At 36.6% G+C, this 103945-nt stretch carries 72 protein-coding genes, 2 tRNA genes and 1 pseudogene; 51 read left to right on the top strand and 24 right to left on the bottom strand.

Annotated features, from left to right (window positions below; translation table 11 throughout):
- The 6 genes and pseudogenes from B8967_RS04880 to B8967_RS04850 all read left to right on the top strand — a co-directional run.
- Positions 1-1006 (top strand): annotated as a pseudogene (locus B8967_RS04880) (hypothetical protein); the annotation flags it as partial.
- A 7-nt stretch (positions 1007-1013) separates the two neighbouring features.
- Positions 1014-4790 (top strand): DUF6443 domain-containing protein, encoded by a 3777-nt coding sequence (locus B8967_RS04875; protein WP_084084825.1) that lies wholly within the window; start codon positions 1014-1016, stop codon positions 4788-4790.
- Between the two features lie 6 nt (positions 4791-4796).
- Positions 4797-5138 carry a hypothetical protein gene (locus B8967_RS04870; RefSeq protein WP_084084823.1) on the top strand — a complete coding sequence of 114 codons (342 nt, stop codon included), beginning with the start codon at positions 4797-4799 and terminating at the stop codon, positions 5136-5138.
- A 72-nt stretch (positions 5139-5210) separates the two neighbouring features.
- Positions 5211-5630, top strand: a complete 420-nt coding sequence (locus B8967_RS04865; RefSeq protein ID WP_084084821.1) for a hypothetical protein — start codon at positions 5211-5213, stop codon at positions 5628-5630.
- Between the two features lie 655 nt (positions 5631-6285).
- The gene (locus tag B8967_RS04860) at positions 6286-6840 is read left to right on the top strand and encodes a GNAT family N-acetyltransferase (protein ID WP_084084819.1); all 555 of its coding nucleotides are present in this window, start codon (positions 6286-6288) and stop codon (positions 6838-6840) included.
- A gap of 334 nt (positions 6841-7174) precedes the next feature.
- Positions 7175-8677, top strand: a complete 1503-nt coding sequence (locus tag B8967_RS04850) for a serine hydrolase domain-containing protein (protein WP_084084815.1) — start codon at positions 7175-7177, stop codon at positions 8675-8677.
- A gap of 175 nt (positions 8678-8852) precedes the next feature.
- On the opposite strand, the gene B8967_RS04845 is transcribed toward B8967_RS04850, so the two are convergent.
- A complete protein-coding gene (locus B8967_RS04845) occupies positions 8853-9698 on the bottom strand; it encodes a class I SAM-dependent methyltransferase (protein ID WP_084084814.1) in 846 nt (281 codons plus the stop codon).
- A 194-nt stretch (positions 9699-9892) separates the two neighbouring features.
- On the opposite strand from B8967_RS04845, the gene B8967_RS04840 reads away from it, so the two are divergent.
- On the top strand, positions 9893-10849 hold the full coding sequence (locus B8967_RS04840) for a terpene synthase family protein (protein ID WP_143330465.1): 957 nt from the start codon (positions 9893-9895) through the stop codon (positions 10847-10849).
- A 162-nt stretch (positions 10850-11011) separates the two neighbouring features.
- On the opposite strand, the gene B8967_RS04835 is transcribed toward B8967_RS04840, so the two are convergent.
- A complete protein-coding gene (locus B8967_RS04835) occupies positions 11012-13387 on the bottom strand; it encodes a TonB-dependent receptor (protein ID WP_084084812.1) in 2376 nt (791 codons plus the stop codon).
- 35 nt (positions 13388-13422) lie between these two features.
- Between B8967_RS04835 and B8967_RS04830 the strand changes: the two genes are divergently transcribed.
- The 4 genes from B8967_RS04830 to B8967_RS04815 all read left to right on the top strand — a co-directional run bounded on the left by B8967_RS04830 (position 13423) and on the right by B8967_RS04815 (position 16877).
- The gene (locus B8967_RS04830; protein ID WP_228406038.1) at positions 13423-15165 is read left to right on the top strand and encodes a histidine kinase; all 1743 of its coding nucleotides are present in this window, start codon (positions 13423-13425) and stop codon (positions 15163-15165) included.
- Complete coding sequence (locus tag B8967_RS04825) at positions 15162-15860, top strand: LytR/AlgR family response regulator transcription factor (RefSeq protein ID WP_047490768.1); 699 nt, start codon at positions 15162-15164, stop codon at positions 15858-15860. Before B8967_RS04830 ends, B8967_RS04825 begins: the two co-directional genes overlap by 4 nt.
- A gap of 172 nt (positions 15861-16032) precedes the next feature.
- Positions 16033-16281: a hypothetical protein gene (locus tag B8967_RS04820; RefSeq protein WP_084084810.1), complete on the top strand. Its 249-nt coding sequence runs from the start codon at positions 16033-16035 to the stop codon at positions 16279-16281.
- 53 nt (positions 16282-16334) lie between these two features.
- The gene (locus tag B8967_RS04815; protein WP_084084809.1) at positions 16335-16877 is read left to right on the top strand and encodes a hypothetical protein; all 543 of its coding nucleotides are present in this window, start codon (positions 16335-16337) and stop codon (positions 16875-16877) included.
- A gap of 103 nt (positions 16878-16980) precedes the next feature.
- Here B8967_RS04815 and B8967_RS04810 read toward each other — a convergent pair whose 3' ends face one another.
- From B8967_RS04810 to B8967_RS04800, 3 genes are all read right to left on the bottom strand, one after another.
- Positions 16981-18435: a sigma 54-interacting transcriptional regulator gene (locus B8967_RS04810; protein ID WP_047490757.1), complete on the bottom strand. Its 1455-nt coding sequence runs from the start codon at positions 18433-18435 to the stop codon at positions 16981-16983.
- An 89-nt stretch (positions 18436-18524) separates the two neighbouring features.
- Positions 18525-19664, bottom strand: coding sequence for a vWA domain-containing protein (locus B8967_RS04805; protein ID WP_047490755.1), 1140 nt, complete (start codon positions 19662-19664; stop codon positions 18525-18527).
- Between the two features lie 351 nt (positions 19665-20015).
- Positions 20016-20996 (bottom strand): helix-turn-helix transcriptional regulator, encoded by a 981-nt coding sequence (locus B8967_RS04800; RefSeq protein WP_084084808.1) that lies wholly within the window; start codon positions 20994-20996, stop codon positions 20016-20018.
- 171 nt (positions 20997-21167) lie between these two features.
- On the opposite strand from B8967_RS04800, the gene B8967_RS04795 reads away from it, so the two are divergent.
- Genes B8967_RS04795 through B8967_RS04780 form a run of 5 tightly spaced genes read left to right on the top strand, consistent with a single transcriptional unit; the run spans position 21168 to position 26357 of the window.
- Positions 21168-22889 carry an ABC transporter ATP-binding protein gene (locus B8967_RS04795; RefSeq protein WP_084084954.1) on the top strand — a complete coding sequence of 574 codons (1722 nt, stop codon included), beginning with the start codon at positions 21168-21170 and terminating at the stop codon, positions 22887-22889.
- A 9-nt stretch (positions 22890-22898) separates the two neighbouring features.
- Positions 22899-23021: a hypothetical protein gene (locus B8967_RS22695; protein ID WP_262484679.1), complete on the top strand. Its 123-nt coding sequence runs from the start codon at positions 22899-22901 to the stop codon at positions 23019-23021.
- Positions 23022-23026: 5 nt separating this feature from the next.
- The gene (locus B8967_RS04790; RefSeq protein ID WP_084084807.1) at positions 23027-23839 is read left to right on the top strand and encodes a siderophore-interacting protein; all 813 of its coding nucleotides are present in this window, start codon (positions 23027-23029) and stop codon (positions 23837-23839) included.
- 52 nt (positions 23840-23891) lie between these two features.
- A complete protein-coding gene (locus tag B8967_RS04785) occupies positions 23892-24611 on the top strand; it encodes a DUF6796 family protein (protein WP_084084953.1) in 720 nt (239 codons plus the stop codon).
- A 21-nt stretch (positions 24612-24632) separates the two neighbouring features.
- Entirely contained in the window at positions 24633-26357 is a 1725-nt protein-coding gene (locus tag B8967_RS04780) for an ABC transporter ATP-binding protein (protein ID WP_084084806.1), read from the top strand.
- Positions 26358-26436: 79 nt separating this feature from the next.
- Here the strand turns inward: B8967_RS04780 and B8967_RS04775 are convergent, their stop codons facing one another.
- From B8967_RS04775 to B8967_RS04765, 3 genes are read right to left on the bottom strand one after another with little or no spacing between them, the layout of a single operon-like run.
- Positions 26437-26832, bottom strand: a complete 396-nt coding sequence (locus B8967_RS04775; protein ID WP_084084805.1) for a PaaI family thioesterase — start codon at positions 26830-26832, stop codon at positions 26437-26439.
- Between the two features lie 10 nt (positions 26833-26842).
- A complete protein-coding gene (locus B8967_RS04770) occupies positions 26843-27253 on the bottom strand; it encodes a DUF2000 domain-containing protein (protein ID WP_084084804.1) in 411 nt (136 codons plus the stop codon).
- A 2-nt stretch (positions 27254-27255) separates the two neighbouring features.
- Positions 27256-28212, bottom strand: coding sequence for a bifunctional helix-turn-helix transcriptional regulator/GNAT family N-acetyltransferase (locus B8967_RS04765; RefSeq protein WP_084084803.1), 957 nt, complete (start codon positions 28210-28212; stop codon positions 27256-27258).
- A gap of 572 nt (positions 28213-28784) precedes the next feature.
- Here B8967_RS04765 and B8967_RS04760 point away from each other — a divergent pair.
- The 4 genes from B8967_RS04760 (at position 28785) to B8967_RS04745 (ending at position 33202) form a co-directional block, all read left to right on the top strand.
- Positions 28785-30386, top strand: coding sequence for a sensor histidine kinase (locus tag B8967_RS04760; protein WP_228406033.1), 1602 nt, complete (start codon positions 28785-28787; stop codon positions 30384-30386).
- Positions 30370-31023, top strand: coding sequence for a response regulator transcription factor (locus B8967_RS04755; RefSeq protein ID WP_047490731.1), 654 nt, complete (start codon positions 30370-30372; stop codon positions 31021-31023). The genes B8967_RS04760 and B8967_RS04755 overlap by 17 nt, the downstream gene beginning before the upstream one ends.
- 540 nt (positions 31024-31563) lie before the next feature.
- Positions 31564-31962, top strand: a complete 399-nt coding sequence (locus B8967_RS04750; protein WP_084084799.1) for an ACT domain-containing protein — start codon at positions 31564-31566, stop codon at positions 31960-31962.
- 292 nt (positions 31963-32254) lie between these two features.
- Positions 32255-33202, top strand: coding sequence for an alpha/beta fold hydrolase (locus B8967_RS04745; protein ID WP_084084797.1), 948 nt, complete (start codon positions 32255-32257; stop codon positions 33200-33202).
- Positions 33203-33550: 348 nt separating this feature from the next.
- Here B8967_RS04745 and B8967_RS04740 read toward each other — a convergent pair whose 3' ends face one another.
- Positions 33551-33754, bottom strand: a complete 204-nt coding sequence (locus tag B8967_RS04740) for a hypothetical protein (protein ID WP_084084795.1) — start codon at positions 33752-33754, stop codon at positions 33551-33553.
- 37 nt (positions 33755-33791) lie between these two features.
- Positions 33792-34820, bottom strand: a complete 1029-nt coding sequence (locus B8967_RS04735) for a rod shape-determining protein (RefSeq protein ID WP_047490723.1) — start codon at positions 34818-34820, stop codon at positions 33792-33794.
- A gap of 158 nt (positions 34821-34978) precedes the next feature.
- Between B8967_RS04735 and B8967_RS04730 the strand changes: the two genes are divergently transcribed.
- Positions 34979-35479: a GNAT family N-acetyltransferase gene (locus tag B8967_RS04730; protein ID WP_084084793.1), complete on the top strand. Its 501-nt coding sequence runs from the start codon at positions 34979-34981 to the stop codon at positions 35477-35479.
- A gap of 77 nt (positions 35480-35556) precedes the next feature.
- Here the strand turns inward: B8967_RS04730 and B8967_RS04725 are convergent, their stop codons facing one another.
- The 3 genes from B8967_RS04725 to B8967_RS04715 form a co-directional block, all read right to left on the bottom strand.
- Positions 35557-35952: a VOC family protein gene (locus tag B8967_RS04725; protein WP_084084791.1), complete on the bottom strand. Its 396-nt coding sequence runs from the start codon at positions 35950-35952 to the stop codon at positions 35557-35559.
- 174 nt (positions 35953-36126) lie between these two features.
- Entirely contained in the window at positions 36127-37440 is a 1314-nt protein-coding gene (locus B8967_RS04720) for a sensor histidine kinase (RefSeq protein ID WP_084084789.1), read from the bottom strand.
- A gap of 107 nt (positions 37441-37547) precedes the next feature.
- On the bottom strand, positions 37548-38891 hold the full coding sequence (locus tag B8967_RS04715; protein WP_084084787.1) for a sigma-54-dependent transcriptional regulator: 1344 nt from the start codon (positions 38889-38891) through the stop codon (positions 37548-37550).
- Between the two features lie 192 nt (positions 38892-39083).
- Here B8967_RS04715 and B8967_RS04710 point away from each other — a divergent pair, with 192 nt between their 5' ends.
- From B8967_RS04710 to B8967_RS04695, 4 genes are all read left to right on the top strand, one after another.
- Positions 39084-40325 (top strand): efflux RND transporter periplasmic adaptor subunit, encoded by a 1242-nt coding sequence (locus B8967_RS04710; RefSeq protein ID WP_084084785.1) that lies wholly within the window; start codon positions 39084-39086, stop codon positions 40323-40325.
- Between the two features lie 78 nt (positions 40326-40403).
- The gene (locus B8967_RS04705; protein WP_084084783.1) at positions 40404-41126 is read left to right on the top strand and encodes an ABC transporter ATP-binding protein; all 723 of its coding nucleotides are present in this window, start codon (positions 40404-40406) and stop codon (positions 41124-41126) included.
- Between the two features lie 45 nt (positions 41127-41171).
- Positions 41172-43586 (top strand): FtsX-like permease family protein, encoded by a 2415-nt coding sequence (locus B8967_RS04700; protein WP_047490703.1) that lies wholly within the window; start codon positions 41172-41174, stop codon positions 43584-43586.
- A gap of 52 nt (positions 43587-43638) precedes the next feature.
- Positions 43639-44937: a TolC family protein gene (locus B8967_RS04695; protein ID WP_084084781.1), complete on the top strand. Its 1299-nt coding sequence runs from the start codon at positions 43639-43641 to the stop codon at positions 44935-44937.
- A gap of 145 nt (positions 44938-45082) precedes the next feature.
- Here the strand turns inward: B8967_RS04695 and B8967_RS04690 are convergent, their stop codons facing one another.
- Both B8967_RS04690 and B8967_RS04685 read right to left on the bottom strand, forming a co-directional pair.
- Positions 45083-45901, bottom strand: coding sequence for a DUF4249 domain-containing protein (locus B8967_RS04690; RefSeq protein ID WP_084084779.1), 819 nt, complete (start codon positions 45899-45901; stop codon positions 45083-45085).
- Between the two features lie 3 nt (positions 45902-45904).
- Positions 45905-48235, bottom strand: coding sequence for a TonB-dependent receptor (locus tag B8967_RS04685; RefSeq protein ID WP_084084777.1), 2331 nt, complete (start codon positions 48233-48235; stop codon positions 45905-45907).
- A 310-nt stretch (positions 48236-48545) separates the two neighbouring features.
- Between B8967_RS04685 and B8967_RS04680 the strand changes: the two genes are divergently transcribed.
- The 8 genes from B8967_RS04680 to B8967_RS04645 all read left to right on the top strand — a co-directional run bounded on the left by B8967_RS04680 (position 48546) and on the right by B8967_RS04645 (position 57927).
- Complete coding sequence (locus tag B8967_RS04680) at positions 48546-50354, top strand: serine hydrolase (protein ID WP_084084775.1); 1809 nt, start codon at positions 48546-48548, stop codon at positions 50352-50354.
- Positions 50355-50399: 45 nt separating this feature from the next.
- Positions 50400-50996 carry a TlpA family protein disulfide reductase gene (locus tag B8967_RS04675; RefSeq protein ID WP_084084773.1) on the top strand — a complete coding sequence of 199 codons (597 nt, stop codon included), beginning with the start codon at positions 50400-50402 and terminating at the stop codon, positions 50994-50996.
- 115 nt (positions 50997-51111) lie between these two features.
- Positions 51112-51606: a hypothetical protein gene (locus tag B8967_RS04670; protein ID WP_084084771.1), complete on the top strand. Its 495-nt coding sequence runs from the start codon at positions 51112-51114 to the stop codon at positions 51604-51606.
- Between the two features lie 49 nt (positions 51607-51655).
- Positions 51656-52366: an SMI1/KNR4 family protein gene (locus B8967_RS04665; protein WP_228406031.1), complete on the top strand. Its 711-nt coding sequence runs from the start codon at positions 51656-51658 to the stop codon at positions 52364-52366.
- Positions 52360-52923, top strand: a complete 564-nt coding sequence (locus B8967_RS04660) for a Crp/Fnr family transcriptional regulator (RefSeq protein WP_084084766.1) — start codon at positions 52360-52362, stop codon at positions 52921-52923. The genes B8967_RS04665 and B8967_RS04660 overlap by 7 nt, the downstream gene beginning before the upstream one ends.
- 100 nt (positions 52924-53023) lie before the next feature.
- On the top strand, positions 53024-53413 hold the full coding sequence (locus B8967_RS04655) for a RidA family protein (protein ID WP_084084764.1): 390 nt from the start codon (positions 53024-53026) through the stop codon (positions 53411-53413).
- A gap of 89 nt (positions 53414-53502) precedes the next feature.
- Positions 53503-54291, top strand: a complete 789-nt coding sequence (locus B8967_RS04650) for an SDR family oxidoreductase (RefSeq protein ID WP_084084762.1) — start codon at positions 53503-53505, stop codon at positions 54289-54291.
- A gap of 150 nt (positions 54292-54441) precedes the next feature.
- A complete protein-coding gene (locus B8967_RS04645) occupies positions 54442-57927 on the top strand; it encodes a glycosyltransferase family 117 protein (RefSeq protein WP_084084760.1) in 3486 nt (1161 codons plus the stop codon).
- A gap of 65 nt (positions 57928-57992) precedes the next feature.
- On the opposite strand, the gene B8967_RS04640 is transcribed toward B8967_RS04645, so the two are convergent.
- From B8967_RS04640 to B8967_RS04605, 8 genes are all read right to left on the bottom strand, one after another.
- On the bottom strand, positions 57993-58445 hold the full coding sequence (locus tag B8967_RS04640) for a hemerythrin domain-containing protein (RefSeq protein WP_084084758.1): 453 nt from the start codon (positions 58443-58445) through the stop codon (positions 57993-57995).
- 64 nt (positions 58446-58509) lie between these two features.
- On the bottom strand, positions 58510-60753 hold the full coding sequence (locus B8967_RS04635) for a nitric-oxide reductase large subunit (RefSeq protein ID WP_084084756.1): 2244 nt from the start codon (positions 60751-60753) through the stop codon (positions 58510-58512).
- 13 nt (positions 60754-60766) lie between these two features.
- The gene (ric, locus tag B8967_RS04630; RefSeq protein ID WP_084084754.1) at positions 60767-61492 is read right to left on the bottom strand and encodes an iron-sulfur cluster repair di-iron protein; all 726 of its coding nucleotides are present in this window, start codon (positions 61490-61492) and stop codon (positions 60767-60769) included.
- 39 nt (positions 61493-61531) lie between these two features.
- Complete coding sequence (locus B8967_RS04625) at positions 61532-61954, bottom strand: c-type cytochrome (RefSeq protein ID WP_084084752.1); 423 nt, start codon at positions 61952-61954, stop codon at positions 61532-61534.
- A 9-nt stretch (positions 61955-61963) separates the two neighbouring features.
- Positions 61964-62731, bottom strand: a complete 768-nt coding sequence (locus B8967_RS04620) for a methyltransferase domain-containing protein (protein ID WP_084084750.1) — start codon at positions 62729-62731, stop codon at positions 61964-61966.
- A complete protein-coding gene (locus tag B8967_RS04615) occupies positions 62721-63173 on the bottom strand; it encodes a hypothetical protein (protein WP_228406029.1) in 453 nt (150 codons plus the stop codon). Before B8967_RS04615 ends, B8967_RS04620 begins: the two co-directional genes overlap by 11 nt.
- A 53-nt stretch (positions 63174-63226) precedes the next feature.
- Positions 63227-63658, bottom strand: a complete 432-nt coding sequence (locus B8967_RS04610; protein WP_084084748.1) for an RrF2 family transcriptional regulator — start codon at positions 63656-63658, stop codon at positions 63227-63229.
- Between the two features lie 204 nt (positions 63659-63862).
- Positions 63863-64675 carry an AraC family transcriptional regulator gene (locus B8967_RS04605; protein WP_047490658.1) on the bottom strand — a complete coding sequence of 271 codons (813 nt, stop codon included), beginning with the start codon at positions 64673-64675 and terminating at the stop codon, positions 63863-63865.
- 130 nt (positions 64676-64805) lie between these two features.
- Between B8967_RS04605 and B8967_RS04600 the strand changes: the two genes are divergently transcribed.
- From B8967_RS04600 to B8967_RS04550, 11 genes are all read left to right on the top strand, one after another.
- Complete coding sequence (locus B8967_RS04600) at positions 64806-66128, top strand: TolC family protein (protein ID WP_084084746.1); 1323 nt, start codon at positions 64806-64808, stop codon at positions 66126-66128.
- 4 nt (positions 66129-66132) lie between these two features.
- The gene (locus tag B8967_RS04595) at positions 66133-67197 is read left to right on the top strand and encodes an HlyD family secretion protein (protein ID WP_047490653.1); all 1065 of its coding nucleotides are present in this window, start codon (positions 66133-66135) and stop codon (positions 67195-67197) included.
- The gene (locus tag B8967_RS04590; RefSeq protein ID WP_228406025.1) at positions 67190-68779 is read left to right on the top strand and encodes an MFS transporter; all 1590 of its coding nucleotides are present in this window, start codon (positions 67190-67192) and stop codon (positions 68777-68779) included. The genes B8967_RS04595 and B8967_RS04590 overlap by 8 nt, the downstream gene beginning before the upstream one ends.
- 278 nt (positions 68780-69057) lie before the next feature.
- Positions 69058-70053, top strand: a complete 996-nt coding sequence (locus B8967_RS04585; protein ID WP_084084742.1) for a GlxA family transcriptional regulator — start codon at positions 69058-69060, stop codon at positions 70051-70053.
- 99 nt (positions 70054-70152) lie between these two features.
- Positions 70153-70785 (top strand): DJ-1/PfpI family protein, encoded by a 633-nt coding sequence (locus B8967_RS04580; RefSeq protein WP_047490648.1) that lies wholly within the window; start codon positions 70153-70155, stop codon positions 70783-70785.
- A 546-nt stretch (positions 70786-71331) separates the two neighbouring features.
- Positions 71332-71404: transfer RNA gene (locus B8967_RS04575), tRNA-Lys, on the top strand.
- A 430-nt stretch (positions 71405-71834) separates the two neighbouring features.
- Positions 71835-73217 carry a T9SS type A sorting domain-containing protein gene (locus tag B8967_RS04570; protein WP_179140031.1) on the top strand — a complete coding sequence of 461 codons (1383 nt, stop codon included), beginning with the start codon at positions 71835-71837 and terminating at the stop codon, positions 73215-73217.
- A gap of 8 nt (positions 73218-73225) precedes the next feature.
- A complete protein-coding gene (locus B8967_RS04565) occupies positions 73226-84004 on the top strand; it encodes a polymorphic toxin-type HINT domain-containing protein (RefSeq protein ID WP_084084738.1) in 10779 nt (3592 codons plus the stop codon).
- 4 nt (positions 84005-84008) lie between these two features.
- Positions 84009-84722, top strand: coding sequence for a hypothetical protein (locus tag B8967_RS04560; protein WP_143330464.1), 714 nt, complete (start codon positions 84009-84011; stop codon positions 84720-84722).
- A gap of 971 nt (positions 84723-85693) precedes the next feature.
- On the top strand, positions 85694-87493 hold the full coding sequence (locus B8967_RS04555; protein WP_084084734.1) for a BamA/TamA family outer membrane protein: 1800 nt from the start codon (positions 85694-85696) through the stop codon (positions 87491-87493).
- A 210-nt stretch (positions 87494-87703) separates the two neighbouring features.
- Positions 87704-87776: transfer RNA gene (locus B8967_RS04550), tRNA-Lys, on the top strand.
- Between the two features lie 66 nt (positions 87777-87842).
- On the opposite strand, the gene B8967_RS04545 is transcribed toward B8967_RS04550, so the two are convergent.
- Positions 87843-88457, bottom strand: a complete 615-nt coding sequence (locus B8967_RS04545; RefSeq protein ID WP_179140030.1) for a recombinase zinc ribbon domain-containing protein — start codon at positions 88455-88457, stop codon at positions 87843-87845.
- 295 nt (positions 88458-88752) lie between these two features.
- Here B8967_RS04545 and B8967_RS04540 point away from each other — a divergent pair, with 295 nt between their 5' ends.
- The 7 genes from B8967_RS04540 to B8967_RS04510 all read left to right on the top strand — a co-directional run bounded on the left by B8967_RS04540 (position 88753) and on the right by B8967_RS04510 (position 103907).
- Positions 88753-89532, top strand: coding sequence for a hypothetical protein (locus tag B8967_RS04540; protein ID WP_084084730.1), 780 nt, complete (start codon positions 88753-88755; stop codon positions 89530-89532).
- Between the two features lie 1039 nt (positions 89533-90571).
- A complete protein-coding gene (gene cas13b / locus B8967_RS04535) occupies positions 90572-94030 on the top strand; it encodes a type VI-B CRISPR-associated RNA-guided ribonuclease Cas13b (protein ID WP_084084728.1) in 3459 nt (1152 codons plus the stop codon).
- A 1919-nt stretch (positions 94031-95949) separates the two neighbouring features.
- Positions 95950-99102 (top strand): ATP-binding protein, encoded by a 3153-nt coding sequence (locus B8967_RS04530; RefSeq protein WP_084084726.1) that lies wholly within the window; start codon positions 95950-95952, stop codon positions 99100-99102.
- A 2-nt stretch (positions 99103-99104) separates the two neighbouring features.
- The gene (locus tag B8967_RS04525) at positions 99105-100181 is read left to right on the top strand and encodes an AlbA family DNA-binding domain-containing protein (RefSeq protein ID WP_084084724.1); all 1077 of its coding nucleotides are present in this window, start codon (positions 99105-99107) and stop codon (positions 100179-100181) included.
- Between the two features lie 64 nt (positions 100182-100245).
- Positions 100246-102039 (top strand): AAA family ATPase, encoded by a 1794-nt coding sequence (locus tag B8967_RS04520; protein WP_084084722.1) that lies wholly within the window; start codon positions 100246-100248, stop codon positions 102037-102039.
- A gap of 229 nt (positions 102040-102268) precedes the next feature.
- Positions 102269-102802 (top strand): hypothetical protein, encoded by a 534-nt coding sequence (locus tag B8967_RS04515; protein WP_084084720.1) that lies wholly within the window; start codon positions 102269-102271, stop codon positions 102800-102802.
- A 304-nt stretch (positions 102803-103106) separates the two neighbouring features.
- On the top strand, positions 103107-103907 hold the full coding sequence (locus B8967_RS04510) for a helix-turn-helix domain-containing protein (RefSeq protein ID WP_084084718.1): 801 nt from the start codon (positions 103107-103109) through the stop codon (positions 103905-103907).
- Positions 103908-103945: the final 38 nt, after the last annotated feature.

Genomic DNA, 103945 nt, shown 5'->3' with positions numbered 1-103945 from the left:
TGCCCGTGGAATTTTAATCGGACGAAATTATTATGATTCTCAGAAGAAGATGCTGAAAAAAGATACTATCACTTATGATTTTGATAATCATTTCAACAGTCTTTCCAATGATTATAGTGCAGGATTTCCAACGCTTCCGATAAGGCCTTATGTGATTGGAATTAAAGCAATCGCTGCTAATTTTACAACGTTTACGGTTAACCGATATGAAATATCATCTGCCTGGGTAAAGAAGAAAATGATGAAAACCACTAATTATTTAACCAATAGTAGCAACGGTATTGATGAGATTACCAATTATACTTATGATACCAATTATAAGCATACCAATCCAACAATAATTAATGTTAATTCTTCGGATTTTACAATGGAAACTTCTTATCAGTATGCCCCAGAACAAGCGAATACTGATATGATTGCGGCCAATATGTTGGGTATTCCATTACAGACAGAAGCCAAAGAAAACGGAAAAATAATCTCAAAAACAAAAACAGTATATGCAAAAAATGCTTTAACAGGTAACCTGATTCTTCCGGTAACAACACAAAAGTTTGATAAAGATAATTCAGCTTCACCAAAAAATACTGTTGAGTTCAATCAATATGATGCACAGGGAAATATGTTGCAGTATACCACAAAAGGAAGTGTGCCAACAGCCGTTATCTGGGGGTATAATAATGTACTACCCATTGCCAAAATAGAAGGAGCAACCTATCAGGAAGCGGTAAGTTTTGCTGGCGAAATGATCTTAAAGTCTAATGAAGACATAGATGCTGACAAAGAAAAAGCATTAATGACCGCCATGGATGCCTATAGAAATCAAAATGCTTTTAAAAACTACAATATCACTACCTATACCTACGATCCACTTATTGGCATTACAAGTGTAACCCCTCCAACAGGATTAAGGGAATTTTACAAGTATGACGCAGCAGGCAGATTACAATCTGTAGTGGATGTTAACAACAATATCATAAAAGAACTAAAATATAACTACAAGCAATAACACAATCATGAAAAAATATTTGCTCTCCATAGTAGTTTTTTTATCTATGGTTTTGTCTTTGGAAGCCCAGAACTTAACACAGACAGAAAACTACGTTTATAGCAGGACATACTTAGAACCTGTTACTTCTTCCAGTACTACTGCAAAGCAGATACAGGGAGTCGGTTATATGGATGGCTTGGGAAGACCTAAGCAAAATATCTCCATTAAAGCAACTCCTTCGGGAAAAGACATTGTAATACCTATAGAATACGGTGCCTTTGGAAGGCAGGTGAAAAGCATACTTCCAATACCACAGCAAATCACAAATAACGGAGGTTTTTTCACAACTCCGGATATGTCGGGAGTAGTGCCGGTTTACGGTACAGCTTCCAATTATTACGGGGAAAATAAAATTGAAAACTCGCCATTGGCAAGATTGCAGGAGCAGGCTGCTCCGGGAGATCCGTGGAAAATGGGAAGCGGAAAAACAGTGAAATATATCTATGAATCCAATAATGATTCGGAGGTTAAAAAATTTGTTGTTAATACTTCATGGACTACTGTTTCCAATGTGCCAACATCAAACCCCAAATTAAGTGTTTCTACTGAAAACACACCATTAGTTTCAGGAGGTTTTTATAAAGCAGGAACATTGTACAAAAATACCATTACTGACGAAGACGGAAATGTTGCCATTAAATACACCAATAGCAAAAGACAGACTATTTTATTAAGAAAGAATGATGGCACCCAGAATATAGATACCTATTATGTTTATAATGAATATGGTCAGCAGGCTTTTGTGATTCTACCTTCAGCAGTAAAAGCTATTGAAGCTGCGAATAATAGTATTTCAACTGCTGTATTGGATAATCTATGCTACCAATACCGTTATGATAATCAGGACAGGCTGGTGGAAAAGAAGTTTCCGGGAAAAGATTGGGAATATACGGTGTACGACCAGCAGGACCGGATTGCGCTGATGCAGGACGGAAATCTAAGGACAACCAACAACAATTTCGGAGTAAAAGGCTGGACCTTTACCAAATACGATCAGCTGGGAAGGGTTGTTTATACAGGCTTTTTTTCCAATACAGAGACCAGGCAGGTGATACAGAATACTTTAAACAGTATGCCTTCAAATGCAGGAAACAATGAAAAATTCAGCAGCACACCAATCGTCCAAAATGGGATGAATATCTATTATGCTAAGGAAGCTTTTCCGAAGGAAAATATCACGATATTAAGTGTGAACTACTATGATGAATATCCCCCGGATGCCCCTGCAAAACCGGATGTGATTCTTGGGCAAAATACACTTTCCTCAGCAGCTTCTTCTATAACCGTCAATGGAATTACAACGAGCCGTACCATTAAGGGGCTTCCTACAGCAAGCTATGTAAGAAATATAAATGATACCAACTGGACTAAAGATTATGTATGGTATGATGTGAAAGCCCAGGAGATTGGCACCTATTCTATCAATCATCTTGGAGGCTACACCAAAACAGAAACAGAGCTGGACTTTAGCGGAGTTCCCAGGCAAATGATTACTTCCCATAAAAGAAGGAATACAGAAGCTGGAGTTATGATAAAAGAACGTTTTGAATATGATGGTCAAAACCGCCTTCTGAAACACTGGCACCAGGTCGATAGTAAGCCTGAGCAGCTACTTTCTGAAAATTCTTATAACGAACTATCCCAATTAATCAATAAAAAGGTAGGGAATGGTCTTCAGAGTATTGATTATACTTACAACATCAGGGGATGGATGGCAGGTATCAATGAAAAACAAATGTCGTTACCGGATCTGGGTGGAAAATTGTTTTCATACAAAGTAAAATACAACCAGAAGGACGGGATTACCAATCCTGATTCCGCATTATTTCCGGGGAAAGATGTGCTTCCGAGATTTAATGGAAATATTACAGAAGTTGATTGGAGGGCTGTAGAGACTGTTGGAATAAACCCACCTGCTACTCCTAAAAGGTATGGTTACTCTTATGATAAGCTCAACAGACTTTCAGCCGGATATTACCAGAATCCAAACAATCCTTACAGTAAAGAAAATACAGAATCTTTAGCCTATGACCTGAATGGTCAAATTTCGAATGTATACAGGACCTCAGTCACTGAAAATAATAATAGCACAGCTACGGTAATTGATAATCTTAATTATGCTTATTCAGGAAATAAAGTATCTACGGTTAATGATATTACCGGTAACTCAACAGGCTATGAAGGAGGAGGAAATACCATTACTTATGACTTGAATGGGAATATGGTTACTCTTTTGGATAAAAAAGTAACCTCCGTTAAGTACAACTACCTGAACCTACCGGACAATATTGTAATGTCTAACCTGCTCGGAAATTTTCTTGTTTATACCTATACTGCAAGTGGGAATAAGCTTCAGAAAATAAATCCTAGCTTAGAATGTGGTATTACAGACTGCAATACCATAAACACCATAACAGATTATCTGGATGGATTCCAGTATCTGAGCACTACCACGAGTGGAGGAAATGAAAGTATTGAATTACTGGCCCTTACCAAAGAAATGTCCAGGGCTATGGAAGTGCAGGCATTTTCCCTTGATGCCAACCGGGTTCCACCACCACCGTCAAAGACTCCAAATCTTCAGTTTTTCCCAACGGCTGAAGGATATTATGATTATGAAAAAGATCAGTATATTTACCAGTATAAAGACCTTTTAGGAAATGTAAGAGTAAGTTTCGGGAGAAACAGCGCAGGCGTTCTAGAAATTGTAGATGCCAATGATTATTATCCTTTTGGGATGAATCATCTGAAAACCGGAAATTCGTTCTTTGGGCAGAGCAGTTTTAAAAATTATAAGTTCGTAGGCAATGAGCTACAGGAAACGGGCTTTTATGACATGGGAGCCAGGTTCTACATTCCTGAGCTTGGAATATTTGGCCAGCATGATCCTCTAAGTGATTCAACACTTGATCCATATGGTTATGCTTATAATAATCCTATATTCTTTGCGGATCCAACAGGTTTAGCTGGGGAGTCTGTAGTTGGAGATTCTGGACCTGGTGGCCCTGCATCCATAGGAACTGAAAGAAGTCCAATTGATGTTGGGGAAATTGTATTAAATGCTCCAATTAGGGCAATGCCTGGTACTAATTTACCTACCTGTTCCTATTGCTATACAGGTGGTGGAGTAAAAGATGGATTACAAAACCTTGGTGTAATCCCTCGTCCTCTTTCCAATGAAGAAATATCGAGGAGAATAAATACACCTGTTCTGTATAATGGTTCTGCTTATATGATGGGCGGGGATGTATTAGGTTTTTCAGATTTATTAGGAATAATAATTTCTAATATAAAGCCTGAAAATCGAGAAGCTGCACTTGGTTTGGCTGCTTTGGCTGTAATCACTACAAAATTTAAAGCGACTCCGGGAATAATAAATGCAGAGAGTAAAATATGGACAGTTGGATCTTATAAACAACTAAGAAGTGTTGAAATTGGATTAGATGCACATCACGTTGGGCAAAGTGCACTTATGAAAAGACTTGTAGTGGGTTATGAGCATGATACAGCACCAACAATCTTAGTTCCAGCAATAGGACATAGATTTTTAGGACCAAATGGAATTGTATCGAGAAGTACTAAAGGATTTGAAAATGCTAGACAGGTTTTAGCAAGAGATATTTTTGAATTGAGACGTGTTTATGGTGATCAAAATATACCAAATAGTGCATTGCAAGATTTGATTCAACTTAATAAAACTAAATATCCAAATGCATTCATTAAACCAGAAAAATTAGAATAATTATATATGAAACCAGAAGAATTAGTAAGAGTTCTCAAAAGAGAAACCATTGAAGGAAATTTAGAATTGTATAAAAATTTATTAGATACAACAAATGAAGCAAAAGATCCTGTATGGAAAGGAATCCTCCCTATCTATATAAATTTTTCAAAAGAAGAAAAAGAAATTTTTATCAAATTTTTAAGAGTTGTGGAAATAAATACTCTATCCCATGTATTGGGAATAATAGATGGATCTACATATGTTGATGGAATAACACAGGATTTTTTTCTAACTACAGGAGATAGCAATGAGAAAATTAATGATGACTTACAGAGTTTGTTTTTGGAGTTAATAGAAGAAGAATAAATGTAATTTAGAGGCTGTTTTTAATTCAGCCTCTTTTTCTTTTTTCGTTGATTATTCTTTATAAAAATTTATATGTATAAACTTATTGAACCGGAAGTTGCCGGAGGATTAGGTGAAAAAACAGCAATGGATAATACTTTTTTTCCTCCTATTGTTAAATATCTCCATTATGAATTTGATGGATGGATGGGGAATGATATTCTTGAGTCGTTTCCTTGCTATATAGTAACAGAACAATTAAAAAAAGACATCGAATCCGAAACTTTAACAGGTATTACTTTCGATATTGTTTTAGTATCAAAATCAGATACTTTTCTTGAATTGTATCCAAACAAAGAACTTCCAATTTTCTTTTGGGCTAAAATAAACGGAGAATCATACAAAGATGATTTTTTTATTACTGAAAAAAACACTTTGGCAATATCTGAAAAAGCTTACTCGTTATTGAATGATTACAATATAGATCAGGCTGATATTGAAGCCCTAGAATAATGCCAAAGTTTTAAACTCACTTAAATAATTGAATAGATGAGGCTGATAAAAAGTCAACTGATTTTATTCTATGGTGTGATGAAGTAATTAAAAAATCTGCAATAGAATGGATTGAGGAAAATAAAGCAGAAGAGACCGGAGGAGGATTTGGATATAAAAGAAGTTTATTATAATATGTTTTTATTCGATAACGACTTTTTTGTTATATTTGAAATAGTAAAACTAAAAACGTTCTTTAAATCTTTTGTTAGATTTTGCAGATTAAAATATTATTGGATTGTGGCAAATTCGTAACTAGTGCAGAAAATAAAATTAGCAATTTGTTTATTTTCAATGATTTACACGATATGGTTCGAATCCCTCACTCTCCGCAAGTATTAAATATAAACCTACTGATTATCAGTGGGTTTTGTTTTTTTTATTAAAGTTTTCTTTCTCACATTTTCTCTATAGGTCTTATATAACAAAGATAGTGACGTAATCTTTAGAGTTGTTCAAATGGTAGTTGATTATGCTGTCTTATTATACAGAAAATCAGAATTATAAAAAAGTGAAAATAATCAGCTTAATCCTTTTTCTATTTTTATAAGTCAATATTTTTTCACAGAAAATTGATAGCAAAAAACTATACCTTTACAGGAATATAAAACTAATAATGCTTACGATAAATTTCTCAGAGTTTCCTGAACTGGAAACGGAAAGACTGAAACTCAGACGTGCTGATGTAAATGACATCAATGAATTATTTGCATTACGCTCTGATCCCAAAGTAATGGAATATATCCCCAAACCAGTAGCTACATCAATCGAAGAAGCATCGGATCACCTCAAAGCAATTGATGAAAAAATCAGCAGTAATGAAATCATTAATTGGGCAATTACCCTGAAAGGCGACGCTAAAATGATTGGGACTATCGGTTATTATCATATTAAACCTGAGCATTACCGGGCAGAAATCGGTTATATGCTGCTTCCTGATTTTCAGGGAAAAGGTTATGTTACCGAGGCCATTGCTGAAGTGGTTAATTATGGTTTTGCTACAATGGGATTACACTCGATAGAAGCGTTGATTGATCCTGCCAATTTAGGTTCTGCCAAAGTATTGGAGAAATGTGATTTTATGAAAGAAGGACATTTTAAAGAAAGTGAATTCTATAACGGAGAATTTATCGATACGGTAATTTATTCCAAAGTAAATGGACGAAATTAATGGTGAAAAACAAAAATTAATAATAGCAAAAACAGGATATATCTTATTGGGCTATTTTTAATTATATATAAAAATATCAAAAGAAGGACTACGCTTTTGGTCATAGTCTCTATCTCCGGAAAAAGTTGCAAATCAAGTGGTTTGCAACTTTTTTTGCTATAAAAGGATTGTGGCCAAAACAAAACGGTGATCATAGTACTTTTTAAAAATTGGAAAAAAATGGCACAATAGAGAATAGAAGTATCATCATTAAAATGTAACAGAAACGTTTTATGAGTTGTTATGATAATAACAGAGAAAAAATAGGATAACCATACCATTCAATTATTGACATATGAGAAAAATACATGCAATCATTATATTGTTTTTATCACTCAACATTTTTGCACAAAATGTAAATGACAAAATAAAACTATTTGAAAACGACTTCTACCATTGGGATAAATCAAAAAAGAAGACTTCTTTAAAAGATAGAATGTCTTTTTATAATGTCAACGCAGTAAGTATTGCGGTGATTAAAGATTACAAAATAGAATGGGCAAGAGCATACGGTTTTGCAGATGCTTCTGAGAAAAGAGTAGCAACTCCCCAAACGCTGTTTCAGGCAGGATCTATTAGTAAGACTATTAATAGCTTAGGTATTTTAAAATTAGTTCAGGAAGGAAAATTAGGTTTGGATGATGATATTAATAATTACCTGAAAACATGGAAATTTCCTTATGATAATGTTTCAAAAGGCAGGAAAATTACTATTGCTAATTTATTGAATCATAATGCGGGGTTGTCGGTTCATGGTTTCGGAGGTTATGAAAAAGGAACCCCTTTACCTACGACAATTCAAACGCTTGACGGATTGAAACCTTCCAATTCCGGTGCTGTCAGGTCTGTATTTGAACCAGGGGTGACGTTTCAGTATTCTGGTGGGGGAACGACGATTAGTCAATTAATTCTCGAAAATACAACCGGCAAAAAATACGAAGATTATATGCTGAAAAATGTTTTGACTCCATTGGGGATGGATAACAGTTCTTTCAGCCAACCCCCTGCAAAAAACAAAGAAAATTTGTTGGCAACAGGCTATAATTATGATAAAGAGGTGAGGGGGAAGTATCATATTTACCCCGAAAAAGCGGCGGCCGGTTTATGGACAAATCCAACAGATTTAGCAAAATATATTATTGAAACTCAACTGTCATTAGTAGGAAAATCAAATAAAATTTTGTCTAAAGAAATGTCACAAAAAAGACTGGAGAAAGATTTTGGAACATTTTCAGATGATTTTAATGGCGTGAAATATTTTAATCACAGCGGAGGAACTGATGGGTTTATTTGTTTCTATTTGGGAAGCGTTGAAGATGGAAATGGAGTGGTTGTGATGACCAATGGTAACAGCAATAAGATAGTAGAAGAAATTGTGGCAAGCATTGCAGGCTTGAATCAATTTAAAAATTACCCTTTACAATCGAGTAAAGAGTCAATTTCTGCAACGATAAGAAAAGAGCTGTCCAAAAGTGTAGACAAAGGTCTTGAACTTTACAAAAAACTAAAGAAAACTCAACCTAACGATTACAATTTCTCGAACGAAAGCGAACTCAATATGCTGGGATATGAATATTTGAATAATAATGAAATAGATGCTGCCATCAAAATTTTCACTTTGAATATCAATGAATTTCCAACATCAGCAAATGTCTATGACAGCCGAGGTGAAGCTTATTTTAATAAAAAAGATTATCAGTTATCAAAAAAGGATTATCAAAAAGTATTAGAACTGGAGCCAACAAATCCAAACGCAAAAGCAATGCTTCTGAAAATAGAAAAAGAAACCGGGAAATAATTAATGGATTTTATAAAATGCTCATAGACTGCTCAATCCGGGTATTTTTAAAGAATAGGAAAAGAAACTCATGAATATAAAACCAATAAGACCTCCTTACGAAAGAGGTCTTTTTTTATTGTAATTCAAGACTCAGTATGAATATCGTCTGATGTGTATGTTTGGAATAACCGGGTCAGATAGAAAAAGTGAGCATTTCCAGCAGTCCTTCACCCTGCTGATGAAACAGTTTATTATTTCCATTCAGCTGAAATTCGACATTTTTTACGCTGTCCATTTGGATGCTACTGACATTTAAATCATTGATGACTGCCATTATTCCTTTTCTGGAATACAGGTTTACACGGTCATCTATAAACTTTTCAAACAGGTCTATAATAGTATTGTGAAGAGGTTGCGCATACTCAGGTACATCTGTAAGTTCTAGGCAATAATCCATGATTACCCTATTGTGCTTATCTCCAGATCTAAACCTTTGCATCAGTGTAATAAATTGATGATTATGGATATAGTGAACAACTCCTTCAAAAATAATAACGGAAGGCTTTTCAGGTTGGTATCCCTGTAGCTGCAATGTCTCCATAAGTAGTTTGGTATCCGTTAAATTACATTGAATACAATGAGGAAGATCGGTATCAGAAATCAAATCTGAATAAATTGTTGCTTTAGTGTGAATAGTATCGCTTCCGTCTACTTCGAAAATATGGCTGATCCTATCTGCACAGTGCTCCAACAGAAAAATTGATAATGGATCCAGGCCGGCTCCAAGAATGCATACCTGTTGTTGAGGATGGGAAAGGAGTAGTTCTGAAAGTGCTTTTCTGATATATCTTTTCCTTAAGCAGATTACATCGCTAATAGTGGCAGAAACGGAAGCCATCTGTTCATTGGCAGCCGCTATAGAGCCGAAGTCAATATATTCAAGATATCTTTTCTCCAGATCAGAAGTGTATACTGAATTTGATTGTTGTAGCACTAAAGCAGAAGTAAGAGGGACATTGGTTTTAATATGAGCGTTCACGGAGAATAAATTTTTAAATGAGAATTTGTATTTGTTAAATATAGTTATAATAAATTATTATGTTTTAAGTATTTATTTAAATTATTTTATTTTAGATTAAATAATTTAAATAAACAATATTATGATTAATAATAGTTAAATTACGTAAGTAATTAAAATAAAACTGAATTCAAATCATGTAAACATTCAAATTAATGAATAAAACAATCACAAAAGACCTTAAAGTTTTGCTACTGAACCCATTTCCGCAACGTATAAGTCCACATGCAGAGCTCCTTAAGGAAGAGAGCGAAAGATGGATCAGGGAAGAATATAGTTCTTTATCCCCATCCTTTGTCAAAATGATGATGAGGCTCAATGGTGCTTCCTGGGCTGCCCATTGCTGGCCGGATGCTTCTCTCCCCGTATTGACTTCCATCACCAGAGCTTTGTTGTGGGGGATTGCCCAGGATGATTATTATGCTCCACTTCAGGGGGATGAATTGCCAAAGGTAACTTATCGTATGATGGAAATAGCGCGGGGTACAATTCCAGAACCGGAAGAAAATCCTATTATTCATCAGTTTTCTATCTTTATGAGGGAATTTGAAAATATTGCAACAGAAGATTGGATGAAAAGATATGTATACGATATCTCTCAATATCTTGAAGGGATAGAAATAGATTCATCGATAAGCTACCGTAAGAACATTAACTATCCCACCATTAATGAATATATACCCATTCGTAGAAAAAATGTGGCTATGGCTACTGTAAATGATAAGATAGAGTTGGTAACAGGTATTTTACCTGATTATATTGTAGTGCATCCTTTTATCCAGCAAGCCCGCATCCTGGCAGGAGATTTATTTGCCTGGAGTAATGATCTGATTTCATTGGAAAAAGAAATGCGGGATGATGAAGCGATGAACCTTGTATTGGTTATCCAGAATGAACGGAAATGTTCAATTGAAGATGCTTTTGATGAAGCTGTTCAGATGTATAACTCCCGTGTGGAGTGCTTTATGGATCTGTATAATGATATTCCCGATTTTGGTATCTATACGCCGGTGGTGAAGAAATTTCTGGAAGGGCAGGGCTTATGGATCAGCGGCTATCTGAACTGGTTTGAAGAAACCAACAGATATAAACCATCAGATCAACTTATTTAAGTCATCAAAATATTATCTGAGAATAAAATCACTGGATTTGTATAAAATACTCAAAGACCACCCAATCCGGGTATTCTAAAATAACGGAGAAAAAACTTGGGAATATAAGACGAATGAAAAAGAACCTTCTTACAAAAGAGGTCCTTTTTATGTTCATATAGGCTAATCTCTGTTGCCACTTTTAGCTTGTCGCACCGCCTGATTATCCTTTTGATTAAAACGATAAACTAATGTCAGACGATAACGGGCCGCATTGGGAATGCTGGTTTGATTAATTTCATAATCCGATCCAATAGTTCTGGTGTTAAACTTTCGGAGTTCAAACAAATTACTTACATCCAGCGTAAGTGTTGCTTTATCTTTCCAAAAAGTCTTGCTGAGCCCCAGGTCAATACTGTGCAGTGCGTCTGTACGGGTTTGCGCTGTAGCATTAGCTCCTCTGAAGTTATAGACTGCCTGAAAAGAAAGCTTATTTTTAAATTTTAGTTGGGAACTCAGGCGGGTTGTAAGTGTATTACCGGAATAATCAAAGTTTTGATTTTGATAACTGCCTTGCTCCTTATAGTGATACACATTCAGCTCAGCATTTGCCTGTAGCCATTTGAAAGGGTTGTAGAGTAGAGAGAGCTCAAAACCGGTACGTGTTTCTTTATTAATATTCACTGGCATAGTGATCAATAAACCGTTAGCATCCCGAAAAGTATAATCCTCTATTACGCCGTTATTTCGTTGGTGATAAATAGATGGGTTAAAAGTAAATGTTTTCCAGTTTTTGAGGAAAGCCAGTTCAAATACATTGGCGTAAGATGGGTTAAGATCCGGATTGCCAACATAACGGGTGCTCAAATCAGTAAGCTCATTAAACGGATAAAGCATTCCCAGTCTGGGTCTGTTGATACGTTTACTGTAGCTGGCTTGCAAGTTGGCGGCAGCATTGAAACGATAGCTGATATTTAATGTTGGAAACAGACGATTGTAATTCTTTTGATTCGTGTAATTGCCTGCACGGTCATCAATACCGATATGAGTGAGCTCACCACGAAGGCCTGCCTGATAACCAAAAGCACCTGTTTTACCGGAAAACTGTATATAGGCACTTCCTATCAGTTCTTTATACAAGAGATGATTGTCGATCCCGTCAATAATTTCCCAGCTTGCAGTATTCTGTTGCTCTGCAATAAAATCAGAGTTTACCCTGCGGTCTTCCATTTTTAAACCGAATTCCAGGGTAGAAGTGCTGTCTAAAGGCTGTACCATATCGGTCTTAATCATCAGGTCCTTACTTTTTCCGAAAGAATTTGTCCTGATCATAGGGAATGTAGTGGTAACGGGTAAAATTTTGCTGGTGGATAAATTCCAGTCTTTATCGCTGTCCCAGAAATCATATTGCATATCTACCGTCAACTTTTTACCTGCTTTCTCAAAAGTTTTAGTATAATTAAATTCAAGCTGGTTATAGCTTCGTTTTTCCCATGATTCACCACTTCGGCTGAGGCTGCTGTCAAGAACACTGTTTTTTCCGGAATATGAATAACTTAGCCGGGTTTTGTCATGATCATTGGTTGAATTTCGCATGAAAGCAGCAGTGATCGTGTTATGATCATTGATTTGAAAGTCTGCACCAAAATAGAGTAGTCTTGCATCATCATGCCGGTCTTCATCCTGACGTTGGTTCAGGTATACCGGGGTCCCGGAACGTCCGGCAGATTGTTGCATGGTATATAAACCAACATAATCTGATAACCGTAAACCATAAGTCGCAAATAAATTAATTCTATTGGATTTATAGCTTAAACTGGGACTTATACGGGTCTCATTAGGAATACCACCCACCAGACGCAATTGGCCACTGAATCCGGCCTTCTTATTTTTTTTAAGAATGATATTGATGATCCCTGCGGAACCGGCTGCATCGAATCGGGAAGAGGGATTGGTGATGACTTCTATACGCTCTACCTGATCGGCAGGAAGCTGTTCCAAGGCATTATTTTGGGTTAATCCCGTACGCCGCCCGTCCACAAGTACCAATACTCTGCTATTTCCACGCAGGCTGATTGTTCCTCCGGGACTGACACTCACTGAAGGTACAATATTGAGTAAATCGGTCACCGCCCCGGATTGGGAGACGACATCTTTACCCACCTCGAAAACCTTTTTATCAAGTTTTAAACTGACCGATGATCGCTGAGCTGTTACATTTACCTCCTGTAATAACTTGGTATCAGGTTCTAAAACGATGGTTCCAAGGTTGATTACTTCATTGGGGTGTGCCTGTAAAGGTTTACTGATCGCCTGAAATCCGATCAGATTGTAGCTGATTGTGTAATTCCCTGCAGGGATGTTTTCCAGTCGGAAAGCACCCTTGGTATCCGAAATTCCGGCGGCAACAGGACTTTCTGTGTTACTTCTTACCGTGACGGTTACATACGGTATGGAGGTACCTTGTTTTTCATGGATGATACCGGTTATCTGACCTGTCTGTGCAAAGCAGTAAGACACAGTTATAAAGATAAGAAAAGGTGTTGCTAATAGTTTCATGATGTAAATTTAGATCACGGATAAACCGGTTATCTGTGAAAACATTTCAACGACTCTATAAGCTTCTAAACAGCCATCAGGCTTTGAAAATTACCTTGTATATTTACATCATGCATAACCTGTTATTTTTGTTGACATTGCTCAGTGCACTGACCAGACCTGTGATCCGTACTGAAGAACCGATACCTGTCTATAAAACAGGTGATAACAAAGCATGGGCAGCAAAAGATTATGATGATAAAGGCTGGTCTCAGACCAGGGGAAATACCCTGGACAGGATATTTTGGTCGAGAACCCATTTTGAGCTACGTCCGGTGGAAAATGAGCTGAAACCTCTTGGCCTTCAGATTCAGTCTTTTGGTGCTTTTGAGGTATATTGGGATGGAGTACTGATTGGACACAACGGACAGCTTCCCCAACATGGAAAGCCAGAAATGCCGGGGACTGAGAGCAGTTATTACAGGGTTCCGGACCATTTGATTTCACCGGGTTTCCATACCGTTGCCTTGCGCAGTTCGCAATCATTTTTTCCTGAGGTACAACGTTCTGTAGATTTTAAGATGGATAGCTATACGGCATTATTAACAAAACCTTTGGTGACAATGTCTTATATGAATCTGATGGCAGGAGCTTTTCTGATTGCGGCCGTCTATTATTTTTTTCTTTACCTGAACAGCAGGCGCAGGCCATGGGATACCCTGATCTTTGCTTCTATATGTTTTCTTTTTTTTGTTTTACTGATCATGGAATACCTGAAATTCCATGTTGTAATTCCGTATACTGATTTTTTTGTACGCCTTGAAATCATCGGATGGCTTACCTTTGCCAATGCCCTGCTGGTGCCTTTATATTTTATCATTCAGTTTAATTGTAAACAGGGAAAATGGTTGATGGGGGCCTTACTTATTACATTAGTATTGCTTTACATTGTACATTATGGAGCTTATGATCTTACCGCACGTCTTTATAGTTTGGCCATGCTGATTGCAGCTTTCATTGTAGTTTTGAATGGTATTATTCAAAAAGAAAAAGGAGGTTTTATAGCGCTAGCAGCACTTGTAATCAGTGCTTTGGTTAATAAATTGGTGGTTTATGACTTTGGCCTGTTTATCAGTTTTACCGTCATTGTATTGAGTATGCTTTACCTTCATTCCATTAGGGCAAGTGTCATTGAAACAGAACATCAGAATGCAGTATTGCTTTCTTCAAGATTACAGTTAGAATTGCTTAAAAAGAATATTCAGCCTCATTTTTTAAGAAATACGCTGACCTCCATGATGGATTGGGTAGAAGAATCTCCTAAGGAAGGCTCACGGTTCATACAGGCACTGGCTACAGAATTTGACATTATGAATGAAATTTCCGAGCAAACTCTAATTCCTATTACCAAAGAACTGGAGTTTTGCCGGCAGCATATATCGATTATGGGGTTTCGTAAAGAAATCAATTACATTTGGGAAGAGGTGGGAATAGATGAAGAGCAGCTCATACCGCCGGCTATTATTCATACTTTACTGGAAAATGGAATAACTCATAGTGAACCTTTACCGGGAAATACTGTGAAATTTGTGCTCTCTTATTTTTTGAAAGAGAAAACCCATGAGTATACTTTTGAAACACTGGCAGAAAACCGGAAAGTGATGACGAAGAGGACTGGAGGAAATGGCTTTAAATATATTAGAGCACGGCTGACTGAAAGCTATGGCCAAAACTGGACCTTCGATTCAGTTGCTACTGAAAACGGCTGGATATCTACCATTCATATTTTACGACAATGAACATACTGATTATAGAGGATGAGGCAAGGATTGCCCGCCGCCTGGAACGAATGACCATCGAATTCTTTGCAAGTAAACCCGTTACAATTAGTATTTGTGACTCTTTACAGAAAGGACTTGATCAAATTAGAAATCAGCTTCCTGATCTGTTGCTTCTGGACCTTAATCTCAATGGAGATAATGGATTTGAAATATTGGAACAGATGGTAGCGTCCTCTTTTCATACGATTATTGTTTCAGCTAATACCGATAAGGCTATTACTGCTTTTGCCTATGGGGTGCTTGATTTTGTTCCAAAACCTTTCGATCAGGAGCGGCTTTTTAAAGCCTTGACACGGTTTGTAAGCCCCGCTTTAAAAGTGGAAGAAGACATTAAATATCTTGCTGTAAAAAAAGCCGGACAGGTTCGTCTCATCAATATTACAGAACTCATTTACATTAAGGGAGCCGGAATCTACACCGAGCTTCACCTTACCAATGGACGGAGTGAGCTCCACGACAAGTCTCTTGAATTATTACACCAGCTGCTTCCTGATCAGTTTGAACGGATCCATAAATCCTATTTGGTTAATTTTTCGCAGGTTGAAAAGGTGCTCGTCAATACAGGTACCCGCTACAGTGTACTGCTTAAAACAGGTGAAGTACTGCCTGTAGGCCGCTCAAAGTATAAAGAACTCAAGAATAAGATGATCTGATTTCTGAAATTGATACAGTAGATTTTCCGGGTATTTATAGTCACATGGTTTGTTTTGACTTTTTTGTATTTTAGCACACGCCTGAAAGTGGATTATTTCATCAATTGATGAATGAATAAAACATTTCATAATGAAAAACTAAAAAATAATAACTAAAAGATTGTATCAAGCCATGGAAAAAGAAATAACGGAGTTAACCGATCAGGAACTATTAGAGAAAGTAAAAAAGAAAAAGTCTAACGACATTACCAATGCTGTAATCTTGGGATTTCTGATTGGTATTGCCACCTACAGCACTGTAAAATATGGTTTGGGACTTTTTACGTTTCTTCCTGTGCTTTTTGCTCTTTTTGCTGCCAATAAATGGGGGAAAGACAAAAAAGCATTAGAAGAAGAATTAAAATCAAGAAACCTGAAGTAAGGCATCACTTTATATCTTTAGAAATCAAATGATCACCATTAAAAAATAATCCTATGAAAATAAAATCGTTCACCCTTATCTTAACCCTACTTTTTCAATTCGTAAGCTTAACTGTATTTTCACAGAAAGCTGAGGGCTTAAGTTCCTTATTGGATAAAAACGCTGAATTTATTTTCCCGCAAACCACAGACAAAGTTGCTAAAGTACTGCATACAGAAACTGTTTTCTATGGAGATGCCAATGAGGAAAAATATGCTAAATGGCTTACCAAATCAGGATTGGAATTATATTGCAGCCTTGGAAAAAATAATGTGATCAACGAAATGTTTTTCGATATTCCGGATGATAAAGTTATTATTGTGGAAGGTCTGCCTTTTGGTCTTGTCATGAATAAAACAACGTTAGAGGAAAGTAAAACCAAATTCGGTAAATATGGTGCTAAGGTCCAAAAGCTAGGAGATGACAGCTCATTCTCGGGCGGTGCAAAGCTGATTTTCAAAAAAGGGAAGTACTATACAACATTGCTTTTTGACAATAAGAATCTTCTGAAATTTATAGGTCTTACAACAGAGCTTGCTGATCCTGCTGCCGGTTAACAAGGTCCTCTGTCTTAAAATAATACCGGGTTTCCGGTTGGATATAAAAAACCTTCAGAAGTAATCTGAAGGTTTTATTTTTTCAATGTTATCTTGCTTTTCTTTAATTACGCAAAAACTGTCCAATTCCCACAGAATCAAAGGTAAAAACAGACTTGTTTTCAGACTTATCGATTTTGCTGCTGATGGTCAATGCCCATAAAACTAATTCTTTACAGAAATTTTGATCTTCCGTACTTAATTCTGACGCATTTTCTTCAATAAGTGCCACTAAAGGTTTTATACTGTCTAGTTTAGCATAGAACTCCTCATCCGTATCATTGTAATTGAGTTCAAGATGGTTTTTATTGAACCATCTGATGAGATCTGTGTAAGGTGTTTTTATATCTTCTTTTTCCAGTTTAGGGATGCGTGGGAATATACTTTCAAACTGTCTCATCACAGCTTTGTCAATTAATATTTTCGCCACATAATCCGCTCCTTCCTGTTCACCTTCATATACCAGTTCAATTTTTCCTGTGATGGATGGAATAATAGACATAAAATCGAGCAAACGTACTGTAGTCTTTTCGGTATCTGATTCAATCAGGCGTAATTTTGCTGCGGCTACCAGATTTTCCATAGCGCTGATGGTCAGACGGGCACTTACTCCGCTTTTTGCATCTACGTATTCACTGTCACGGGCTGCAAAAGCAACTTCCTCCAAAAGATCTTTTGCCAAGCTACTGATTTGTATTTGTGACTGATCCTCAGGCGAAATCATGGCTTCCTGTTCTGTGATCTGTCTGGCCAGTGCGATTGTTTTAGGATAATGAGTGAAAATTTGTGATCCGATTCTGTCTTTAAGTGGGGTGACAATGCTGCCCCGATTGGTATAGTCTTCCGGATTCGCGGTAAAGACAAATTGAATATCAAGAGGCATTCTCAATTGAAATCCACGGATCTGAACATCTCCTTCCTGTAAAATATTAAACAAGGAAACCTGTATTCTTGCCTGTAAATCAGGAAGCTCATTGAGCACAAATATAGAACGGTTCGCACGGGGAATCATTCCGTAATGCAGTACCCTTTCATCAGAATAGGGCAGCTTTAGGGTCGCTGCTTTGATAGGATCTATATCACCAATTAAATCAGCAACATTCACATCGGGAGTGGCCAGTTTTTCGAAAAAACGGTTGGAACGGTGTACCCACGAAATGGGAGTTTCATCCCCTAATTCTGCAATAAGGTCTCTGGCGAATTTTGAGATAGGGTGGTATGGGCTGTCATTGATTTCAGAACCTTTTACTATGGGCATATATTCGTCAAGCAGATTCACCATACTTCTGGCAATTCTTGTTTTTGCCTGTCCGCGGAGTCCCAGCAGATTAATATGGTGACCGGCAAGAATTGCCTTTTTCAACTGGGGAATTACCGTATCTTCATATCCCCAAAGTCCTTCAAATACAGGTTCTTTAGCTTTAATTCTTGCAATGAGGTTACCCTGAATTTCTTCATTAATCGTTTTATCAGTATATCCTGATTTTTTTAATTCTTTAAATGTGATATCGTTTTTCATTTTGTTTACTAATACTATATTATCTGATGAGAAATAGTGATGCCTTTATCAGTGAATTTTGATGACTGGTATTTAATTCCGGCATCTGGTTATATTCTCTTTATTCTGTTTTTTTCGTAATCTTCAAAAATCATTTGTCCTAAACCGGACAGGCCTGTAAGAAATGCTTTTCCTTTGTTTTGAGCTGTAAATGCTTCTACAAATTGACGGAGATAAGGATCCTGGGCAATCATAAAGGTGGTAATAGGAATTTTCAGTTTTCGGGCTTGTGCTGCTTTATTGAGACACTGGGACACAATCTTTTCATCCAGACCATAGCTGTTCATATAAAACTCGCCGCTGGGTAGCTGGATGCAGCTTGGTTTTCCGTCAGTGATCATAAAAATCTGTTTATTGGTATTTCTTTTTCTCCGAAGAATATCCATAGCCAGTTCCAGTCCGGCGACTGTATTGGTATGATAAGGACCTACCTTTAAATAGGGAAGATCTTTGACCTTAATAGGCCAGGCTTCATTTCCAAAAACAATAATATCTATAGAGTCCTTAGGGTATTTGCGCTTTATTAATTCTACCAATGCCATAGCCACTTTTTTGGCCGGTGTAATACGGTCTTCACCATATAAAATCATGGAGTGGCTGATATCGATCATCAGCACCGTACTCATTTGTGCTTTATGTTTGGTTTCCTCTACAATGAGGTCATCTTCCGTTAAGCGCAGGTCTGAGATTCCATTATTGATCTGGGCATTTTTTAGACTTTCCGTTAAATTCAAGGTGGCCAGGTCATCTCCGTACTGGAAAGAGCGGTTTTCACCGTCACGTTCATCTCCGATTCCTGCTTTGGTGGTGCGGTGATTTCCGGTTCCGTTTTTTTTGAGTTTCCCAAAGATTTGGTCGAGGGCATATTCCCGTAATGCAGATTCCAGTTTGGGAGTCAGGATGTTTTTCCCTTTGCCTTGCCCTGAATTACCCTCCTCAGGATCTTCTTCCTTGATGTATCCCCGTTTTTTTAAATCTTCTTCAAAATCCTGAAGTGAATATTCATCACTAAAAATATCATATTCTTTATCAAGCATATCGAGCCATTCAAAGGCTTCTTCAATATCGCCGGAAGTGTGGGTGAGCAAATCTTTGAAAATATCAAAGACCCGGTCAAAATGTGATAATTCTTCCGGAATATGTTTACTGAACGTAAAACCTCTCTGAGAATTAAAATCTTTATTTGTCATAAGATGATGAAGCTATATTGGGTTGCGAATACATGAGATACCGGTTGAAATGCAGAACCGTTACACCGTTGATGAACGTTTTTTATTTCATTCGAAATGATCTCCATATTCTATAATTTTTATTTTCTTAAACGTTACAAGTTAGGAAATTATCATATCAAGATTCCTGATGAAAAATAGAAAATACTAATGATAACGATATGAAATCAGAATATATAGGAAAAGGAATATTAACCTGATTTCGGGATCGAGCTGAAAGAGGGATGAATATATACATTCTGATCATTACCTGGAAATTTGATCACATCATGGATGTAAGCTCACTTCCATCTTCCTTACAACATAATTACCTTAATTCCTTATTTTACTTGGGATGACATTATATTTTCTCTTAAAAGCTGCTGAAAAATGCCTTGGATTTTTGTAGCCCATCCTGTCTGATATTTCACTGATATTCAAACTTCCCTCTAAAAGCAGTCTTTTAGCCTGATCCATTTTGGTGTCGTTCCAGAAATTGAAAACCGTTGTCCCGAATACTTCCTTAAAACCTTTTTTTAGGGTGAATTCATTGGTGCCAAACCGATGGGCGAGATCGATCAGAGAACACGTTTGATTTAGGTTGTGGAGGATATAATCTCTTATGGCATATATTTTATCTTCATCCCTTTTTATGAGTGAGGATTTTGAAGATTCATTTTTAAAAAACTGTTCAAGCTGCAATAGTAAAAGTTCACTTACTTTAGCTTCCAGATAAATTCGTTTGAAAGCACCTTTTCTTTCGCAGTTCATAATGTCATTCAGAATCTGGTACATTTCCAAACTGATCCGGTGATGATCCTGAGCCATCAGACATGAATTCTGATCTTCAATAGCTGTTCTGAAGGCATCAAATAATTCAGAATTTTCAGGCAGGAATTTTTTAAAAAATTCAGGAGCCAGATTGATCTCTAAAAGCTTCATATCACTACCGTCAAACTCCATCTTACCACGCATGTGGTGGGCGTAGATAATATTGTGCTGATAACTCTCAAAGCTTACGGTTTTTTGAAAATTTTCTGAGATTGCCGAACTTTTACCATGGAGTGTGAAATGCATTTCCACACTGTCAAAATCCGTTTCGAAATAGAGAAGAAGTTTATGGGCTAAAGAAATATTTCCAAAACCGATATGAACGTTTCCAAAACAAATCTCATGATAAAAACCACTTCCGTAGGGAGGTTTTAAATAAGTAATACACTCTCTGATGTCTCCGTCATTTAGGAAAAATGTATCCGGATACTCTTTTTCGATCAATGTTTGTCCTATTTTTTCATCGTACAGTCTTAATGTCATTTTTCCGGTCTTTTAGTTAGAATTTCCTTTTCGCGGACTTTTTACTCCGTTTTACAGACCCTCAAGCCCATCTTTAGTTGATACTTTTGCACAAAGATAATTTTTATTTAGAATTATTCTTAATAACTAAGTTTGTTTTTTATGAAAGACTCTAAAAAAAAGAAAAACGGAATTTCAAGATTGCTTGAGATTGCAGGGAGGAGGAAAGGTTTATTGTTTGTGTCAGGTTTGCTGGCTGTGATCCATGCATTCCTAAGTCTGGTTCCTTATATTTTGGTATTTTATATCATCAGGGAACTGACCAGAGAGACTGTTGATTTTAATAGGACCCGAACTTATATCATATATGCACTTATAGCAGCAGTGGTAAGTATGCTTGTCTTTTTTATTTCAGGAATTCTCTCCCATATCGCAGCTTATAATATCTTGTTTGAACTCCGAAGATTTATCGTGGATAAAGTAGGCAAGTTGCCTATGGGGTATCTCAATAACAGAAATTCAGGAGCACTTAAGAAAATCCTGTCTGATGATGTAGAGAGAATTGAAAACTTTGTTGCCCATCAAATTCCGGATTTTGTAAAAGGAATTGCCTTACCTGTGGTTACCATTGCTTTTCTTTTTTCTCAGGACTGGAGACTGGCAGCTATCAGTTTTGTTCCATTGCTGGCGTTGGCTGTTTTGCTTCCCAGGATGTATGGTGGCCGAAATAAACAGCTGATTAAGGATTACCATACCTCTCTTGAGGAGATGAACTCCGGAATTGTGGAATATGTCCGTGCGATGCCGGTGATGAAAATATTTGGGCAGTCTGCAGAAACCTTTGATAAGTATGGAAATACGGTAAAAAGATTTAATGGTTTTGTCATTGATTGGGTGAAAACAAGTACTCCTGCATTTGCTGTATTTATGAGTTTTGTAAGCAATGCCATGTTACCTGTTTTAGCGTTGGGACTCTATTTGTATTTTGAAAATGGAGTGAGCCTGGCCACTTTGCTGGTGTTTTTAATTCTGGGAACAGGGTATATCAAACCACTTTTTGCACTGAGTAATATGGGAATACAAATTTCTATTATTAACCGTGGCGTTGAGCAGATTGATGAGCTTCTATATCACAAAAGTATCGCAGAAAATAATAAGAACCTGCAGCCTGAAGATTTCAGTATTGCCTTTGAGAAGGTAAGCTTTGCATATGATGAAAACAATTACGTACTCAAAGAAGTGAACTTTGCCATCAAAGAAAAATCCATTACAGCTTTGGTGGGACCTTCGGGAGCCGGGAAAAGTACTGTGGGGCAGCTTTTAGCCAGATTTTGGGATGTCAGTACCGGAAGCATCAGGATTGGAGGGGTTGATATCAGAGATTTTCCGACAGAGCAGCTGATGCAAATGGTTTCTTTTGTGTTTCAGGACAGTTTTATGTTCCAGCAAACGATGTATGAAAATATAAAAATGGGTATGGATAAGACCCGTGATGAGGTTGAAGAGGCAGCAAAAGCCGCTCAAATTCATGATTTAATTCTAAACCTTCCCAATGGATATGAGACTTTATTCGGACAGTCCGGGGTTCATTTAAGTGGTGGAGAGCAGCAGCGCTTTCAGCTGGCAAGAGCGATTCTGAAAAATGCACCCATTCTGATACTGGATGAAGCAACAGCCTTTGCAGACCCGGAGAATGAGTATAATATCCAACAGGCCTTCAGTAAATTAATTAAGAATAAAACTGTACTCATCATTGCCCACAGACTGAGTACGATCACAGATGCCGACAGGATTCTTGTTTTTGATAAAGGACACCTTAGTTCGGAAGGCAGGCATGATGATCTTTTACAGGAAAGCGGGATCTATGAAAGAATGTGGAATGCTCATATCCGGGCTAAAGAATTTGTCATGTAACTGAATAGAATGAAAGAAATAAGAACTGATGATCAGAATAATGTTTATCAGGAGGATAAAAACAACCATGAACGAAGCCGTGCTTATCTTAAACATGATGAAGTATTAACAGAAAGTATAACTAAAGAATAGATGTAATGAAGAATTTTAAAGCAATACAGGGTGAATTTACGGTGTGCCGGAAAGAATATATTACCCCACACTATATCAGGATATTTTTTACAGGAAAAGAGGTCCCGTTAATCGCCAATACGACGATTGGGGTGAATAATAAGATTCTTATTCCACCAAAAGGGGTACATACCATTCATTTCCCTGAATTTGATTATGAAAAGATGCAGTGGAGGCCTCAGCCTGAAGAGGTTCGTCCTATTGTAAGGACATATACCCACCGGGGAATTGATCTTGAAAAAAATGAAATCTGGATTGACTTTGTAGCTCACGGAGACGAAGGTCCTGCTTCTGCCTGGGCAATTACGGCAAAGGAAGGGGATCTGTTGGGTATTTTAATGAAAGATGGGGAAACAGAGCTCTATGCAAAAGCTGAAAATTATCTTTTGGTTGCGGATTCTACGGGGATTCCTGTTATTGCTGCAATTTTGGAAGATTTACCGTCTGGAGTGAAGGGAACCTGCATTCTTGAGGTCGATAGTAAAATGGAGGAACAGCGGTTGGAAACCAAAGCAGACATAAGGTTTCTGTGGATTCATAATGAAAATCCACAACAGGGCAGCCGTTTGGCAGAAATCGTAAAACAACAGTCTCTGCCTGAGACCTCTCGCTCCGGGTATGTTGCTGCTGAATTCTCATCAGTAAAAGAAATCCGCAGATATCTCCGGAAAGAAAAGAACTGGAAGCAGGAAGAACTCTACGCCTATTCTTATTGGAAATCCGGGGTTTCCGAAGATAAATCTACCATAGACAGGCATCAGGAAAATGCAGCCGGCTAAACTTCATTCAAGTATTTATAAAAACCTAAGTATAGTAGAAAAAAACGAAAATATGAAATATTCAAACAAAATAAACTGGGCATTTGCCTGTGCCATTCTCGTATCCATATTGTGGATAATAGGGGACATCTGTATTGCCGGATTTGATCCTGATCCTGCAGATTATCCGTTATATTCAGAAAATTATGCCGACCTGATGGATGTTGGTTTAGCCACGCTTATGCTGGAAGGATCCACTTCCAGGCTTATGTTTGGAGCTCTGATAGGGGCTTTAAGTGCACCATTACTTTTTCCTGCAACATGGCTGGTGTACCAGTTTTTCAGAGATAAAACAAAATGGTATGCTATACTTACTTATTGGATTTTACTGGCAGGGGCTATTTTATCTCCTTTAGGTCACGCTGTATTCTTTTATGTAGGTGAAATCTATAAAGCAGTTGGTCATACTGACCCTGTTTCACATCCTTATATTTTGGGGATGGGAAGAAGCTTTGTGAGAATGCTGAATATTTCCTGGGGAACAGCCATTGGAGTATTAGCTGTAGGCTGGATTCTGTTTGCAGTTTGTATTGTGATGAAAAAAACGGTGCTTCCTGCATGGACGGCTGTAGTGACCCCTTTTGTATTGACTGTTTTTCTGGTTTTTATCAAAAATGTACTGCCTTTGCCTTATTCCGGGTGGTTGGGAGGAGCTGTATTTAATGTAGCCTATCTTATATTTTTCAGCTCACTGTTTTTACTTTTCAGAAAAAAAATAAGATCAGAATTATAACCATTAAATCATTTAAAAACAATGATCAAAAACTTACAATACGTTACTTCCTTTAATTCGAAAGAAACTAAGAAAGTAATGATTATGGAGATTATTCACAGCATCTTCATTGCAGCCCCTTCGGGAATCTTACTGATTATCATTTGGGAATTATTTTCATCTGATCCGGATACGACCAGAGTTTGGTCAGTTGTTGCTGTAATGGCTGTTATGCTGGTCATCCAGTTTTTTGTGGCATCACGTTCAATGGTTCGGTCAAACATTTTGGTATATGATCTCTCTACCAAGCTGCGGATTAAATTGGGAAACCATATTCAGAAGTTCTCACTGGGATTTTTCAAGCAGAAAGATCCGGGAGAAATTGCTTCGGTAGTTTTACAGGATGTGGCCAATTTTGAAGGAATCTTTGGCCATAGTATTGGAAATCTTGCTTCTGCAGCTTTTGGAACGGTTGTACTGTCCATATTTTTATTGATTTACGATTGGAGATTAGCTTTATGTCTGCTGGCAGCATTACCTCTGGTATATCCATTTTTGAGGATGGCCAATTATTTGGTAAGCCGCCTGGGGAAAAAGCAGATTGTGGCAAGAAATACAGTGGGAGCTAAATTTTTAGAATATGTCCAGGGAATCCGTCATTTAAAGTCTTACAGTTTAACGGGTGAAAAGTACAAAGGACTGGAAGACTCATTTGAAGATCTGCGCAGGAAGTCTATTCGCCTCGAAGCAGTTCCCGGACCATTTATTGTTACGGCGTCCATTGTGTTTGAGATTGGATTTGTTCTGACGGTGGCCCTTGGACTATACTTTCTTTTTAGCCATTCTATCACAATTCCCGTTCTGATTACCTTTTTAATTATGGGGTATAATCTTTATAATCCATTGAAAGTGGTCATGGTTGACTATCTGGTATTGCGGTATATGAATGAAAGCTTAAGCCGGATCATTGGGATTTTGGAAGAACCTACTATGGAAACCGGAGAAAATAAGCTTCCTGAACACTATGAAATTCATTTCAATAACGTCAGTTTTGGATACCAGGATAAAATGACCCTGCAGGAGATTAACTTTACTGTTCCCGAAAGATCTATGCTTGCTTTGGTAGGCCATTCCGGTTCGGGTAAAACGACTGTGGCCTCCCTGATCGCCAGGTTTTGGGATGTCAACACCGGAAGTATAAGTATTGGAGGAGTAGATATCAGAGAGATAGACCAGAGAGAATTTTACAAACTCATCAGTGAAGTTTTTCAGGATGTTTATCTTTTTGATGATACCATTTATAATAATATTAAAATCGGAAATCCCGATGCCGCAGATCATGATATCTATAAAGCGATGGAGCTTTCCCAATGTATGGAATTTATCAGTGAACTGCCTGAAGGAATCAATACAAAAGTAGGAGAGGGTGGAAGCAAATTGTCAGGTGGACAAAAGCAGAGAATCAGTATTGCAAGGGCTTTGCTGAAGAATGCTCCCATTATTCTGCTGGATGAAGCAACGGCAAGTTTGGATCCTGAAAATGAAATTTATATTCAAAAGGCCATTCAGGAACTTGTAAAATCAAAAACGGTGGTGGTGATTGCCCATAAACTTTCAACGATACAAAATGCCGGGCAAATTGTTGTTCTCAACGAAGGGATGGTTGCTGAAAAAGGCAATCATCAGGAGCTTCTGTCTAAAAATGGAATCTATCGTAGAATGTGGGATATCCAGCATCAGTCCAATGGATGGAAGGTAAAATCATAAATGTTTTAAAGTAAAGTTCGAGTTTTTTAATTCTCTAAGGAGAAGATGTTAACCTACCGGCTACCGGTAGGTTTTATGATTATACGGCAATCATAGTGGCCGTCATTTTTGCAAGTAATTTCTCCTCGTATTCATCATAAATATAGCCTTCACAAACGGTCAGTGTTCTTCCTGACTGAAGGACTTTTCCAATGGCAATGAGTTTATCTGTTTTGGCCGGTTTCATAAAGTTGACTTTAAACTCTACGGTCAATACATTGGCATTTTCGGGCATGGTGGTTAAGGCCGCATATCCACAGGCACTGTCTACAATAGTGGTCATAACTCCTGCATGGAAAAAGCCATGTTGCTGTGTTAAAGCATCGGAAAACGTACAGCTGATTTTTACTATTCCTTTATCAACTTCATCCAGTTGGGCTCCTATGGTTTTCATGATACCTTGCTGATCAAAGCTCTGTTGTATTCTGTCAAACATGTATTTTATTTTATTCGTGAAACTTTAAGCCATCCAAGGCTTTATCTACTTTTTTATGGTCACCATACACAATGATGCCAACTAAATCCAGGGTATCTGCGGTATGTTTTGCTATTTCTGCAATATTTTCTTCTCCTGAGCGGGTATCAAAAAGCGGCCGGGTGTAGATTCCGATCGCTAGCTCACGGTTTCTGGAACGGCGGAATGCTCTTTGCAGTTTTTCGGTAGTGTCTGCTTTATAGATAAGGGTAGGGTGCTTGATGAATGGCAGGAATTTTTCCTGATCGGCTGTTATGAAGTCCTGACCATGGGTCTCCGGAAATTGAATGGCAATACTTCCTGCCAAAAAAGAAACAACATTAAGTTTTTGCCAGGCTAATAAATCGTCCTTAATGACGATGGCTACTTTTTTATCGTACATTATTAATCTTTTAAATTTAATTCCATTTGAATATTACATCGTTGATAGGGAGTAGGGCGTCCTGTTATTTTCTGGAATCCCAATTTATAATACAGGTTGATTGCGGGTTTCAATATTGTGTTGCTTTCAAGATAGAGTTTGGACGCTCCGGATTCTCTGGCAGCACTGATCATTGCGCATCCTAGTAACCAACCCATATTTTTTCCCTGTGCCTTTGGTGAAACGGCCATTTTTGCCAGTTCAAAATCATAATCAGGATCATCCATTTTTATGAGGGCACAAACGCCCAGCGGTTCATTATGGTATAAGGCTACCATTATTTTTCCGCCTTTACGTAAAATATATTCCTCAGGATTGTCTAATGCTCTGTAATCGGCATCTTCCATTTTGAAGTAGTTGGAAATCCATTCCTCATTGAGTGCTTGGAAAGCCGTCTGGTATTTGGGTTCATAATCTACAATCTCTACCTCTTTACTTTCACGGATTTTCTTTTGTTCCTGTACTCTTTTTAACAATGGCTTTTGGGCCAATAAAAACTCCCATTCAGCCAGTGCTTCCCATAAATTATGGGTAGCCTCACTGATGATTCCGTCAATAGCCTGGTCAATATCAGCACACTGAATTTTTATCTTTGACGAAAGCTCAGTACCTTTTTCACTAAGCCCAACAACATTTCTCCGCTTGTCCTGAGAGGTAAGGTTATCTTGCACCAATCCTGCTGTGGCCATTTCCTTGATGATTTTCGTTACAGAAGGCTGAGAATGTCCTATTTCACCTGCAATCTCAGTTATTGTCCTGGGACCCTCTTCCGATAAAACAAAAAATACGGGAAACCACTTAGGAGAGAAATCAACATCATATAGTTCATAAATTTTTGCTGCTTCCTCCGTCATGTTGGATGTCATAAAGCGCAGTCGGCTGCCTAATGCTATTTTTCCGGTCTTTTCAAATAAGCTCATAGTATAATTGATTATATAACTGGTTATACAAATGTAATATATTATTTTAAATCTCATACTTATTCTCTTAAAATAATATTTGAAATAATTGTAATATTTTGATAATGAGTTTATTATATACTTCTTTTTTAAGAATTAAAAAAGAATCCCCAGACGAGTCAGTCTGCAGTTTCTGATTTCCGTTCCGCAATCTCTCACTTTTTGCCTCTTATCTTTAGGGTTTTCTGCCTGATACCGGGGACCTCTCACAAAAAAATAAGTAAATAAAAATTAAATTCCCGGCATTTTATGTGGTATTTAATATTATGATAAGCCAAAAATTACTTTACCTTTGTCAATTGAATGATATACAGCGATTACTAGGTTTTTGAGCATAGATTGACCATGTGAAAATAAAACTATAAAAACCTGATAATGGCGAAAACTAATTTAGCGGATAAGCACATATGAAATATAAATTCTTAAATTTTAAGTTGAGGAAAATTGTTCATTACTCATTGATTCTGTGTATCTTATTGATACAGGTAATTATAGCCATATTTTTTTATAATGAATTTGTTAATGAAAAGAAATTGAATTTCATTAAAAGCCAGTTGGAAGAAAGCAGGGCATTGGGAGGATTGACGGATAATTCAAGGAAAGATTTCATGGATGCACAGGATCACCTACAGAAATATATGGTGAGCCAGGATGATAAAGATCTGCAGCTCTATTTTCAGTCACTTAGAAAACTTAAGGGAAATTTTGATAAAATAGGGGAATATGAGAAGACAAGTCCAAAGCTGAAAAATACTATTGCTAAGCGTAAAAAGGATACCCTTAAAGTTAACAAGCTAAAAACACTGATTGATTCTGCATATCAGTCTTCCCTGAATTCTCCAGCAAAAATTCAGGACAAGGAATACGAGCCGGAAAAGTATAAGAATGATTTTGAAGACTTCAATATACAGACCCGAACGTATGCTGATACTGTTAAAAAGAAAGGATTTATGGGGCGTTTAAAAGATGCCATAACGGGTAAAGTGAATGTTCAGAAGGAGAGTACGGTGGTCACCTTAACGAATAATAAGACAATAGATCTTTCTCAGGTAAAATCTAAAATGAATAATGCAATGAAGTCTATGGACAAGCATTACTCTGATGAAATTAAGAAAGTGCAGCTAAAAGCGGCCAAAACTCAAAGGGATAATTTGCAGTTTTACGGAAATTTCAGTAAATTACTGGTGTACAGTAATGGATTGATAGAGGTATATGAGAATGCCATCAAAGATTTTAAATCTGAATTAGAAAGAGAATATAACGAACAAAGTTCAAATAATAATAAAATCAGGACCTATCTGGTACTTGGATTAATGATCTTAATGTTCATTGTATCTATTCTGATCATGTATTTTACAAGAGTGGCATTTATCTATGAAAGAAAACTTAATGCAGCCAATGAAGAGATTAAGAAGAACCTTAATTTTAAGAACAGGATATTAGGAATGCTGAGCCATGATCTGAGGTCTCCGTTGAAAATCATTAATATTTTTATCGATAAGATCCGCAGAACGACGAAAGATGACACCATAAAAGATTATCTTCAGTCTATTAAATTTACGAACAGCACACTGCTTCTGCAGTCTAACCAGATTCTGGAGTACACCAAAAATCAGGAGGCTGAGAAAAAAATGATCAATACCGTTTTTAATCTCAAAAATGAGCTTAATTCAATTGCAAAAGTTATTACTCCGTATATAGAAACCAGAAATAATAAGTTTGTAGTCACAGACAGAATCCCTGAAGATGTAGTGGTGTATGCCGATAACATAAAAATTAACCAGGTATTCATGAATATTCTGGGGAATGCCAATAAATTCACAGAAAACGGACAGATTGATCTTATTATGATTACGGAGCCTATAGATAAAAATAGAATATCCCTGATCACAACTGTAGCAGATACAGGAATTGGAATTTCAGAATCAGATGTGAAGAAAATTTTTGAACCTTACTACCAGGGGGTAATTTCTGATGAAATAGACAATCTTGGGGCAGGGCTGGGATTAAGCTTATGTAAAGAGATCGTAGAGCTTTTTGATGGGGAAATATCTGCCACAAGCAAATTACATAAAGGAACAAAAATAACATTCAGGATCAATTTAAACATTAATAACAATGGAGTTACCAATTGAAAATAAAGAAATTACCTTCCTTTTAGCAGATGATCACAGTATTGTAAGGCAGGGGATGGAAATTATCATCAGTGATATAATTCCCGATGCTAAAATTTATCATGCTTCTTCATTACAAAAGGTCGTAGAACTGGTAAGATCTGAGGAAATAGAAATCGCTATTATGGATGCCCATTTCCCTGATGGAAACAGCCTGCATATTTTGTCTCAGATGAAAACGGCAAATCCGGCTCTTAAAATACTGATCTTTTCCGGTCTTGAAGAAGATTTACATGCACTTAAGTTTATTAAAGCTGGTGCTAATGGCTACCTCAGTAAGCTAAGCGAAGAGGAAGAAGTAAGAGAAGCCATCTTACATTTTATAGAGAACGGGGAATACTTTTCCACCGTTTCCCGTAACCTGCTGGTACAGCTTGTCTCCAATCCTGATTTGCTGAATCCTCTTGCCCGGCTAACGAAGAGGGAATTACAGATTGCCGAAATGTATGCAGAGGGACTGGGAAATCTGGAAATCTCCAATCAGTTGGATATCAAGCAGAATACGGTGAGTACCATTAAGAAAAATATATTTGAGAAATTAAAAATTGAAAATATCGTGGAGCTGATTGATCTTATCAAAACGCATCACAAATTATAGGATTTCTAAAAGCATTATTTCCGGCAGGATTTTATCGATAAATATCGATGCTTCTTTAGACGTGTATCGATGGGGAATATGAGGGAATTTATTCATTAATGTTGTTACTTTGCAGTAGAGAATTCAGGGAATAGAAAGTGAGAAATTTTAAACTTTGAATTTTTTACACAAATGAGAAAAAAATATAACTATACCAATAATAAACTATAGTTATATAAAACGCAAGTGATGAAATTAAATAACAGTATGAATACCCTCAAAACCAGCTTCTTGAAAGCATACCAAAAAAACACAAACACATATAAAGAAGTTAAATAGGTCTTGTTAGGTTATTTAATACAAAAAAGGAGATGGGGATCTCCTTTTTTTCGTTTACGTAAATAATAGATTCTGAGGACCAGCCTGAGTAGGTGGTATACCAAAACCTCTGAGATACTAACCTTCTTTTATTCCTTCTAAAGCCAACTATCTTTACCATCTCATTTTTTATCAAATGATAAATGAATAATGAACCCTGTCCCTTAGTTTTGTAAAAAAAAGATGTCGGGAGAAAAAGAATTGGCAGTTCTGCTTAAAAATATGGAGCTTGTATTGCACTCAGGAGATTATGTTTTCTGTACAGTTAAAGATTTGAAACAGGTTTCTGACCTTAATAAGGTTCTGTTTTTCTTTCGAGAAACTGAAGCTGTAACCATCGTTTTAGAAAAAGCAACGGCAGACGAATGGAAGTTGGGGTATACTTATATTTCTTCGTGGATTACCCTGAATATTCATTCTTCACTGGAAGCGGTAGGGCTTACTGCAGCTTTTGCGAATGCTCTGAAGCAGGAAAATATAAGTTGTAATGTAGTGGCTGCTTATTTTCATGATCACATTTTTGTGGCAAAACAAGATGCGCAAAAGGCTATGGAAGCACTATATAGTTTAAGCAACATATAATATGTATGTTCTTCAACTTTTATAAAGATGCAAAGTTCATAGAATTCATAGCAGACAAGATTGTTTTTGATGCAAAGTTTTTAAGCGGTCACCATACCATGTAGCTTTACCCGCGACAAAGTCACCTTCTTTTGCCTACCTGAGTTGCATGACCTTTGCGATTATCTTTCTTAAATTTCCACTTTTCAAAATGTCCGATTGAATCCCAAATATGTCCTGTTCAGCTTATTTCCAAGTGTTCTGTTTGCTTTTACAATTTATGTTTGCACCATAATTATAAAAATAAACGACAATGAAAACAATCAGAAAAATTTCAGCTGTAAGCTTATTATGTTTAAGTCTTTTTACAGTGGTGACAGTGTCCTGCAGTGAAGAAAATGAGCCTCCCACGATACAGGAGATACAAAATAGAAACCACCAAAACGCCAAAACCCAATTTGTAGATAGTAAAGGAAATAAAATTGCTTACCGTATTCTGGGAAAGGAAGACGGAATTCCTTTGGTACTGCTGCCTGGATTAGGAGGTTCAATGGATGACTGGGATCCTGCAGTGACGGATGGATTGGCAAAAAAATACAAAGTCATTCTGTTTGATAATAAAGGAGTGGCCTCTTCCCAGGGAAATACTCCGAACACAGTCCAGGAAATGGCGGATGATGCAATTGACTTCATTAAAGCGCTGCATTTGAATAAAGTGAATATCATGGGCTTTTCAATGGGAGGATTTGTGGCACAGCGGGTTGTTTTAACCAATCCCGGATTGATCAATAAAGTGATTTTAACAGGAACAGGCCCACAGGGAGCCATAGGGTTATCCAATTTGCCGAATATTATTGCCGGAACCGCCGGGCTAAGTCCTGAAGCTTCTTTCCTGAAGTTTGGATTTACAGAATCTGCTCAGAGTATTGGTGCAGGGAAAGCGGCCTATGCAAGAATTCAGCTTCGTACAACGGACAGAGATCCCGTATTAAGTGATGCCACCTCAAATTCACAGTTCACCGCTGTCTTAAGCTGGGCACAGCAAGATGTCAATGCCCTTACAGTATTGAAAAATATTAAAAATCCTGTTCTTATCGTTCATGGGGAAAATGACCTTCCGGTGTCTGTTCAAAATGCGAAAAATATGGCTCAGAATCTGGAACATTCAGAACTGGTTATTTTTCCGGACTCAGGACATGCTTCATTCTTTCAGAATCATGATGCTTTTGTGGCAAAGGCAGTGGAGTTTTTGGGAAAGTAAATCGAAGAATTATTCCGGGTTATCAACATATAAACAAACAGCTTACCTTGCATAAGCTGTTTGTTATTTTTAGGGAAAAAGCATCCGAACCTTATTCGTTGAAATTGAGAATCTGATTCATTTCAGAAGCTATTTCATCAGGATCGAGTATTCTTTCAAAATAAGTAGTTTCAATCCTGGTTTTCTTCCAGAAAGGATAAACTAAAACACCGGTAATCCCTATATTTTCTATAGAGGAATCAGAATTTTTGACATCCGTTATTACTTTAAATACCGCTTCTCCTTTTTTGTATTCTGTTATCCGTATTTCACAGGTTAAGAGCTTAAAAGCCTGTTCAATTCCCTTTTTTAAACCTTCATATTCCTCACTGAAATGTTGGTGCCCAATGAAAACCCAACCGTCAATTCATACGCATCTGTTGATAGCCAGTAATGAGAGTCCTCTATACAAAGAGATGTTGTCCCATGCTCCTCTGAAACACTGATTTTTGAACCTAATTTAGATTTTAGCAGTTCCAGAATTTCATTGAATTTCTTTTCATGGAGTTTCATGATAGACTGAAAGATTTTATCATAAGATGTACAGAATTTAGCTATTCATCAGGAATCTGAACTTATTTATATTTTTAAGGGCAATACCGGTTCCACGGACAACAGCTCTTAAAGGATCTTCGGCAACACATACAGGGAGTCCTGTTTTTCGGTGTATTCTATCGGCCAGTCCGTTCAGAAGCGCACCCCCTCCGGCAAGATAAATACCTGTTTTGTAAATGTCTGCTGCGAGCTCCGGTGGAGTAAGAGAAAGTGTTTCCAAAACGGCATCCTCAATTCTCATCAACGATTTATCCAGTGCTTTGAAAACTTCTTTATAGTTGACCATGATTTCTTTCGGTTTACCTGTAATAAGATCTCTTCCCTGTACAGGAATATCTTCCAACGGGTAGTCCAGTTCTTCCAGTGCAGAACCTATTTCAATTTTTATTCTTTCAGCAGTTCGTTCCCCAATATATAAATTGTACTGTGACCTTAGAAAATAAGCAATATCGTTTGTAAATACATCGCCGGCTATTTTTAAGGATTTGTCACATACAATTCCTCCAAGTGCCACCACGGCTATTTCGGTAGTTCCACCCCCTATATCAATAATCATATTTCCTTCAGGACTTTGAACATCAATCCCTGCTCCGATGGCGGCTGCCATTGGCTCATAGATCAGTTTTACTTCCTTGGCATTGACCTTTTGGGCAGAATCCTTAACAGCTCTTTTTTCAACCTCAGTAATTCCCGAAGGAATACATATTACAATTCTCAGGGCAGGCTGTATAAACCTCCCTCTAATCCCCGGAATCTGCTTGATGAATTCCTTAATCATATGCTCGGAAGCATGAAAGTCTGCAATCACTCCATCCTTTAACGGACGTATTGTTTTAATATTTTCATGGGTTTTACCCTGCATAAGTTTGGCTTGTTCTCCCACTGCAATTGGCTTTCCGGTTGTACGGTCAATAGCAACAATGGAAGGCTGGTCGATGACGATCTTGTTATTATGTATGATCAGCGTATTAGCGGTCCCCAGATCTATTGCGATCTCCTGCGTAAACATATCAAATAACCCCATCTTTTCCTTATTTTATTAGACTGCAAAGTACGGCTTTCTCTATTGATATTAACGACAGCAAATTCCATAATAGAAGTTAAAATTGTGTTAATTACTGCAATCATTAGCCTTGGAGCAATAGAGTTTATTTGTACATTTGTCCCCAAACTATAACTACCATGACACTTCTCCAATACGATAATTTCCCCAATATAACCGGTGATAGGGTATCATTGCGACAGGTTTTGGATACAGATATTCCTGAGCTTATTGAAATTTCGTTCTATGATGCCATTCAGGCAGAAAGTATTGAGCAGGCAGCAGAAATGCAGGCTAAAATCAACAGCGACTATACCAGCGGGGACTCCATTCATTGGGCTATCGTGGATAACACTACCCATAAAATTGTGGGGACATGTGGGTATTATAGAGGGTTTAAACAGGGAGAAGGGGAACTGGGCTGTGTGTTATTATCCCATTATAAAGGAAAAGGATATATGACGGAAGCCATGGCATTAGCGATTGACTTTGGAATGAATACCATTGGGCTCAAACGTATTTGGGCAGCCACAAGTAAACAAAATACTAAAGCCATACAGCTCCTTGAGAGGTTAGATTTTAAGAAAATGGGAGAGCTTGATGATGAAATAGAATTTGAATTAAATCCACAGGGATCATAAGCCCAGGCAGAAATCAAAAAAAGGAAAACATACAAAATACTGCTTCTCAGAAGCAGTATTTTTTTTGAGATAAACCTTTAGCTAAACTTCTTAATTGCTTCGACACTCACAGGAGTAAAAAAGTTAATCAGATTTCCATCAGGGTCAGAAAACAAAAGCGATCGGTTCCCCCATGGCATGGTGGTAGGTTCCTGTACAATATCGCTGGTTATACTTTTAATTCTTTCATACTCTTCATCTACATTGGCTACCCTAAATTCTATGATCGTATTTTTATTACCTGTGGCTTCCCTGAAATTTTCACCAAATAACTTCATGGTTCGCGTGCTTCCAATGGCTATAGTAATAGAATCACCAGATATCTCTGCGAAATCTTCAGTATACCACTGAGCGGTTAATCCAATGGTTTTTTCGTAAAACTCTACAGTTTGTTGAATGTCTTTTGTAATCATTCTTAATGAGGTCAGTTTCATAATGTTTAAAATTGTATTGTTGACTAATTGTAAACAAAGGTAGACCAGACTAATGACAACAGGGTGTCAGGAAGGTTTACGATTTTTCTTATAGCAATCAAGCCATAGAATGATATTGCCTATGCCTTTCAATAGTATCTATTTTACGTTATTTTATTATTACAAATAGACTGTTTATTTCAAAAACCACAATTCAAAACTACTTCCTTCCTCCAATGTTTTATAATTAAGATAGCCACCATGGGCTTCCATAATGCTTTTTGCCAGTGTGAGCCCGATTCCGGAACCGTTGGCTCTTGTGGTGAAAAAGGGCAGGAAAATTTTGTCTTTGATCTCAGGGATAATCCCGGAACCATTATCGGTAATACTTACGATAATGCGGTTGTTTTGGGATTTTACAGTGGTTGTAATGAGTTTATATTCCTTTTCAGAAACCGCATGAATGGCATTAAGGTAAAGGTTGATCAGACTTCGCTCAATCATTTTTTCATCAGCTGATACTGTATAATCTTCAATATCCGGAACCATTTGGATATGATGTTTTTCAAATTCGGATTTCAAAAAGCGGGCTGCAGATTCAATAACTTTTTTCAGGGAAACAGGGGCAAGAACAGGTTTGGGTAATTCTGCAACCTGACGGTAGTGGTCTACGAAATTTAAAAGCTGTTTGGATTTTGAATTGATAACCATCAGACTTTCTTTCATATCCTGTTGATCTTCATGATCGATGGTCTCCTGGTTGCTGATGTATTCCAGGTTCTGAATCAGGCTGTTCACGGGGGTCAAAGTATTGAGTAGTTCATGGGAAATCACTTTCATCAGGTTATTCCATGCCAGTTTCTCTTTTTGTTCAATAATTTTCTGAACAGATTCGAGGGTAATAATGTAAAAGTTGTGTTGTGTGTTTTTTACCTGCTGGGTTCTGAGTGAAAAAGACTGTCTGGAATTGCTATGAATGGAAATGTCAAAAAACTCCTGTGAACTTTGGTAATGGGTGTCTTCAATAATTTTATAGAATTCCGGGACCTTTGATGCATACAGTTCCCAACGGTTGTATCTGGGAACCTGTAAAATACTGAGAAAGGCATTGTTCACATAAAATACTTCCCGTGTTTTATTTTCGGATAGGATGATCAGCCCTGTTTCCATTTGATCCAGGATACTTTCATACAGCAATTTATAAGAGGATAAAGAGAATTGTTCCTCTTTACTTTGGTAATATAGACGCATACTGCTGTCGAGAAGTGGACTTCCTTCTTCCTGGGGAAATAAAGAAAAGTCTTTATTCCTGATGGAGGAGATGACCTTTTCTACTTTTGAGTCCTGAGCAGCTAATGAAAAATACATCAAAGCCACAAAAACAATCATGAGCAGTATGAAAAGCATCATACTGAACCATTTTTCTTCCAAAAAGAAATGATAAGCGGTAATTCCACTTGTTATAGCAAGAAGATTGTACAGCAACCACAGGATATTATTTTTACTCATGAGTTTTTCCTATATTTTATTGATCATAAACTTGATGATACTTTTTAAACCTAATATGCCGAAAGTCTAATGTCTGATATCTGAAGTCTGATATCTATTATCTAAACTTACAATCCAAATTTCTCCATTCTTCTGTAGAGAGCCGCCCGTGAAAGGCCCAGGTCTTCTGCAGCTAAAGAAATATTTCCGGTATGTTTTTTCAATGCCTTTCTGATGAGGAGTTCCTCCATTTCTTCAATATTGAGATTGGTGATGGTGCTGTCATACTCTTCCAGTTGAGGCACCAATAACTGGAGCTTGTTGTCATTGGATAAAATAACACTTCTTTCCAGGCAATGATCCAGTTCCCGGATATTTCCCGGCCATGGAAAATGGGTGAGACTCATCAGCAAATCATTTGTAAGTTCAAGATTAGGCTTGTGATACTTTTGTTTATAACGATCAAGAAAGTAGAGGGCCAGCAATCCAATATCTTCCTGTCTGTCCCGCAAGGCCGGAATCTGAATTTCAACAGTATTGATTCTGTAATATAAATCCTGTCGGAAACGGTTCTCTGCAACGGCCTTTTTAAGGTTTTCATTGGTAGCAAAAATGAAGCGCACATCCAATACACGCTCCTTGGATTCTCCTAATCGGGATAGTTTCCTGTTTTGAATCAGACTTAACAATTTGGTCTGAAGCTGTAGCGGCAAGTTGCCGATTTCATCCAGAAAAACAGTGCCATTCTGGGCATTTTCAATTTTTCCTGCATAATCCTGATGGGCGTCTGTAAAGGCCCCCTTTTTATATCCAAAGAGTTCAGATTCAAAAAGATTTTCCGAAATACTTCCCAGGTCAATATGTACAAACGGCTGATTTTTCCTTTCCGACTGTTCGTGGATGGATTCTGCGAGGACATATTTTCCAGTTCCGTTTTCTCCTAATAGCAATACATTGGCATCGGTGGGAGCCACTTTTCTGATCTGCTCAAGAACGTCCTGCATTTTTGGGGAGTGGCTTTGCAGTTGATATTGGGTATTTTTCTGATGTACATTTTCCCATTGGCTGAGCTTTCTGTTTTTTCTTGAAATGTCTACTGCCAGGTTCACGGAGGCATAGAGTTTTTCGTTATTCCACGGTTTCAGTATAAAATCTGAAGCTCCGTTTTTCAGAGCCTCTACAGCGAGTTCCACCTCTCCATAGGCAGTCATCAGAATAATAGGAAGCTGAGGTTCCAGTGTTTTAATTTCCTTCATCCAGTAAAGACCGTCCTGTCCGTTTTCAAAACCTTTTCTGAAATTCATATCCAATACTACAGCATCAACTTGATTCTCAGTCATGAATTTTAAAATTTCGGCCGGCTTACTGAGACAGCTTACTTCTGAAAAAAACTTTTTCAGCCAGACTCTTGCCGAGAACAGGATATCTTCATCGTCATCCACGATCAGAATATGAGCTTCTTTTTTACGCATAGTGGGGTACTTTATTAAAAACGGATTCTTTATGATTAAAAATGTTCATTTTCGTACAGAAAGTGTCCGATAATGAACACTAACTTGTCTCTTATTACAAAGTCTGTTGCAGATTTTCAAGGACTTACAGATTTATAATTTTATGGCATCTGCCTTGTGTAATCTATTGTAATAAAATGAGTTATCTTTAATATGGATACGAAAATAGTAAAAAAGAAATCGAAATTAAAATTTGTTTTTGGCGGGCTGGCCATATTGGTGATGATAGGAGTCTGCATCCTGTATTTTATCAGGCAGAAAAAAACATACAATGTTTCCGCTGAAGATATTCAGACTGATGCAGTTACCCAGGGGAAATTTGAAGATATGCTGATGGTAACGGCCCAAACCCAGTCACTCAATTCTTCATTAGTGAATGTTTTGGAAGGGGGAGTGGTGAAAGAAATTTTTGCAGAAGATGGGCAGATTGTCACAAAGGGCCAACCTATTGCGAGAGTATATAATCCCAATACGGAATTCAGTTATATGAATCAGGAAACAGGAATCATGCAACAGGTCAGCCAGATGAGGACTACACTTCTTGAACTGAAAAATCAGGAACTCGCCCAGGATAAAGAACTCTTACAAGCCCAGAATGATTATAATACGGCACTTCAGAGCTTTAATCTTCAGAAAAGACTCTATGATGCGGACATTGGAAAAAAAACAGATTATGACATCAGTGTGCAGAATCTGGCTTATCAGAAACAGAGGAAATCAATTATTGAAAAAGGTTTTTCTACAGAAAAGAGTTCAAGGAATACCCAAATGACAGCGGTCAATACATCGATGGGACAGATGGATAGAAGCCTTCAGGTTTTACGTTCCAATAAAAATAATTTTCTCATCATGGCTCCTGCTTCCGGAAGACTTTCTTCATTTGCTATTTCATTGGGTGAAAACCTTATCAGTGGACGAAGTATCGGGAAGGTCGATTTGATGGACGGGTATAAGCTGGTGGCTAAAGTAGATGAATATTACATCAATAAACTGCAGAATGGCATTAAAGGAATGCTGGATAATAATGATCAACCCTATGAAGTGGTGATCACTAAAATACTGCCGGAAGTAAAAGACGGTCAGTTTCTCGTGGAGCTGAATTTTACCGATAAAAAACCGGATAATCTGAAAATAGGGATGACCTTTGGATTGAAACTAAAGCTTTCAGCCGATACACAGAGTACAATGATCTCTAAGGGAAGCTTTTTCAAAGAAACGAATGGAAAGTGGATCTTTGTAGTGAAAGGAAATAGAGCTGAAAAAAGGACTATCAGTCTTGGAAGAGAGAATCCGCTGTATTATGAGGTGGTATCAGGATTGAAGCCCGGAGAAACCGTTATTACATCAGATTATTCAGATTTGAAAAAATATGAAATCCTTGATATTAAAAAGTAAAAAGATGAATATTTTTAACCTCCCGTTATCACCGCTTATAAAAAAATCTAATCAACAATAACAGCAAACATAATTATCATGATCAATATACATAATCTTTCAAAAATATACAGAGCAGAAGATGTACAGACGCATGCCTTAAACGAGGTAAGCCTGAGCATCAAAGAAGGTGAATTCCTGGCTATTATGGGACCTTCCGGCTGTGGGAAATCTACTTTTTTAAATATTCTCGGTCTTTTAGACAGTGCCTCGGCAGGCTCATATCAATTTGAAGAAAGAGAAATGATAGGGCTTAGTGAAAGAAAGAAATCGGATGTCCGTAAAAAAAATATAGGTTTTATTTTTCAGAATTTTAACCTGATTGATGAGCTGACTGTCTATGAAAATATTGAGCTGCCTTTAATTTACAACGGAGTTTCTTCTGCGGAAAGAAAAAGAAAAGTAGAAGAAATTATGGAGAAAATCAATATTGCTCACCGCTCCAAACATTACCCACAGCAGCTTTCCGGAGGACAGCAGCAAAGGGCAGCCGTAGCAAGAGCACTGGTTACAAAACCTAAACTGATCCTCGCTGATGAGCCCACCGGAAATCTGGACAGCTCCAACGGAAATGAGGTGATGAATCTTCTGGCAGAACTTCACAGAGAAGGATCTACCATTGTTATGGTCACCCACTCTTCATATGATGCCGGCTTTGCTTCACGGATTATCAATATGAAAGACGGTGAAATCTTCAATGAGGAACATGCTTCCCAAAGAAAAGATGTTTTTGAAAAAGCAGATGCCGGAGCATTTGAATAAATCTGAAGTATTTCATCAAATATTATTAATTGTAATCCTATTATTATGCTTACCAACTGGCTCAAAATTGCCTTGATTAATTATAAAAAGAACAGACTGTCTACTTTTATCAATCTGTTTGGACTTACCATCGGACTCACCGGATTTATGCTGATCCTGATGCATTGGAACGATGAGGAATCTTATGAAAAATGGAATCCCAAAAAAGATCAGATCTTTGCTTTTCAAAGTTTATACAAAAAAGATAATTTCTACGGGAATAACATTTCTTATCCTTTGGCGTATGAGGCATTTAAAAAGATTTCGGAAACGGAAGACTATGTTATTTTCAACGGTTCAGACATAGGATTGAAAATGAGAACAAAATATACTACTGCTTTTCAGCAGGGTGGCTTTACCTCATCGGAAAATTTCTTTAATTTTTTTCCTTTTAAAATTATTTCAGGCCGGGCGAAAGATGCTTTAAAGTCAGATGCTTCTATTGCTATTTCCAGACAGGCAGCTATGAAATTATTCGGAACCGTTAATGCGGCTGGTGAATCCATAAAAATTGATGATAAAGATTATATGGTTACCGCTGTATATGAGCTCCCTGAAGGGAATAGTCAGATCAAACCGGAATTCATTTTTAAACCTGCGGAACAGTTTAAAAATGATAAGGAAGAATGGAATAATTTCAACTACGGATGCTTTTTTATGCTTAAAAAAGGAGCAGATCCTTCGGTTTTTGAAAATAAATTTAAAGAAATTCTGGAACATAGAGCGGCTCGTTCTGCGAAAAAAGCAGGAATGAGTGCACAACAGTTTTTTGAAATGTATGGGCCCAACAGAGTATTTCTCGTTCCATTGGATCAGCTTAAACTTCATGCAAAAGCTTCATGGTTTGGAAATGGAGACTTCAGAACCATTATGATTCTGTTTTCCCTTTCTGTCCTGATTGTTATTTTATCAGCAATCAATTTTATCAATTTGAAAACGGCAGAAGCATCACAAAGAGGAAAAGAAGTGGGAGTAAGAAAAGCAATTGGAGGGACAAAGCTTTCTCTAATGCTTCAGTTCTTTTTAGAGACATTTATTATATGTCTGCTGTCTTATTTCCTGTCTTTAGCCCTTACAGAGCTTTTACTTCCTTCTTTTAATAAATTTTTTAACAAGGAAATAGTGCTGAACGACTGGCATGTATATATGTATTCCTTAGCGATGGTCATGGCAGTTACCTTATTATCCGGGCTGGTTCCTGCTTTTTATCTGTCAAACTTTAAAGCAATTGATACTCTCAAAGGTAATTTCTCCCGAAGCAAACACGGAGTCTGGTTTAGAAACGGAATTCTTACGCTACAGCTCGTTATTTCCTCATTTTTTATCATTGGAGGTCTGATTGTACACAGTCAGGTAAAGCATATGATGAACAAAGACCTTGGATTTAACGGAAAACAGATCATGATGATTTACTGCAATGAACTTACTCCTAAATCGTGGTTAAAATATGAACGTCTTAAAAATGAGCTCTCGAAAATTAACGGGGTAGAGGCCGTTTCCTATGGAGAAGCTGTTGCTGGGAGCGGACGGAGAAGCAGCTCAAATATCGATTATGAGCACCAAAGTATTGATGCCGAAACTGGTTCAATGGATTATAATTATCTTCAGTTTCTGGATGTTAAATTACTAAAAGGACGCTGGCTGGATCCTAACCTAGCTTCCGATACGATGAATACTATTATTGTCAATGAGGCATTTGTTAAAAAGTTTGGCTGGACAGATGAACAGGCTTTTCAGCGTGAACTCCATCCGGGGTTTGATGAAGGAAAGAAATATAAGATAGTAGGAATTGTGAAAGATTTTAATCTTAGAAGCCTTAAATTTAAGATAGAACCTATCATGTTTTTTCATTACAAACAATCTCCCCTGAAGAGATTTAATGTATACAATATTCAGGTGAAAATAAAACCGGATGATATCGAAGGAACGGTAGCAAGAGTCAAAAAATTCTGGCAGACTTCAGCAGAACCGGGCTATCCTTTTGATTATTATTTTATCAATCAGAGATTTGCAAAAACTTTTGAAGACTATCAAAAGCAGCAGACCTTATTGACTATTCTGAATGCTATGGTATTAATGGTGGCTTTACTGGGGCTCTTTGCACTTTCCTCTTTGATGATAGAGCAGAAATTGAAAGATGTGGCGATTCGGAAAACATTGGGTGCATCAGATTATGTTCTGGTTTTCGGACTGACCCGTCAGTTCCTTTGGATTGCCGTCATTGCTGTTTTGATCAGTATTCCGATCTGTTATTTTCTGATGAACGAATGGTTGAAAGATTTTGCCTATAGAATAGATATGCCGGTGTGGCCGTTTGTTGTCAGTTTCCTGGTTTTATTGGGGTTAACATTTGCTGTCGTAAGTATCAAAGCTTATAAAGCCACAAAAGTAGATCTCATCAAATACCTGAAGTATGAGTAACTGAGTTCATCGATCATCTTATTTTCTTAATTATTTAAATCAGAACATCCTCATGAAAAATATGATTTTCCTGTTTTTTGTTGGCCTTTATCCGGCTCAGCAAACATGGAACCTGCAACAATGTCTCGACTATGCTACGGCTCATCATCCGCTGGTTAAACAAGCCACAGTGAATGTTGCCAAAAATGATAAGCTGATTACAGGATCAAAAGGCATGCTGCTGCCTTCTGTAGAAGCAGGGGTGAGGCATACTTATAGTTTTGGTTCTTCCATTAACCAATCGAGTAATCAGCGGGAAGCTCTCAATACACAATATGATCAGTTTACGGCTCAGGCAGACTGGAGTCTTTTCAACTGGAAAAATATTCTGGATATATCTTTGTCTACATTGAATAAAGAAACCAGTGCTTACAGGCTTAAGCTGGCACAGAATAAGGTAAAACTAAATGTTATTCAAATGTTTTTTGCCTACCAGAATGGGAAAAGCTGGCTGGAAGTCCTGGAAACCCAGATATCCGGAATGCAGGATCAGATTAAGCGTACTGAAAAAGAAGTGGAAATTGGAAACAGACCCAAAAGTGATGTATATGATATCAAAGCGAATCTGGGAACTTTACAGGAGCAATGGGTATCTGCAAAAAATCAACGGGATCAGTCAAAAATTAACCTGCTTAATGCATTGGCTTTTACTCAGGATTCTTTGGAATTTGTGATGGCTGAGGAAACTCTGTCTTCAGAAGCAGAATTTCGGGATCCGGATTTTACAAAAAAATTGTTAGAGAAAAATCCAGCCTATCAATCCGTAATAGCAGAGATTAAAGCACAGGAAAAGAAAGAGGATATAGCAAGAGCAGGGTATTTGCCTACCTTAAATGCAAGTTACAGCTGGTCTACTTTTTATAATAAAGTGCTGGGAAAGGATGATAACTCCAACATCCGTTTTTCTGATCAGTTTTCTCAAAACAAAAACCAAACTGTACTTTTAGGACTCACTATTCCCATTTTTAATAAGCTACAGGTAAAAACCAATGTGGAAACAGCCAAACTGGATATCATCAATTCCAATTATGATAAAGAGCTAATCATCAATGACCTGACTCAGAATATTAATTCGATTAAAGCACAGTTTTTAAATGCTCAGGAGAAATATAACCTGCTGGACACCAATTTTGAAAACCAAAAACTGTCTTTTCAGAAATCTGAAGAAAAATATAAAGAAGGGTTAATGGATGCTTATACTTTTTTTGTTGTCCGCAACGGATGGCTTCAGGCTAACTATAATCTTATCAGCAGTAAAAATGATGTAATCCAGCAGACAGAACTGCTAAAGGTATTGGAATCAGGTTTTTAAATTCAGAATATTCGTACATTTTCAAAAAAGCAGTCTTCAAAATGATGAAGGCTGCTTTTATTTGAATATATTCTCAGAATATAATTTTCCTGCTTACTAAGCATGAACAAAATATTCCAAAATTCTGAAAGATTCTTTTTTTTATTTAGGGTGTGGTCACTTCCTGGATCACAAAACTCTGCTCACTCTGTGTATGGGCTGAAAAGTAGCCTAAAGCTCCATTGCTGATATTACTTGGAGGGTTAGCAGGCGTTACACTGCCGCCATTACCATTGGAAATCTGAAGAAGGGCGCTGTAATAGGTGAATACATTGGTGTCAATACTTTGCATTTCTACGTGAATGGTATCTCCCACAACCACTTTATGATCTCTGCCGTCATTATCATCATTCGGAAGGATGATCGGTCGCTGATTGGCAAGCCCGTTATTTACATTGTCTGAAAAGACATCCATGTATTTTTTTGTTAAATTATTGATGGTAAAGCTGAAAAGATAACGGTTACCTAATGCAATAGGATCTGTAAAAATAGGTAAAAGGGTATAGCTTTTTTCGTCTCCGAAAGAAAATGAGTCCTGTGACAGACCTTCAAAATCCACGGCCTCAGGCATTGTGCTTTGAGCGGTATATTGTTTTCCTTCCGCCTGTACATTCAGGGTATAGGTTCTGCCGGATACTCCTACAAAATTGGTAGTCTGGTATTTTCCCTGGCCTATATACTGTAAAACTTCCGTTTGACCGGCATTATCGGTTAAAGTAACCTGTGCACCCGTCACGGCAGGATATTGATTAGGCTGTGAAACTCCCACAGATTTTGTTATTTTCACGATATAAGGCCCGGCCTGATCGGTAACATTCCCTTCAATGACGATATTTCCACTTTGATCGGCAAGATCCAGATCGATCTCTTTCTCACAAGATGTTAAAGCAAACAGGGATAATATGATAAAAAATGTATTTTTCATGATTTAAAATTTGAAATTGTAAGTGATGTTAGGTACCCAACGGAATAGAGAAGTCTGCATAGCACGTGTTGTTCCCGGATTATTTGGGTTGTCTTCAAAGGTAATCGTATAGGCATTTTCACGACCATACAGATTATAAATACCAAAAGTCCATGAACCCTTGAAGCGTTTATTAGAGCTTGGCTCATAGGTAGCACTCAAGTCCATTCTGTGATAAGCTGGCATTCTGTCTGCATTTCTGTTGCTGTACTGGAAGATCGTTTGTCCGTTCAGTTCATACTTTCCGGTAGGGAAGGTCACTGCATTTCCGGTACTGTACAGGAAAAGACCGGACATGGACCATTTTTCATTAAACTGATACGTGGCAACTACGGATAGATCATGCGTTTTATCCATTCTGGCATTATACCATTCATTATTATTGATCCCGTTTATTTTTCTTTCAGTTTTGGATAAGGTATAAGAAATCCATCCGGTAAGCTTTCCGCTTTTCTTTTTAGCAATAAGCTCAAGACCGTAGGCTCTTCCTTTTCCGAACAGCAATTCATTTTCTACATCTGATCCTGTATCAAACCCAATCTGAGCTCCATTTTTGAAATCGATCTGATTTTGCATGGATTTGTAATAGACTTCAGCATTGATTTCATAATTATTGTTTTTGAAATTCCTGCTGTATCCTGCACTGATCTGATCTGCAATTTCCGGTTTTACCGTATAGCTGCTTCCAATCCATTGGTCTGTAGGATTTCCGCTGTTGCTGTTACTTAAAAGGTGTAGATTTTGAGTATTACGGGAATAGCCACCTTTCACACTGCTGACTTCATTGATACGGTAATTAGCGGTAATACGGGGCTCAGGGTTTACATAGGTTTTCCCAAATTTCCCTTTTTCTAAAAACCTGCTTTCTGTAAGATTTCCGTTTTCATACGTGTTGAAAGTATCACCTCCCAATACACTAAATAGGGAAAGTCTTACCCCATAATTAATGGTTAGCTTCTCTGTAGCCTTAAAATCATCATTGATATACAGGGCGTTTTCCCATGAATATCTTGGATTTCTTGGGAAGCTGCTCACACTCGTCCCTGAAGCACTGCTTGGGGTAAGGATATGATAAATAGACTGAAGACCAAAACGTATAGAATGCTTATTTCCTGCAAACCAGGTGAAATCCTGCTTAAGATTCCAGTCCTGTATCTTAGAATTCAAATCAAATACATTATCGTTGCTCTTCAGACTGATTTTATAGTCATAATTGCTGTAGATGAAGGATGTATTTGAAAATAATTTACTGTTGATAATACTGTTCCAGCGTAGTGTGGCTGTTGTATTTCCCCAATCTGTAGAGAATGTATTTCCTAATCCAAGAACATCTCTTCCAAAATAGGCGGATAGATAAAGGCGGTTATTTTCATTAAGCTGATAATTGGCCTTCAAGTTAAGGTCATAAAAATATAACTTATTGTCCTTGTAATCTTTATTGGCCTTAAGGAATAAATCGGCATAGGTTCTTCTTCCGGAAACAATAAATGATGATTTCTCTTTCTGGATAGGACCTTCTACGCTCAGTCTGCTGCTGATCAGCCCGATTCCTCCGTTGACGTTATAATCCTGGTTATTTCCGTCCTTCATCTTGACATCCAATACGGAAGACAGACGTCCCCCATATTGGGCAGGGCTGTTTCCTTTGATAATACTGGCATCTTTCAGGGCATCACTGTTGAAGGTACTGAAAAATCCAAGTAAATGAGAGGCATTATAAACCGGAGCTTCATCCAGTAAAATAAGATTCTGGTCGGTAGCACCACCTCTTACACTGAATCCACTGCTTCCTTCACCGTTACTTTTGATCCCCGGTAAAAGCTGTATGGTTTTCATAACGTCTTTTTCACCAAATAAAACCGGTAGTTTTTCAATGTTTTTGATGCTTAGGGTCTCAGTTCCCATTTGGGCTGTAGAAAGATTTTTATCTTTTTTTATACCCGTTATCACTACTTCATCAATCGATTTTGAGATGGCTTCCTGCTGGATAAGAGGAAGATCAAGCTTTATATTCTGATCTACTTTGATCTGCTGTTCAAAATCTTTATATCCCGAATTGGAAATAATGATTGTATAGTTGCCTTCCGGTAAGGAGAGAGAATAGAAGCCATATTCGTTGGCAACAACGTTAATCGAAGGATCTTCACTTACTTTTACGGTTACTCCAATCAGTAATTCGCCATTTTTTTTGTCTTTAACCGTTCCACTTACGGAATAGGTTTGCTGGGCGATTACAAAGGTGCTGAAACAGAGCGCAGCGGTGGCTGCGGTAATCTTTAAAAAGGATGTTTGCATTAGTTTTGTTTAAAAAGAAGTAGATCTTTTTTCTATATTAAAATAGTTTATTGATGTAAGATTAGTTGAAGAGACTGAGGATTAGTTACACAAAAACTTGTTATTGAATAAATTAATTCCTTAACCGACTCTTTTTTATTAAAAAATTAGCCGGAAACTCCGCTGGCAAAGATAATGGAACTTATGCAAAACATAGTACACTAAAGGGGTTATTATTTTTTTAATTTTCAGGTACTAAGTGGCAATATCAAAAATACATTGGATTTAGTATGGCTAAAGTTATATTTTTGATGAACCAAACTTCAGTACCATGAACGTTAAAACGTCTTTTTATATTGCATTCGCTTTCGGAATAATAGGAAATTCTACTTTTGCCCAGGTAAAACCTGAATTGAGCAAAGAAATTTCCAGTGTTGAGTCAGGATTAATGCCTGTCATTCGTTTTGAGGGCAAGCCACTCTGGACACTGGAATCCCGAATGAAACATTATAATGTTCCGGGAGTAAGCATTGCTGTTATCAAAAACTCCAAAGTGATCTGGAGCAAAACATATGGTCTGGCAGATGTAGAATCTAAGACTCCAGTGAATTCCAGAACTTTGTTTCAGGCAGCTTCTATGAGTAAACCTGTAAGTGTTTATGCTGCCTTAAAGGAAGTGGAAGCTGGAAAAATTAATCCGGATGCTGATGTAAACACCTACCTGACTTCCTGGAAGATTCCGGAAAATAAATTTACAAAAGAAAAAAAAGTCAGTCTCAAAAATATTGTAAGCCATACTGCAGGTTTTACAGTGAGTGGATTCCCCGGATATGAAGCGGGCACACCTATTCCAACGCTGATCCAGGTTTTAAAGGGAGAAAGCCCGTCTAATACTTCTGCTATTGTAGTGGATAAACTTCCCGGAACACCTTTCCGCTATGCTGGTGGTGGATATTGTGTGATGCAGCAAATGCTTATAGACATTAAAGGAAAAGACTTTCCCACCATTATAAAAGAAAATGTGCTTTTGCCTTTGGATATGAAAAACAGTACTTTCAGTCAGCCGCTACCTGAACATCAGGCTCAGTGGGCAGCTACAGCTTATACTATGGATGGGCAGAGAGTGAAGGGAAAGTATCATATTTATCCTGAAATGGCCGCCGCAGGTTTGTGGACTACGGCTGAAGATCTGGCCAAGTTTGTAATTGATATTCAGAATACCCTAAATAATAAAAGCCATATTGTTGTTTCTCAGAAAACGGCGCAGGAATTTACGAGTCCTTTCATTGATAAATTTGAAGGATTAGGAATTTTCCTTGAGAATAAAAGCGGACAGGCCTACTTCAACCACGGGGGATGGAATGAAGGATTTTCCAGCAGGTTTATAGGAAGTAAAACCAGTGGGGATGGCGTTGTCATTTTAACCAATACCAATAAACCTGATTTTATAGAAGAATTGGTCCGTTCAGTGGCATCTGTGTATCAATGGCCAAATTATCTTCCCCCTGTTTATAAAGCTTTACCTCTAACCGAGCAGGACTTTAATAAAAGTATAGGACGTTACCAATTTGACAAGTACGGACTTTACAGGATCTATCGTGAAAACGGAAAGTTACTGTTGAATATTAATGATTTGGAAACCCCAATGGAACTCATTAAAGTGGGAGAGAATACCTATGTCATGCAGAATTGGGATTTTACGTCAGAATTTGTGAAAAATGCTTCAACCGGGAAACTCGAACTTGTACAAGTATTACAGGATAAAACGGTACGCTCAAAAAATCCACAAATGGGAAGTGATGAAAAGACACCGTTAGAACTGGTTATGGAAGGGAGTTTTGATAAAGGATTACAAGCCTATAAAAATGCCAAAATCAAAGACAGTGATCATTATTTTCTTTCCGAAGACTATTTGAATAATACCGGTTATGCATTGCTCAGCAAAAAAGATTTTACAAAAGCAATTGATTTTTTCCGTGTGAATGCTATATTGTATCCTAACAGCCAAAATGTTTATGACAGTTTAGGAGAAGCTTATGTGAAAGCCGGTCAAAAAGATAAGGCCAAGCAGACCTATCTGAAACTGTTGGAAATAAGCCCTAAAAATGAAAAGGCGGTTAAGGTTTTAAAAACATTATAACATAGAAATGCTTTTCAAAGGATTTTTATTGGAGAAATAAGAAATATGGAAGACATAAAAAAATGGATTAAAAAGAATGGATCTACTGTTTTTTTTGCAGTTTTGCTGGTTGTTTTATTAGTGAGCCCGGATGCAAAAGCCTGGTTAATGAGGCAAGTGGCCTCTACAGGCCTTCTTAATTCCAACATATCGGAATCTAAAGAAATGAATTCATCCACTCCTTTGTATGCCGGTTTTATGCTGAAAAACGAAGACGGAACGGCAATTAATACTGCTGACCTAAAAGGAAAGGTGATCTTCATTAATTTTTGGGCCTCATGGTGTCCTCCCTGCAGGGCGGAATTTCCTTCTATTCAGGAATTCTATGAAAAGTACAGGAACCATCCGGATATGGTATTTTTAACGGTAAATCTTGATGACAATCCTGAGCTTGGCAAAGCCTATCTAAAACAGAAGAATTTTACAATCCCTTTTATAACTTCTGCAGGAGCTATTCCAAAGGATTTATATAGCGGTTCGTTACCAACTACAGTTGTACTGGATAAAACAGGGGAAATTCGTCTTCATCATCAGGGACTGGCAGATTACAGTAAAGATTCATTTTATGCCCAAATTGATGAACTGTTAATCCAGAAGAGGTGATGGTGAGAGCTTTTTTTATAGAGCCAAGAGTCAAGAACCAAGAGTTGAGAACCAAGAATAAAGAATAAAGAATAAAGAATAAAAGTAGAGCAAAGAAAAAAGAATTAGGAGGGCTATGATGACGTTTAAAATACTGACTATTGAAGAGATAGAAACTGAGATCCTGAAAGAGGGAAAGGACTTGCAAAACTTTCCTAAGACTGTAGCGTTTTCTTTTTCTGAACGGTACAAAAATCTGGTGACTTCTATGAAAACAACAGAGATTTCTTCAGAAACAATTCTATATAATGCTGTTGAAGCACTCAATGAAAATAAAGAATTTGAACTAACCGATTATTGGTGCTTTGCCGGAAACGGGCAGGGTGACCGGTGGTTTATGAATGAAAATACCGAAGTCTTCTTTTATGATCATGATTATGATGAGAGCCTTGTTCCTATGCGCATCAGTTTTGAAGACTGGCTGCAGATGGCGTTTATCATCCGGCAGTTGGATAGGTATTTTGAAGAACATGAAAGTATCCCGAAGGTAGTAAAACAGGCATTTTATGAAGCATTGAACAGTATCCATCCGGAATTAAGCGAAAATTATCCGTTTACCCTGTCAATATAACGATAAGAAACTGTAATCCATTAATATAATAATTGAAATCACAATGAATATGACCACAGAATTAGAAGAAACCTATGATTTTCAATATCCTGAAATCTATAAGCAGCTTGCCGAAAACAAGATGCTGGATTGGGGTGAAACCGGACCGGATTGGCATCTTACGGTTTTTCCTCAACTAAAAAAGAATCCTCCGCTATTGCTATTTGGATATGATATTGAGATCTGGGACGATCCTCAGTTGGTGAGAGCTTCCATTGAAGAAATGTCGGATGAGGAGGATTATAGAAATATTCATCCGGATTATCAGTTTGTTCCGTTTGCTAAAAATGGAGCAGGAGACTTGTATGCTTTTCAGTTTGACCTGCAGAATAATGGTGAAATTCCCATTACACTGATTCCTCATGATGACGAAGAGGCAGAAGTATTGGCCGGAAATTTACAGGATTTTATTTTTCGCCAATTGCTGGAAGCAGTAACGGAAATAGATGAAGACGCTATGTTTTATGAAGATGATGAGGAAGATCTGAAACAGAATTTATATCATCAGCTGAAGACCCATGAACCCTATTTAAAGCCATCGCAGGTTGCCCTTCTAAAGAATATTTATCAGCGGGATATTTTTGAATATACGTATAAAGTTCCTAATGGTCGCACATTTGAGGCAGAAGGGCTGGTGACGTTTGATGAGGTTGCTGAAATTATAAATAAAGAAATTGCTTTTGACCAGCTAAATAAGAAGTTCAATTATACAAAATGCTAGAGCAGCTAAGAATCCATATTGAAAAAATCGTTCCGCTTACCGACGAAGAATTCGGAATAGTATCTTCTTTCTTCTCTTTTAGAAAATATAAAAAACATCAGTTTTTAGTACAGGAAGGGGAAGCGGTAGCCTACCATTATTTTGTGTTAAAAGGCTTACTGAAACTGGTGTATACCGATGAATCAGGAAAGGAGCATATTGTAGGATTTGCCATGGAAGATTGGTGGGAAACAGATTTTCAGGCGTATTATACACAAACTAAGGCCACCATGTCCCTGCAGTGTGTGGAAGCCACTGAAGTCTTGTGCCTGAGCTTGCCGGATTACAGAAAGCTATGTACCGAGCTACCCAAGCTGGAGCATTTTTTCCTGGAAAAAGCATATATGGGTTTCATTGCAGCACAACAACGGATTATTTCTACGATGACCACTGAGATAAAAGAACGCTACAAGCAACTGCTTGAAAAGTATCCGACACTCGTCCAACGCGTTCCAAAGTCTCTTCTTGCAGCCTATTTAGGAGTTTCCAGAGAAACATTAAGCAGGTTACCGCTCTAAAATTGTGATTTCCCTCACTTCATAATCGTGATCGCGATCACAGAATTGTAAAGCCTCTATTCTTCAATTTTGCAAAGTAACCTTTAATAAATTGAATACAATGGAAAAAAGAACAGTAAACCCGTGGAAGTGGCAGGATGAAAGAAGTTATTCCCAGGCGGTTGAGGTGAAGAATGCCACAAGTACATTATACTGCTCCGGGCAGGCGGCTATTGATCCTGACGGAACCTCAAGTGATAAAGACATGAAATCCCAGCTGATGCAGGCTATCGCAAATTTAGAAGAAGTTATAACCACAGCAGGGTATGAATGCAAGGGCATTGTCAGGTTAAACATATATACCACTTCTACACACGAGCTTTGGCCATATTTTCCGATCCTTCAGGAGTGGATTGCAAAACACCGGATCGAACAGGCTGTTACCATGCTGGAAGTAAACGGGCTATTTGAAACATTGAAAGTAGAACTGGAAGCCACCGTGGTTAAATAGTTATCGACCGCAGAATAAGAAACCTTCAAACAGATTTTGAAGGTTTTTTCTTACATTTATATGAATCAATATAATTCAGCAAAGAGCTTATGAATATTCAACTTTTTTCAAAAAATGCTCTGGTAGGAGCAGCAACGCAGGGAATAGGAGCCGGAATTGCCATAGAGCTGGCAAAATGCGGAGCCAATGTCACGGTAATGTCCCGTAATGAGGATAAACTTAAAGACTTTGTTTCTTTGTTACCAATCGTGAATGCAGATCAGAAACACGAATATCTGGTTGCCGATTTTTCTGACTTTGAGAGCTATAAGAAAACGATAACAGGCTATTTCAGCAATCATTCCATAGATATTCTGGTCAATAATACCAATGGTCCTGAACCGGGGTTGGCCCTGGACAAAAATGCAGAAGATTATCAAAAAGCATTTGATCTGCTCTTTAAAACAGTCTGTGAAACCACATTGCTGGCTTTACCTCATATGATTCAGCAGAAAAAAGGCCGTATCATCAATGTTTCTTCATTATCGGTGAAAGAGCCCATTAATAACCTTGCGCTTTCCAACTCTATCCGTTCAGCAGTAATCGCCTGGGCCAAGACATTATCGAATGAAATAGCCCAGCATAATGTTACTGTAAACAATGTTCTCACCGGATATTTTGATACGGAAAGAATCCAGAATCTTATTAATCATGAAGCACAGCAAACAGGAGCTTCTACTGAAGAAATAAAAAAAGCCAGAGAAAATAAGATTCCAATGAAAAGATTAGGAAAACCGGAAGAATATGGTCACCTGGTGGCTTTTCTGGCATCAGAATATTCAGCCTATCTCACCGGCACCAGTATTCCTTTGGATGGAGGATTGAATAATACATATTAAAGCAAGAATTTTCTTATAAAAATATAAACCTTTAACCTTCTGATCTGAAGGCTTTTTGTATAAATATCCTCTGGAAATTGTAATATTTTCACAATACTGTGTAATACTTTCCTTTTCCCGGTTGTCTTACTGATTATTGGAGAATATTATATGAAAAATTGGTCTTTTAAAAAATGGAACACCGTGCTCGGATGGTTCCTTTTCGGTATTGCCTTAATTACCTATCTCTCAACGATAGAACATTATTTGAGTTTCTGGGACTGTGGAGAGTATATTTCATCAGCCGTAAAACTTGAAGTCACCCACGCCCCGGGAGCGGCTTTATTTCAGATTATGGGGGCGGTAGCCAGTATTTTTGCACTGGGGAACGAACAGAATTATGCTATTGTGATCAATGCGATGTCTGCATTGTTCAGTGCGTTTACTATTTTATTTTTATTCTGGACAATCACCCATTTTTTAAGGAGACTTTTACATAAAGATGTTGAAGAAATAACCAGGAAACAGCAATTTTCTATTCTGTTTGCCGGAGTGGTTGGAGCTTTATGTTTTACTTTCTCAGATACCTTTTGGTTTTCGGCAGTAGAGGGAGAAGTATATTCGATGGCTTTACTGTTTATAGCGCTTTTGGTGTGGCTGATCACGAAATGGGAGAATGAGTATCAAGCAGCAGACAGTGAGCGATGGATTATCCTTATCTTCTTTATTTTAGGACTTTCTGTTGGGGTACACATGATGTGTATGCTGGCGGTTCCTGCCGTATGCCTTGTATATTATGCAAGAAATTATACGTTTACCTGGAAAAGTTTTATTCTGGCTAATTTTATAACACTGGTGATCCTGGCGTTGGTATTTAAGATTATTTTCCCTTTGATCATGACGATGTTCGGAAGACTCGAAATTTTCTTCGTGAATGGCCTGGGGTTACCTTTCCACTCCGGAACTATTGTCGCATTTATACTGATGGTAGCGGTTTCGTATATGCTGATACAATATGCGAGGAAGACTAAAAAGAAAATATATCAAACCATCGTTTTATCCTTAGTATACATGATTATTGGGTTTTCATGCTGGATGGTCATCCCGATCAGGGCAAATGCCAATCCACCGATGAACCTTAATGATCCTGATACAGCTATTGGCATGAGAGATTATTATAACAGGGTACAGTATGGTGACTGGCCAACAACTTATGGACAAAATTATACCGCATTCCTTGATGCAAAAGGGATAGAGAAAAATGAAGACGGAAGTTATAAAACAGAGAAAACAGGAGATATTTACGAAAAAGACGAAAAAACCGGAACCTATAGAAAAACAGGGGAAAGATTCAATTATGTATTCAGTAAATCCCATATAAGCTTTATGCCCAGAATGTTCAGTGAAGATAAAGAGGTAACGGCCAACTATATTGCCCTGTATGGAGCTCCGGATTTTACCTTTAACTATGACAATGAGGATGTTGCAGACAACCCACAGGCTAAGCAGATCTTCGATGAGATGAGAACAAAATATGAAAACAAATCAATTACTGCGGCAGATTATCTGAAGGTAAAACCATATGACCTGATTAAGGTTCAGAGACCTTCTTTCGCCCAGAATATGGATTATTTCATCTCTTTCCAGAATGGATATTACTTTGTAAGGTACCTGATGTGGAACTTCGTAGGAAGGCAGAATGATCTTGAAGGAAATATGGAAAGTACAAAAGGAAACTGGATCTCAGGATTTTCTTTTATCGATAATGCACTACTCGGAAATCAGGATTCAATGCCTGCTAAGTTTAAAAATGAAAGCACCGTAGCCTTTTTCTTCCTTCCATTGATTTTAGGATTGATCGGATTCTTTTTCCAGTTGAACAGAGACTTCGGAAGATTCTATGCCTTATTATCATTATTTATTTTAACCAGTGTAGGAATTGTTTTCTATACAGGGGTAAAGCCTTTTGAAGTAAGAGAAAGAGATTATGCCATGGTAGGTTCATTCTATGCCTTCGCCATCTGGATAGGGTTGGGAGCCGGAGCTATTCTATGGTTCTTACAATCCAAAATAAAATCTAACGGAGCCAATATAGCATTAGGAGTTGTTTTATTGGGAATACCTTTTATGATGGGTTTCCAGAACTATACATCACATGACCGAAGCCGGAAATCTGCGGCACATGATTATGCTTATTCATTCCTAAGATCGTTACCAAAAGAGGATATTATTTTTATTTATGGTGATAATGATACTTTTCCGGTTTGGGCGATTCAGGAAACAGAAAGGTTCCGGGATGATGTGAAAACAGTAAATTTTACACTACTGGCAACTCCCTGGAGCATAGATCAGGTAAAAAGAAGAACGTATAATGCAAAGGGAATTCCAAGCCAATTAACACATGAAGATTATAGAGATGGAGTCAATGAGCAGGTCTATATGATGAAGAAAGAAGATTGGGAAGGAGTTTTTTCTATGTTGAAAGAACAGGGAGCTCCGGAAACGGAATTCCAGTCATTCAGAAAGTACCTTACGCAGGATTCTTTAACACTGAAGCAGGCGATTGATTTTATTAAGTTCAAATCTCCCGAAAAAGATCAGCTTTTAAAAATGTATTTTGGAGAAGAGAAATATGAGAAATTCAATATTCTTCCAGTTAACAAATTTATCCTTCCCGTCAATAAAGAAAATGCTGTGAAAGCAGGAATCATTAACCCGGAGGACCTTCCTAATGCTGTCAATCAGATTATGATTACCTATAAAGGAAATACACTGTATAAAAATAACCTGATGATGATGGATCTATTGGCAAATTTCGACTGGAAACGTCCGATTAACTTCTCTTCAGGAGGAATCTATGACAGTGAGAATATTTTCTACCTTGATGAATATCTTCAGTTTGACGGATTCAGTTACAGGCTAATACCCATCCATACCCCGCAGCATCCTGATGGAGATAAAGGAAGGGTAGATCCGAATTCTCTTTATCAGGTAGTGAAAAACTTCAGATGGGGAAATTTTAAAGATCAGAGTGTCTATTATGATGAAACAGCCACATCCAATATCATCGGCTACAGAATGTCTGTAAGCAGGGCGGTTTCTGCATTGGTACTGAACAATCAGAAGGCTAAAGCCGTTGAACTTTTAGAGCTTGCAGCCAAAGAAATTCCTGCTGAAAAATACAATGATCCCCGTTCATTAAGTTCAATTGTATCAGGATACATTATTGCAGGTCAGGAACAGAAAGGATTACAGCTTGCGGAAAATCTTAAGAATGAAATTTTCAAAGAATATGATTATTACCTGAATCTTTCCCCTTCATTCCAGATGGCGGCACGGAAACAGATGAGAACAAAACCTATGGAATATGCTCTTGTAGTTTCTGCTGTTACAGAGGCTTATAAAACACTTGGTCAGAAAGAAAAGGCCTATGCTTACCTCTTGCAATCTGTTGAACCGATCGATAAGAAGTTCAATATTTTTGCCAGTGGACTTCAGAAGATGGGGAAAGAGAAGGCAGTGAAAGAATCGGAAAATGTACAAAGGATTACCCCTTTTTATCAGTATTTATTCGATATTATGGAACCTTTTGATTCTACGTACGCCAAGAAGAAAGAAAATCAGATTACCACAGCAATAATGAAAGCGACTCAATAATCTGCTGCTTACAAAAATAGAAAAGTCTCCGAATACAGGTATTCGGAGACTTTTTTTATTCATTCTTATTTCCAGAATTCATCGGGATAAAGATCTTTCTCTTCAGAATGAATCTGATCTAATTCCTTTCCAATGATGTTTAAAACTTCAGGATCCAGTTTTTCTTCCAGATGGGGAAACCAACTGCGTTCCTCAAAACGGATATGTTGTTCCAGAAGATCAGCAAAATTTGAAAAATAAGCTGCATTTTCTGAATTTTCAATTTGAAGGATCAACGTTTTTATCTGATGATGTTCATATTGTATCCGGGAGGAATATTCATCCGTAAGAGGAGGAAAAAGAAGATATTCCTCTCCATGGAAATGTTCCTCAAGATGATTTTTCCAGAAATAAAGAATATAATTTCTGATCCTGGAAAGTTCAACTTCTTTTTTCAGTCCCTGTCTTATTTTCCAGTTGCAAAGTAATCCGAAGTGATGATCCCTGGATAAAAGGACGATATTTTCATTACGTTTCATAATTCTTTTTTTAGGATAATAAATAAACCCTCACCTTACAACCTATGGGATTTAAAGAAATGGGCTACCGTTTTTCTTTCAGTGACCATCCGAACTTTAGCCCCAAAATAAAAATGACAAGCAAGAGCTCTCCGGCGGCCAGTAAAATATCTCCGGGAACACGCATCCATCTTAAAAAATGCATGATGTCGGTCTGCATGAATTCTGCAGAACGGGCATACCAATAGCCTTCCTTAATAGACGCTACAGACTGCATAATTCCTATAGGCAGAAGACTGATGGTGACCATCACCAGTAATCCTATATTGGTCAGCCAAAATGCCCAGCCAATAAGTTTATCATTCCACTGTCTGTCGGGATACAGCCCCCGTAATACAAACAGCATTAATCCGATTCCTAGAATTCCATATACCCCAAACAGGGCAGCGTGGCCATGAACAGCAGTAGTATTCAGCCCCTGGATATAATACAGGGCTATCGGTGGATTGATGGCAAATCCGAAAATGCCCGCCCCGAGAAAGTTCCAGAAACACATGGCAATGAAACAGTAGATCGGCCATTTATAAGCCTGGATCCATGGGGTGGATTTGCTGAGCTGATAGTTTTGATAAGCTTCATAACCGATCAAAACAAGCGGAACAATTTCCAGTGCACTGAAAGTAGCTCCCAATGCCAGCACAGCGGTAGGCGTAGCACTGAAGTAGAGATGGTGGAAAGTTCCCAAAATACCTCCTGCGAGGAATATAATCGTTGAAAATAATACAGCATGGGTTGCCGATTTCAGTCTCAATAATCCTAATCTTGTAAATAAAAATGCAGCTACTACCGTTGCGAAAACTTCAAAGAAACCTTCTACCCACAGGTGGACCACCCACCATCTCCAGTATTCAGCAATAGCCAGATGCGTCTGTCTTCCATACATTAAACCTGCTCCATAAAACAAGGCAATAGCTACGGATGAAAGCGTGAATAAAGTCAGTAAATGCCGGTCTCCGTCTTTTCTTTTTAAAGCGGGAAGCAATGCTCTTACCATTAAGACCAGCCAAAGAATAAGCCCAACAAGCAGTAAAATCTGCCAGACCCTTCCAAGTTCTACATATTCATATCCCTGGTGTCCCCAAAGGAAATTATCTACCAGACCCAGTTTTTGCATTACCCCCAGCCATTGTCCGGTTAAAGAGCCCAGTACAACAATCAGTAAAGCTCCGAATAATATATTAACACCCAATTTCTGGTATTTGGGTTCAAATCCGGAAACAGCCGGAGCAATATAAAGTCCTGTTGCCAGCCAGGAAGTGGCAATCCAGAATATGGCCAGCTGTACGTGCCAGCTTCTGGAAACAGACTGTGGTAAAAACTGGTCCAATGGGATACCGTAAAAACCGCTTCCTTCCACACCATAATGAGCCGTAATAACTCCTGCGAGCATCTGAACCAGAATCAGTAAAGCGACTACCCAGATGTATTTTAAAGTAGCCTTCATAGAAGGGGTAGGTTTCATATTGCGGAGCGGATCCTCAAGAGGAAGCACCTCACTGATTTCTTCTTCCTTATTTCTGGCATGATAAAATACCAGAAGCCCCACACAGGCCAATAACAGCAGTATACTGAATCCGGACCATAGATGCAGTGAAGGAGGAGGAACATTTCCTACCGATTCATCGTGTGGCCAGTTATTGGTATAGGTGACATCATCTCCCGGACGTTCTGTGATACAGACCCATGAAGTCCAGGCAAAGAATGCGTTCATTTGAGCCATTCTTCCTGCATCTTTGACGGTATTCTCCGGAATAGCGTACTGGCTGCGCAGCGTAGCCATAGAAGGATCATTCATAAACAGTTTTGAATAATACCGGGAGAGCTGTTTTTGAACCTCAGCTCTTTCGGGAGAGAAAATAATTTCGTTATTGCTTTCATTGAAAGTATTGGTACGAAGTTCTTTTTTCAGCAATACCTGATATTTAGCCTGCTCATCATCGGGAAGTTCTTTGTAGGTCTTCCCGTCTTTTTTGGCCAGTTCATCAAGAAGCAGAAGAGATTCTCTGTGAACATAATCAGCAGTCCAGTCCGGAGCAATATAAGCACCATGTCCCCAGATGCTTCCTACCGTTTGTCCGCCAATAGACTGCCATACATTCTGTCCGTCTTTAATATCCTGTCCTGTAGCGATCACCGTTCCGTCCGTACTGACTACTTTATCAGGAATCGGAGGAATCTTTCTGTAAATTTCTGTTCCATAAAATATAAGAACGGCAAATGAAGCAATTATCACTATAGCAAGCCATCGCCAAAGTTTTTTAGGTGTCATTCCGTGTGTTTTTTTAAGATTTAACAGTATATTCTTTTTCCAGTTGGATGGCTTTCGGGAAGAGGATATTATTTTCCAGGTGGATGTGCTTATGCAGGTCATTTTCAAAATCCTGAAGCATGGCAAAAGCTACTTTGTAAGTATTGCAGGCATCAGCCGGGGGAAGATATTCATGGGTTATCTCCGCAATTCTTCTGAAACGGTCTCCTTCTACACTGTGCTCATGCTGCATCATGCTGACCGGATTTTCCACTGTTCCAAAAGCCGGATGCTGAAGGGACCCTCCCGATATTTTGGCTTTCATCATATTTCTTACAAAAGGAAACAGGATAAGCTCCTCTTTTTTCATATGAGCTGCCAGGTCATGGGCAGATTCATTGAATAGCGTATTGATTTCAAATAATTCCGGATGTCTGCCTCCGTGAACTTTGCATAATTTATCCAGAAAAGCCTGTAAAACCGGTGTTTTTTCCTCTACATAACGGTGATGTGTCTTTTCAATATAATCTGCCAGAAGATCGAGAGGCCAGCTGCCGAAATCAATGGAGCCGCCTTCATTTGCCGGTAAGGATTCCAGTTCGGCATAAACCTTTTCCGGATCAAGTTTTTTAGGAGTACAGGCTTCCTCTATTGTTCTTCCGCCTTTACAGCAGAAATCTATTCCATGTCTTTTAAAAACAGCAGCTGTTCTGAAGTCTTCAGCCACCATGTTTCCTATTAAGTCTGTTTTTGTATTCATAATATAATACTTTTTTGTCTTTTATTATTTTAAATTTTTTTACTGTTTTTTTAGGGAAAGGATATATTTCACCATTTGTTTAGCATCCTCTTTATTGAGGCCTTCATGAGAGGTCATCGGGATATCACCCCAATTTCCTTTTCCGCCCTCAATGATTTTTTGTGCCAATTGATCCATATCTACGTCTGTATACTTTGCCGCTACATCCTGATAGGAAGGTCCTATTAATTTGGCATCTATTTTATGGCAGGCAAGGCAATCTGCTCCTTCTATCAGTTTCAGGCCCGGATCGCCGGAAGTATTACTAGAAACAGGAGGAGCCAGAGTTTCAGCTGGCTGTGGAGCGGGTTGTTCAGTATAAGGAGCGGGTTGTGGAATCGGAGTGGTATCCTTGCTGGAACAGGAAAAACAAAATAAAGATAAGCTGAATATAATGGCGGTATGTAAGAATTGTGTTTTCATAATATTGATTTAAATTTTCTGAGCGAGAATAGATACAGCACAAAGGCAGTCTTCATATTTTTTAAATGTTTTTCTCATCTGTATTACCCTGGATCGTATATCAGGTTGGGTCATGAGATTACCTACAATTTTCAGAAATCCCCGGAACCCTTCATCACTGATGATTCTTTGGGGTTCTAAAAGATGCATAGGAGCTGTTTCTATTTTTTTAATGGTAAAACCTTCCTTTTCCAGGAGATGGGTCCATTCTGAAACAGTCAATGGACGGGCATTTACTTTAATGGCCGAAGCCAGGTCCTTCTGAATATGTAGTTTTACATCATCATCTAAAGTATCTGGTGTCAGTGCCAGTTCATGGATCGCGTAATATCCTTTAGGTTTTAAAATTCGGGAAGCCTCCTTTATAATTTCAGATTTTCTGTGGTCAGCATGCATAGTCAATAGCGCTTCTCCATAGACTTTGTCAGCGGACTGCTCCGGTAATGAAGTGTGGGCGGCATTCCCAGATTGAAATTTTGCAGAAGTTTGCCTGAACTCCTTATTCAAATGATCTGTTACTCGTTGCTCAGCATCGATTCCTGTATAAGATTTAGGATTGTTTTTTAAGGCGAGACGCGCCGTATAACCAAGTCCCGGAGCCAACTCCACGACATCATCATCAGGAGTAATATGTAACATGGTCAGCATTTTTTCCGTAAGCATCAGGCCTCCCGGACGAAGAACTTTTTTACCAATTCTGGCCAGCAGCCAGTGACCGGACATTTTTTCAATATTCATTGGGTTGAGTTTTAAATTGTAAAATAATAGCCAATACTAAGGTTAGTGCTTTGATAGTTTCCGCATAGATGAAATAGTCATGAAGTGGAGTAGCCGGTAATGATAGTCCCGAAGAAATACGATCTACCCGCGCATCGAGTACGGGAAGCATCCAAAATTGCTCTAACAGGAGTATGAAGATTAAAACCGTGAGAACCATACAGTCAGTTTTTGTATAGTTTTTACGGCTGATATACATGAATATCAGAATTAAAGCAAGGAATAGACCTTGTATTTTTGTGGAGAGGCCAAACATCAGTTTCCCCAATCCCAATGCTGTTGAAAGTGTTATTCCTTCCACCTGAAATTTCATCGGTGTTTCCAAAAAACTAATGGTCATAAACATTCCCGCCATTACACAAAACAGCATCAGTACAACAGGATTTTTAAGATATAATTTCATTTTTATTATTTAATATATTAAGACCTTTTTATCTTTTATTTGATCAAATTTTTTTAGGTCTTAAGATAGGTCAGTTTTAAATCTAAATTATCGACAAATGCCTGTATTTTAGAACTCTCCAGCATGATACGAAGATTGGTTCTGATACTCTTAAACTGATCATGAAGAGGGCAGGGATGTGTTTCAGAACACTGTTCAAGACCTAATCCACAGCCTGAAAACAGCTTGTCACCATCAATTTCTCTCACAATATCCGCAATGGTATTATTCAAATTCTGCTGATCCATATAAAAACCTCCGTTTGGGCCTTTCGCCGACTGAACAAATCCTTTTCTACTTAAATCCTGTAGAATTTTGGCTATAAAATGTTCAGGCGAACTAATGCTTTTAGCTATGTCTTTGATTCCAACCCGGCTGCCGTTTTTAGACTGCTGGGCGATATAGATCAAAGCTCTTAATGCGTATTCGCAGGTTTTGGAAAACATTTCTTCTGAATTTTATAGGACAAAGATATAAACTTATTTTTAATAGAAGATAAAAAACTCTTTTATTTTTTTTAAGTTTGATAAAGATCATAGGAATTGAGAATAATTGACCACCCCGTCAAAAATTTTTTGAATTTTCGCCACCTTTCCGGTGCATGTGTTTAGTATTTGATTCTTGATGTATGAAAAGGATGGACAGCTTCTTTAAACTGCAGGATTACGGAAGGCTTTGCTGCTTTTTCTGAGATCAGAAGGTCGGGATTGGGTAAACTCATGGAAAGTATCACTGAAGGCACTAATAGAGCTATAACCAACATCATCGGCAATTTCGTTGATCGGCTTATCAGTATTTAAAAGCAGTTCAATCGCTTTGATGATTCTTAATGTTTTCAGATACTGAAGAAAGGAAATATCCATATCCGATTTAAAGAGACGGGACATGGAACGCTCACTCAATCCAAATCTTGTACTCACATTGGTCAGGGTATGTTTTTCTCCGATATTCCATTCAAGGTAAGAAACAATTTTCATCATTTGCTTATTATGAGTGGCAGGAAGAATAATAGGTAATGGCTGTTGGTGGGTTTTGGGCAGGATTTTTTTTAATGCTACCAAAAATTCAAAATTCTCATCTTTTGCCGAAACGTGTTTTTCATCCCATATTTCCGTGTATTTGATCATTTGAATCAAAAGTTCTGATGCGGGATAAATTCCCAGTCTGCTGTAAAAAGGATCTGCGATATCATCATGAGCGTAAAAATAAAGGGAACGCAGGACTGTAGCACTATGTCCGATTTCCAGGATATGTTCCATTCCCTGAGGAATCCAGAAGAAATGCCTGGCGGGTACTACATACGTACGGTTATCTATCGTAATGTAGGCAATACCGCCTTCTACATAGCTTAGCTGCCCTTTGGTATGCTTGTGAAACGGAATCAGTTTTTCTGATTTTTCGTGCATAATAAAGACACTTTTGTCATGTCGATCGATATCCGGAAGCGCTGCAATTAATCCCATCAGAAATTGAAAATAGTATGAAAATGCAAATATAATCATTTGGCCGGAATCATGTAAAACTTGACTATTTTAGATAAAAATATTTTCCGGATTGCTGATAAATTTGCAGTGCAATAATTCAAAAATTCAGATGAAAATTTATCTTACCGGACTGCTGATACTGGGAACTTCCTATATGCTATCGGCTCAGGCAGGCAGTCCCCGAAATGACACCATTCGGCTTTCCTTAAAAGACGCATGGCAGAAAGCTGAAGAGCACAGCCGTCATATCAGAATCAATACCATAGATGCAGACATTGCCGAAGCTGAAGTAAAAGATGCCAAAAGAGAACGGCTTCCGGAAATTGAAGTTAAAGGTTCTGCCGAGAAAGCTTCCAATATTCCCATTTATGAAAACGGAATTTTTTCCAAACCTACCCAACATGAAGTAATCCACACCCTTTACAGAGCGGGAGCTGATTTTTACCTGAATATTTATCAGGGAAATAAGCTTAATCTTAAGATCAAAGAGAATCAAACCCTTCAAAAAATTAAAGATATTCAAAAAGAGCAGGCGGTCTCCGATATTCATTATAAAACAGCTGCCCTTTATCTTGACCTTCAGAAAACATTCATTTTCAGAAATCTTATCCAACAGGATATTGCCGATCAGAAAGTTCAGCTGAAAGAAATTCAGGCTTTATATAAAAACGGAGTGGTTCTTAAAAGTGATGTTCTCCGGATAGAGCTTGAACTTTCCAAACGTAAAATGGCTTTGGTCACCATTGAAAATGATATTCTCATAGCCACACAGAAACTGAATATTATTTTAGGAATTCCTGATGAACAGGTGGTGATGCCTGATGCTCCGTTTAATGAATGGAATGAAAGCAGCACCTACGGAGAGTATGTAAAACAGGCTATGGATCATTCTTTTGACTATCATGTTTCCGAACAGCAAACGGAATTAAGTAAAATTAAGCTTAAGCAGGTTAAAGCCAATGTAAGCCCTAAAGTTGGCCTGTATGGTGAATTTTATTATGCCAACCCACAGATTTTCCTTTATCCATATAATTCCGACTGGTATTCGCTGGGAGTGGTAGGGGTAAAAGCTTCATTTTCCATCTCTTCACTGTATCATAATACTCATAAAGTAAAAGCAGCTGCCCTGGAGTTTGAAAAAGAAGAAGAAGCTCATAAGAATACGGAAGATAAAATCAGACAGCAGGTAAAAGAAGCCTACTTACGATATGAGGAAGCTCTTGAGCAGATTAAGGTGGCTGAAACAAATGTGGTTCAGGCGAAAGAAAATGCCCGCATTATCAAAAACACCTATTTCAATCAGGCCTCTCTGGTTACAGATCTGCTGGATGCAGACATACAGCTTCTTCAGACCAAATTTGAGCTGGAAGCAGCCAGAATCATGGCTCAAAACAATTATTATTTACTGCAAAATATTACAGGTACCTTATAATACAATGAAAAAAAAATATACCCCAACCGACAGACTGATTACAAAAATTACAGGATGGATTTCAGTTTTTATCGTCGCCGGACTTGCTGTCTGGGGCGGTTTTACCCTTATCAATTACTATCAATATGAGCAGACCAATGATGCTCAGGTTCAGGAATATGTAAATCCTATTATTTCAAGAGCCGGAGGATTCATCGTGGCGGTCAAGTTTGAAGAAAATCAGGAAGTGAAAAAAGGAGATACCCTTCTGGTGATAGACAGCCGTGAATATATTCTTCAGCAGGAACAGACCCAGGCGGCTCTTCAGAAAGCCCGTGCACAGCTGAAAGTTCTCACGAGCAATACCACTACTACAGAAAAGGAAGCTGCTTCAGCTCAGGCTCAGGTGAGTGCCAATGAAGCAAAAGTCTGGAAACAGAAGCTTGATTATAACAGATATGAGAAACTCTACAACGAGGAATCTGCAACTAAACAACGCCTTGAAGATGTGAAAGCTACCCTGGAGGTGAATGAAAGCAATTATAAATCTTCCCAGGATGCATATGCTGCTTCTGTGTCGAAAATCAATGATATTCAGGCTGAAAAAACGGTTGTACAGGCCGAAATTGCAAGACTGCAGGCATTACTGGACCGTCATAAACTGGATGTAAGCTATACGGTAGTCACCGCGGCTTATGACGGAAGAATGGGAAGACGAACCGTTGAGGTGGGACAGATGATTGATGCGGGAGAGACCCTGGCTTTTATTGTAAATAATGAAACGGATAAATGGGTAGTGGCTAATTATAAAGAAACCCAGATCAAGGATATGCATATTGGTGATCATGTGAAAATTGTCGCTGATTCTTATCCTGATCAGGAATTTCAGGGGACGATTATTTCACTTTCGCCTGCTACAGGATCAAGCTTTTCATTATTGCCGCCTGATAACTCAACAGGGAATTATGTGAAAATTGTGCAGCGTATTCCGGTTCGTATCAGAATCGAGGGTAAAAGAAAAGATATTGATATTCTGAAATTAGGAATGAACGTCAATGTATATGCGGGTAAAAAGCATTCCAATGGCTAGAAAAATTCCTTACTTTAAAAGATGGGTGCCGGAATGGCTTGTCAAGATCATTCTCTTTGCCATGACCCTCCCGGGTATCATTATATTTTTTCTGCCCCTGTCTAATGTGAATGCAGCAGCAGGATATTATGGGTGTGAACCTGCTGATATTCAGTTTTCAGTAGCTTTGTTTTATGCCGGATATGTAGGGTTTTACTGCCTGGAGAGGCGTTTTTTCAGCTTTCTTGCGGCCAAAGAATACTTTCTTTTATTTACGACTTTACAGATCATGGCCTGTCTGGTCTGCTATGGTACGAATGAAGTGTATATCCTGTTTCCGGTACGTTTTATTCAGGGAATGCTGTTTGCAGGAAATGTGAATCTTTCCCTCACCTTAATTTTTACACGGTTAAGCAGCGAAAGAGGAAGAGAGATCAGCTTTTCCGTATTCTTTGGTATTCTGATCTGTGCTTTACCTTTTAATAACCTGATTACGGCAGATCTTATAGACTCATATAATTTTAATATTATTTATAAAACAGCCATTTTTTCATATGTGCCAGGTCTTTTCTTTCTGACTCTTGCGATGACAAACTACAGAACGGGTGCCAGGTTTCATCTTTATAAACTGGACTGGCAAAGCTTTGCTGTTTACAGTACCATGCTGGTACTGATCGGCTATATCATGATTTTTGGACAGGAGTATTACTGGCTTGAGGATCCCAGAATTCTGGGAAGTGTGATTGGAATTGGTATTTTAATCGTTGTGTCAGTCATTCGCCAGCGCGCTATTAAAAGACCTTATATCGATCTGCGTGTTTTCAGATATCAAAACTTTAAAATGGGATTACTGATTCTTTTTGTAATGTATATCTGTCGCTTTGCTTCGGGAATTACCAATAATTATTTTATTACAGAGCTACACTTTGATCCTTTTTATCTCTCCTATATCAATGTTTTTAATCTTGTAGGGCTTATTGCCGGGGTGATCATTGCCTGCTGTATGGTATTACAGAAGAAGAGAATACGGAATATCTGGATTCCCGGATTTTTAATGCTTCTTGTTTTTTATGGGATGATGTATTATTCTTTTGATGTGCAGGCAGATGAATTCAATTATTTTATTCCGTTGTTTCTTCAGGGGTTGGGAGTAGGGCTGATCATGGTGCCCACGATTATTTTTATCATATCATCAGTTCCCATTGCTATAGGGCCTTCTGCTGCAGCTATGGCCCTGGCGATACGGTATCTGGGCTTCTGTATCAGCATAGCTTTGATTAATTATTTTGAACTTTTTGAAAAAAGCCGTCACTATAATGCCTTTCAGGATCATCTGACTGCGGTAGATCCTGCTGTAAAGGATTTCCTTCATAAGCAGACCGCTAAACTTAGTGCGAAAGGAATGCTTGAAGATCATGCTGCCAAAGCCGCCCATAAGCTGATGATCGGAAAGATTAATGCCCAGGACCATGTACGTTTTGCCATGGATTATTATGAAATGATGTGCTGGCTCCTTTCAGCGTCGCTTTTATTGATTATCCTTTTTCCGTATCTGAACCGTACGGCACTTTATTTAAAATCACGCAGGTTATCCCCTGCATAAATTTAGATCATTCCTTCATACGATTATTATGAAAATAGGTAAGAAACCTCTCTTTCCCTACCTGAAATTTTTGAAGAAATAAAAAATGCCTTTCAGAGAGTTTCAGAACTTTTTGATAGGGGAATGTGTTGATGTAGTTAGTGAAAGACTGTCTTTAGGGCAGTCTTTTTTATTGTATGTAAAGATCATAAAAGTATAAATACTGGCCGAAACTGTATGTTTTTTGTCATTGCGGACGGAAGGCTTTCTGTGTACATTTGCATCATACAGAACGAGATATGAAGAATGTCAGAAAAGATTCAGGAAAGAAGAATATAGTACTTTTGGTACTTCCGGAGGTTCAGTTACTTGATATTGCAGGTCCCTGTGATGTGTTTACATCGGCTAACCGTTTTCTGGGTGATGATGAATCAGGATACCATGTTTTTATGGTATCCGGAACTTCAGAAAAGGTAATATATTCCAGCTCCGGAATGCCTTTGACCTGTAGTCATACAATATATGATATTGACTTTCATGTGGATACTTTTTTGGTAGCTGGGACAAGCCTTGCCATAGTGGATGACATTAATCCCGACCTCTATCATTTTCTTCAGAACATAAGCACAAAAGTGAGGCGGTTGGGATCCGTTTGTATCGGGGCATTTATACTGGCCAAAGCAGGACTGTTAAAAGGAAAACAGGTAACCACACACTGGAAATATGCCAATGCCTTACAACAGGCTTATCCTGAACTGGAGGTTAATATCAATCCGTTTTTCATCCGGGACAAACCTATATATACTTCCGGAGGGGTGTCTTCGGGAATGGACCTTGCCCTGGCACTGCTGGAAGAAGATTTTGGAAAAGCTGTAGCCTCGGAAGTTGCCCGTCATCTTGTGTTGCATCTTCGGAGACCCGGCGTACAGTTACAATTTGGAAATGCACTCCCGGACTATGATATGATGACTGCATTGACGAAAGATGTACGTGATCTCCTGAAAGATAAACTGGGACAATCTATTAGTATTGAATATATAGCAGATACCATGCATATGAGCATCCGTAATTTTTCCAGGGTATTCTTAAAAGAATCAGGGATGAGTCCCGGTAAATTCCTTGAAAAAATGAGACTGGATCAGGCCAGAAATATGCTGGAATATACGGAGATGAGCATTGATATGATTGCCGATAAATGTGGTCTCGGAAGTTCAGTAAGCCTTCGCAGGGTATTTTTAAAACATCTTTCCCTTTCTCCCGCTCAATACCGCAAGGCATTTAAGGGAATGGAATAACACTTTTTAATTTTTTTGGATATACTATTGAACGGCTGATGATAATCAGCAGGGAATAGTCTTGTCCTTATTTACCATATTAATCCTAATACTATCAGTATGAAACATGTACAACACATTAAAACCATGAACGTTGCATTTTTAGTGTATAATCAGGTAGAAGTTCTTGATTTGAACGGCCCACTGGATGTTTTCGTCAAGGCGAATGTAATACTGCCGGGCAGCTATCATTGCTATACCGTTGGAAAAACCAGGGACGCCGTATATGCTGAGGCCAATACGATGGCTATTGTTCCTACTTATGACCTCCAGACCTGTCCTAAACCGGATATGATTGTCATTCCCGGAACAAATCCTGATCAGGTAATGCAATATCTGAAGGATGATGACTTTCAAAATACAGTTCTCAATTGGGTGAAAGACCATTGCAATAATGGAACTGTTATTTTCACGGTCTGTACAGGAAGTATGCTGCTTTCGGAAACAGGTATCCTTGATCATTATGATATTACAACACACAGTATGTTGCTGGACGCACTGGAACAGCATAATACAGAAAGTAATGTTAAAAGAGGAGTGAGGTTTGTTGATCAGGAACAACTAATCACAACGGCAGGTATTACGGCCGGAATAGATGCAGCCCTTTACCTGATAGGAAAACATCATGGGCAGGAAGCTGTAGATACTATTGTACAGCTTTTTGAATACCAGCAGGGGAGTAGTATAGCTTAATTTCATTTTTCTTGCAGATCAAGTAAGTTATGCAAGATTTATCACCATCATCTGCGTAATCTGCTTAATCAGCGAGAGGATTAGAATAGTTTTTTTCTCGCAGATCCCACGGATTATGCAGATTTTTTAAAACTTACTTACTTATGAGATTAATGGGAGAGGTAAGAAATACACAGTTTCTTGCAGATTAAGAAAGGAATGGATATTTATCACCATCATCTGCGTAATCAGCTCAATCAGCGAGAGGATTAAAAATAGAACTTCTTTGTAAAAACACCAAGGTGGATTCTTAAAAAAAACAACGATAAACAGGAGAATAGTACCCACAGCTTTGGTATGATGTTTATCGAAGAAGCTGTGATCACTATTTTTATAAAAATAATAAATACTGTAAATTATTTATAGACAGATGCTTGTATATATTGCCAGAAAAAATACGCTAAAAACACTCAAAAAAAGTTGGAGTTAAAAAGTATTTTTCTATCTTTGCAGTCCCTTAAACAAAGGGATTTACTTGAAAATGGTAACATGAAAAAGTAGATGACCGACTCGGTAGCTCAGCTGGTAGAGCAATACACTTTTAATGTATGGGTCCTGGGTTCGAATCCCAGCCGGGTCACTAATAGCTCCTATTTTAGGGGCTTTTTTTGTTTATATTACCTTCCTAGCGTTAATTATTCTTTTAAATTACATCATAAAAGGTGTTAAAATTGAACAAAAATAAAGTACTCAGGTTATTATATTTTAAATTTTACGAGCCTATTTTATTTTTAAATCCTTTATTTTACGGTATTTATTGGGGTTAGTGTTGAAATTAACATACATTAACATATTTTAGTATTTTCGATTGATTTTTTTTTTACATTTGTCAAACAAAACTAAAAACCAAGAACTCATGAAAAACATTCAAAATTTAAAACGCCCGGACTCTTAATTATTTTAATCTCACAATAGTTAAGAACTATTCTTATTTCATCAAAAAAAATCACCCGACAATAGTATTAATCCTTGTAGGACTCTATAATATTGTCATTAAAATGACCGTTTTTATGAATAAAATCTCCTATAGGGGAATTTTCACGATGGCTATGCTGTCGTGCTCTTTCTCGGCGTATTCCCAGTTGGCTGGTTCTGATATCCAGCTTTGGGAAAAAACAAATTCTACCTTACGGGAAGCGACCCGGTGTGCGGATGAAAATTTATTAAATTTCCATTGCGGTATCAAAGACAAGCTTCTCAAAAAATATATTAAATACAGTAAAAACAAAAGCCATACATTGAGCTTGGTTCATACCGCGAAGGAAGATGAACTGATCTGGAATAATGCTGATAAAAGAGTTTCTTTAAGCAATAATTCGTATGTAAGAGATAAAAATCTTAAAGAACTTAGCAGGCGTCCGAGTATTTTTTCTTTTTTGGGAAATGCAGATCAAAAGGGGAAAGCCGATAGTTTGAAGATCAAATTCGAAGATCAGAATCTCTACGAAATGATTTTCTTTACGAGAAAAGCAAAGGCAATGGATCTTAATAAAATTCATTCGTATTTATCCATCAAATATGGAATTTCTTTAGAAAGAGGAAAATACTACGGAAGTGATGCTAAGGTAATCTGGGATCCCGAAAAGCATAAAGAGTACAAGTATCGTCCAACAGGTCTTGGAAGAGATGATGGAAATGAACTCTACCAGAAGCAATCAACAAACCAGGCAGATTTATTTCTGACAATCGGGATGAATACCATTGCAAGAACTAATTTTGAAAACCCTACCACACTGGATAATAATAATTTTGTGATGTGGTCAGATGATAACAAAGCAATGTCTCTGAAAGCTGAAAGCAATCTGGAAGTTCTGGAAAGAAACTGGGAGATCGACTTTATAGGAAATAAGATTCCGAAAACGGATTATAAAGTAAGAATTTTAAAAGATGCTGTTAATCCGCGATCACTTCCCATTGCTTATTGGATGTTGCTTAAAAAAGACAACGGAAAGATCCAGAAAATTCCAGGTGTTGAAAATGAAAAATATATACTATTCAGTAAAGTAGATTTTCTCGATGCTTTCGATTCTGGTGAGAGAGCTTATTTTACTTTTGCAATAGGTCCGAAAGATCAAAAGAATAAAGAGCCGGATCCACGATCTGCATCCAATTCCGGAAATCAATATGGAGAAAAAGATATGTCGGTGGATTTCAGTACTATAAATCTTTATCCTAATCCTGTGAAAAAAGATCAGAATTTTACTATTGTTTTTCCTGAGATAGAAAATCTTGTTATTTCGATCTATGATGGAGGAGGGAGATTGGTAAAGCTGGAAAAAATGAGTAGCTCTGCAAGATCATATACTGATCATCTTTCTGTACAGAGTTCTTATTTAATCAATCTTACCCAAAACGGAAAAATTATAAAAACTTTTAAACTAATCGTTGATTAAGCCTAACCATGAAAATACATATTAACAAAGAGCTTTTTACAAAAAGATCAGTACTCTTCGTGTGCTTTTTTGCAAGTATATTCATATTTGCGAGCTTTACGAAAGAAGACCGGCAGAAAGTACGATCCTTTAAGCTTCGTATGATGGAAAAATATATCTATCATAGAATACAAGACAATGCGGATTCAATAGAAAGTTCAGAAGATACAAGCCCTGAACGTAAGAATTCTGATATTACTAAAAGAGAAAATAAGGAAGCTGTTCAGGCAGAGACTCCATTCAAAGTTTTATTTTCGGAAAATAAGGACTTTGATAACATTTTTAATTCCGAAGAAAAACAGGGAACTATCGGGGAGTTTTCCGATGATGAATCCGATAATGTAGCCGATAACTTCTTTACCATTACCCTTCCTGAAATAAGGAATCAGAATGTGAAAGCATATTTGGTATATGACCTTTTTGGATTGGATTCTTACCATTCAGTTTCAAGATCTATCAATAAAAATATTGCTTTTGGGGGAAATATTATTGTGGCAAGCAGTAAATGGAGTGGCCAAAAAGAAGAGATTCCATTAAATTCATTAGAAACAGGAAGAAATACAATCTTATTCACTTCATCTCTGAATGGAGTAAAGTATAAGGTTAAAAATGTAAAAATCATTTTTGAAAATAATTTGAGGGGAACAGATCATGTTTCTTCTTTGTTGTCAGGTGATAACCTTTATATTAAAGGTATTGAAAATGGGGCAGTACATATCAATGACCAATTAATATCCTCTGAAAAAGGAGAGTATGAAACCTTAATTAAACTTACAGAATCAGATAAAGCAAAAGGTTTTGTTAAGATTGCCGGATTATCCGGAGTCAGAGAATATAAACTTCCTGGAAATACTTCATCCTTCAAGACGCTCACTGAAGAAAGATATGTACCTTTCACAGTTACTGTTTCAAAGGATTCGGAACATAAAGAAGTGTATGAAAATTCGACCCTTTCAATTGAAAAAAATTCTACGGAAAATACTGCTCAGGTTCAGGTTTTAAAACTTCGTAAGAAAGATTATCCGGCTATTTCCGGAGAAATTAAAAATATGACGGTAAATTCCAATGCATATCGTTTAGAAAATCGTTTCGGGGAGCTTACCAAAAAAATGACTTTCTCTTTCCCTTATGATGAAAAAAAATTAGGGGCAAGATCTGCAAAAGAATTAAAAGCTTTTTATTTTGATTATGCTTCAAAAAAATGGAAAGTTGATCCATCAGGAAAAGTAGATACAGAGAAAAAAGTTATTACTGTTGAAACAAAAGGAGATACAGACTATATCAATGGAGTAATCTCTGTTCCGGAATCATCAAAACTGGAAGCATTTGCTCCAACAAGCATCAGTGGATTAAAAGCTGCGGATCCTACTGCAGGTTTACAATTGATGGCAGTACCAACAGCAACGCAAAAAGGAGATGCCAGTGCCAATTATCCGATTCGTGTTCCTGCAGGAATTGGAGGGGTGCAACCTTCGGTATCGATTGGCTACACCAGTGCAGGAGGAAACGGCTGGATGGGAGACGGTTGGAATATCAATGGTTTGTCAGCCATCACAGTTGATGCCAGATGGGGCACACCATTATTTGACGGAGGAAAAGAAACAGAGTTGTATTCTTTTGATGGCGAAATGCTTGTGTATCCTAACGAATATCTTCCTCACAGACACAATGATATGAGTGAGACCAACGCAGCCATTACCACTGAAAAACAGCCAAGGTCCTCTTATGTGAATAATGGTGTAAAACAATTTTATCTGAGAAAGAATCATGATTTTACCCTTATTGAAAGAATAGGAACAAGTCCCAATAATTACACATGGAAAGTAACCTCTACCGACGGTACCAAAAGATATTATGGAGGCTCATCAGACGCTGTGCTTTATTCAGGAAGCGGTATTGCCCATTGGGGACTTCGGATGGTAGAAGATGCTCATGGTAATACAATGGAGTTTACGTATTATAATGAACCCGGAGGAGGAGGTACATTTTATCAGGTTAAAAAAATCGCTTATGGAAGAAATAAGGATTATACGGTCAACTTCAATAAAGAAACAAGTATCACCAGACAGGATGTAACCACTAATGCAAAACAGGGATTTATACGATCAGAACCTTATTTGTTAAAAGATATTGAGGTTAAATACAAAAATGAGTTGATCAGAACCTATAAAATGGATTATGTAGAAGGAGAATTCTTTAAAACGCTTTTAAAAAGAATTTATATTGTTCCGAATAATCCGTGTTCTACAACGCTGCCCTTTGCAAAGTCAGCCGGTGGCAATAAAGAGTCAGAAACCAAAAAAATTGAAAATAATGGTTCAGCAAGCAGGGAAAGAGATATGGATGATGGCACCGGCGGCGGTGGAGGTGGTCCCGGAGGTATTGAGCCTACTTGTAATGAGATTTCAGACAGTTATACTTTTGAATATTACAATGATGTAAAAGATGCACAGGGAAATGTAAGAATATTTGGTCCCGATACAGGAATTAGTATTGAGAGCGACAAACATGCATATTCAAGTGTTGTAAGAGATGTAATTACACCTTCTAAAATTAATGGAAACATCAGTTCTGAAACAGGATTTAATGCCAGAATAGCAGCGGGATTAAATTTCTATACACCCTCCAGTGATGCCTACGGACATCTGATGTTTGGCTTACCATTTGGAAGTTCCAAGTCAAAAGCGAGAAATGCTCAACAGTTGATAGATTTTAATGGAGATGGGATACAGGATATGATTTACAGAATTCCGGATGAAGGATTATTTCTGAGAACCGGAAAATTAGATGATGCAGGAAATCTGAGTTTTAATAAATTCGAGCGAATTGAAAATTATCCGGGAGGTGATTTTAATTATACGGAAACCAGTACCAGTAATAGTGGATGGGACATGGGAGCCATAGTGTATAGCAAATCTGAAATAGGTTCTTCCACTCAAGGGACAACAAAGACTTATCTGGTAGATGCCAATTCAGATGGTCTTATGGATATTGTTAATGATGGACAAGTATGGTTCAACAGGTTCAGTTCCGGAAAATCTGAAATGACTCAGCACTCTGAATATACGGAAAATATGGTTGTAAAAGCAAAAGCAATCCAGAAGCCGGTAAGAGAGTGTGGCGATCCGGGACAATTTTCATATCCTTGTCCGGAAGAACCGGTAAAAAATTATATTGACATTAATGACGTTGTAAAAGTATGGATAGCACCTAGAGATGGGTATGTCAGATTTACAGATAATGTTACAGTAGAAGCAAGCAAGTTTGATAGGTCGGGCGTAATGTATTATAGTGTTGAAATAAAGAACCCTACCCCTTTGAGTAGTGGGGGAACAGATACTTTTACTAATACCAGAATATATTTAAAGGGAATTCGTGCAACATACGGTACCCAGAATATTGTAATAAACAACTACAACGATTTTTATTCTGAAATGCAGTCGGTTGAGGCAGATCCTAATTTTCCTATTTCAAATGGTATCAATAATCCTAATCAGTTATTTGTAAAAAGTGGTGAGAAAATTTATGTGAGATTACATAAAAATACGGTTAAGGATATTCCTGTTTCTTCAAATCCTACAATTACTTATGTAGATCAATATGGTAATGAAATTCCCAATACAATTGAATTGTCTCAGGATAAGTTTCAATTAAATAATGGAAATTATGCTATGGCCTTTCTTCTTAATAATAGCTCTGCACCAATACTTCTGGACGCTACTGGAACTGCTGTTATTAAGATACCATCCTTTACATTTCCTTATTTATCTGATAATATAAAATTCAGAGTGGTAACTGAAAAGGTAAATTCAGGTACGATAACTGATTTAATTACTCCAGAGGTTTATAATCAATCGAACCTTACAACCCAAGCTCATACATTGAATCTTACAGTAAATGCCAGTGAACCGGTTTATCTGAGGTTTATTGTGGAGTCTGATTCCTTTACAAATTTTAGATGGAATAGCTGGAATAGTCAAGTTACTGTAAATTATAGCGCAACAGTCAACTATGGTAATGGTAATGTTAACACAAATGTTTTTTGGGAGGGGGTTGCAGAGTATCCATCTTTTGTAGTGACTCAACTGGCTCCCAAATTGGATATTAATAATGTTTCAAATAGTACATTATTATTAGGAACTCATAATTTTGGAGTGCAGATTAATAAAAATGTCAATTTTTCCAGCTTAGCAACAGGGTCGTTTTATTATATTATCAAAAAAGGAAATGAGGTTCTTGCTAAAAGGAAAGTTCTTGTTTCTCATACAAACAATACACTTATAGAAGAAGATATGGTAGCTGGTCAACCTGTTAATGGTGTTGCTCCAGTTGTTTTCTATTCAGGACTGGCGCCTTTTCTTGCTACCAATAATAATCATTTGGTAACGGTAGAAGTATATTGTAAAACAGGGGGTGATTATGTATTATTTAATAAATATTCTGAATACTTTTCAGGAAGGCCATTCAATATATATTATGATGATGTAAATCTGTATGGTACCACCACTGCAACAGCGGTTAATACCGCAATGTATAATACAAAATCGTTCTTTTATAATAACTGGGGACAATTTGTATACAAATCGGGAAGCCTTTCAGACTATCTTTATGGATGGCCTATTAATTATGGAGCATTTGGTACACCAGTAGAAAATCAGAATATATATGCGGCATGTCAGAACCCGAATATAGCAAATAATCCTGAGGCTCTCGCTGAATGTATACAAAATGAAACGCAAGACCCTAATGTGGGTAATAATACACTTTCATCGTATGTATTACCGATGAAACCGACATTTACAAATATTGGTAGATACAAAATGGGTGTTTGGGCAGGTTCAGCACCTACTCAATATTCATCATCAGATACCTTTAACACTAACGATAACGTAAGTTATTTTACTGACCCTGTTCCTACTGTACCTGTGGCAATGCCTACAACATATGTATCTGGTCAGCTTTCCGTAGATACTACCATGAAAGCGATTAACAAAGATCAAATGAGCAGAGCAAAAAATAGAACCCAAGGAGGAAATTTAATTTCAGTAAGTGGAGGAAATTCTGAAACAACCGTTGATTATAGTGTTGAAAATCAATCTTTTTCAGATATAAACGGTGACGGATACCCTGATATAGTGTATCCACGATCAATCCAGTTTACCAACTCTACTGGAAGCTTGGAAGATATCCAGGCTAATTCCTATGGAGAGCCAACCCAATCTTTAAGTTATCAAAAAAGTAATTCTGCAGGATTCTCTTATAATACATTTTCAGTATCAGGAAGAATTGGGGCACGTGGCGGTAATGGTACTAGAACGCGACCTGATTCCGGAATTCCGTGGTCTGGAAGTGCATCAGTGGGTGCTAATCTTAATAAGTATTATGATTCTTATGATGCAGGGGGGGCATTCTGGATGGATATTAATGGAGACGGGCTTCCTGACAGGGTTACCGGAGGACGTACTCAGTATATGAGCGTTGCTTTAAATCTGGGTAACAAATTAGGGGGAGCATCTGTTTACCCAAACATACTTACCTATGAGTCACATCCAAAAGGTAATGCCAGTATTTCTTTAGGAGGTGGGCTTAGTTCGTCGGCAAACCTGGGGGCTTTATCCAGTTTTGGGTTCGGAATCAGTGCCGGAGTAAGCGTTTCATCTTCAATAGGGAGTGCTGATGTAGTGTATGAAGATATCAATGGAGACGGTTTAATTGATCTGTTAAAAGTTGCTGATAATGGGGCAACTACCGTAAGGTATAACCTTGGAAATAAGTTTGATACAGGCGTGCCTTTGATAAAAAGTGGTGGAAATATTGATTTCTCTGACGAAACAAGATCATTTAACGGATCATTCTCTTTCGGGGCAAACTATATGTTCAATATAGGACCTATTACCCTTATTCCACCTGTTGTTCTTCTGATTCTTTGGGTTAAAGCTGGTGGTGGTGCTAATGTTAACCTGGGAATGAATGTTACTGAAACAAGAAAAACATTCAGAGATATGAATGGTGACGGCTTTACAGATTTAGTTCAGGATACAAACAGTGGGTTTATTGTCAATTATTCACAAATTGGAAGAACCAATAAATTAAAAACAATTACCAATAGTTTCTCAAAGGGAACATATGTAATGGATTACCAGATCTCCAGAGCAAATTATGATAATCCGCATGCTAAATGGATCGTAAAAGATATCAGTGTATTAAATCCGGATGCATTTTCGCCAGAGTATACAACGGAGAATGGGAATAAAATGGAAGCCAGATATGAGTTCCGCAACAGAAAATATGACAGAAGGGAAAGAGAAGATTTCGGTTTTGATACTGTTATTAAAAAGGAAATGAATAATGGTTCAACAGAAAGAGTCTCTACTGATTTATACTTTAACAATACCTATTTGTTAAATGGTTTGCTTAAGCAAAGTATGGTACACAGTAACGGAAGTTATTTATCTGACGTGAAGTATAATTATAAGTTGAGAAAATTTATGTATAATACGACTTTGATTAATCTGAGTTCTGATTTACCTTTTGATTATGACAGTGGTGGTAGAGAAGGCAGAAAGATGGGCATTGCTTTACTGGATGAAAAAATAAAAACAACGTATGAATCCGGAGGAAGCATTGTTACCACAGAGAAGTTTACATATACTACAAAAGGTCTTGTTGAGAAATATCAGTATACAAGCCCTTCTACCTCTTATAATACCAGAATCACTTACCAGGCCATTGAGAATAATATTATTGGAGTTCCTACGGTTATTGAGGTATATGAAGGCACAACCAACTCACAATTGTTAAGAAAAAGAAGTGCTGAGAATATCAATTTGAATAACGGTGATATAGGAAGATTTAAGATATTTGATGGGGCTGTTGATATCACTACTGATGTTAATTACAATACTGCAGGAAATATAATAAAAGTTACTTATCCGCAGAATAATAATACCAGCGCTGTTCAGAGGTATTCAATGGATTACACCTACGATGATGCTGTAACAGGTAAATATGTTGTAGAAATAAAAGATGTTTTCAATATTAAATCTTCCGCAACATATAATCCACTTTTCGATGTTGTAACCAGAAAAGTAGATACAGGTGGAAATGCTATGGTATTTACATATGACGGTTTCGGAAGAACAAGGACGATTATGGGACCTAACGAAATTGCAAGTGGTGCAACAGTTCCGACGGTGAAATATAAATACTGGTTTGATCATGCAGATATCCTCAACAGCGATTCTGCAATACAATTGTATAGAGCTTCTACTTCCAACTATGACCCTGAATATGCGAGCTCAGGAAATACCATCATGACAGATACTTATTCCGACTTCTTAGGAAGAATTGTACAAACGAAAAAAGATTTTGAATGGTCAGGATATGAATCACGAGCCGTGTCGGGAAGAACAATATATGATGATCTGGGAAGAGCGATTCGGCAGTTTCATCCTGTAATGGAAGCGGTAACAAATCAGGCTTTGCATCTTGCAAGCAGTGGTGCTTCTACAACCAGCGCTTATGATAGCCGGGATAGAGTGGTTTCTTTTACAGATGAAAATAGTGTGACAACAAAAACATCATACAGTATTGATCATAACATATTCAAAACAACACAAGAAGTTTCCAGTCAAAAATCAGAAACCTATGCCAATGCAGAAGGAAAAGTAGTACAAAAAGATGATTATTTGGATAGTACTCCACTTTCAACATTCTTTGATTACAGCACTATTGGAGAGTTAATTATGGTAAAAGATCCTGAAGGAATTAAAACACAATATTCTTATGACCTGGCTGGAAGACGCATAAAACAAATACACCCGGATAAAGGAAGAACATCTTATGAATATGATCCTTCAGGAAATCTTGTGACATTGCAAACAGAAAATTTGACGAATGATCCTACTATCAGTACTCATGTTATTCAATATAAATATGATTACAACAGGCTCGTAGGAATTGTTTTACCAAATTTACCATCCGGGGACCCAAATCCAAACAATGTGGCCTACGAATATTATCCTTCAACACCTGGGAATAATGCAGGGAAACTTCGTATAAAAGATGAAGGATCGGGAAGTACAAAATATACGTATGGAAGAATGGGAGAAGTTCTTTCAGAAGTAAGAGTAATAAGAGGATATCATATCCCGGAAATGTATTTTAAAACTTCATTTAACTATGACAGCTGGAACCGTATTACAAAAATCAAATATCCTGATGATGAAATTGTCTCTTATCACTATGACAAAGGTGGAAGGCTTAAATCAGTGAACAATAATAATGGAGAAACCTACATCAACAATGTGAATTACGATTATTTTGATCAGCGTTTGGGAATTGTTTATGGCAACGGAACTTCTCAGTCATATATATATAACTCTAGTGACAGAAAATTAGGTTATTATAAATTAAATAGTCCATCTGCCCCAATGTTACAGAATACATACCAATATGATGAGTTTTCAAATATTATTAAAGTTACAAACATTGCCACACCTCAGCCAAATGGTATGGGAGGTGCCTTTGATTTTGAATTTGGTTACGATACCTTGAACAGATTGGTGGGAACAGGAACAAGAAAAATCATTTTAGATGGTGAAAATCAACCTATACCAACTTCTAATTTTGCTCAGTCAACGTATGAACTTGAAATGAACTATAATAATGTGGGAGGTATTACAGGAAAAAGGCAGCATCACCAAAGAGATCAGGTTATTGTACCGGAAAATACTTATGAAAACCATTATCAATATATGGATGGTACCCATAAGCTTAATAGTGTAGATGACGGCTTAACCGGAAATAATGAAGCATTTGAATATGATTATAATGGAAATACGGTAACCCATACTGATCAGAACGGAACAAGAAAAATGTTCTGGGATGAGCAGGATCGTATGAGAGCGTTTTATAATGATAATACAGGAGTCTATCAGTATTACACATACGATGATAAAGGAGAAAGAGCCATTAAATACGGATTGGAAGTTCCTGCACAGCTCTACCAGAATGGAGTACCAGTAGGTATTGATGACATTAGATTGATCGATTATAAGTTGTATCCGAACCCGTACATAACTGTAAGCTCTTCAGGTCAATATACAAAGCATTACTTTGATGGCTCAACAAGATTTGCAAGCAGATTAATGGATGATATTACTCGATTTGAAGACCCATCTGTTTTATACTCCAATAGGACAACTGCAGACCCATCTGAAAAGAAAGCGGATACGGAAGCAGATTTTAAAAAATATCTTGAAAAAACAGATCTTGGAGGAAATGTATCAGTTGAGCTTAGAGAAATGTCTCAACGTCCAGGCTTATACTATCTGCATGGGGATCATTTGGGAACAGCTACTTTTGTTACGAATTCTTATGGAAAAGCAACGCAATTTTTCTTAAATTTACCTTTCGGAGAGACGATGCTGGAGCAGATGGATGGTTCCTATAATAATCCATATAAATTTAATGCAAAAGAATTGGATGAAGATACGGGACTGTATTACTATGGAGCAAGATACTATAATCCCCGATTGAGTATTTGGTATGGGGTGGATCCGTTGGCTGTATACAATCCTGTGATGGAAACAGAGTTCTATGGAGATGGACAGCATAATGGAGGTGTATATTTCTGGGGGAATTTAAATCCATATATTTATACTTATCAGAATCCTATAAAGTACATAGATCCCAATGGTAAACAATCATGGGCAGGGGCATTAATGGGGGTTCCTAATAATCAACAAAATAATGTTACTCAAGGAATAAATCAAGTACATGCAAAGGGTGTGATTGTGGGAGGTTTTGTTGGCGCAGGTATTTTAGATGTTTACGTTACTAAAGGATGGGCAACCCGGACTATGATTGCTTATACTGCTGGGGAAGCCTATCATAGTGCAGAAATGCAGTCGTATTGGAGAGATAGAGGAAATGAAAGTGCCGCTCAGAAATATGAAGCAGAAGGTGCAGAGGCAACTAAAGAATTGTTTATTTTTGGTGGAGTATCGGCTGTAGGTAGTATTGCTAAAAATTTATTTATAAAGACTTTGTGCTTTGTAAAAGGAACCTTAGTCTTTACTTCAAATGGTTTAAAACCAATTGAAGACATTGAGGTTGGTGATATGGTGTGGTCTTATAATGAAATTGAGAAGCAAAATGAGTTAAAGACAGTTCTTTCTCTTTCGCGTAATACCACTAAGCAATTATTAGAACTATCTATCAATAACTCTAAAATCGTATGTACACCAGAGCATCCTTTTTATATTAAAGGAAATTGGGTGCATGCTAAGGATCTAAAAGAAGGAGATCTTGTTTTCAATGATAAGGGCCACTTAATAGAAGTAGATGATATTAAAATTATAGACAAGATCGAAAATGTTTATAATTTAGAGATTGAAGGAAATCATAATTATTTTGTTTCAGAAAATAAAATTCTTGTACATAATAATGATTGTGGATTTCTTGCTACTAATAATAAATATATAAATAAGGAAATTTCTGAAGTAACAGCAGGCCGAGGTGTTCCAAGAATGGATGAGTCAACGGGCCTTCCAACAATATATCAAAATAGGGATAATAGTAAAATGCAAAGAAAGTGGGCAGGCTCAGTAGAGTATAATGTTAGAGATCAGCCTTCTGGAGATAAACTGAGAATATTAGAAAGAACAAATTCAGACGGAACGAAAACGTATGGATATACTACAGATCATTACGAAAGTATACATGAATTTAAAACCAGTAATTAATCACATGCTTATTAATGTACAAATTAAAAACAACGATATAAAAATATTAGAATCAAGTAATATTAAAATGAGTTCAATTAAGAATAAATTTTCAAAAAAATTTATCCTTACAAATTGTATTTACTATAAAAATAATATAGAGCAAATTTTGATTGATTTCGATTTTGTTTACTTTGTTATTGAGATTATAAATAAATATGATGAAAAAGAAGTATTGTATACATTCAATTTTAGAATTGAAGATTTCATTATTAATCAAGGAAATGTCCAATTATTAGGGATTCCTATTATTGATTTTGATGCTAAGAATTATGATCAAAATGTAGTGGATTTTTTTATGAAATGGGAAAATGGAGAAATAATTTCTTTTTTAGATTTAAACACTGAATGTAAAAAGTCATATAATTATTCATGTTTAATGTGGAGTGGTGTTCCAAGTAAATTGAATAAAACTTTTTATGAGATTAATTTAGAATTAGTGAAATCAAACGCTGATTTTTATAACATTGTTGGAAATTATTTTTTTGGAGATAGGGGGTATATTGGACATGATTCATATTCTTTTCAAGACTCGTTTAATAATATTATAAGAAATTCAGAACAAAAGGTTACAATAGCATTAAAAAAATATTTGGACATTAAGTTTCAAGATAAGTTATATATTGATAAAATTATAATAAAGGAATATGATAATATAAAGTTTGAAATAAAATCTTAACTGTAAGCGTTAGATTAATAGGTTATCCGACAGTATTTTTATTGTCGAACAATAGAAAATGTTATTATGTATTTGAAGTAATATTATATGTAACTATTGGATTATTACTTTAATTCCTAATTTGTAATTTTTCAGAACAAAATTGACAAACTGGATTATATAATATCGAGAGTGTATAACCATATCAAATCCTTTAGCGGAGAGTTCCGGTTTTATACCACAGCCGGGTCCTCTCGCTGGCGCGAGCTTCTAGCTCGTGCCTTACAAATAATATAAAGATCATTGTATTTGCAATGATCTTTATTATTAATATATGAAAGCTGTTACATTTATCAATACAAGGATTATTTAGGAAATGGCAGAGTAAGTTTTGCAAAAAAACAACGTAGATGTTCTTGAAATTACTACAATTTTGTAGTTCTTTTTATACAGTATATTTCATCACAATAACCTTCGATATTTCCTCTTTGTCATTTTGATGCTCTACTTCATAAAATCCATTCTTTTTATAGAGATGATAAGCAGATTCATTCAAAATACCATGTATTATTCATTATATAAAAAGTCTACTCTGATACAAAAGGTAGACAAATATTTAACTCAATTGAATTGTTATGTTGGATCAACAGATGCAATAAACTGCTTATCTATACTATTGAAATTCATAAAAATAGATTCCTGAAATATTAATTGATTGCAATTATTATTCTGTAGTCACGATGCAATGAAGAATGATAATAAAGTCAGCTATTTGGTCTTTTTTAGTTTTTACGTGTGAAAATTCCATTCTCTTGTAAAGATGTTCTAAATAGCTCACAGGAAATGTAATAGAATAAATATGGATTAAATATCTAAAATAACACTGAACTTCTTATTTTTTTGTTTGTGAATATTTTAAGATATTAGTAAGTTTTTAGCCTATATTGGCTTATAAATTGATATTGTAAACTTTATTGAATTCTTGATGACTAATGACTAAATCGATTCTAATTGTATTTTTCTTTTTAAGTGGTTTTTTCTTTTTACATGCGCAGGAAAAAAAAGATTCGCTCTATTACAAAATAGAAGAATTTTCTGATCAAAGAAAAGTCACCAAATTTATTCATCGTTTTATATTCCGTAGGGAGGCAGATTCTACTTCTGTTAAAACCAGGACTGAAAAACTGTCGCAGGAAGCTTATAACAAAAAATACATCAGAAATATCCGGATAGAAACAATTGACCCTTTCGGATACGGTTCTAAAGACAGTAAAGTAAAATCCAAATGGTATGATTGGATCACTAATCATCTTCATTCTAATACAAAAAATTCCACCGTTAATAATTATTTGCTTTTTGAGGAAGGGGAAGAATATAATGCTCAGAAACTCTACGAATCTGAACGTTTGCTGAGAACGATGCCTTTTATAAACAGGGTTAATATCAGTGTTTCTGACAGTACTTCCGGTAAGGATTCTATTGATGTTGTTGTGAAAGTCCTTGATTCCTGGAGTCTGAAACCCAGAGTCAGCTATTCAGGAAGTAAAATTGGGTTGGGAGTGACGGAAGAAAATGTATTTGGGTTAGGGCATGAATTGAATTTCCTGTATAGAAATGATTCCAAAGAAAAGCAGGATTATCTTTTCGGGAGCTATACAGCTTATAATCTTTTTGGTTCTTATATCAATGCTCAGGTACTGGGGGAACGGGATTTTTTTAGAAATGAAAGAATCAACTTCAATGTCAGAAGAGACTTTTTCTCCCCTTTGACAAAATGGGCCGGTGGTTTTAGTTTCGAATATTTTATGCGGAATGTTTTACTGCCAACAGAAACGGAGACTAGTTTTCCGGAAGTTCAGATCAAAGTATACAGTCAGGATTTATGGGGCGGGTATCAGATTCCTGTTTCATCTGATCCAAACGAGAAGGTTTCCGGTAATATTGCCGTGATAGGGAGGTTTCAGAATTATCAGTATAAAGACAGTCCCGGAATCGACCAATATAAATATTTTAGCTCTTACAACAGTTTTCTGATGTCTGTAGGATATATTCACAGAAGTTTTTCGGTTCAGAAGAATATTTTTCAATATGATTTACCGGAGGATATCGCGTATGGCAATTCGGTGAATTTTACGGCAGGAGCTTTGTCTAGAAGTAATGACGTGAAGCCTTATATAGGGATTTCTGCGTCTTATGGTACCTTTGCAAAGCTGGGATATTTCAATGTGAAAGCTCAGTTTGGGAGATTTTTTAATGAAGACGATCCCAATCGTGAATCTTTCCGACTGGATGGAACGTATTTTACAAATCTCATGGATTGGAAATTTGCCAAAGCAAGACATTTCTTTTCTCCCACTTTAGCCTTAGGAAACCCACAGCATAATTATTCTTATAAAGACAGAATCAATCTTTCTGCTGCTGATGAATTTCCTGTTTACAATTCGGATTATATTGGAACCAAAAAATTGGTTTTAAGATATCAGCTTCAACTCTTTATCAATAAAACCTGGAAGAATTTCCATTTCAGTCCCTATCTAACGGCGGCAGTCGGATGGCTGGGGATGCCCAATGATAAACTGCTGAAAACAAATGCAAACACCAAGATAGGAATTGGCGTGTTAATCAATAATCCTTTTCTGGTTTTCAACAGGATTCAGATTTCTTTCATGTATTATCCCCGTGTTCCTTTCGATAATAATTCGGTTTTTGATTTTAACAGCAATAGAAATAATCTTTTGCCAATGAACAGTTTTGCAACAGATATCCCTCATTTTGTTAATTTTTCCAACTAAGCTGTTTTGAGTTTTTAAATTCCAAATCGCTTGATTTAGAATCAGTTTCAAAAGGGAAGGAGAAGAAAGGCTTATGTGCATCCATTATAGCCCGTGAAAAAAATGATTTTTTTTAAATAAAATAGCGGAGATAAAGAAAAAGTTTCTATCTTTGCAGTCCCTTAAACAAAGGGATTTACTTGAAAATGGAAACATAAAAAGTAGATGACCGACTCGGTAGCTCAGCTGGTAGAGCAATACACTTTTAATGTATGGGTCCTGGGTTCGAATCCCAGCCGGGTCACCCCTTGGGACAAGTCTAAAAATGATAGACTTGTCCTTTTTTTATTTCCTCCCAATTCATTGTTAATCAAAAATATAAGAGGGATGGCAGAATTAACACGTGGGGTTTGATGTATGGTTCCATCAAAAATGAGTTTTCGGGGAACATCGAACCCAAAACCTGTCTTTGTTGTTCAATATCCCCATCCATATAGTATTTAGGAAGGTGAAAGATCTTTTTACTTTCGCTCTTTATAAGTTGTGTTATCTGAAGGTTTTCATCTGCAAGGTTAGAAAGCGATACTTCAAACATATGAATTTGTTCATTGGTGGTCTTTTTTATAAAATTATAATCTTCGTTATCTAATTCGCCATCTATTTTTTGGATTAAAGCTTTTTGAAGACGGTGATTTAGGTCATCAATTTCCTTCAGCAATTTTGTGCGTTCTATCTTTTGTGTTTTTGTTTTAAAATTTTCTAAGAAAGTATTTTTAAAAATTTCAACCATTGGCTCTTTAGACACTAATTCCATTAATTGCCTTTCAAAAATTTTATTAACTTCTTTTGCTTTAAATCTTACACCACATTTTGAGGAGCAGTGGTAGTAGGTGTAGTATTTGCCAAGTTTTCCTCTAGACGAACTTCCTGTAAGAATGTTTGCGCATTTTGGGCACCTTCTACGGTCTGAGCCAAAGTTATGCACTGGAAATAAGTAGCTTTTACACTACTTTGGCTGCCTTTTTATCCTTTTTCTTTGGGAAAACAATAATATGCGTGAGCGATTGAAGCGGATAGCCCACAGCCTGCGAGGACTTGAAAGGAAAAGCGCGGTCGATATAGGCACGGCCAAAAGATTATAGCCAATTAAGAAATCCGAAATTCGATTTTTGCGCTGGTAACTTTTTATAACATTTTTATGCTAAGATTTTCTCTACGGAAATCCACTATGAAGTTTTAGTTGTTTTTTGTTTCTTTAGGGCAAACCAAAGAAGTACAAAATGAAATTTAGAATTACAAAAGAAAAGCTTAGTTCATGGGCAGAAACTCTGAATAAATGCTACCGTCCAAGACGGGAAAAACCGATGGTGAAAATAGCGGAGCTTGTCCTGATCCTCCCGGCATTGGGCATGTTTTATATCTGGGAATATTTCAACCATTTTAAGATCGATTATTATGTGTATTTTGAGCTTAAGGATGCACTTTCCGTACTGTATCAGAATCTGATGCCGGTTATTTACATTGGAGTTATTTTTAGCCTATTCCTTACTGTTCTTCTACCGGATATATTAAGAAGGCTACTCAAAAACGATAATAACTCTGTTTTTCCAGAAAATTCGGAAGAAGAAAAAAGCCTCGGTCTATCTAATTTCGCAATGTTATTGACAATAGTATTGATGCTGGCCGGATTTTTTGTTTTGCTCAATGCCCATGGGTTAACTTTGGGAATTATAGCTGTATTATTAGTTTTTGCTGCGCTGACCAGCTATTTTTACCTTTTTGTCAATAAAAATCTTGGATTTGCAACTGCAGTCCTTCTGGCTTTTCTGTATGCAGAAGTACGGGCCAATATTGATGCAAAGTATGCGATAGAAAATAAACCGAGAATAGATATTCTACTTAAAAGTCATTCCGAAAAGCCTATACTGACTGAAAAAGATCCTTGTAGCTTTTTAATATACAAGACATCCAATTATTATTTTATTAAAAATAACTGTACGAAAATGATTAATGCTTACTCAGTATCCAGCGGGGAAATGACTGGGTTCCATGTAAAATAAAAAGTGGAGTAGTGTACCTTCAAAGTGAAAGTAAGGCGCTCGATTTTGCTATTAAAGAGAATAAGATTGCACAATATGAAAAAGACAATGAACTTAAATTGTCTTTTTCATAGTAATTTAGGTTTTTGGTTAGTTAAAAGATCCGTTGATCTTTCTTCTTTGAAAATTACTAAAACCCCTTACCACAGGATTGTTGATTTTATTCAATAACTTAGAAAAATCATAACTAAACAAAAGTAATCTTGACTTGCTACGATAAAGTTCTAGTGTTACTAGATAATTGAGCGGCTTAGATTAAAAAAAAGAAAAAGGCCTCGAATTCTACCAACAATTAGACGATGTCGAAATTTGTGTCGGTAGCTTCTTGACCTTCCTTTTAAGGGATAACTATAAGAATGTAATTATTCACAAATATAATTCTGAACCTTAGTTAAGGGCTTTACTATATTATTCAACTAGTTTCTATTATTATAACACGCACCCACATTTACGAAAAAAACTTTGGAAAATGACATTGCAGAATTCTCTTAATAGCAATCATTGATACTCATTACGAACCTCAATGTATATAAAAAACAGTCCGAATTATGCATTTTTCAGTCCTTTTTAATCTTTACAGGAATTTATGCAAGATTGTTAGCTATTGATATTGTTATCTTTTACTTTATTTTTTCTGAGATTTCAAACCGAATGCCTTGTCAATTAACTGACTGTTAGTATTAAAAAAAACAAAATCTCCGGAAAATCCGGAGATAAAAACACAAATGATGAAAAAAAAATTTTCGAACCTTTAAGTAAAGGCTATTTTTTCGTTTAAAACTGAAAAAACAATATTATTTAATAATAATCATTTATAGACTATTTTAGTTGAATGCATTATCTGGCGAGACTCTATTTGATAGTAACATAAATAAAAAAGATTTTCGTAAAAAAAATGCCAGTAAAACTGCTACAGAGGGCCTATGTCCTACGATTATGTGTTCCCGTTTTTACATTTAACCATAAATTAATATATTGTCAAAATATTATTAACTAACCTATGGAAACACAAATATTGGGACAGGGGATCTCTTATGACCATACTAAAATTGAGGATAAACACTTTTTCGGAGGTTTTCTAAACTCTGCAAGAAATAATGTCGATTTATTAATCACTGCTTTTGGTGCTAAATTTGGATTCAGCAATAAGTTGAGTTTAACACAATTTGTTGAAGTTTGTTTTAAACCTGAAGACTCAGATGAAGACTTTCAGAATAAACTACGGTTTGTCAGAATGCATTTGCCAGTGGTACAATACCTCCGTTTTCAGGGCGACAGGACTGTATTAAGACAAAAGTTTGCGTTGTTATTACAAGCAATTGATGGCTTAAGAAATTTCTACACACATTACTATCATAAACCACTCCATCTCTCCAATGAACTATTTGTTTTGTTAGACGATATTTTTGCGGCTGTTGCAGATGATGTCAAGAAAAATAAGATGAAAGATGATAAGACGAGACATCTACTTAAAAAGAATCTTAAAGAAGAGTTAGATATCCGCTACAAGCAGCAGGTTGAAAAACTTAAAAAGTTAAAGAGTGAGGGAAAAAAAGTGAACCTCAATGATACGGAAGCTATTAAAAATGGGGTGCTAAACGGTGCGTTTAATCATTTGATCTTCAAAGACGAAGAAGTAATTAAACCAACAGTTTCCTACAGCTCCTATTACTATGGTTCTGATTCTGCGGAAAATGGTATTTGTATTTCTCAAAGTGGTTTACTTTTCTTACTCAGCATGTTTCTTGGGCGAAAGGAAACAGAGCATCTTAAGAGTAGAATTAAGGGATTTAAGGCGAGGATAATAAAACATGAAGAAGAACATATAAGTGGTCTAAAGTTTATGGCTACACACTGGGTATTTTCGCAACTGTGTTTTAAAGGTGTGAAACCGAAATTAAATACGGATTTTCATGAGGAGACTTTACTTATCCAGATTATTGATGAGTTAAGTAAGGTTCCGGACGAGCTATACAGATCATTTGACAAAGAAACAAAGACTAAATTTATTGAAGATATCAATGAATACATCAGAGAGGGGAAAGTAGATTTGAGCCTTGAAGAATCAAAAATTGTACACCCAGTCATTCGAAAGAGGTATGAAAGCAAATTTAATTATTTTGCCATACGATTTTTGGATGAGTTTTTCGATTTTCCATCACTTCGATTTCAGGTACATGTGGGTAATTTTGTGCATGACCGTAGAATAAAACATATTGCGGGAACAGACTTTCAGACAGAAAGACTGGTGAAAGACCGGATCAAAGTTTTTGGTAAACTTTCTACAATTAGCCGTCTTAAAGCAGAACATCTAACAGAAATAATAGGATTAAATAAAGACACAGGTTGGGAACTTTTACCGAACCCATCGTATGTATTTATTGAAAATAATATTCCAATCCATATTTCAGCTGACAAATCATTTAAGAATGGTATAAAGGAGTTTAAAGATAAAAGAAAAGCGGAGAAGCCCGAGGAGATGAAGAAACGAGAGCAAGGGAAAATGCAAAAATTTGAAATCTCAAAGTTGATAGGCGTTAAAAATGATATAAATCCCGAAAGCCCAATTGCGCTTTTATCAATGAATGAAATCCCGGCACTTCTCTATGAAATACTTGTAAATAATGTCAGCCCTGAAGAAATTGAAGAGAAACTAAAAAATAAACTAAATATAGGTTTTGAGCGGATTAGGGATTATGATCCAATAACTCCGCTACCGGCATCAATGATCAGTAAAAGGCTTCGAAATAATACAGATGGAAAATCTGTCAATACTGAAAAATTAATAAGCCTTATTGAAAGGGAAATAGAAAAAACAGATGAAAAACTTATACTAATCGCTAAAAATAGACGGGAGTGTCGTGTGAGATTTAGGGGTAAAGCTATCAGGCAGCAAGTATTTCGAAATTCAGAATTGGGTGTAGAGGCGACTTGGTTGGCTGATGATATCAAAAGATTTATGCCTGCAGTACAAAAGAAAAATTGGAAAGGTTATCAGCACAGTCAGTTTCAGCAGTCATTGGCTTTTTTCGAAAAAAGGCCACATGAAGCCAGGTCGATTTTACAGGCTGGCTGGGATTTTTCAGATGGGAGTTCATTCTGGAATGGTTGGATCATGAATAGCTTCACAAAAGATAAAACATTTGATGGGTTTTATGAAACTTACCTTTACGGAAGACAGAAGTACTTCACACGTCTTTCGGAGAATATTGCTCAGCATAGTACAAATGCGAAAAATTTGCGGAAGTTCATGGATCAACAGATGCCCAAAGGGTTGTTTGAAAATCGTCTATATATGCTGGAAGATCTCAATACTGAAAAACGCAAGATATTATCAAAACCACTTATTTTTTCTCGGGGAATTTTTGATGAAAAACCCACATTTATCAAAGGTGTTAAGGTAACAGAGAACCCAGAAGGTTTTGCTGACTGGTATAAGTACGGATATGCTCCTAAACACAAATTCCAAAATTATTATTGGTGGGAAAGAAATTATGATGATCTCCTTGAGGAAGAACTTGCGAAAGATACCGATTTTGCGAAAAATAGTTTTAAGTATGATCGAAAAAGTCAGATCGAGCTTCTAGCTAAGAAACAGGATTTAAAAATAAAGAATATTAAAATACAGGACTTATTCCTTAAGCTAATGGCAGAATTCTTATTTCAGAAAGTATTTGACCATTCTGTAGAATTGTCCCTGGATCATCTTTTTCTCAGTCAAGAAGAACGGCTGGAGAAAGAGCGAGTGGCACACTTGCAGAGCCAACGAATGGAAGGTGATGATAGCCCAAATATTTTGAAAGAAGATTTTATATGGAGTAAAACTTTGGCTTACGAAGATGGACAGATTTATGAACCTCGTGTAAAATTAAAAGATTTAGGAAAACTCAAGGCTCTCCTTCTGGATGACAAGGTAAAAACTTTGCTTTCCTATGATAGTGATAAAAGATGGAATAGGCTTGCTATTGATAATGAAATGTCAATAGGAAGTGACTCCTATGAGTCAATACGACGGGAACTCCTATTTAAGGAAATCCAGCAGATGGAAAAAACAACATTGGAGAATTGGCCTTGGGATGGTATCGCTCATCCCGCAGAATTTGAATTTGCTGATAAAACTGGAGTAAGGCACCCTAACTTTAAGCATTATATTGTTAATGGTATTTTACGCAAGAAACCTGGGCTTGTAGAAGAACAAGAGGCAAAATGGATCGAAGATTGCGATGAAGAAATATTTAAAAACCTATCCGAGAATGATCTTGCAAAAAAAACAGAACCTATACAGTTGGCTTTTCTTGTAATAATGATCAGGAATCAATTTGCCCATAACCATTTGCCTGCAAAACAATTTTATGAATTTATTAAGCAAACTTATCCGGAGATTCAGGGTACAACGGTTTCGGAATTTTATCTTCAATTTATGAGATTTGCTATACAGAGAATGCTAAATCTTAATTAAATATACTTTTAGAATGGTATTCAGAACTGAAAGTTTACGCTTTTTTTTCGATAAATGTTGGGACATATCACAATTTGAAGGGTAGTCACAGCGGGATATGGAGTATCACCATAAAGTTGGTTGTTGAGAAGTATTACAATTTGAAGGGTATTCACAACAAATCATTTGTTATAGTGTCTAATGTCCAAAGTTGGGAAGTATCACAGTTGGAAGGGTATTCACAACTTAACAGTTTTAATGTCATGAAAATGACAAGTTGGGAAGTATCACAGTTTGAAGGGTATTCACAACATCAAACGACTGAGGATAGTATAACTGAAGGTTGGGAAGTATCACAGTTTGAAGGGTATTCACAACGCTGCTCCTCTTGGCCTTAACTCTCCAAAGGTTGGGAAGTATCACAGTTTGAAGGGTATTCACAACTGCATCTTCACCCTTTTCATAATCTGAAATGTTGGGAAGTATCACAGTTTGAAGGGTATTCACAACTTAAACCTCTCTCTTGCATTATGAAGTTTAGTTGGGAAGTATCACAGTTTGAAGGGTATTCACAACGTAATTTTTAACGGAGTTACCTCGATTTGAGTTGGGAAGTATCACAATTTGAAGGGTATTCACAACAAATCATTTGTTATTGTGTCTAATGTCCAAAGTTGGGAAGTATTATAATTTGAAGGGTATTCACAACACTTTACCTGCTTTGGTTAATTTGAAAATCGTTGGGACATATCACAATTTGAAGGGTAGTCACAACGGGATATAGAGTGTCACCATAAAGTTGATTGTTGAGAAGTATCACAGTTTGAAGGGTATTCACAACATATCCATCTCATCAAGGTAGACCTGGAAAGTTGGGAAGTATCACAGTTTGAAGGGTATTCACAACTGTAACAGTAAACACTTCGCAAAGTTCGATGTTGGGACATATCACAATTTGAAAGGTATCCGCAACTTGAGAATTCAATTATTCATGTACTTCACGGTTGGGAAGTATCACGATTTGAAGGGTATTCACAACGTTTAAATTTAGTTTTTGGTTACTTGTTTTGTTGGGAAGTATCATAATTTGAAGGGTACTCACAACTGTATTTATTTTGAATCTTACCAAAATAACGTTGGGAAGTATCACATTTTGAAGGGTATTCACAACATTGCGAAGGTTTAATTCTATTTCTAAATCGTTGAGAAGTATCACCGTTTGAAGGGTATTCACAACGTAAGCAATCAGTTATAAATTCTTTCAAAGTTGGGAAGTATCGCAATTTGAAGGGTATTCACAACGTCTAGGTCGTTTCAACTTCTATTTTAATTGTTGAGAAGTATCACAATTTGAAGGGTGCTTACAACTTAAAGAATTCGGTAAAATATAATGCAATATTTTCTGACATTACAATTGCAGTCAGGACAGAGTATGGTTTATAAGGAAGACTTTTAAGTAAAATCAAATGAAGAACAAGCAAAGTTCATTACTACAATAGCGCATGTAGTTTATCAAGCTGGGTAATTATAATGTAGACAATTAATTAGATAATTTGAGCTAAATATTAAGTTTTATATTTCATTATTATTGTTTATATAGAACAATGAGATCTTTGATATCACTTTGATGGTATTTGGACGACAACGGTACAATAATATTAGGATGCAATTTGATATAGGAGAAGATGCTACTTTTTGTTTATGTATATTAGATATAGTGAAGGCATATCCTCTTGATAATTTTGGTTACGGATTTCCGCAATCAGAATTAGCACAATAAATATTATTTGATAATCATATAAATTCAAAAATTATTATCTTTAAAGTTGGTAGTACCTCGTTTCCAAATGAGCTGTTAAATCCACATTTATAGATAAAGTAAGCAGGAAACCTCAATGATCTCTTTAGAAGCTAATAACCACCTAAATTAATTTATTCTTATGAGTACAGCAGATGGAATGTTCTCTCAGTATGAAAGACAAGAATTAAATAAGATAACGGCAAAATCAATACTAGAAAAACTGATGGATATTCGGCAAGGGATTAAGGACGAATTCACTGCAAGAAGACTCATATGGGAACTTATACAAAATGCCAAAGACAATGCTAGCTTATGTAATGCAGACGGAGAAAAGGTTGATGTTTTCATAGAAATAACTGAATCAGAATTTATCTTCTCCCATAACAAGGGTTATTTTACGAATGAGCATATTCGTGGATTGATCCGGAAATATTCTTCAAGTGACAAAGACAGGGATGTTGAACATATCGATCAAGTTTATAAAACTACCGGACGTTTTGGAACAGGTTTTATGACTACTCATTTACTTTCTGAAAAGGTTCATATTGAGAGTTATTATAAAAATGATCAAGGAAAATATAATGAGTTCAATTTTTGGTTGGACAGAAGCGGAAAAGATGAGAAAGGAATAATAAGAGGGATTAATAATGCATTTGAGGAAGCAGAAGACAGTATTAAGAACTCTCCTAATGTTATTTTGGAAAAGGAAGATTTTTATACTTCTTTTATTTATCCACTGACAGATCGAAAACGGAATTTAGCTTATATAGCACTTGAAGAGGTTAAAAATGGTATTGGCTTTACATTGATTAATGTTCCTGAAATTAATTCGGTTACGATTGATGAAGATGCTATAGGCACTACAGTATATAAAATAAAGCTTGTTGATACGATAACATATCAGGATAATGAATTTTATGTCTATAATCTTTTAATTGGAGGCAAAAAGTCTAAGTATAGTTATCTAACGATAAATGAGGGGGAACTTCAGATAATTATCCCTATCTCGGATATCAATAATAAATTTCATGTTTTGGAATTAAATTCTGACATTCCCAGATTTCATTTAGATTTTCCAATGACAGGCACAGAAGATTTACATTTACCTTTTATTGTAAATACTCCATTATTTGAACCAACTGAACCGAGAGATGGTGTAAGCCTAATTGACGATGAGGAAAACCCAATAGCTCAAAAAAACTGTGAGATCGTTATTCGTGCTGTTGATTTATTTATCATCTTTCTATCCTACATAGGGAAAGATGAAAATTGGAATGATCTATACAATTTGGCAAGGATTAAATCCCCCAAAAAACAACCTTGGATCGATTCCATTTGGTTTAATGATAATGTTGTCTCAAAAATCAGGAAAGAACTTTTGTATACCCCTATTGTTGATGTGACTAACGGTGATCGGATTGCAATATTGGATGATGAAGGATACTACCAAGTTTGTTTCCCCTATGCTGAAAAAGATATCATTAGAGAGAAAATATGGGGACTATCCATGAAAATTCAACCTCAATTTACTCCAATCAAAGAGCATATTAATAAATGGCATGAAATAATCTGGAAAGATTGTTACAAGTTCACCCTTTCAGAATTATCAGAGGAAATAGAAGATAAGGAAAACTTAGAAAATCTGACGGAATTATTGGGTGAAAAAGAAAAAAATGCAATAGATTTTCTGAATACATATTATGACTTATTAAATCTTGAGGAAAACCATATTAAGGATATAATCGCAGATAAATATAAAGTTATTCCCAACCAATTAGGCGAATTTATAAAAAAATCGGAATTATTTGTTGAACAAGAAATCGATGAAGAGCTAATAAATGCCTGTTCTTTAGTGACAGAAGATCCTCGTCAAGTTCTTCGGCACAAAGCAATAATAACAGCCAGTAATTATGATAATATTGACTCAAAATTAAAATACTCAATAAAAAACCAGGAAAGTATCATTGCGGACATAAACAAAATTATAAAAGATCGAAAAAATCAAAACATCTCTCTTGTTTGCGATTATTTAGCATCCTTATTTCCTACAAATGATATTCCTCAAAGACGAAAATTGATCTTTGGTTTTTCGAAAAAGATCTATCCTGAGGACTTTACTGAAAAAAGAAAGCTGAAATATTATGATGAAAAGATATGGGAAGAGTCTGATAAAAACTCATTATTCTATATTGTTTCAAAAATTGCTGAATTTAAAACAGTTACACAGGCTGCTGAAGGATTATGTTTTGCTGATGAAAATGCATTCATAACTTGGTTAGATAAATTGATTTCTTTTTTAGTAAAAGATGGATTTGAAAACAATATAAATAGAAGAGATCATCCCATTTTACCGAATCAGAATGGTGATTTTTGTACCAAAGATGATTTGTTTTTGGATGATGGAGAAACTGATGAGATATTGAAGGACATATCAGCGGAGCTTGGCCACGACTTTAGAGAAGAGCTATTGGATTTATCAATAATTTTAGAATTGCCAGAAAATCGAACGTACACAATCGAAGATGTTGCAGAAAAAATATCTGCATCGATCAAACCTATAATAAGAGATGTGGAAAATAGGAAAGAGTACAAGGATACTTTGAAGAAGTTTTATATATGGATGAATACAAACAGAGAAAAGGCTGAGCATTACTTTTCTGATTTATATGAACGTAGATTCTTATTTCTTGAAGATGATGATATATCTTTGAATATAAAGAAAGCAACGGATTTTGATAAGCTTATGGAAGAGCATGGGATCGAGGGTATAGAAGATTTACGTCGTAGATTATCAAACACTTCTAACAATGATAGTTCTTCCGAAAGTAATGTCAAAGTAGTTATTACCAAAGATATTTTAGTTAGTCTAGGTATTTCTTCACCTGAAGAGTTAGCTACAGCTTTCAAGGATCCATCAATTTATTCACGGTTTTATCATACATCTATCCCGACAAGAGATATGTTTATATATGCGCAGGAGCTTATTAAAAGAGCAAAGCAAAATATTATTGAGCATTTACAAAATCACCCGGATTATGATTGCACAGATCTGGAAGAAACTGCACCGACAACACTTGCAGGTATGACCAAAAATGGAATACCGATTCAGATAGTTACAAGGCCATCAGATAATGGAGAGGTAATTATTTATTATTCATCTGAAAAGGATACATTAGACAGTGATAACTCAGAGCTTTGGGTTGATAATAGTAAAAATGAACCTCATATTCTCACATTAGGCCGTATTCTTAAAAGTACTGGCATTAGTAGAATACCAATAAATATGAACTAATAATGGAACTACAAGAACAAGTATCTTCAGTTATACTAAAGCCAGAAAGTGAAATACTGGAATATAAAGCAGTTTTGCCACCTTCAAAATCAATTGCACAAATTATTTGTTCCTTTGCAAACACAAGTGGCGGTTTGCTTATTCTGGGTGTTTCTGAAATTGGAGGAAGAAAAGTATCTGGACTTAGTGAAGATTTTCGTGCAACCTCTATAACTCATAAAGCAATAGACCTATTGTCGCCTAAACCAACTGTTGATTATGGTTATGTCCAATATGATGGCAAAAAGCTATTTGCCATCAAGGTAGAAAAGGCATCTACTGTAATCTCCCTTGAAGGGAAAATATATATTAGGGAGAATGATCGGGTATTACAATCAAATCCAACAGTAAATACTTTTCAGCCAGGTGGATATGAGGAAATTTCTGCTTTAAGTACTATTCTAGAAACTTTAAAATTAAACGCAACTGATTCGAAATTCAAGCTTTTGGAACATTATCAAAGTATTTTGAAAATGATTGATAATTTAAAAGCTTTATTATATCCAGATAGTCCAGCAGTATTTACAACAGTGAAAGAGGGAAGCATATTATCGAGAATATTATTTTCTTCAGTTGTAGATAACTTCGAAACTTATCTCTCGGATATTCTTTTCGAAATTTATTTGGCAAAACCGCAGTCTTTAAAATCTGAACAAATGGTAAAAGTTGAAGATGTATTGAATTGCGCAGATATACAAGAATTTATTACATTTTGGGCTAAGGAAAAGATAGGTAAATTGCAGAAAGGTAGTGTCAAAGGTTTTATTGCTGATAATAAGCAGATCAAAGATTTGAATGCGATCGATAGTACTACTCAGAATGAAATTGAGAAAATTTTACAGATCAGACATTTATATTCACATCGAAACGGAATTGTGGATGAAAAATTTCTTAAATATTTTCCTTCGGGGTATCCTAACGGATCCGAGCATCAAATGTCAATAGAAGAGGTTTTAAACAAGATTGAATACTTGTCTGGTATTGTTAATAATATAGACAATGCAGCAATGGTAAAATACAGTCTATCCACTTTTCTTTAATACACAAGTATTTACGTTTTGATAAATTTTAAACAGAACGATATCCTAAAAAATAGTTAGAAAAATGATTATAAATATTAAAGACAATGGCAGAATATTAAAAAATAAGGATGCAATAACATTACCAGATCTTACCGTGCTAACTGGTGAAAATGGATCTGGGAAAACTCAGCTATTAGAATATTTTCGAGATTATGCAGGTGGACATGAAGATTGGGACCCAAGCTTTACAGAGGTGAAAATTACATATCCAATGACTACAGATGAAGGGGCACCTTTGACGGATATAGTATTTTCATTCCCTGGATTAAGAAATTATGAGCGAGATTTTTATCCTGAAAATCCATTGATTGATCAAATAAAAAACCAATGGAACGTATTAATGCCTATTGTCAGAGCTTATGGTATTATTGCCCACAAAGAATTTGATGATGAAAAGCAAGAACTTAATGATTTAAATAATGCAATAATAGAATTTGTTAAGGTATTAACTGTTGACTCGGCAAGGTTTACACCAGATAACTTAAAGAAAGCAGATACACACCAGCTTTTACAGTTAAAAAGACTTGCTCACCAAGCTTCAAAGAGCATTGAAAAATTAACTTTTGTCGATTTTTTGATTTTTTATTCTATTCCAACAGATATTTTTTCATCAGCATTAGATTTACTTTTTCACCAATTTCATCTAAAACAAAAATATTATATTCATCTCACAGGAGATGTAATACCTCCATGGGAGGTTTTTAATAATATTTTGGAGGAAGCTAAATTTAATTATAGGGTTGAATACACACCATCAGGTAATGATGAAATACCAGCATCAATTCGATTTATAGATGAAGGGAAAGGTATAAGCAATACTACTTTAGATACTCTCTCATCTGGTGAGAAAACTATTATGGCACTTATTTTTGTTCTATACCATGCTTCTAATAATGGTAAGTTTCCAGAAGTAATACTTTTCGACGAACCGGATGCTCATCTTCATCCTTCTCTCACACAATTATTCATTTCTGTAATTCAAGAAGTCCTTGTTAATGTACAGAAAGTTAAGGTTATACTGACTACACATTCTCCTTCAACTATAGCACTTGCTCCTGCTGCAACTATCTATCGAATGGATAGAATTCTTGGCTATCCCATAAAGGAAGAAAAGGACAAAGCGGTTCAGAATTTAAGTAATGGATTAGCTTCTATAACTACTGAAGAAGGGAATTTAGGTATTACATACACAGTTAAGAATACTGAGAAGAGTATATTATTTACTGAGGGAATTACAGATAAAATTATTTTGCAGATTGCATGGAGAAAATTACATAATGACGCTGAAATTCCCTTTCTTATTCAGGATTGCTTCTGTGCAAGTTTTCTTTCTAATCTTTTTGTTAATGGAAAACAAAAATATGAAGGCATATTTGAAATAGAACCAGATAAGATCATGATTGCTCTTTTTGATTTTGATAATGCAGGGTACAATTCTTGGAATAAAAAAGGTTTCTCCAACCTTATTGAAGATGACCCGAGAAAGTGCTTAACGAAATCTAATGGAGAAAAAGGATATCAGATGTTACTTCCTGTTCCCAATATTGAAGAAATAGAATCACAGGTTATAAAAAATGGGAACGAAACATTCAAGGAGAAATCTCTACTAACAATTGAGTCATTGTTTTTTAACGTACCAGATTTTAAAGACTTATATTTTTCTCAAGATAAATTACCCGGTGGTGGTTTTTCCTATCAATTCAATGGAGATAAAAGAAAATTTGCTATGGCTTTAGAGGAGTTAGATCAAAGTCATTTTAAAGAATTTATCCCATTGTTTGATAAAATATGTTTTATAATTAGTACAAATCCATAATTCTTTGTTTTCCAATGTTAGTAGATACAGCAATTAAACGTAAGCAACCATATTATAGCTAAATATTTTATTTTGATATAAGGGAACTCAATTTTTAAGACAAAAAAGATTTGATTAGCTTTGAAAAATTTTTTGAAAGAAATAAAACAGGTGCTTTATGATACTTATTTACTTCACGATGACAGAGGTCTTTCACTAAGTATTTAATATAATTTTTACATCCGAAGATATGCTTGATTTTTTTGATAAAATAATTGAATTGATAAACCATTATGGTACAACAGGAATACTTTTATGTTCTTTTTATATTGTTTATAAAATTATTACTGCTTCCTCGTCTAAATGGTCAGAACGAGAACAGAGCTACTGTATTCTGCTGGAAAGTCTAGGTGCATGGCAAAACAGTTTGACTGATAGATTAAATTATTATCAAGAACCTGGTTCTTGGCATAGTGAAGATCCAAAGTCATCAAGCTTCCAAGAAAATCAACTTAAAGGAGTGGTAGCATACGAAAATATAAGAAAACAAATGAGCGTAAGTCGTATTTACTTATCAAATAACTCACGAAATGTGGTCGAAAAATTATTAAGTGATTACTGGTACATTTCCGAACATAAAGCAGTGTGTACAGGTGATTATTTAAATCTGACCTTAAGGGAAGTACAAAAAGCGTATGATGTACTTCTAAATGAAGCTAAAAAGGATTTATCGAAAAGCAAGCAGTTAAAATTCATACAGAAATTAGTTTCACAAAATGAATAGTATATTATTTAACAATATTTCGACTTAGATCATACATTATAACCCATAGTTTCCTTAAAACTGTATACTTGAAAATTTCCTTAAATCAGACAGTAAAAGTTTCGAGTTTTGTACCAACGGGGTCACCAAAAGACATTCTCAGGAATGTCTTTTTTTATTTTCTGATTTCGATAACTGCTATACTGGTATCGTACCAGGTATATTCTATTTCAGAAAACTCTGTACCCAGGAGTTACTTTAAAGATTTTGTACACCCACTTCAGGACTGCTGCCGTATATTTGTGTATGAAAATTAATCCGGAATATGAAATTCATCCATGCCATTGATCCGTTGAAATTTGTTTTTTTTGAGCTGTGTAATTGTCCGGATGGCTATGCTGCTGATCCTCAACGAGCCGATTTTTTTGAAATAATAACGTGTAAAGATCCTGAGAGGGCAGAGGGATATTACATCTACCTGATTCCTCCTTACCGTATTTCCGAAATAAACCTGAAGGATAAGGAGGGGTATATGATGGCTTTTAAAAGAGAATATCTGGAAGAAGATGACAAAGAATATGCTTTGGATGTTTTCAATCTTTTTAATATGCATGGTCAGTATACCGGTTTTCAGATAGATCATGATGTGGCAGAAACCTTACAGCACTTAAAAATATTGATTGAGAAAGAATACACCCATTCAATGGGCACTTATCTGGCGTTAAAAGCATTGCTGAAAGTTTTTCTGCTGAATTTAATCCGTAGTAATCAACATTATTTTTTAAATCAGGATGTCAACCAGAAACGGGTCTATCAGTTTATTATGCTGATGGATGAGCATTATAAAACAGAACGGAAAGCCGGTTTTTATTCCTCAAAAATGGGAATCAGTGAAAAACGGATCAACCAGATCCTGAAAGAAAAAATGAATAAAACTTTGACGCAGCTGCTGCACGAAAGACTTGTTGTGGAAGCAGAAAGGATGTTGATTGCCTGTGAATTGACCATTAAAGAAATTGCTTTCGATTTACATTTTGAAGACCCCGCTTATTTTTCCCGGTTTTATAAAAAGCAGACCGGACAGAGCCCCGAAGATTTTAAAAATAAACAGAGTCATAACCTATAGATTATTCTGGTTTTTAATATTCTGAATTCTTGGATTTT

Origin of the sequence: Chryseobacterium sp. YR221 (assembly GCF_900176315.1) — a bacterium.
GTDB classification, from domain to species: Bacteria; Bacteroidota; Bacteroidia; order Flavobacteriales; family Weeksellaceae; genus Chryseobacterium; species Chryseobacterium rhizosphaerae.
Note: the sequence above shows the minus strand (reverse complement) of the source record. Positions and strands in the feature narration are given on the sequence as shown.

Excerpts from the sequence above, each read along its gene's own strand:
- B8967_RS04515 (WP_084084720.1), top strand. The coding sequence starts at position 102,269 with ATGCTTGATTTTTTTGATAAAATAATTGAATTGATAAACCATTATGGT.
- B8967_RS04675 (WP_084084773.1), top strand. The coding sequence starts at position 50,400 with ATGGAAGACATAAAAAAATGGATTAAAAAGAATGGATCTACTGTTTTT.
- B8967_RS04555 (WP_084084734.1), top strand. The coding sequence starts at position 85,694 with ATGACTAAATCGATTCTAATTGTATTTTTCTTTTTAAGTGGTTTTTTC.
- B8967_RS04730 (WP_084084793.1), top strand. The coding sequence starts at position 34,979 with ATGACACTTCTCCAATACGATAATTTCCCCAATATAACCGGTGATAGG.
- B8967_RS04865 (WP_084084821.1), top strand. The coding sequence starts at position 5,211 with ATGTATAAACTTATTGAACCGGAAGTTGCCGGAGGATTAGGTGAAAAA.
- B8967_RS04685 (WP_084084777.1), bottom strand. The coding sequence starts at position 48,235 with ATGCAAACATCCTTTTTAAAGATTACCGCAGCCACCGCTGCGCTCTGT.
- B8967_RS04570 (WP_179140031.1), top strand. The coding sequence starts at position 71,835 with ATGAATAAAATCTCCTATAGGGGAATTTTCACGATGGCTATGCTGTCG.
- B8967_RS04560 (WP_143330464.1), top strand. The coding sequence starts at position 84,009 with ATGCTTATTAATGTACAAATTAAAAACAACGATATAAAAATATTAGAA.
- ric (WP_084084754.1), bottom strand. The coding sequence starts at position 61,492 with ATGAATACAAAAACAGACTTAATAGGAAACATGGTGGCTGAAGACTTC.
- cas13b (WP_084084728.1), top strand. The coding sequence starts at position 90,572 with ATGGAAACACAAATATTGGGACAGGGGATCTCTTATGACCATACTAAA.
- B8967_RS04870 (WP_084084823.1), top strand. The coding sequence starts at position 4,797 with ATGAAACCAGAAGAATTAGTAAGAGTTCTCAAAAGAGAAACCATTGAA.
- B8967_RS04735 (WP_047490723.1), bottom strand. The coding sequence starts at position 34,820 with ATGGGGTTATTTGATATGTTTACGCAGGAGATCGCAATAGATCTGGGG.
- B8967_RS04700 (WP_047490703.1), top strand. The coding sequence starts at position 41,172 with ATGCTTACCAACTGGCTCAAAATTGCCTTGATTAATTATAAAAAGAAC.
- B8967_RS04600 (WP_084084746.1), top strand. The coding sequence starts at position 64,806 with ATGAAAATTTATCTTACCGGACTGCTGATACTGGGAACTTCCTATATG.
- B8967_RS04615 (WP_228406029.1), bottom strand. The coding sequence starts at position 63,173 with ATGAAATTATATCTTAAAAATCCTGTTGTACTGATGCTGTTTTGTGTA.
- B8967_RS04580 (WP_047490648.1), top strand. The coding sequence starts at position 70,153 with ATGAAACATGTACAACACATTAAAACCATGAACGTTGCATTTTTAGTG.
- B8967_RS04605 (WP_047490658.1), bottom strand. The coding sequence starts at position 64,675 with ATGGGATTAATTGCAGCGCTTCCGGATATCGATCGACATGACAAAAGT.
- B8967_RS04565 (WP_084084738.1), top strand. The coding sequence starts at position 73,226 with ATGAAAATACATATTAACAAAGAGCTTTTTACAAAAAGATCAGTACTC.
- B8967_RS04610 (WP_084084748.1), bottom strand. The coding sequence starts at position 63,658 with ATGTTTTCCAAAACCTGCGAATACGCATTAAGAGCTTTGATCTATATC.
- B8967_RS04725 (WP_084084791.1), bottom strand. The coding sequence starts at position 35,952 with ATGAAACTGACCTCATTAAGAATGATTACAAAAGACATTCAACAAACT.
- B8967_RS04785 (WP_084084953.1), top strand. The coding sequence starts at position 23,892 with ATGAAATATTCAAACAAAATAAACTGGGCATTTGCCTGTGCCATTCTC.
- B8967_RS04875 (WP_084084825.1), top strand. The coding sequence starts at position 1,014 with ATGAAAAAATATTTGCTCTCCATAGTAGTTTTTTTATCTATGGTTTTG.
- B8967_RS04780 (WP_084084806.1), top strand. The coding sequence starts at position 24,633 with ATGATCAAAAACTTACAATACGTTACTTCCTTTAATTCGAAAGAAACT.
- B8967_RS04835 (WP_084084812.1), bottom strand. The coding sequence starts at position 13,387 with ATGAAACTATTAGCAACACCTTTTCTTATCTTTATAACTGTGTCTTAC.
- B8967_RS04540 (WP_084084730.1), top strand. The coding sequence starts at position 88,753 with ATGAAATTTAGAATTACAAAAGAAAAGCTTAGTTCATGGGCAGAAACT.
- B8967_RS04850 (WP_084084815.1), top strand. The coding sequence starts at position 7,175 with ATGAGAAAAATACATGCAATCATTATATTGTTTTTATCACTCAACATT.
- B8967_RS04815 (WP_084084809.1), top strand. The coding sequence starts at position 16,335 with ATGAAAATAAAATCGTTCACCCTTATCTTAACCCTACTTTTTCAATTC.
- B8967_RS04590 (WP_228406025.1), top strand. The coding sequence starts at position 67,190 with ATGGCTAGAAAAATTCCTTACTTTAAAAGATGGGTGCCGGAATGGCTT.
- B8967_RS04860 (WP_084084819.1), top strand. The coding sequence starts at position 6,286 with ATGCTTACGATAAATTTCTCAGAGTTTCCTGAACTGGAAACGGAAAGA.
- B8967_RS04755 (WP_047490731.1), top strand. The coding sequence starts at position 30,370 with ATGGAGTTACCAATTGAAAATAAAGAAATTACCTTCCTTTTAGCAGAT.
- B8967_RS04745 (WP_084084797.1), top strand. The coding sequence starts at position 32,255 with ATGAAAACAATCAGAAAAATTTCAGCTGTAAGCTTATTATGTTTAAGT.
- B8967_RS04810 (WP_047490757.1), bottom strand. The coding sequence starts at position 18,435 with ATGAAAAACGATATCACATTTAAAGAATTAAAAAAATCAGGATATACT.
- B8967_RS04740 (WP_084084795.1), bottom strand. The coding sequence starts at position 33,754 with ATGAAACTCCATGAAAAGAAATTCAATGAAATTCTGGAACTGCTAAAA.
- B8967_RS04695 (WP_084084781.1), top strand. The coding sequence starts at position 43,639 with ATGAAAAATATGATTTTCCTGTTTTTTGTTGGCCTTTATCCGGCTCAG.
- B8967_RS04765 (WP_084084803.1), bottom strand. The coding sequence starts at position 28,212 with ATGAGCTTATTTGAAAAGACCGGAAAAATAGCATTAGGCAGCCGACTG.
- B8967_RS04620 (WP_084084750.1), bottom strand. The coding sequence starts at position 62,731 with ATGAATATTGAAAAAATGTCCGGTCACTGGCTGCTGGCCAGAATTGGT.
- B8967_RS04530 (WP_084084726.1), top strand. The coding sequence starts at position 95,950 with ATGAGTACAGCAGATGGAATGTTCTCTCAGTATGAAAGACAAGAATTA.
- B8967_RS04635 (WP_084084756.1), bottom strand. The coding sequence starts at position 60,753 with ATGACACCTAAAAAACTTTGGCGATGGCTTGCTATAGTGATAATTGCT.
- B8967_RS04710 (WP_084084785.1), top strand. The coding sequence starts at position 39,084 with ATGGATACGAAAATAGTAAAAAAGAAATCGAAATTAAAATTTGTTTTT.
- B8967_RS04715 (WP_084084787.1), bottom strand. The coding sequence starts at position 38,891 with ATGCGTAAAAAAGAAGCTCATATTCTGATCGTGGATGACGATGAAGAT.
- B8967_RS04645 (WP_084084760.1), top strand. The coding sequence starts at position 54,442 with ATGAAAAATTGGTCTTTTAAAAAATGGAACACCGTGCTCGGATGGTTC.
- B8967_RS04705 (WP_084084783.1), top strand. The coding sequence starts at position 40,404 with ATGATCAATATACATAATCTTTCAAAAATATACAGAGCAGAAGATGTA.
- B8967_RS04750 (WP_084084799.1), top strand. The coding sequence starts at position 31,564 with ATGTCGGGAGAAAAAGAATTGGCAGTTCTGCTTAAAAATATGGAGCTT.
- B8967_RS04655 (WP_084084764.1), top strand. The coding sequence starts at position 53,024 with ATGGAAAAAAGAACAGTAAACCCGTGGAAGTGGCAGGATGAAAGAAGT.
- B8967_RS04825 (WP_047490768.1), top strand. The coding sequence starts at position 15,162 with ATGAACATACTGATTATAGAGGATGAGGCAAGGATTGCCCGCCGCCTG.
- B8967_RS04720 (WP_084084789.1), bottom strand. The coding sequence starts at position 37,440 with ATGAGTAAAAATAATATCCTGTGGTTGCTGTACAATCTTCTTGCTATA.
- B8967_RS04670 (WP_084084771.1), top strand. The coding sequence starts at position 51,112 with ATGATGACGTTTAAAATACTGACTATTGAAGAGATAGAAACTGAGATC.
- B8967_RS04510 (WP_084084718.1), top strand. The coding sequence starts at position 103,107 with ATGAAATTCATCCATGCCATTGATCCGTTGAAATTTGTTTTTTTTGAG.
- B8967_RS04525 (WP_084084724.1), top strand. The coding sequence starts at position 99,105 with ATGGAACTACAAGAACAAGTATCTTCAGTTATACTAAAGCCAGAAAGT.
- B8967_RS04585 (WP_084084742.1), top strand. The coding sequence starts at position 69,058 with ATGAAGAATGTCAGAAAAGATTCAGGAAAGAAGAATATAGTACTTTTG.
- B8967_RS04690 (WP_084084779.1), bottom strand. The coding sequence starts at position 45,901 with ATGAAAAATACATTTTTTATCATATTATCCCTGTTTGCTTTAACATCT.
- B8967_RS04820 (WP_084084810.1), top strand. The coding sequence starts at position 16,033 with ATGGAAAAAGAAATAACGGAGTTAACCGATCAGGAACTATTAGAGAAA.
- B8967_RS04790 (WP_084084807.1), top strand. The coding sequence starts at position 23,027 with ATGAAGAATTTTAAAGCAATACAGGGTGAATTTACGGTGTGCCGGAAA.
- B8967_RS22695 (WP_262484679.1), top strand. The coding sequence starts at position 22,899 with ATGAAAGAAATAAGAACTGATGATCAGAATAATGTTTATCAGGAGGAT.
- B8967_RS04660 (WP_084084766.1), top strand. The coding sequence starts at position 52,360 with ATGCTAGAGCAGCTAAGAATCCATATTGAAAAAATCGTTCCGCTTACC.
- B8967_RS04625 (WP_084084752.1), bottom strand. The coding sequence starts at position 61,954 with ATGAAAACACAATTCTTACATACCGCCATTATATTCAGCTTATCTTTA.
- B8967_RS04800 (WP_084084808.1), bottom strand. The coding sequence starts at position 20,996 with ATGACATTAAGACTGTACGATGAAAAAATAGGACAAACATTGATCGAA.
- B8967_RS04520 (WP_084084722.1), top strand. The coding sequence starts at position 100,246 with ATGATTATAAATATTAAAGACAATGGCAGAATATTAAAAAATAAGGAT.
- B8967_RS04840 (WP_143330465.1), top strand. The coding sequence starts at position 9,893 with ATGAATAAAACAATCACAAAAGACCTTAAAGTTTTGCTACTGAACCCA.
- B8967_RS04770 (WP_084084804.1), bottom strand. The coding sequence starts at position 27,253 with ATGTACGATAAAAAAGTAGCCATCGTCATTAAGGACGATTTATTAGCC.
- B8967_RS04650 (WP_084084762.1), top strand. The coding sequence starts at position 53,503 with ATGAATATTCAACTTTTTTCAAAAAATGCTCTGGTAGGAGCAGCAACG.
- B8967_RS04775 (WP_084084805.1), bottom strand. The coding sequence starts at position 26,832 with ATGTTTGACAGAATACAACAGAGCTTTGATCAGCAAGGTATCATGAAA.
- B8967_RS04805 (WP_047490755.1), bottom strand. The coding sequence starts at position 19,664 with ATGACAAATAAAGATTTTAATTCTCAGAGAGGTTTTACGTTCAGTAAA.
- B8967_RS04595 (WP_047490653.1), top strand. The coding sequence starts at position 66,133 with ATGAAAAAAAAATATACCCCAACCGACAGACTGATTACAAAAATTACA.
- B8967_RS04680 (WP_084084775.1), top strand. The coding sequence starts at position 48,546 with ATGAACGTTAAAACGTCTTTTTATATTGCATTCGCTTTCGGAATAATA.
- B8967_RS04640 (WP_084084758.1), bottom strand. The coding sequence starts at position 58,445 with ATGAAACGTAATGAAAATATCGTCCTTTTATCCAGGGATCATCACTTC.
- B8967_RS04665 (WP_228406031.1), top strand. The coding sequence starts at position 51,656 with ATGACCACAGAATTAGAAGAAACCTATGATTTTCAATATCCTGAAATC.